Source organism: Flavobacterium sp. J372 (genome assembly GCF_024699965.1).
Classification (GTDB): domain Bacteria; phylum Bacteroidota; class Bacteroidia; order Flavobacteriales; family Flavobacteriaceae; genus Flavobacterium.
In genome coordinates, this window is sequence record NZ_JAJOMZ010000004.1 from 632,880 (window position 1) to 748,222 (window position 115,343).

At 43.0% G+C, this 115,343-nt stretch carries 89 protein-coding genes, 1 tRNA gene and 5 pseudogenes (2 of these 95 cut by a window edge); 36 read left to right on the top strand and 59 right to left on the bottom strand.

The features are described 5' to 3' along the window. The 3 genes from LRS05_RS03330 to LRS05_RS03340 all read right to left on the bottom strand — a co-directional run. On the bottom strand, positions 1-653 hold the 5' portion of the coding sequence (locus LRS05_RS03330; protein ID WP_257867019.1) for a 1-acyl-sn-glycerol-3-phosphate acyltransferase. The gene continues 82 nt to the left of window position 1, outside the view; the window shows 653 of its 735 coding nt (coding positions 1-653); the start codon lies at positions 651-653; the stop codon falls past the left edge of the window. 132 nt (positions 654-785) lie between these two features. Further along, entirely contained in the window at positions 786-1,196 is a 411-nt protein-coding gene (locus LRS05_RS03335; protein WP_257867020.1) for a BrxA/BrxB family bacilliredoxin, read from the bottom strand. Between the two features lie 46 nt (positions 1,197-1,242). Beyond that, the gene (locus tag LRS05_RS03340; protein ID WP_257867021.1) at positions 1,243-2,400 is read right to left on the bottom strand and encodes a lycopene cyclase family protein; all 1,158 of its coding nucleotides are present in this window, start codon (positions 2,398-2,400) and stop codon (positions 1,243-1,245) included. Between the two features lie 115 nt (positions 2,401-2,515). Here LRS05_RS03340 and LRS05_RS03345 point away from each other — a divergent pair, with 115 nt between their 5' ends. Together LRS05_RS03345 and LRS05_RS03350 are read left to right on the top strand one after the other, a co-directional pair. Then, positions 2,516-3,169 (top strand): metal-dependent transcriptional regulator, encoded by a 654-nt coding sequence (locus tag LRS05_RS03345; RefSeq protein ID WP_257867022.1) that lies wholly within the window; start codon positions 2,516-2,518, stop codon positions 3,167-3,169. After that, the gene (locus LRS05_RS03350) at positions 3,170-4,000 is read left to right on the top strand and encodes a ZIP family metal transporter (RefSeq protein ID WP_257867023.1); all 831 of its coding nucleotides are present in this window, start codon (positions 3,170-3,172) and stop codon (positions 3,998-4,000) included. On the opposite strand, the gene LRS05_RS03355 is transcribed toward LRS05_RS03350, so the two are convergent. From LRS05_RS03355 to LRS05_RS03370, 4 genes are read right to left on the bottom strand one after another with little or no spacing between them, the layout of a single operon-like run. Continuing rightward, positions 3,997-4,119 (bottom strand): FeoB-associated Cys-rich membrane protein, encoded by a 123-nt coding sequence (locus tag LRS05_RS03355; RefSeq protein WP_257867024.1) that lies wholly within the window; start codon positions 4,117-4,119, stop codon positions 3,997-3,999. The two genes, LRS05_RS03350 and LRS05_RS03355, sit on opposite strands and share 4 nt — an antisense overlap. A 1-nt stretch (position 4,120) precedes the next feature. Continuing rightward, positions 4,121-6,223 carry a ferrous iron transport protein B gene (feoB, locus tag LRS05_RS03360; RefSeq protein ID WP_257867025.1) on the bottom strand — a complete coding sequence of 701 codons (2,103 nt, stop codon included), beginning with the start codon at positions 6,221-6,223 and terminating at the stop codon, positions 4,121-4,123. Between the two features lie 2 nt (positions 6,224-6,225). Beyond that, positions 6,226-6,456 (bottom strand): FeoA family protein, encoded by a 231-nt coding sequence (locus tag LRS05_RS03365; protein WP_257867026.1) that lies wholly within the window; start codon positions 6,454-6,456, stop codon positions 6,226-6,228. A gap of 57 nt (positions 6,457-6,513) precedes the next feature. After that, positions 6,514-7,203 carry an SCO family protein gene (locus LRS05_RS03370; protein WP_257867027.1) on the bottom strand — a complete coding sequence of 230 codons (690 nt, stop codon included), beginning with the start codon at positions 7,201-7,203 and terminating at the stop codon, positions 6,514-6,516. A 161-nt stretch (positions 7,204-7,364) separates the two neighbouring features. Between LRS05_RS03370 and LRS05_RS03375 the strand changes: the two genes are divergently transcribed. Further along, positions 7,365-9,419, top strand: coding sequence for a M13 family metallopeptidase (locus tag LRS05_RS03375; protein ID WP_257867028.1), 2,055 nt, complete (start codon positions 7,365-7,367; stop codon positions 9,417-9,419). A gap of 1 nt (position 9,420) precedes the next feature. Here LRS05_RS03375 and LRS05_RS03380 read toward each other — a convergent pair whose 3' ends face one another. The 5 genes from LRS05_RS03380 to LRS05_RS03400 form a co-directional block, all read right to left on the bottom strand. Next, positions 9,421-10,515: an MBL fold metallo-hydrolase gene (locus tag LRS05_RS03380; protein ID WP_257867029.1), complete on the bottom strand. Its 1,095-nt coding sequence runs from the start codon at positions 10,513-10,515 to the stop codon at positions 9,421-9,423. Continuing rightward, on the bottom strand, positions 10,515-12,677 hold the full coding sequence (locus tag LRS05_RS03385) for a M12 family metallo-peptidase (RefSeq protein ID WP_257867030.1): 2,163 nt from the start codon (positions 12,675-12,677) through the stop codon (positions 10,515-10,517). The genes LRS05_RS03380 and LRS05_RS03385 overlap by 1 nt, the downstream gene beginning before the upstream one ends. A gap of 45 nt (positions 12,678-12,722) precedes the next feature. Continuing rightward, positions 12,723-13,382: an aspartate kinase gene (locus tag LRS05_RS03390; protein WP_257867031.1), complete on the bottom strand. Its 660-nt coding sequence runs from the start codon at positions 13,380-13,382 to the stop codon at positions 12,723-12,725. Positions 13,383-13,459: 77 nt separating this feature from the next. Continuing rightward, positions 13,460-13,819: a YraN family protein gene (locus LRS05_RS03395; RefSeq protein WP_257867032.1), complete on the bottom strand. Its 360-nt coding sequence runs from the start codon at positions 13,817-13,819 to the stop codon at positions 13,460-13,462. Continuing rightward, positions 13,819-14,646, bottom strand: a complete 828-nt coding sequence (locus LRS05_RS03400) for an LD-carboxypeptidase (RefSeq protein ID WP_257867033.1) — start codon at positions 14,644-14,646, stop codon at positions 13,819-13,821. The genes LRS05_RS03395 and LRS05_RS03400 overlap by 1 nt, the downstream gene beginning before the upstream one ends. A 217-nt stretch (positions 14,647-14,863) precedes the next feature. Between LRS05_RS03400 and metG the strand changes: the two are divergent. The 5 genes and pseudogenes from metG (at position 14,864) to LRS05_RS03425 (ending at position 19,756) form a co-directional block, all read left to right on the top strand. Continuing rightward, a pseudogene (gene metG / locus LRS05_RS03405) lies at positions 14,864-16,943 on the top strand (methionine--tRNA ligase). 63 nt (positions 16,944-17,006) lie between these two features. After that, entirely contained in the window at positions 17,007-17,840 is an 834-nt protein-coding gene (locus LRS05_RS03410; protein WP_257867034.1) for a DNA adenine methylase, read from the top strand. Continuing rightward, the gene (locus LRS05_RS03415) at positions 17,833-18,009 is read left to right on the top strand and encodes a hypothetical protein (RefSeq protein WP_257867035.1); all 177 of its coding nucleotides are present in this window, start codon (positions 17,833-17,835) and stop codon (positions 18,007-18,009) included. Before LRS05_RS03410 ends, LRS05_RS03415 begins: the two co-directional genes overlap by 8 nt. Before the next feature lie 44 nt (positions 18,010-18,053). Continuing rightward, positions 18,054-19,130 (top strand): hypothetical protein, encoded by a 1,077-nt coding sequence (locus tag LRS05_RS03420; RefSeq protein ID WP_374707784.1) that lies wholly within the window; start codon positions 18,054-18,056, stop codon positions 19,128-19,130. Beyond that, positions 19,130-19,756: a chloramphenicol acetyltransferase gene (locus tag LRS05_RS03425; protein ID WP_257867037.1), complete on the top strand. Its 627-nt coding sequence runs from the start codon at positions 19,130-19,132 to the stop codon at positions 19,754-19,756. Before LRS05_RS03420 ends, LRS05_RS03425 begins: the two co-directional genes overlap by 1 nt. A 34-nt stretch (positions 19,757-19,790) precedes the next feature. Here LRS05_RS03425 and pyk read toward each other — a convergent pair whose 3' ends face one another. The 5 genes from pyk to LRS05_RS03450 form a co-directional block, all read right to left on the bottom strand. Further along, positions 19,791-21,221 carry a pyruvate kinase gene (gene pyk, locus LRS05_RS03430; protein ID WP_257867038.1) on the bottom strand — a complete coding sequence of 477 codons (1,431 nt, stop codon included), beginning with the start codon at positions 21,219-21,221 and terminating at the stop codon, positions 19,791-19,793. 5 nt (positions 21,222-21,226) lie between these two features. Beyond that, positions 21,227-21,709 carry an IPExxxVDY family protein gene (locus tag LRS05_RS03435; RefSeq protein ID WP_257867039.1) on the bottom strand — a complete coding sequence of 161 codons (483 nt, stop codon included), beginning with the start codon at positions 21,707-21,709 and terminating at the stop codon, positions 21,227-21,229. Positions 21,710-21,823: 114 nt separating this feature from the next. After that, on the bottom strand, positions 21,824-22,567 hold the full coding sequence (rnc, locus tag LRS05_RS03440; protein WP_257867040.1) for a ribonuclease III: 744 nt from the start codon (positions 22,565-22,567) through the stop codon (positions 21,824-21,826). 12 nt (positions 22,568-22,579) lie between these two features. Further along, positions 22,580-23,833, bottom strand: a complete 1,254-nt coding sequence (gene fabF, locus LRS05_RS03445; protein WP_257867041.1) for a beta-ketoacyl-ACP synthase II — start codon at positions 23,831-23,833, stop codon at positions 22,580-22,582. 200 nt (positions 23,834-24,033) lie between these two features. Further along, the gene (locus LRS05_RS03450; protein ID WP_019037482.1) at positions 24,034-24,270 is read right to left on the bottom strand and encodes an acyl carrier protein; all 237 of its coding nucleotides are present in this window, start codon (positions 24,268-24,270) and stop codon (positions 24,034-24,036) included. 179 nt (positions 24,271-24,449) lie between these two features. Here LRS05_RS03450 and LRS05_RS03455 point away from each other — a divergent pair, with 179 nt between their 5' ends. Together LRS05_RS03455 and rnhA are read left to right on the top strand one after the other, a co-directional pair. Continuing rightward, complete coding sequence (locus LRS05_RS03455; protein ID WP_257867042.1) at positions 24,450-25,019, top strand: phosphoribosylglycinamide formyltransferase; 570 nt, start codon at positions 24,450-24,452, stop codon at positions 25,017-25,019. A 62-nt stretch (positions 25,020-25,081) separates the two neighbouring features. Continuing rightward, the gene (gene rnhA, locus LRS05_RS03460; protein ID WP_257867043.1) at positions 25,082-25,561 is read left to right on the top strand and encodes a ribonuclease HI; all 480 of its coding nucleotides are present in this window, start codon (positions 25,082-25,084) and stop codon (positions 25,559-25,561) included. Positions 25,562-25,578: 17 nt separating this feature from the next. Here rnhA and LRS05_RS03465 read toward each other — a convergent pair whose 3' ends face one another. Further along, positions 25,579-25,752, bottom strand: coding sequence for a hypothetical protein (locus LRS05_RS03465; RefSeq protein ID WP_257867044.1), 174 nt, complete (start codon positions 25,750-25,752; stop codon positions 25,579-25,581). Positions 25,753-26,219: 467 nt separating this feature from the next. Continuing rightward, the gene (locus tag LRS05_RS03470; RefSeq protein WP_257867045.1) at positions 26,220-26,729 is read right to left on the bottom strand and encodes a VOC family protein; all 510 of its coding nucleotides are present in this window, start codon (positions 26,727-26,729) and stop codon (positions 26,220-26,222) included. A gap of 163 nt (positions 26,730-26,892) precedes the next feature. Here LRS05_RS03470 and LRS05_RS03475 point away from each other — a divergent pair, with 163 nt between their 5' ends. Continuing rightward, positions 26,893-27,822: a PfkB family carbohydrate kinase gene (locus LRS05_RS03475; protein WP_257867046.1), complete on the top strand. Its 930-nt coding sequence runs from the start codon at positions 26,893-26,895 to the stop codon at positions 27,820-27,822. Positions 27,823-27,879: 57 nt separating this feature from the next. Continuing rightward, complete coding sequence (locus tag LRS05_RS03480) at positions 27,880-29,778, top strand: amidophosphoribosyltransferase (protein ID WP_257867047.1); 1,899 nt, start codon at positions 27,880-27,882, stop codon at positions 29,776-29,778. A gap of 184 nt (positions 29,779-29,962) precedes the next feature. On the opposite strand, the gene LRS05_RS03485 is transcribed toward LRS05_RS03480, so the two are convergent. After that, a complete protein-coding gene (locus LRS05_RS03485; RefSeq protein WP_257867048.1) occupies positions 29,963-31,231 on the bottom strand; it encodes a T9SS type A sorting domain-containing protein in 1,269 nt (422 codons plus the stop codon). A gap of 107 nt (positions 31,232-31,338) precedes the next feature. After that, on the bottom strand, positions 31,339-31,947 hold the full coding sequence (locus LRS05_RS03490; protein WP_257867049.1) for a superoxide dismutase: 609 nt from the start codon (positions 31,945-31,947) through the stop codon (positions 31,339-31,341). Between the two features lie 146 nt (positions 31,948-32,093). On the opposite strand from LRS05_RS03490, the gene LRS05_RS03495 reads away from it, so the two are divergent. The 4 genes and pseudogenes from LRS05_RS03495 to LRS05_RS03510 all read left to right on the top strand — a co-directional run bounded on the left by LRS05_RS03495 (position 32,094) and on the right by LRS05_RS03510 (position 40,783). After that, a complete protein-coding gene (locus tag LRS05_RS03495; protein ID WP_257867050.1) occupies positions 32,094-35,228 on the top strand; it encodes an exodeoxyribonuclease V subunit beta in 3,135 nt (1,044 codons plus the stop codon). A 15-nt stretch (positions 35,229-35,243) separates the two neighbouring features. Further along, positions 35,244-36,437 (top strand): glycine C-acetyltransferase, encoded by a 1,194-nt coding sequence (kbl, locus tag LRS05_RS03500; protein ID WP_257867051.1) that lies wholly within the window; start codon positions 35,244-35,246, stop codon positions 36,435-36,437. Positions 36,438-36,547: 110 nt separating this feature from the next. Next, positions 36,548-37,946: pseudogene (locus LRS05_RS03505) on the top strand (OmpA family protein). A 65-nt stretch (positions 37,947-38,011) separates the two neighbouring features. Further along, the gene (locus tag LRS05_RS03510; RefSeq protein ID WP_257869224.1) at positions 38,012-40,783 is read left to right on the top strand and encodes a PD-(D/E)XK nuclease family protein; all 2,772 of its coding nucleotides are present in this window, start codon (positions 38,012-38,014) and stop codon (positions 40,781-40,783) included. 32 nt (positions 40,784-40,815) lie between these two features. On the opposite strand, the gene LRS05_RS03515 is transcribed toward LRS05_RS03510, so the two are convergent. Further along, positions 40,816-41,595: an alpha/beta fold hydrolase gene (locus tag LRS05_RS03515; protein ID WP_257867052.1), complete on the bottom strand. Its 780-nt coding sequence runs from the start codon at positions 41,593-41,595 to the stop codon at positions 40,816-40,818. A 60-nt stretch (positions 41,596-41,655) separates the two neighbouring features. Next, positions 41,656-42,948: an aminopeptidase P family protein gene (locus LRS05_RS03520; RefSeq protein WP_257867053.1), complete on the bottom strand. Its 1,293-nt coding sequence runs from the start codon at positions 42,946-42,948 to the stop codon at positions 41,656-41,658. Positions 42,949-42,983: 35 nt separating this feature from the next. On the opposite strand from LRS05_RS03520, the gene LRS05_RS03525 reads away from it, so the two are divergent. The 6 genes from LRS05_RS03525 to LRS05_RS03550 all read left to right on the top strand — a co-directional run bounded on the left by LRS05_RS03525 (position 42,984) and on the right by LRS05_RS03550 (position 49,139). Next, positions 42,984-43,568, top strand: a complete 585-nt coding sequence (locus LRS05_RS03525; protein ID WP_257867054.1) for a hypothetical protein — start codon at positions 42,984-42,986, stop codon at positions 43,566-43,568. A 30-nt stretch (positions 43,569-43,598) separates the two neighbouring features. Beyond that, the gene (locus LRS05_RS03530) at positions 43,599-44,450 is read left to right on the top strand and encodes a ChaN family lipoprotein (RefSeq protein ID WP_257869225.1); all 852 of its coding nucleotides are present in this window, start codon (positions 43,599-43,601) and stop codon (positions 44,448-44,450) included. Positions 44,451-44,654: 204 nt separating this feature from the next. After that, entirely contained in the window at positions 44,655-45,488 is an 834-nt protein-coding gene (locus LRS05_RS03535; RefSeq protein WP_257867055.1) for a succinate dehydrogenase cytochrome b subunit, read from the top strand. Between the two features lie 5 nt (positions 45,489-45,493). Then, on the top strand, positions 45,494-47,494 hold the full coding sequence (locus tag LRS05_RS03540; RefSeq protein WP_257867056.1) for a fumarate reductase/succinate dehydrogenase flavoprotein subunit: 2,001 nt from the start codon (positions 45,494-45,496) through the stop codon (positions 47,492-47,494). A 61-nt stretch (positions 47,495-47,555) separates the two neighbouring features. Beyond that, positions 47,556-48,299 carry a succinate dehydrogenase/fumarate reductase iron-sulfur subunit gene (locus tag LRS05_RS03545; protein ID WP_257867057.1) on the top strand — a complete coding sequence of 248 codons (744 nt, stop codon included), beginning with the start codon at positions 47,556-47,558 and terminating at the stop codon, positions 48,297-48,299. 75 nt (positions 48,300-48,374) lie between these two features. Further along, entirely contained in the window at positions 48,375-49,139 is a 765-nt protein-coding gene (locus LRS05_RS03550) for an amidohydrolase (protein WP_257867058.1), read from the top strand. On the opposite strand, the gene LRS05_RS03555 is transcribed toward LRS05_RS03550, so the two are convergent. Both LRS05_RS03555 and LRS05_RS03560 read right to left on the bottom strand, forming a co-directional pair. Continuing rightward, complete coding sequence (locus tag LRS05_RS03555; protein ID WP_257867059.1) at positions 49,123-50,607, bottom strand: Ig-like domain-containing protein; 1,485 nt, start codon at positions 50,605-50,607, stop codon at positions 49,123-49,125. The genes LRS05_RS03550 and LRS05_RS03555 overlap by 17 nt on opposite strands. 201 nt (positions 50,608-50,808) lie before the next feature. Beyond that, positions 50,809-51,489 carry a ComF family protein gene (locus LRS05_RS03560; RefSeq protein WP_257867060.1) on the bottom strand — a complete coding sequence of 227 codons (681 nt, stop codon included), beginning with the start codon at positions 51,487-51,489 and terminating at the stop codon, positions 50,809-50,811. Between the two features lie 90 nt (positions 51,490-51,579). Between LRS05_RS03560 and LRS05_RS03565 the strand changes: the two genes are divergently transcribed. Next, positions 51,580-53,124: a glycine--tRNA ligase gene (locus LRS05_RS03565; RefSeq protein ID WP_257867061.1), complete on the top strand. Its 1,545-nt coding sequence runs from the start codon at positions 51,580-51,582 to the stop codon at positions 53,122-53,124. A 40-nt stretch (positions 53,125-53,164) separates the two neighbouring features. Continuing rightward, a complete protein-coding gene (locus tag LRS05_RS03570) occupies positions 53,165-53,827 on the top strand; it encodes an energy transducer TonB (protein ID WP_257867062.1) in 663 nt (220 codons plus the stop codon). Positions 53,828-53,848: 21 nt separating this feature from the next. Here LRS05_RS03570 and thiL read toward each other — a convergent pair whose 3' ends face one another. Together thiL and LRS05_RS03580 are read right to left on the bottom strand one after the other, a co-directional pair. Beyond that, entirely contained in the window at positions 53,849-54,901 is a 1,053-nt protein-coding gene (gene thiL / locus LRS05_RS03575; RefSeq protein WP_257867063.1) for a thiamine-phosphate kinase, read from the bottom strand. Between the two features lie 163 nt (positions 54,902-55,064). Next, positions 55,065-55,337: a hypothetical protein gene (locus LRS05_RS03580; RefSeq protein WP_257867064.1), complete on the bottom strand. Its 273-nt coding sequence runs from the start codon at positions 55,335-55,337 to the stop codon at positions 55,065-55,067. Between the two features lie 170 nt (positions 55,338-55,507). On the opposite strand from LRS05_RS03580, the gene LRS05_RS03585 reads away from it, so the two are divergent. Beyond that, on the top strand, positions 55,508-55,981 hold the full coding sequence (locus LRS05_RS03585) for a DinB family protein (RefSeq protein WP_257867065.1): 474 nt from the start codon (positions 55,508-55,510) through the stop codon (positions 55,979-55,981). A 275-nt stretch (positions 55,982-56,256) separates the two neighbouring features. Here LRS05_RS03585 and LRS05_RS03590 read toward each other — a convergent pair whose 3' ends face one another. From LRS05_RS03590 to LRS05_RS03610, 5 genes and pseudogenes are all read right to left on the bottom strand, one after another. Further along, on the bottom strand, positions 56,257-56,478 hold the full coding sequence (locus tag LRS05_RS03590; protein ID WP_257867066.1) for an addiction module protein: 222 nt from the start codon (positions 56,476-56,478) through the stop codon (positions 56,257-56,259). Between the two features lie 544 nt (positions 56,479-57,022). Next, positions 57,023-58,474 (bottom strand): anti-phage dCTP deaminase, encoded by a 1,452-nt coding sequence (locus LRS05_RS03595; RefSeq protein WP_257867067.1) that lies wholly within the window; start codon positions 58,472-58,474, stop codon positions 57,023-57,025. A 116-nt stretch (positions 58,475-58,590) separates the two neighbouring features. Continuing rightward, positions 58,591-60,388, bottom strand: a pseudogene (gene lepA / locus LRS05_RS03600) (translation elongation factor 4). 323 nt (positions 60,389-60,711) lie between these two features. After that, complete coding sequence (locus LRS05_RS03605; RefSeq protein ID WP_257867068.1) at positions 60,712-61,488, bottom strand: hypothetical protein; 777 nt, start codon at positions 61,486-61,488, stop codon at positions 60,712-60,714. 131 nt (positions 61,489-61,619) lie between these two features. Further along, positions 61,620-67,247, bottom strand: coding sequence for a T9SS sorting signal type C domain-containing protein (locus LRS05_RS03610; RefSeq protein WP_257867069.1), 5,628 nt, complete (start codon positions 67,245-67,247; stop codon positions 61,620-61,622). 664 nt (positions 67,248-67,911) lie between these two features. Here LRS05_RS03610 and dusB point away from each other — a divergent pair. Further along, a pseudogene (dusB, locus tag LRS05_RS03615) lies at positions 67,912-68,905 on the top strand (tRNA dihydrouridine synthase DusB). A 23-nt stretch (positions 68,906-68,928) separates the two neighbouring features. On the opposite strand, the gene LRS05_RS03620 reads toward dusB, so the two are convergent. The 6 genes from LRS05_RS03620 to LRS05_RS03645 all read right to left on the bottom strand — a co-directional run bounded on the left by LRS05_RS03620 (position 68,929) and on the right by LRS05_RS03645 (position 72,706). Continuing rightward, the gene (locus tag LRS05_RS03620; RefSeq protein ID WP_257867070.1) at positions 68,929-70,035 is read right to left on the bottom strand and encodes a hypothetical protein; all 1,107 of its coding nucleotides are present in this window, start codon (positions 70,033-70,035) and stop codon (positions 68,929-68,931) included. Between the two features lies 1 nt (position 70,036). Next, positions 70,037-70,480 (bottom strand): T9SS type A sorting domain-containing protein, encoded by a 444-nt coding sequence (locus LRS05_RS03625; RefSeq protein WP_257867071.1) that lies wholly within the window; start codon positions 70,478-70,480, stop codon positions 70,037-70,039. Between the two features lie 27 nt (positions 70,481-70,507). Continuing rightward, positions 70,508-71,929 (bottom strand): MATE family efflux transporter, encoded by a 1,422-nt coding sequence (locus tag LRS05_RS03630; protein ID WP_257867072.1) that lies wholly within the window; start codon positions 71,927-71,929, stop codon positions 70,508-70,510. A 72-nt stretch (positions 71,930-72,001) separates the two neighbouring features. After that, complete coding sequence (locus LRS05_RS03635) at positions 72,002-72,205, bottom strand: helix-turn-helix transcriptional regulator (RefSeq protein ID WP_257867073.1); 204 nt, start codon at positions 72,203-72,205, stop codon at positions 72,002-72,004. Positions 72,206-72,209: 4 nt separating this feature from the next. After that, on the bottom strand, positions 72,210-72,395 hold the full coding sequence (locus LRS05_RS03640) for a DUF2975 domain-containing protein (RefSeq protein ID WP_257867074.1): 186 nt from the start codon (positions 72,393-72,395) through the stop codon (positions 72,210-72,212). Continuing rightward, positions 72,392-72,706: a hypothetical protein gene (locus tag LRS05_RS03645; RefSeq protein WP_257867075.1), complete on the bottom strand. Its 315-nt coding sequence runs from the start codon at positions 72,704-72,706 to the stop codon at positions 72,392-72,394. Before LRS05_RS03645 ends, LRS05_RS03640 begins: the two co-directional genes overlap by 4 nt. 115 nt (positions 72,707-72,821) lie before the next feature. Between LRS05_RS03645 and LRS05_RS03650 the strand changes: the two genes are divergently transcribed. Continuing rightward, complete coding sequence (locus LRS05_RS03650; RefSeq protein ID WP_257867076.1) at positions 72,822-73,943, top strand: 8-amino-7-oxononanoate synthase; 1,122 nt, start codon at positions 72,822-72,824, stop codon at positions 73,941-73,943. Here LRS05_RS03650 and LRS05_RS03655 read toward each other — a convergent pair. After that, positions 73,924-75,036, bottom strand: a complete 1,113-nt coding sequence (locus LRS05_RS03655) for an AI-2E family transporter (RefSeq protein WP_257867077.1) — start codon at positions 75,034-75,036, stop codon at positions 73,924-73,926. The genes LRS05_RS03650 and LRS05_RS03655 overlap by 20 nt on opposite strands. 101 nt (positions 75,037-75,137) lie before the next feature. Between LRS05_RS03655 and bioD the strand changes: the two genes are divergently transcribed. The 4 genes from bioD (at position 75,138) to LRS05_RS03675 (ending at position 78,872) form a co-directional block, all read left to right on the top strand. After that, positions 75,138-75,755 carry a dethiobiotin synthase gene (bioD, locus tag LRS05_RS03660; RefSeq protein WP_257867078.1) on the top strand — a complete coding sequence of 206 codons (618 nt, stop codon included), beginning with the start codon at positions 75,138-75,140 and terminating at the stop codon, positions 75,753-75,755. A 2-nt stretch (positions 75,756-75,757) separates the two neighbouring features. Continuing rightward, positions 75,758-77,044: an adenosylmethionine--8-amino-7-oxononanoate transaminase gene (bioA, locus tag LRS05_RS03665; RefSeq protein ID WP_257867079.1), complete on the top strand. Its 1,287-nt coding sequence runs from the start codon at positions 75,758-75,760 to the stop codon at positions 77,042-77,044. A gap of 25 nt (positions 77,045-77,069) precedes the next feature. Then, positions 77,070-77,669 (top strand): SET domain-containing protein, encoded by a 600-nt coding sequence (locus LRS05_RS03670; protein WP_257867080.1) that lies wholly within the window; start codon positions 77,070-77,072, stop codon positions 77,667-77,669. Between the two features lie 99 nt (positions 77,670-77,768). After that, entirely contained in the window at positions 77,769-78,872 is a 1,104-nt protein-coding gene (locus LRS05_RS03675) for a beta-ketoacyl synthase N-terminal-like domain-containing protein (protein ID WP_257867081.1), read from the top strand. A 60-nt stretch (positions 78,873-78,932) separates the two neighbouring features. Here LRS05_RS03675 and LRS05_RS03680 read toward each other — a convergent pair whose 3' ends face one another. From LRS05_RS03680 to LRS05_RS03730, 11 genes are all read right to left on the bottom strand, one after another. Beyond that, entirely contained in the window at positions 78,933-82,667 is a 3,735-nt protein-coding gene (locus tag LRS05_RS03680; RefSeq protein ID WP_257867082.1) for a T9SS sorting signal type C domain-containing protein, read from the bottom strand. Between the two features lie 187 nt (positions 82,668-82,854). Next, positions 82,855-86,223: a hypothetical protein gene (locus tag LRS05_RS03685; RefSeq protein WP_257867083.1), complete on the bottom strand. Its 3,369-nt coding sequence runs from the start codon at positions 86,221-86,223 to the stop codon at positions 82,855-82,857. A gap of 226 nt (positions 86,224-86,449) precedes the next feature. After that, complete coding sequence (locus LRS05_RS03690; protein WP_257867084.1) at positions 86,450-91,309, bottom strand: Ig-like domain-containing protein; 4,860 nt, start codon at positions 91,307-91,309, stop codon at positions 86,450-86,452. A 466-nt stretch (positions 91,310-91,775) separates the two neighbouring features. Then, positions 91,776-92,333 carry a hypothetical protein gene (locus tag LRS05_RS03695; protein WP_257867085.1) on the bottom strand — a complete coding sequence of 186 codons (558 nt, stop codon included), beginning with the start codon at positions 92,331-92,333 and terminating at the stop codon, positions 91,776-91,778. 17 nt (positions 92,334-92,350) lie between these two features. Next, on the bottom strand, positions 92,351-93,616 hold the full coding sequence (locus LRS05_RS03700; RefSeq protein WP_257867086.1) for a tetratricopeptide repeat protein: 1,266 nt from the start codon (positions 93,614-93,616) through the stop codon (positions 92,351-92,353). Positions 93,617-93,677: 61 nt separating this feature from the next. Further along, positions 93,678-94,154, bottom strand: coding sequence for a regulatory protein RecX (locus LRS05_RS03705; protein ID WP_257867087.1), 477 nt, complete (start codon positions 94,152-94,154; stop codon positions 93,678-93,680). Between the two features lie 36 nt (positions 94,155-94,190). Next, positions 94,191-95,063: a cupin-like domain-containing protein gene (locus tag LRS05_RS03710; protein ID WP_257867088.1), complete on the bottom strand. Its 873-nt coding sequence runs from the start codon at positions 95,061-95,063 to the stop codon at positions 94,191-94,193. A gap of 139 nt (positions 95,064-95,202) precedes the next feature. After that, positions 95,203-96,285 carry a biotin synthase BioB gene (bioB, locus tag LRS05_RS03715; RefSeq protein ID WP_257867089.1) on the bottom strand — a complete coding sequence of 361 codons (1,083 nt, stop codon included), beginning with the start codon at positions 96,283-96,285 and terminating at the stop codon, positions 95,203-95,205. A 79-nt stretch (positions 96,286-96,364) separates the two neighbouring features. Beyond that, on the bottom strand, positions 96,365-96,838 hold the full coding sequence (locus LRS05_RS03720) for a hypothetical protein (protein WP_257867090.1): 474 nt from the start codon (positions 96,836-96,838) through the stop codon (positions 96,365-96,367). 152 nt (positions 96,839-96,990) lie between these two features. Next, the gene (locus LRS05_RS03725) at positions 96,991-98,313 is read right to left on the bottom strand and encodes an HTTM domain-containing protein (protein ID WP_257867091.1); all 1,323 of its coding nucleotides are present in this window, start codon (positions 98,311-98,313) and stop codon (positions 96,991-96,993) included. Then, positions 98,314-99,246 (bottom strand): bifunctional riboflavin kinase/FAD synthetase, encoded by a 933-nt coding sequence (locus LRS05_RS03730; RefSeq protein ID WP_257867092.1) that lies wholly within the window; start codon positions 99,244-99,246, stop codon positions 98,314-98,316. Between the two features lie 183 nt (positions 99,247-99,429). Here LRS05_RS03730 and LRS05_RS03735 point away from each other — a divergent pair, with 183 nt between their 5' ends. Then, the gene (locus tag LRS05_RS03735) at positions 99,430-102,135 is read left to right on the top strand and encodes a reprolysin-like metallopeptidase (protein WP_257867093.1); all 2,706 of its coding nucleotides are present in this window, start codon (positions 99,430-99,432) and stop codon (positions 102,133-102,135) included. Between the two features lie 60 nt (positions 102,136-102,195). On the opposite strand, the pseudogene pth reads toward LRS05_RS03735, so the two are convergent. Then, positions 102,196-102,761: pseudogene (gene pth, locus LRS05_RS03740) on the bottom strand (aminoacyl-tRNA hydrolase). A gap of 407 nt (positions 102,762-103,168) precedes the next feature. On the opposite strand from pth, the gene LRS05_RS03745 reads away from it, so the two are divergent. Beyond that, positions 103,169-106,273, top strand: coding sequence for a T9SS type B sorting domain-containing protein (locus LRS05_RS03745; protein ID WP_257867094.1), 3,105 nt, complete (start codon positions 103,169-103,171; stop codon positions 106,271-106,273). Positions 106,274-106,439: 166 nt separating this feature from the next. On the opposite strand, the gene LRS05_RS03750 is transcribed toward LRS05_RS03745, so the two are convergent. Beyond that, positions 106,440-107,051 carry a 50S ribosomal protein L25/general stress protein Ctc gene (locus tag LRS05_RS03750; RefSeq protein ID WP_257867095.1) on the bottom strand — a complete coding sequence of 204 codons (612 nt, stop codon included), beginning with the start codon at positions 107,049-107,051 and terminating at the stop codon, positions 106,440-106,442. 29 nt (positions 107,052-107,080) lie between these two features. After that, positions 107,081-108,022, bottom strand: a complete 942-nt coding sequence (locus LRS05_RS03755; protein ID WP_257867096.1) for a ribose-phosphate pyrophosphokinase — start codon at positions 108,020-108,022, stop codon at positions 107,081-107,083. A gap of 148 nt (positions 108,023-108,170) precedes the next feature. On the opposite strand from LRS05_RS03755, the gene LRS05_RS03760 reads away from it, so the two are divergent. Further along, positions 108,171-108,250, top strand: a tRNA-Leu gene (locus LRS05_RS03760). A gap of 38 nt (positions 108,251-108,288) precedes the next feature. On the opposite strand, the gene LRS05_RS03765 is transcribed toward LRS05_RS03760, so the two are convergent. The 4 genes from LRS05_RS03765 to LRS05_RS03780 all read right to left on the bottom strand — a co-directional run bounded on the left by LRS05_RS03765 (position 108,289) and on the right by LRS05_RS03780 (position 111,075). After that, positions 108,289-109,479: a DUF3570 domain-containing protein gene (locus LRS05_RS03765; protein ID WP_257867097.1), complete on the bottom strand. Its 1,191-nt coding sequence runs from the start codon at positions 109,477-109,479 to the stop codon at positions 108,289-108,291. A gap of 18 nt (positions 109,480-109,497) precedes the next feature. Further along, complete coding sequence (locus LRS05_RS03770; RefSeq protein WP_257867098.1) at positions 109,498-109,707, bottom strand: DUF4266 domain-containing protein; 210 nt, start codon at positions 109,705-109,707, stop codon at positions 109,498-109,500. 2 nt (positions 109,708-109,709) lie between these two features. Beyond that, the gene (locus tag LRS05_RS03775) at positions 109,710-110,636 is read right to left on the bottom strand and encodes an FAD:protein FMN transferase (RefSeq protein WP_257867099.1); all 927 of its coding nucleotides are present in this window, start codon (positions 110,634-110,636) and stop codon (positions 109,710-109,712) included. Positions 110,637-110,757: 121 nt separating this feature from the next. Then, entirely contained in the window at positions 110,758-111,075 is a 318-nt protein-coding gene (locus LRS05_RS03780; protein WP_257867100.1) for a thioredoxin family protein, read from the bottom strand. 238 nt (positions 111,076-111,313) lie between these two features. On the opposite strand from LRS05_RS03780, the gene LRS05_RS03785 reads away from it, so the two are divergent. Then, the gene (locus tag LRS05_RS03785) at positions 111,314-112,354 is read left to right on the top strand and encodes a glycosyltransferase family protein (protein WP_257867101.1); all 1,041 of its coding nucleotides are present in this window, start codon (positions 111,314-111,316) and stop codon (positions 112,352-112,354) included. A 26-nt stretch (positions 112,355-112,380) separates the two neighbouring features. Beyond that, positions 112,381-113,697 (top strand): GH1 family beta-glucosidase, encoded by a 1,317-nt coding sequence (locus LRS05_RS03790; RefSeq protein ID WP_257867102.1) that lies wholly within the window; start codon positions 112,381-112,383, stop codon positions 113,695-113,697. Between the two features lie 105 nt (positions 113,698-113,802). Here LRS05_RS03790 and LRS05_RS03795 read toward each other — a convergent pair whose 3' ends face one another. Together LRS05_RS03795 and LRS05_RS03800 are read right to left on the bottom strand one after the other, a co-directional pair. Then, complete coding sequence (locus tag LRS05_RS03795) at positions 113,803-114,654, bottom strand: UDP-2,3-diacylglucosamine diphosphatase (protein ID WP_257867103.1); 852 nt, start codon at positions 114,652-114,654, stop codon at positions 113,803-113,805. A gap of 226 nt (positions 114,655-114,880) precedes the next feature. Beyond that, a protein-coding gene (locus LRS05_RS03800) for a T9SS sorting signal type C domain-containing protein (RefSeq protein WP_257867104.1) crosses the window boundary here: on the bottom strand, positions 114,881-115,343 show its 3' end. The gene runs 6,011 nt beyond the window's last position; the window shows 463 of its 6,474 coding nt (coding positions 6,012-6,474); its start codon lies beyond the right edge, outside the window — the gene reads right to left on this strand; the stop codon is at positions 114,881-114,883.

The window sequence follows — 115,343 nt, forward strand, 5'->3', positions numbered from 1 at the left end:
TCCTGCACGGTAAAAGTAAGAGGTGTACCTAAGCCTAGCGGAAATTGCCCCCAACGGACTAATTTCCATGAATTATTGATGCTTAGAGGTACAATATACGCAGAAGGCGCGAATTTACATAGTATTTTAAGCCCATTTTCACTAAAGCGTTTAGGCTCTCCTGTACGGCTGCGTGTCCCTTCAGGGAAAATTACAGCTGAGCGGTTGTGTTTCTGTATATATTCAGCCATGCCTTTAATGGCTGGCAGAGCTTGTTTCGGGTCTTTACGGTCAATAAGCACCGAGCCGCCGTGGCGCAGGTTGTATGATACACTGGGGATGCCTTTGCCCAATTCTTTCTTACTTATGAACTTGGGGTGAAACTTTCGCATAAACCAGATGATGGCCGGGATATCATACATGCTCTGGTGATTAGCCACTATAATGAGCGGCACGCCTGCCGGGATTTTCTCAATGCCCGTTACCTTATAGCTTGTACCCAGCAAATGAGTGTTCAGGACCAATAACCCGTTTAGTATATCAACACTTTTTTTGTGTGCCTGGTAGCCAAAAATATTTAGGCATATCACCTGTACAGGATGGAAAATAACCAACAACAGCAGGAAGATGATGTAATAAATAAAAGATATGGGATATGATAATATCTTTTGCATGAAGATCGTAATAAAACAGGGGCAAAAGTACTACCTTTTTGTAAGATTCTGAAAAGTTTTAATATGCCTGCATATATAAAAATAAAACCACGCTGTAAAAGCGTGGCCTGTTATTACTTGTAAGGTTTGCCATTAGCAAAATTCTGCATACGCATCTTTCAGGTTTTCTGCAATCATTTCGGCAGGGCGGCCTTCAATATGGTGGCGTTCAAGCATATGCACAAGTTCACCGTCTTTAAACAAAGCCATACTTGGTGATGATGGCGGGAACGGGAACATCATTTCGCGGGCAGCGTCAACAGCCTCTTTATCCACGCCGGCAAATACCGTGATAAGGTTATCGGGCTTTTTATCGGCATCAAGGCTCATTTTAGCGCCCGGCCTTGCGTTGCGTGCCGCACATCCGCAAACCGAATTCACCACTACAAGCGTTGTTCCTTTACGTGAAAGCGCATCTTTAACTGCATCTGCACTGTGCAGTTCTTCAAAGCCGGCCTCGCTCAATTCAGCGCGCATGGGCCTTACTAATTCTTCAGGATACATAGTATATCGTTTAAGTTTTAGACAAAAAATTAAAGCACAAAGGTAATCATTTTTTTGGCTGAAAGTTTAAAAGCCGATATAGTGCAGCTTTAATGAAAATGCCTTTGGGGCATTTTAAAATCACTTTTAAATCTTCAGCAAAAGTTGTTTCTTCATCGAGAAATTTAAAAGTATTTGCAGCGTTACCGTCACGAAATATTGCAGAGAATATTTCAGAACCTTTTTCATTGTTTCGGTCAAGTATGTCGAGCAGCAACAGGTCATAATACCAAAACTTATCTTTTTTGCGGAGTTGAATTGTGCCAGCACCTTCAACCAGTTGGTTTACCAAAGCATCCGAAAGTTTATCTGCATTTTTAAAAGTGTAGCCGGTGCTTGCCTTGGTCCACCCACCCGCCGAACCGATGTGGACAATATTTTTGGTATTGTTTTTCCAGAACGGATAACATGTCATAGGGATGCTGCCACGCTCTTTGTTAATTATTTCATAATTTCCGCCACCAAGTTGCACCAAGTAATCTTTAATGGCAAGTTCATATTCCGCTTCCGAAAGTAAATTTTTTGAGAACAATGTATATTCAACCAATGCCTCGTTTTCGGCAAAAGGCAGCACATACATAAACCGTGTATTTCCTTTCTGCGGAACGCTAAAATCCATAAATACCGGTTTGTTTACGTCAAAAACAAGATGCTGTGTTTTCACATGCCAGCCTATAAAATGTTGCTGTAGCACAGGATGCTTGCTTTGCGATGCCGGAAAACCAGGATCATAAATACTATTGAACAGTTTGGAACAAGTGTAGCTATCCCCGGTAGTTTTCACAGTTACGATACTTCCATTATCACCAAAATCTATAACTTTTGAATTCAGGAATTCAATATTGTCATGCTTCATTAATTCCCCAAATACAAAATTGTAAAAGTCTATGCCCCGAATCATGTTGTATTGCATCCCCTCGAAGTTGAGGTCAACTTTATTTTCAGCATCAGCAAATACAGCTGTTTCCCATGATTTGTAAATTATATTGTCAAACAGGCTTTCGCGGTCAGACCAATAGCACCATGTCCGGTCATTAGACTGTTTAGCGTCAGGATCTATAAGCAAAATCTTTTTTGAAGAGAAATTTTCATTAATTGCCATTTTGTAAGCAGTCATCAATGATGATAGCCCTGCCCCGGCAAATATGTAGTCGTAATGCTTCATGTCTCACAAACTTAAAAAACTATTGTATTTTTTTGATGTACTTTTTGGTTTTTGTGGCTTAATCCAAACAAATTTAGCCAAGCCTAAAAATAATTTTATTGTTGTATATTTGTTTATGACTTATTCTGAAGAAAACTATCTTAAGACTATCTATCACCTTTCTCAGGGCGCGTCAAACGGTATTACTACCAATGCAATAGCCGGGGCAATGGAGAGCAAGCCATCATCGGTTACCGATATGGTGCAGAAGCTTGCAGAGAAAAACCTGGTGGCTTATAAAAAATACCAAGGTGTATCGCTTACGGATGAAGGGCGGCACATGGCGCTTATGATTATCCGCAAGCATAGGCTTTGGGAAGTTTTTTGGGTTGAAAAGCTTAATTTTTCATGGGATGAGGTGCATGACGTTGCTGAGCAGCTTGAACATATAAAATCTGAAAAGCTTACCGATAAACTTGAGGAATTCCTTGACTTCCCGAAAGAAGACCCGCACGGCGACCCGATTCCTGACCGTAATGGTAAAATTGCTAAAGTTGAAAAACAATTGCTTAGTGAAACAATGCCGGGTAAAAAAGTTATATGTGTAGGTGTGAAAGACAGTTCTTCGACATTCCTTCAGTATCTTGACAAACAGCAAATTGCATTAGGCACTACCATTGAAACCTTAGGAAAAGAACATTTTGACCAGTCACTTAATATCCGCATCAATGGCAGGGAATTCTCTGTTTCTAATAAAATTGCAGGCAACCTTTTTGTAAAAGCGACGTAAATGTTTGACAGCCTTATAAAATATTTTGAAAGTATTGACCCTGTGCTTGCAGCGCTTTATGCCACGCTTTTCACATGGTTTCTTACAGCGCTTGGAGCATCGGTAGTATTCTTTTTCAGGAATATGAACAGGATTGTGCTTGACGGTATGCTCGGTTTTACAGGAGGAGTGATGGTGGCTGCCAGCTATTGGAGCCTGCTGTCGCCGGCAATTGATATGAGTACCGGTGAGGGTTTCGTAAAAGTGATACCGGCCGCCGTTGGGTTTATACTCGGGGCGCTGTTTCTTTTCGGGCTTGATAAAGCTTTGCCGCACCTGCATATAAATTTTAAAGAAGAGGAGAAAGAAGGCTTTAAGACAAAAACGCCATGGCAGCGCACAACCCTGTTGGTTTTAGCCATTACATTACATAACATACCTGAAGGCCTTGCTGTTGGCGTACTCTTTGGCGGAGTGGCAGCTGGCATTCCTGAGGCAACGATTGCAGGAGCGTTAACACTGGCGATAGGAATCGGGATACAAAATTTTCCTGAAGGAATTGCTGTGTCAATGCCGTTGCGAAGGATGGGTATGTCACGCAAAAAAAGCTTTTTGTATGGTCAGTCTTCAGCGTTGGTAGAGCCAGTTGCAGGAGTTGTAGGCGCACTGGCAGTGTCATTTTTTACTCCTGTATTGCCGTATGCACTGGCTTTTGCCGCAGGCGCCATGATTTTTGTGGTGGTGGAAGAAGTTATACCTGAAACCCAACAAGCTAATAATACAGATATAGCTACTTTAGGCTTTATAGGCGGCTTTGTGGTAATGATGGTGCTTGATGTGGCTTTGGGTTAGTGACACCCGCAATCATCGCCACAGCCGGGTTTCTTTTTCTTCTTGAGGAAAAATTTCTTTATCAGGAAAGCTACTGCACCTAATACGATAATATATACTATGATTTCCTGCATATCCATCTTACTTGAGTAATTGGTAAGCTATCAGCGAAACAACGTAGGCAAAAGTACTCATCCCGAACAATTGAATCAGCGGCCATTTCCAGGTGTTGGTTTCCTTTTTTGTGATGGCAAGCGTACTGATGCACTGCATGGCGAAAGCATAGAAGAGCAAAAGTGAAATACCTGTTGCAAAATTGAATACCTTTTCACCGGTAGCAGGATTTACTTCGGCAGCCATGCGTTCTTTAATGGTGGCTTCTTCTTCGCCGCTGCTGCCAATGTTGTATATGGTAGCTAAAGTGCCCACAAATACTTCACGCGCCGCGAAAGAAGACACTATCGCGATGCCGATTTTCCAGTCATAACCCAACGGGCGGATAACAGGCTCTATGCCTTTGCCTACTATGCCGATATATGAATTTTCAAGCTGATATGAGGCTACTTTGTCATTTAATTGTTGTTCGGTCAAACCGGAATTATCTTGGTTAAGTACGATTTCTTCAGCATTCCCGAAATCATCTCCGGGGCCATGAGAACCTAAAAACCATATTATAATGCTCAGCGCCAAAATGATTTTGCCTGCACCATATACAAATGCCTTTGTTTTTTCTAAAACATTGATGCCGACATTCTTGGCCAGTGGCAGCTTGTAGTTTGGCATTTCAGCGACAAAAAAGCTTTTGTGCTTTGTTTTAAGAATTTTGTTGAGGATGTAGGCTGAAGCGATTGCACCTGCAAAGCCAAGCAAGTACAAAGCCATAAGGGTTAATCCCTGTAAGTTGAAAATACCTGCAACACTCTGTTCGGGAATTATTAGTGCAATCAATATGGCATAAACCGGTAGCCTCGCCGAACATGTTGTAAATGGCGTTACCAATATCGTGATAAGCCGTTCCCGCCAGTTTTCAATGTTTCGCGCAGCCATTATCGCCGGTATGGCACATGCCGTGCCTGAGATAAGCGGTACAACACTCTTTCCGCTCAGGCCAAAGGGCTTCATGAGGCGGTCCATTAAAAAGACAACGCGGCTCATATAACCTGTTTCTTCAAGTATTGAAATAAAGAAAAACAAGAAAGCAATCTGCGGAATGAATATTACAACACCGCCAATACCCGGAATAACACCTTCAGCAATCAGGTCGGTAAGCTTTCCGGCAGGAAGATTACCCGCCGCGAACGACCCAAGCCAGGCAAAACCCTCATCTATAACATCCATCGGGATGCTTGCCCATGAGAATATCGACTGGAATATCAGCATCAGTATCGCAAAAAATATCACATAACCCCAAACTCTGTGAATCAGTATCCTGTCTAACGATGCGCGCAAACCCTTCGCTTTGCTGCTGTCAACAGTCATTCCTGTTTTCAGCACATCATTAATAAATTGATAACGCTTTATGGTTTCTTTTTGCTGCAGTTTTTTCAGTTCGCTCGGAGTTTTGGTAAACGACCTTCCCAACATATCTTTTTTGTCAGATATACCGTAATTCACATCCTGCGTTATTACCAGCCAAAGCTTGTACAGCAACTGGTTAGGGAAAGCGTGCCGAAGGCTGTCAAAGTATGGCCTGTCTATTTCGCTGGCATGAAGGCATGGTTCTGTAGAGAGTGATTTATACTCAACAATCATTTCCTTAAGCTCGGTGATACCTATATTCTTACGCGAGCTCACCAATGCTATTTTAGTCCTGAGATGCTCTTCAAGGTAAGGTACATCAAGGGAAATGCCTTTCTTTTCCATCCTGTCGCACATATTTATAACGAGTATGGCCGGAATTTCGAGGTCTTTTATCTGGGTAAAAAGCAACAGGTTTCGTTTCAGGTTTTCAACATCCGTAACCACTACAGCAACATCAGGAAAGTCTTTATCATTGCGGTTCAGCAAAAGCTCAATCACAACATTTTCATCTATAGAGCTGGCATTAAGGCTGTATGTTCCGGGGAGGTCAACAATTTCACCTTTTATATTACCCGGCAGTTTGCAGACACCTGCCTTACGTTCTACGGTAATGCCCGGATAGTTACCCACCTGCTGATTTAAGCCTGTAAGCCTGTTAAAAACAGAAGTTTTTCCTGTATTCGGGTTGCCGATGAGCGCTATTTTCAGGGTGTTTTTTTCCATGTTTATTCCCTGACTTCCACAAAAATTTCAGAGGCAGTTTCTCTGCGTATCGCCAGGTGGCTGTCATTTACATTAATGTAAATTGGGTCGCCAAGCGGTGCAGCCTGCATCATTTCAACTACATTGCCGGGCAGGCAGCCCATCTCAATCAGCTTGAGCGGGATGGCATCAATATCAAAACCTGTAATTGTGGCGCGTTGCCCTTTTTTAAGTGCAGCAAGTGTAGTTTCCACTTTATTTAGAATAAATCAAGATGGCGAAATTACGAAATTATTAACAAACAGGCAGGGTTATTCATTTTCACTCAGCCAGTTGATGTCTTCCAGAAGGTCTTCAACATTCTTTTCACCTTTAATGTCTTTGTCAAGATTGGTGCCATTATAAAATCCGCGGATGCGTCCTTTTGTATCAACCAAAATGAAGTTTTCAGTATGAACCATGTCATACAGCTCTTTACTATCGGTTGTTTCAACAGCCAGGTATGATTTTCGGGCTATATAATAAATGTCTTTCTTATCACCCGTTACCAAATTCCATTTACTGTCAATCACACCTTTCTTTTTCGCATATTCTTTCAGTACGGCAAAATTATCAATATCAGGCGTTACCGAATGTGACAGCAGCATTACCTTAGGGTTATCTTTTATACGCTCCTGCAGCCACGCCATATTTGTAGTCATAATAGGGCAAATGGTAGGGCAGGTAGTGAAGAAAAAATCTGCAACATAAATTTTGCCTTCGTAATCTTTATTGGTCACAGTTTTGCCGTTTTGGTTGGTAAACGAAAATGGCGCAATCCTGTGGTCACGGCTTATGTATTGTATTGTAGTGTCAACCAGCTTTGGGTTTACATCGCTGGGGTTGTAAACCGGCAATCTTTTAGGAGGCGAAAGCACCATGTAAAATGTGGTGAGTATAATAACAGACAGTACGGCCATTGTTATTATGAAAAGGCGGTATTTTTTAAAGAAAGATGGCATCAGCAGAAAATTTATTCAAAATTACGAATGAAAGCAGATTAACCGAATTATACTGATGGCGTACAACGTTAAAGTTTATCGTTTCAACTGATGTTTTGCATTTATGGCACAACTTTTTCCTTTAGATTGCTAAATTTGTAATAAACACAATTTATACATATATGAAAAATAATAAAATTGCCATTGCCGCACTTGCACTGGGCATTTCAGCTGCAGGGTTTGCCCAGAGCAAACCTGCACAGCAAAAGCCAGGAATCAACCTGCAGTATATGGACGCTAAAGTGAAGCCGGGAGAAGATTTCTTCAGGTACGTGAACGGTACCTGGCTTGACAAAACTGATATCCCTGCTGACAAAACCCGTTGGGGAAGTTTTGATGAGCTGCGCGAAACAACTAATAATGATGCCCTCGCGATACTTAAAGAGGCAGCGGCTAACAAAAGCCTGAAGTCTAATACCGACCAGGGCAAGGCAGCAAATCTGTACCGCACCATTATGGATACCGTGGCACGAAACAAAGCCGGAATTACACCCCTTAAACCCTACCTGAAAAAAATAGATGCTGTTAAAGATGTAAAATCGTTGCAGGCATTACTTCAGGAAATGGAGTGGGAAGGTGGCCTTGGCTTTTTTGGCGCAGGCGTAGGAACCGATGCTAAGAACAGCACACGCAATGTTGTGTACATAAGCCCGGGGGCATTAGGCTTACCCGACAGGGATTACTACGTAAGCGAAGATGCCGACTCAAAAGAGAAGCGTGAAAAGTACGTACAGCATGTTGCCCGTATGTTGAAATACCTTGGCTACAATGATACAAAGGCTAAAGATTATGCCAACCGTGTGCTTGCTTTTGAAACAGCTATGGCAAAGCCGCGCTTTGACCGTGTAGAACGCCGTGACCGACGTAAAAGTTACAACCCTATGACGGTTGCAGAACTTCAAAAGCTTACGCCGGCCATCAATTGGAATGAATACCTTAAAGGTGTGGGCATTACTAAAGTCGACACAATTATTGTTAGCCAGCCAAAGTACATGACAGCCATGCAGGATATCCTTGTGAAAAAGAATATTGAAGACTGGAAAGCTTACATGACCTGGACATTGCTTGACAATTCGGCTTCAAAACTTTCTACAGACATTGAAACTGCCAATTGGGAATTTTACAGCAAAACGCTTCGTGGCGCTTTAAAAGAAGAGTCTCGTGACAAAAATGCGCTGCAAACTATAAATGGTTCGGTTGGTGAAGCATTAGGCAAGCTTTATGTTGAGAAGAAATTTCCTGCGGAGGCTAAAGCCAAAGCTGAGAGCATGATAAAGAACGTGATGCTGGCGTATGAAAACCGCATTAACCGCTTGCCGTGGATGGCTAAATCTACACGCGAAAATGCCATTACCAAGCTTCGCAAAATGACAGTGAAGATTGGCTATCCTGACAAATGGAAAGACTATTCGGCGCTTACCCTGCAAAGCCCTGAAGAGGGTGGTACATACTTCAATAACGCTAAAAATGTTTCACGCTGGAGATACCAGAAGTCGCTTGAGAAACTTGGCAAACCGGTTGATAAAACCGAATGGGGCATGGCGCCTCAGATTGTAAACGCTTACTTTAACCCAAGCAACAATGAGATTGTTTTCCCTGCGGGGATATTGCAGCCGCCGTTTTATGACTATCGTGCAGATGAGGCTGTAAACTACGGAGGTATTGGCGGTGTTATAGGCCACGAGATATCTCACGGCTTTGACGATTCAGGAGCCCGCTACAATGCTGACGGTAACCTTGTGAACTGGTGGAGTGATGAAGACTTAGAGAAATTTACCGGATTAGGCGGTGCACTGGCCGACCAGTATAGCGCACTTGAGCCACTGCCGGGAACTTTTGTTGATGGTAAGTTTACCCTCGGTGAAAACATTGGCGACCTTGGCGGAGTTAATGCAGCATATGACGGCCTGCAGCTTCACCTGAAACAGAACGGCAACCCGGGACTGATTGACGGATTCACGCCGGAGCAGCGCTTCTTTATGTCATGGGCTACTATATGGAGGGGCAAATCACGTGATGAGGCTATAAAAAACCAGGTAAAGACCGACCCGCACTCTCCGGGCCAGTACAGGGCGTATGTACCGCTGCAAAATGTTGATGCATTCTATGAAGCTTTCGGTATAAAAGAAGGTGATAAAATGTATGTAGCGCCAGATAAGCGTGTAAAAATATGGTAGGCTAAGGGAGTCCTTCCCACCATTTTTTAAATATAATATCAGGATTATCAAATGCCGCTTTTTCACCAATCATGGGTGTAAAGAGCGGCATTTTTTCTTTATCTGCTTCCGCACATATAGCGTGTATAGGTTCGTCCCAATCGTGCAGTGCAAGAGAGAATTTGCCCCAATGCACCGGCATAAGTTTCTTCGCCTTAAGATCTGTAGTAGCTTTTACAATTTCATCAGGCAGCATGTGTATATAGCGCCAGTATTCATTATACTGTCCGCATTCCAGTATAGCAATGTCAAAAGGCCCGAAAGCGTCTCCAATGGTTTTAAAATGCGTACCGTAACCGGAATCTCCTCCGAGGAATAACCTGAAGGATGGTGTCTGTAACACAAATGCTGCCCATAAAGATGTGTTGCGCTTAAGCCCCCTGCCGGCGAAATGCCGCGCAGGCACAGCAGTCATTTCAAAACCTTCAAAAAGCTGTACTGAAGCATTCCAGTCCAATTCTGTAACACAGCTCATATCAAAGCCCCATCGCTCAAAATGTTGGCCAGTGCCCAAACCGGTTATGATGCGCTTTGTTTTGCTTTTCAGATTTAAAACAGTGTCATAATCCAAGTGATCCCAATGGTCATGCGTTATAATCAGGTAGTCAATCTCAGGCATGTCTTCAGCAGTATACTTATTTGTATAAGCAAAAGCTTTTGTAGTAAAACTTACCGGCGATGCTTGCCCGCTAAAAACAGGGTCAACTAAAAATTTTTTACCATCTGCCTGCAAAAAATAAGATGAATGCCCAAACCAGACAATTATGTTTTCATCAGGCTGTAAAATCTTTAAATTAGTTTTTACAGCCGGCAAAGCCTGGTTTGGCTTGCTGCGCTTACTTTGGTGAAAGAAAAATTTTTCAAAAACCGTAAAATAGCTCACACCTTCAGCAAGCGCAGGTGTGATTTCCAGGTTCTGAAATTGCCCGTCTTTATAATTAGGCGAGCGCCGGATTTCTTCAAGCCGCCTGCCTGAAGGCCTTCGCCCAAAACGCTCTGTTTTCAGGAACAAAATAAAGAAAACCGCAATCGATATAAAAACTATCAGAACGGTCATTACTGCTTCACAATCCTGAAATTAGCCTGTTTATTATCATTGGCAACGCGGAAGAAATAAACACCGTTTGCGTATGACGAAATGTCCATAGCTGCTTCAGAAGCATTAACGGTTTTCTTTGTAAGCAGCTGCCCTGTTACATTATAAACAGATACAGTTGTAAACGTTTCAGAAGACTTAATATTTACAACTCCAGATGATGGGTTAGGATAATAGCTGAAATTTGCAAATGTGACATCATCTGTACCTAAAGATGCGCATGAAACTGTAGCATTCCAACCGGCGGCAACACTAAACACATCACTTATAAATTTAAATGTCAGGGATCCGTCTGGAGCTGTAGATTCTATCGTTCCCGGGCTGTTTGTGCCTGAATATGTATTTATCAGGTTTTCAGCTGTTGCGGTTGGCCCATTGTAAACATAAAGAAAATCGTAATCAGCTTCGGTGTTAAACGACTGGAATTCTACCCTTACTTTTGTACCGGGTGTAGTAGGTGAGTAAGTCCTTAAAAGATATTGGTTATTGCCATAGTTTGCACTAGTACCGCCAGTATCGGTAAATTGTACGCCCGAACAAACATCAACAGGGTTTGTTGCAAAAATGAAGTTTCTTATTTCAGGATTTTGGCCGAAGGCACAAAGCGGCCTAACACTTAACCTGTAATATGTATTGGGAGTGAGGCCTGTAGTAGTAAAACTGTTAGTATTTGCGGTCTGCCAGCCAATAGTTGGTGCACTTACGGCTGTACGTACAGCCTGCCATGGCCCCGGTGAGTTATTAATGGTTGTCCAGGTTATTGTGGCTTCTGTCGTGCTTACCGATGTAATTGCAAAATCATTTACGGTATTTATACAGGTATTTATACAATCTGTACTTAGGCATGTTGAGCCTTCTACATGGTTAAGTATGCGTTGTTTAGGCTGAGGGCCAAAGCCATTTGAAAAATTGATACCGACATTTGGTACCAGATGGCAATAGCTCATTATGGTGCCTTTTACTGATGATGTAGGGATTGGGCCCTGTGCACAGTTCCCTTCAATATATCCTTGTGATGAGCCACAGCCGTCAATGGCGGTATTGTTGCCATTCCAGTAGCAGCCGTGAGTATGGGGTGAACCGAGAAGGTGCCCAAACTCATGGGTTATTACCTGCACTGTCCATGAAAAAGCAGGTACATTGGCATAATCAAAAAATACATCGGAATAGCTGAAATTATTGTCGCTGCATATGCCTGCAATAGTTACGGCGACACCGCCAAGCCCACCAGGATCTATGCCTAACAACTGCCCAAGGTCCCCGTCAAAAACCGGCCTTAGCGTTCCGAATTGTGAAAGGTAATCACCTGATGAATCGCCAGTATAAGGGTCTTGCGTGGTCCAGATATAAAAAGACCTTAAAGCGGTGGTTATGTTATCATTGTTAAACAATGTCTGTACATTATTATATACCGATGTCATCCATACACCTGTTTGCTGGGTACTGCTGCCATTTTGCTGGTAAAGGTCATAATCAATTTCAAAATACATGGTAACGCAGCGTGTGCTTTGAATGCTTTGTTCACTGTCAGACTGCCTTTGTGGTGCAACATCTTCAGGATCTTGCGTATGGCAGGCAAAAGTATTAGGGATAGCAAGGTTAGCATCTGAGTAAATAATATAAGTGCCACTGTCTTCACGAAGTTGTTTTGCTACAACAAGGTTGCCATATTCGCCAGATGAAATTATGCCATTCATCTCGCTTTCAAAGAAGTTGAACGAAGCAACAGAAGTCATATCTCTCTCAACAATGCCGCGGTAATGTATGCCTTTTGTAAAAGCTATATTAGCCTGTTTATCAGTATCTATATGAAAGCCCGGCGCAAAAATGTCAACTTTGTAAAGCTGAACTGTCACAACCCGGTTATTATAGGGTATAGAAAGGCTAAAGGTTTCGGGCGCTTCAGTAACAATTGATTTCAGTAACTGCTCATCAATAACGGCAAAAGTAGCATTACGCACAACAGCCGCTTTGTTGTCCTGCGGTGTAATTACTGAAAGTGGTGCAGTGTTCTTAAAAGACTTGCCTTCCGCCGTAAGCTGCTGTATTTGTTCTGCAACTTTTTGTTGGGCAAACAGTGAGAACGCGCTGAAAAGCGCTGTAAGTATGTAAATTTTTTTCATAGCTAATTTTAAAATATTACCATTGTTATTGTAACACGGTGATGCTTAGATGCTTTTTAAGTCTTTTATAACTTTAAAGGCAAGGTCAACTTCTTCATCGTTTACAAGAATAGTAAATTCATACGACGTAGAGATTACCTCATTGATAATAATTCCTTCCCAGGCAAGCCTTTGGAAGATATAGTAATAAACCCCGGGCGTTGATATGTTGTCTTTTGGCAACTTTACAGTTATTGATGCCAGATTATCTGTACGCTCTATTTGTTTTTCGCCTGCAAAAAGCTTTTCAACAATGGTGTTCATGCTTGAGCTCACCACTACATTAGTTTCATTTACCCCTCTTGATGAAGTATAAAAAACTTCAGGATAAGTGTTGATGTAGCCAATCAATTCTGCCTGTTTGTTCAGTATCGTGTCAGACACTGCAAATGTATAATCAGTAAGTGATGAACGTACTGTAATCTCGCCTATACCTTTTAAAACTTTTACAATCTTATGGTTAACACGAAAGTTAAGATCTTCCGAAAGGCGCTTTAGCGACATTACCACCGCTCCCTGTTTAACGTCTTTACCTATTTCCGCCTCCAGCTCCGGCATCATGTTGCGGGCGAGTGAGGTTAAATTTATTATGCCCTGCGACAGGGCGCTGAGTAAAAATGGCTTTGTCTTAATGTAGTGTTCTACTACAGACGAAATTGTTTTCATAGCTTAAGTTGTTGTGTGTGTTGTTGTTTGCATCGCAAATATACAAAGTAAAAACAATTTGTTAAAAATCTAACAACTTAAAAGTGAAAGAAGGCATCTTCCAAATGTTCTATTTCAAAATTACCATTATTATTGTAAACAGATATTATATCAAATCTGACCTCAGCATCTAAGTCATTCTGCTGTACATATTCATTTACGGCTTTTACCAACAGCTGGATTTTCTTAGGTTTCACAAACTCCTGTGGCAGCCCAAAATCAAGAGAAGAACGAGTCTTAACTTCAACTATGGCTAATACATCGCCTTTTTGTGCAATGATATCTATTTCAGCTTTTTGGAACACGTAGTTGGTCTGCAATATGTCATAGCCATGCTTCCGCAGATAGGCCACAGCTGCTTCTTCACCAAGTTTTCCTAAATCATTGTGTTCAGCCATTAATCAAAGTTAAGTTTTGTGCCTGAGGCAGTTACATCAAGCGTTACAGTTTTGCCCATGATAAGTGTGCGGTTATCTTTTATATGCCCTGCCGGAAAATTAAAGCAAATCGGGATATTGTATTTTTTTGTAATGTCACGAATAATTTCCATTGCATCATGCCCCCACGGTATGTCATTATCACGCATTTTGGTGAAAGAACCTATTAACACTCCTTTAACATTTTTGAAATACCCGTTACGGTCTAGGTTGGTCATCATCCTGTCAATGTGGTAAAGGTATTCGTCGAGGTCTTCTATAAAGATGATTTTATTTTTGTAATCCGCTTCAGAGGGTGACCCAATAATGCTATATAGTACCGAGAGATTTCCGCCGACAAGTTCACCGGCGGCTTTTCCAGGCTTGTTGAATTCATGCGCAGGAATTGTATAAACCAGCTTCTCGCCGAATAGCGCTTTCCTCAAACTTTCAATGGCCTCGGACGTTGCACCTGAGACAGAAATACAGGCAATACCGTGCAATGTTGCAATATCAAAGTTATTGATGTGGCTGTGCAGCACCGTAACATCACTAAACCCGATAAGCCATTTAGGCCTTTGCTTGAACTTCGCAAAGTCAACCCTATCAACAATCTTTGCAGTGCCGTAGCCGCCCTTGGCCGTCCATATCGCTTTTATTGACGGGTTGTCCAGCATCTGCTGCAGGTCTGTTGCACGTTGCCAGTCCGGTCCGGCAAGCTGGTTGTCGCTCAGCCCGACGGTTTTGCCGATAACAACATTCAGTCCCCAGCTTTTCAGTAAATTGATGGCAGGCTGCAATGGCGCCATGTCCACTTTACGGGCGGTGGCGAGTATGCCAACGGTATCGCCTTTTTGAGGTATGGCGGTGTTTTGACATATTGCGCTTTAACGGATACAGCAAAAAGCAAAAGTAAAAGGATGATTCTGTGTGGCATTTAGTAAATCTATATCTACAAATATAGGCAACCTCCTTCGAAAAAGAATGCAGCAAAAATCGTACTTTTGCATAAATTTTCTCAAAACGATGATACAAGACCCTAAAAGATATACAATTACTGCCGCCCTGCCTTACACCAACGGACCCCATACACATTGGCCATTTGGCAGGCGTTTACATACCTTCAGATATTTATGCGCGTTTTCTTCGCCTTCAGGGTAAAGATGTGGCGTTCATCTGCGGAAGCGATGAGCACGGTGTGGCTATCTCTATGAAAGCCAAAAAAGAAGGCATCACCCCGCAGCAGGTTATCGATAAATATCACGGTATCATAAAGCAAAGCTTTGAAGATTTTGGCGTGTCGTTTGATAATTATTCCCGTACATCGGCACATATTCATCATGATACGGCTTCTGAATTTTTCAAGAAGCTGTATAACGAAGATAAGTTTATTGAGGAAGTAACTGAACAGCTGTATGATGAGCAGGCGCAGCAGTTCCTGGCCGACCGTTTCGTAACCGGTACCTGCCCGAAATGCGGTAACGATGACGCTTATGGCGACCAATGCGAAAAGTGCGGGTCATCTCTTAACGCGACTGACCTTATAAATCCAAAATCGACTATAACCGGAACAACACCCGTAACAAAGTCAACTAAACACTGGTTCCTGCCACTCGACCGCTATGATGCTTTTCTGCGTGAATGGATCCTTGAAGGGCATAAAAACGACTGGAAACCGAATGTATACGGCCAGGTGAAATCATGGCTGGAAGACGGACTAAAACCCCGTGCTGTAACCCGCGACCTTGACTGGGGTATACCCGTACCGGTGGAAGGCGCCGAGGGCAAAGTGCTGTATGTGTGGTTTGATGCGCCTATAGGCTATATATCATCTACCAAAGAGTGGGCGCAGCGTGAAGGCAAAGACTGGGAGCCGTACTGGAAAAGTAATGATACCAAGCTGGTGCACTTCATCGGGAAAGATAATATAGTTTTCCATTGCGTGATTTTCCCTGCAATGCTTAAGGCGGAAGGCAGTTATATATTGCCGGATAATGTGCCTGCCAACGAGTTTCTGAACCTTGAGGGAAACAAGCTGTCAACGTCTAAAAACTGGGCGGTGTGGCTTCACGAGTACCTGCAGGACTTCCCAGGGCAGCAGGATGTATTGCGTTATGCGCTTACGGCTGCTGCACCCGAAACAAAAGACAACGACTTTACATGGAAAGATTTCCAGGCGCGCAACAACAATGAGCTCGTAGCTATTTTCGGTAACTTCATCAACCGCGTTGTGGTGCTAACTAATAAATATTATGAGGGCATTGTTCCGCAGCCAAATAACTTTAGCGATGTTGATGAGGCTACCCTTACCGAAATGCGCGCTTACCCGGCCGTGATTGCCAGCAGTATTGAGCGTTACCGTTTTCGTGAGGCATTGAGCGAACTGATGAACCTTGCGCGCCTGGGCAACAAATACCTGGCGGACGAAGAGCCGTGGAAGATGATAAAGGAAAATCCGGCGCGTGTACAGACGCAGATGTATGTAGCATTACAAATTGCTGCGGCACTGAGTGTACTCAGCGAACCATTTTTGCCGTTTACAGCCGGTAAGCTTAAGAACATGCTGAACCTCACTGTCACCTCGAGCGCAGTCGCGAGGTTAACATGGAATGACATTTCACTAAAAACAGATTTACTAAAAGCCGGAGACCAGATAGGCCAGGCTGAACTGCTTTTCGCTAAAATTGAAGACGAAGCCATACAAAAACAGATAGATAAATTGGAAGCTACTAAAACCGCCAACGCCGCCGAAAATAAGAAAGCCGAACCACAGAAAGACCTGATTCAGTTTGAGGATTTCGCGAAGATGGACATAAGAACCGGAACAATACTTGAAGCGGAGAAAATGCCGAAAGCCAATAAGCTATTGGTGCTTAAAGTAGATACTGGAATTGATGTGCGTACCATAGTTTCGGGTATTGCAGAAAGTTTCTCACCGGAAGAAGTGGTAGGCAAGCGTGTTACCGTACTGGTAAACCTTGCCCCGCGCAACCTTCGCGGTGTAGAAAGCCAGGGTATGATACTAATGACCCAGAACGCCGAAGGCAAGCTTGTTTTCGTAAACCCTGATGCTGATGGCGTAGGGAATGGGGAAGTTGTGAGTTAAGATTATTTACAATTATATTTGATTATTTTCTTTTAATTTGTATTTTTACCAAAAAAAATAGTCATGGCAAAAAACAAACTGGTTTCTCCATTTTTAAAATGGGTTGGCGGCAAGAGACAAATCATGCCTTCAATTGTAGAGTTATTGCCTAAAAAAATCGATAATTACATTGAGCCTTTCGTTGGCGGAGGTGCAGTCTTGTTTCATCTTCAGCCTAAAAAAGCGATAATAAATGATTTTAATTCTGAATTGATAAATGTCTATAACGTCATTAAACATAGCTTACCAGAATTAGTCGAAGACTTAAGACGACACGATAATGAAGAAGGTTATTTTTATAAACTTCGTTCGTTGGACAGAACAAAGGAATTCAATGATCTTACAGATGTTCAAAAGGCTTCTCGGGTTATATATTTAAATAAAACATGTTTTAACGGGCTTTATCGGGTAAACAATGCAGGAGAGTTTAATGCTCCTTTTGGAAGGTATAAAAATCCAAATATCGTAAATGAACCTACTTTAAAGGCAGTAAGTGCTTACTTAAAAAATAATGATGTTCAAATTTTAAGCGGCGATTATGAAGATGTTTTAAAACAAGCAGATAAAAAATCTTTTGTTTATTTAGATCCACCGTATGACCCAGTTTCTGAGAGTTCCAATTTTACAGGTTATATACAGGGAGGATGGGATATCATGGATCAAGTGCGTTTACGTGATGCTTGCAATGATTTAAATAGTAGAGGGATCAAATTTCTTCTATCCAATTCATCTACTCAGAGAATAAAAGATTTATATCAAGATTATAATATCAGCACTGTCATGGCCACTAGAGCTATTAATTCTGATGGTGATAAAAGAGGCGAAGTTGAGGAAGTTTTGATCAGAAATTATGAGTAGTTCAAAAAATGATATTGCTTGGGTTAAACTTTTTGAAGAGCACAAATTATTAGAGGCTATTCAAATCACAGGCTATGCTATTATAAGTTCCAAAACAATAAATGATGAAAGAGAAGCTAGATTGATGACAAAGTTTGATCATAGGTCACAACTTCCAAAAATTTTTTAGAAAACTCGCTTTCAATCTTACCAATTTCAAGAGGCTCTTATATAATCGGCACATTTAAAACTTTTGAAAGGTTTAATAATCTCGACGTTGATACAAAGAAGATTCCATTTCCTATACCTCTCGAAAGCTTAGATTATAATGATATAAATAGTGAGGCAACAGCTATCAACTGTGCTTTTGTTTCAGGCATACTGAATGATTTTATTGATGATAAAATTTTATATCCAACAGTGAGTGGTCGTATGAGTTCATCATCATTTGATTTTAAAATTGATACAAATAATATGCCTTTTAAGATTGAGGTTGCCAATTCACAAATTGAGATAGATGGAGGATATGAAGGGGAAACATCACTTACTATTATCGAGGCAAAAAACTATATATCAAGTGATTTTTTAATTCGTCAATTATTTTATCCCTATAGATTATGGTCTCGGAAAATCAATAAAAAAGTAAGGACTGTTTTTCTGACTTATTCAAACGGAACTTTTCATTTACGTGAATACTCCTTCTTAGATGTGAATAGTTATAATTCTATTACGCTAACTAAGGAACGAAAGTATGTGGTATACGAGGGTGAGATAAATCTAGAAAATATTCAAAAAATTATTGATTCAACTGATATTGTACAGGAGCCAGATATACCTTTCCCTCAAGCTAACTCATTTGAAAGAGTTATAAACTTGTGTGAAATTTTATATCAAAAAGGAGAACTTACAAGGGATGACCTTCTCTCAAATTATGATTTTACCAAAAAGGAAAAATTAGACAAAAGACAAATTAATTATTACACCGATGCAGCAAGATACTTGGGACTTGTTGATAAAAAATTGCAAGATAAGCAGGTGACATATTTTCTGTCAAAAGAAGGACTCGCACTATTTAACTTAAACATTATAGATAGGCAATTAAAATTTGTTGAATTGATTCTTAGTCATGCTATTTTTAAGAGGACTCTACAATTATATTTGGATAATTCCCAAGCACCATTAAGAAAAGAAATTGTTCCAATTATGATTGAATTACAACTATATAATATTGGCGAGCATAGTACTTTTTTTCGAAGAGCCTCAACCATTTTAGCATGGACGAACTGGATAATGAATTTAATTGAAGAATAATGCCCACTAAAATAAACTTTTCAACCTACCCACGCCGTGAGCACTTTGAGTTTTTCAGGAAATTTGAAGAGCCGTTTTTTGGGCTGGTGGTGAATGTAGATCTGACCAAAGCATACGCTGCGGCAAAAGCAGGCGGGCACTCGTTCTTTTTGTATTACCTGCATAAACTGGCTGCGGCGGTAAATGCTATTGAGGAATTCCGCTATCGCATTGCGGGTGATGATATTGTGCTGCACGAGCGTATTGATGTATCGGCGACACTTACGCGTGATGATAATACATTCGGTTTTTCGTTGATGGAATTCCACCCTGACTTTGCCGTTTTCGAACAAACATCAAAAGCAGAGATTGAACGTGTTCGCACCACGCCTGGGCTCTTTACTCGAAAGTTTGAAGTGGATAACCTCATACATTTCTCTGCAATACCGTGGGTTGATTTTACATCGCTGTCACACGCCCGCAGCTTTACATTCCCCGACAGTTGTCCGAAAATATCGGTAGGCAAAATGACAGATAAAGACGGCAGGAAGGTGATGCCGGTATCAGTACATGTACATCACGGGCTTATGGATGGTTACCACGTTGGCCAATTCTATGACATCCTTCAGCAAAGGCTGGATGAGTAAAACAAAACTCCCGCTGAAGCAGGAGTATTTATTTTTAAGCTATTTCTGAAACCCTCAGGGTATTTACCATCCCTTTTTCAACCACAGGCATTGCTGCAAGATTGATAAGGAAATCGCCTTTTTCCACAAAGCCTTTTTCCCTTGCTATTTCGTTGATATCATCTACAGTTTCATCCGTGCTGAGGAATTTATCATAGTAGAATGAATTCACTCCCCAAAGAAGGCTCATCTGCGTAAGTATGCGCTTGTTTGAAGTAAATACCAAAATCTGTGCATTAGGCCTCCAGGCAGATATCTGGAACGCTGTATAGCCTGTGTTAGTAAGCGTGGTGATAGCCTTTGCCTTGATCACGTTGGCCATTTGCGTGGCGTGGTGGCATATTGATTTTGTAATGAAGCGCTTAGTGCGTACCTGCGGTGTGTTTTGCGGCACCATAATAAGCGGACTGTCTTCCACCGCCTCAATAATCTGCGTCATTTTTTCTATAACCTGTACCGGGTAATTACCTACAGATGTTTCACCTGAAAGCATTACAGCATCGGCGCCATCCATTACAGAGTTAGCCACGTCATTAACCTCGGCGCGGGTTGGCGTAAGGCTGGTAATCATGGTTTCCATCATTTGCGTGGCCACGATAACAGGTATACGTGCAGTTTTGGCGCGATTAATAAGCTTCTTCTGTATAAGCGGAACTTCCTGTGCCGGCATTTCCACACCCAGGTCGCCGCGAGCAACCATAAGTCCATCACAAAAGGCCACAAGCTTGTCGATATTCTCTACCGCTTCCGGTTTCTCAATCTTGGCTATGATAGGAATTTTATAAGATGAGTGCTCGGCAATCAGGTCCTGCAGTTCTTCAAGGTCTTTTGGCGTACGCACGAATGAAAGCGCAATCCAGTCTACTTCAGCTTTAATGGCAAAAAGTGCATCACGAATATCTTTCTGCGTAAGTGCAGGCAGTGATACTTTAGTGTTGGGCAGGTTCACACCTTTCTTAGATTTTAGCGGACCGCCTTGTATGACTTTAGCTTTAACCTCAGTGTTTTTGTCGGTTTCAACAACCTCAAAAATCAGTTTGCCGTCGTCAAGAAGTATGCGCTCACCTGGGTTCACATCATTTGGGAACTCTTTATAGTTCATATATACGCGCTCAGCGGTACCTAAAATATCTTCAGCAGTAGTGAAAGTGATGATATCGCCGGGAGCCACTACAACATCTTCTTTCATAACGCCTACACGAAGCTTAGGCCCCTGTAGGTCGGCAAGTATAGAGGTGCTGTATCCAAACTCTTCGTTAAGCCCGCGGATGATGTCAATACGTTCCTGAACATCTGTATAATCAGCATGCGAAAAGTTTATCCTGAAAACATTTACGCCTGCGTCTATCATATTTTTAATGACTTCCCTTGTACTGCAGGCAGGGCCCAGCGTTGCTACAATCTTCGTCTTTTTGTTTGTCGGCATTCTATCTAAAAAATTAAATTGTTCTTTGATTTTATTTTACTGTGTTCCACGGGGTATGCTGTGGCTATATGCTTTATTTCGAGCAAACTCTCCACAATTTCATCAACCTCTGTGTTACATGGAATGTTTTCTATCTTCAGGATGTAATCTACCTTTTTAAATTCGGGCAGCAGGTGCACATTGGTAACCACTTTCATTTCTTCTTCTCCAAAAAGGGAAGCAGGCCCATCATGCTGCGAGATTACTTTATCCTTATTTTGTATCAGGCTCCAGGCACATCCGTCAGCATCTTCATAGTCATAGCGCGAAAAGCTTGTTTCGCCGTCTTTCACTTTAATCCCGATGCCGTTTTCACAACGTTCAAGCATTATGCCTAAAGCGCTATTGATGAAATAAGCCAAACGGTAATCTTCAAGAGCCGAATGTATCGCAATCAATTCAAAATCAACCGTAATAAAATCGTCAATCTGTAATTTATGAATAGCCATTGCCTACCTGATTGAGCCGTAAATATACCATTTAATACTGATAATAATACGTCCTGGATTTTAAGTTTCTGATAAATTCTTTACGAAAACGTTTGAGTATATATGAAACTTCGATTATTTTTTGTTAATTTTTTCCTGAAATGCAAAATAAGCCCGCTGCGATGCTTTTTCCTCTGCTTTCTTTTTGGAGGTTGCCCTGGCTTTGGCAATCACTTTGCCTTCAATGCTAAGCTTAACCCCGAAATGCTTCTGGCCCTCATTGCCGTTGTCTTCAAAAACTTCGTAATTAAATGGCTTTTTATTCTTTTGGCACCACTCAATCACCAGGCTCTTATAGCTTATTACTTTGCCTTCAAGCTTAGGGATATCAACATAAGGAATTATTACTTTGTTACGAATGAAAGTTTCGCAGTGTGAAAAGCCTTTGTCGAGATAAATGGCCCCGATAAGCGCTTCAAACAGGTTGCCGTGTATATTTTCACCAAAATGCTGCGCCGATACTTTGCTTTCTACTTTAGTAATGAGGTTAAGGTCACGGCCTAGCTCATTCAGGTGTTCACGGCTCACAATTTTTGACCGCATTTTGGTAAGGTAACCTTCATCTCCGGTAGGCACTTCGCTGTATAAATGTGCGGCAATAACCGACCCCAGCATGGCATCGCCCAGAAACTCAAGTCGCTCATAATTTATAGGGTGGCCGTTCTCATCAAGCTTGTTTGATGAGCGGTGCGTAAAGGCACGCCGGTACAGCTCGAGGTTTACAGGGTCAAAACCGAGGATTTTCCTCATTTCATCAAAAAAAACCCCGCCTTCCTGTGGAGGGCGGGATTTTGAAAATATCTTTTTAATAAAACCCATAGGGGGAGTTTATTACATTTCCAGTTTTTTCACAAGTACACAGGCATTGTGGCCGCCAAACCCAAACGTGTTGCTCATTACTACCTTCATGTCGCGCTTTTGGGCCTTGTTGAAGGTAAAGTTGAGCTTAGGGTCGATATTCTCATCATCTGTAAAGTGATTGATGGTAGGCGGAACGATTCCGTGCTTTATTGACAGTATTGAAGCAATAGTTTCAATAGCGCCCGCAGCGCCCAGTAAGTGGCCTGTCATACTCTTGGTAGAGTTAAGGTTCAGTGTATAGGCATGCTCGCCAAACACCTCAATTATAGCTTTAGACTCGGCGATGTCACCCAGCGGGGTAGATGTACCGTGCATATTCACGCCGTCAACATCTTCCGGTTTAAGGCCCGCATCGCGAAGGCAGTTCAGCATTACATTCTTTGCGCCAAGCCCTTCCGGGTGTGGAGCAGTGATATGGTGAGCATCAGCGCTCATGCCGCCACCGCCAATTTCGCAGTAAATTTCTGCGCCTCGCGCCACAGCGTGCTCATATTCTTCAAGGATGATAGCGCCTGCACCTTCGCCAAGCACAAAGCCTTCACGGTCTTTATCCATTGGTCGGGATGCCGTCTGCGGGTCGTCATTGCGTGTTGAAAGGGCGTGCATGGCATTAAAGCCACCCATACCGGCAATGGTCACCGCAGCCTCGCTGCCACCTGTTACCATAACATCGGCATGGCCCAGGCGTATATAATTGAAAGCATCAATAAGCGCATTGGTTGATGATGCACAGGCCGAAACTGTAGTAAAGTTAGGGCCCCTGAAGCCATATTTAATTGAGATATGTCCGCCGGCAATATCAGCAATCATTTTTGGTATAAAGAACGGGTTAAACTTAGGCACACCGTTACCGGCAGCAAAGTTCATTACCTCTTCCTGGAAGGTTTCAAGCCCGCCAATTCCAGAGCCCCATATTACACCTACGCGGTCTTTATCAAGCTTGTCAAAGTCAAAGTTTGCATCTTTTACAGCCTCATCCGTACTCACTATGGCATACTGCGCATAGCGGTCCATCTTGCGGGCTTCTTTCCTGTCTATGAAATCTTCAACATTAAAATTCTTTACTTCGCAGGCAAATTTAGTTTTGAAGTTAGTCGTATCAAAGTAAGTGATTGGTGCGGCGCCGCTCTTCCCGTTTACAAGGCCGTCCCAGTATTCCTGTACATTATTGCCTATTGGGGTAAGTGCGCCTAAGCCTGTTACTACAACTCTTCTTAATTTCATAGGTAAACTTTTAAAGTTTGCTGTTTATAAAAATACCCATGCGTCTCTTGTACAAATTGTAAGAAAACCATGGGCATCAGTGATATTTTTTATGAAGCCTTACGTAAAGACACTTCATTTTTTGTAAAAGCGAACAGCTTAAATGGCAACAAATAATAACATCCATGCACATTAGCGATACATGGATGCCGTATTATTTATTATTTTTTTGCTTCCTCGATGTAAGAGATAGCCTGGCCTACAGTAGAAATATTTTCTGCCTGATCGTCCGGTATCTGGATATCGAACTCTTTTTCAAATTCCATGATAAGCTCAACAGTGTCCAGTGAATCAGCCCCTAAATCATTAGTGAAGCTTGCCTCTGTTACCACTTCGTTCTCGTCAACACCCAATTTATCAACGATGATAGCTTTTACTCTTGATGCAATGTCTGACATAATCTATTAATTTTAGAATTTAAATTGAATGGCAAAAATAAAAAACTTTATTTTAAAACAACATTTCTGCCAAAAAATGTGAGTACTAAAGTAGAAAATTAATTTTACAATACGCTTAATTCGCCGTTATTTTGTACGTAAAATAATATTTCAGGCAATCATTGCAAAACAAGTGGCACATGAAGAAAATAGTGATTTTTGCATCGGGCGGGGGCAGTAATGCCGAGGCTATCATGAAGCATTTTAGCGGCAGGGAAAATATCAGGGTTTCGGGTGTTTTTACAAATAATCCAAACGCCGGTGTGCTTCAAAAGGCAGAAAAGTATGGTGTGCCTACTATAGTATTTAACCGTGAGGAGCTGAATGGCGATATTGTATTGCATAAATTAGATACTATAAAACCTGATCTTATAGTGCTGGCGGGCTTCCTGTGGAAATTCCCTGAGCATATAGTACAGCAATATCCCGATAAGATCATTAACATACACCCGGCGCTATTGCCTAATTACGGAGGCAAAGGCATGTATGGGTTGCATGTGCACACGGCGGTACATAATAATAAAGAGACTGAAAGCGGCATAACCATACATTTTGTAAATGAGCATTATGATGAAGGCAACATAATCTTCCAGGCAAGCGTGGCTTTGGATGATTGCGCCACTCCGCAGGATATTGCCGCTAAAGTGCTGCAGCTTGAGCATAAATATTTCCCGGCTGTTATTGAGGATTTGTTGAAGAAAGAATTTTAGATTTTTAGAATTTTCAACAACAAGACTATCATAGCACAATATCTAATAATCTAACAATCGAAATGCATACAGTCCACATATATACTGACGGCGCAGCTAAGGGAAACCCCGGCCCGGGCGGCTATGGCGTTGTAATGGAAGCTGTGGGCACCGGCTACCGTAAGGAGTTTTACGAAGGCTTCCGCCTTACCACCAATAACCGTATGGAACTGCTGGCTGTGATAGTAGGGCTGGAGAAACTGACTAAACCTAACACATCGGTACTTGTGGTGAGCGATAGTAAATATGTAGTGGACTCGGTAACCAAAGGCTGGGTTTTTGGTTGGGAAAAGAAAGGTTTCGCCGGGAAGAAAAACCCTGACCTGTGGATGCGCTTTTTAAAAATTTACCGAAAGCATAAGGTTGATTTTAAATGGATAAAGGGCCATAACAGCCATCCCCAAAACGAGAGATGCGACCAACTTGCGGTAATGGCATCAACCCTGCCGCAGCTTAATGTTGATGCCTGGTATGAACAGGAAGGGCAGAAAATTGATTTTTAGACTTCTTCGATTCTGGATTATTTCGGGAAATTGTAGTACAGCCAAATTGTAAATGATGTAACTGCTACAAATGCGACTGCTGAACCAAAGCAAATACCCCATCCTAAATCTTTAAGCCATGATTTCTTAGTGCGCAATAGGATAGCTCCAATAATTGTCCCGAAAACCATAGTTCCGAAAAGATAATACACACTGATCCAGCAATTTTAGCGGTAATACCAAAAAAAGATGAATGGCTATTGTCGTTAATGAATAAACAGCTCTCATAGGTCAAATGTAACAGGTGTGAAGCGAATACTAAAATCTTTATTTTGGCCAAGTGTAATATAGCCATATAAAAGCTATCACCATTAATGCCAAAATACCCGCCGAGGCATAAAAAATTACGGTTCCTGTTTTCTTAATTATAGTGTCTGTTTGTTGTGTGTGCATTGTATAGCCGAGCGCAAAGCATAACAAAGGAATTCCGTACATGAATTCAATGCTATATAGCGACATGATATTGAAGATAACTATTAAAATTATCAAACTGAATATTAATAATTTACTTTTCATAAAACTGTAGTTGTCTCAAATATAAATAAAAACACCTGTCAGGTTTTAAAATATGACAGGTGATATTAATATAGTCTTGCAGGCGAAAAATCTAAAATTCTAATTATCTCCCTTCAAACGCTTCTTCAAGCACCGCAATATCAATCTTAACCATGTTGTGCAGGGCATTCATTACCCTGCCGGCTTTCTCTTTATCAGGATTGCTTATCATATCATCAAGTATTGGTGGTACTACCTGCCATGACACCCCATATTTATCTTTGCACCATCCGCACTGCTGCGCTTTCGGGTCGCCCGTTAAGGCAATTTTTTCCCAATAATAGTCAATTTCTTCCTGGTCGTTGCAGTTGATAATGAATGAAATAGCTTCATTTGGCTTGAATATAGGTCCGCCATTCAGCAAAACAAATTTATGTTCAAGCACTTCAATTTCAATCGTAAGTAATGTGCCTTCAGGCATGCCATGAATTTCAAAGCCTTCTTTACCGTAGTACATTTTACGTCCGATTCTGCCATTTTTAAAAACAGATAGGTAAAAGTTGGCAGCTTCTTCGGCATTCCTGTCAAACCAAAGGCATGTTTCAATCTTTCGGAGTGTAAGCGGAGATTTCATATATCAATTTATTTATTAGCCAAAGTTATGGCATATTGTTTTTGGGAACAGGTTGTGAAAGAGCCAATTATAGTGGTAAATCAGGACAAATTATAACTTCATCTCTAATTTGCCTTTTGCAATTTAAACTGTATCTTTGCCGCTTTAAAATTCAATCCTGTTTATGAATAAATTACTGATAGTTGGCACAGTAGCTTTTGATGCGATAGAAACGCCCTTTGGCAAAACCGACAAAATACTTGGCGGCGCCGGCACATACATTGGGCTTTCGGCCTCATTTTTCAACCTTCAGTCGGCGATAGTATCAGTAGTGGGTGAAGATTTTCCTCAGGAGTATATCGACCTTCTTAAGAACAAAAACATAGACGTAACAGGACTTGAAGTGGTGCCGGGCGGTAAGACGTTCTTCTGGAGCGGGCGTTACCACAACGATCTTAACAGCCGCGACACGCTTGATACACAGCTGAATGTACTGGCCGACTTTAACCCAATCGTGCCTGAAAATTTTAAGGATGCCGATGTAGTGATGCTGGGCAACCTGCACCCGAACATTCAGATAGGAGTACTTGACCAGATGAGCAAAAAGCCTAAGCTTGTGGTGCTTGATACCATGAACTTCTGGATGGATTGCGCTTTGGCAGAGTTATTGCAAGTGATGAAGCGCGTAGACGTTATCACGATAAATGATGAAGAGGCACGCCAGCTGTCAGGTGAATATTCGCTTGTAAAAGCTGCGGCTAAAATACATACCATGGGGCCTAAATATGTTGTGATAAAGAAAGGTGAGCACGGCGCGCTGCTTTTCCACAACAAAGAGGTGTTCTTTGCACCGGCGCTTCCGCTGGAAGAGGTTTTTGACCCGACAGGTGCAGGCGATACCTTTGCAGGCGGCTTTACAGGCTACATTACGCAGAGTGAAGACGTATCATTTGAAAACATGAAGAACGCAATTATATACGGCAGCAACATGGCGTCGTTCTGCGTAGAGCAGTTTGGCACGCAGCGTATGGAGAAGCTGGAAAAAAGGGAGGTACAGGAACGCCTTCAGCAGTTTAAAGCGCTCACTCAGTTTGAGATTGCGCTCGAAAATTAAAACAACTAAGCCTCCTTGCGGGGCTTTTTTTATAACTACAAAACAACAACAACTACTATGAGCGACGCATTAAAACACGAATGTGGCATTGCGCTTTTAAGGCTTTTGAAGCCTCTTGAATACTACAAAGAGAAGTACGGCTCGGCTTTCTACGGCATACAGAAAATGTACCTGCTTATGGAAAAGCAGCACAACCGCGGGCAGGATGGGGCAGGCTTCGCGAGCATTAAGATGGATGTAAAGCCCGGCCAGCGTTACATAAGCCGTGTGCGCAGCAACCAGCAGCAGCCCATACAGGATATCTTTGCTCAGATAAATGAGCGCGTGAACGAGGAGATGGCGCTTCATCCCGAATATAATGACAACGTTGCCCTGCAAAAAGAACACATACCATATATAGGTGAGTTATTCCTGGGGCATGTGCGCTACGGTACTTTCGGGAAGAACAGCATAGAGAGCGTACACCCCTTCCTGCGCCAGAACAACTGGATGCACCGTAACCTTATCGTTGCCGGTAACTTCAACATGACCAATGTGCAGCAGCTTTTCCAGAACCTGGTAGAGCTGGGCCAGCACCCGAAAGAACTTGCCGATACCGTAACTATCATGGAAAACATAGGGCATTTTCTTGATGATGAGGTGACCGACCTATACCAAGACTGTAAAAACGAGGGATACTCTAAGGAAGAAGCTTCGCCTGTAATTGCTGAAAGGCTGAACATACCGAGAATACTTAAACGTGCATCAAAACAATGGGATGGCGGCTATGCCATGGCGGGTTTGCTTGGGCACGGTGATGCCTTTGTATTTCGTGACCCGGCGGGGATAAGGCCGGCGTTTTATTACCAGGATGATGAGATTGCCGTTGTAGCCAGCGAGAGGCCTGTGATTCAAACCGTGTTCAACGTGCCTTTTGAGGAAGTGAAAGAGCTCGAGCCGGGCCATGCTATAATCATTAAGAAAAGTGGCAATGTTGCGATTGAGCAGATAAAAGAAGCGTTGCCTAAAAAAGCATGTTCGTTTGAGCGTATTTATTTTTCCCGGGGGAGTGATGCTGAGATATACCGCGAACGTAAAGAACTGGGGAGATTGATATTACCAGATGTGCTGAAAGCTATTAATAGTGATACGGACAATACGGTGTTCTCATACATACCTAATACAGCAGAAACATCTTTTTACGGAATGGTTGAGGCGGCAAACGATTTCCTGAACCAGCGGAAGAATGATTATATCATTGCCAACCGCAATACGCTTACTGCCGAAACTCTTCATGAACTTCTTGAGGTGAAAATACGGACGGAGAAAGTCGCCATTAAAGATGCCAAGCTGCGCACATTCATTACTGAAGACAGCAGCCGTGATGATCTTGTGGCCCACGTGTATGATGTTACTTATGGTGTGATAAAACCGGAAGATAACCTTGTGATTATTGACGACAGTATTGTGCGCGGGACAACCCTGAAAAAGAGCATCATCAGGATGATGGACAGGCTGAACCCAAAACGCATCGTTATCGTGTCATCGGCCCCACAGATTCGCTACCCTGACTGTTATGGTATTGATATGGCCAAGCTTGAAGGGCTTGTAGCATTCCGCGCGGCACAGGAGCTTTTGGAAGAGCGCGGCTTGCACCATATCATCGAAGAAACTTATAAGAAATGCAAGGCGCAGGAAAACCTGCCTGATACTGATGTAATAAACTATGTGAAAGAGTTTTATGCGCCGTTTACTGATGAAGAGATAAGCGACAAGATTGCTGAAATGCTTACCGAAGATGACATTAAGGCTGAAGTGAAAATCATATTTCAAAGTGTGGATAACCTGCACAAGGCCTGCCCTAAAAATCTGGGAGACTGGTACTTTACCGGAGATTACCCAACACCGGGAGGCAATAGGGTAGTAAACCGTGCTTTTATCAATTTTTATGAAGGAAATGACGCCAGGGCGTATTAATTGTGCAGTTAATCGATTTTTTTAGAGATTTTGACCGATATATTTGCAGGATAAATATTATCAATATACTTTTACACCTGAAAATAGCATTAGTAAATTAAATTTTACGGTATTTTTGGGGGCAAGAAAGCGGAAAGACAACTTTCCGCTTTTTTATTTTATAGCTATTTGTTAGATAAAGCATCTACTGTTTTACCATCTTTTTTACAGTCACATTCCCTTTGTGAGCTATATGCACAATGTAAAGCCCAGAGGCAAGGGCAGAGGTGTTGATTTTTGATTCGCGGCTTTCTAACAATTTCTTTCCTGTTATGTCATAAAAAGAGACTACAGCACCATCAGCATTGTTTATCTCAACAAAATCATTAAAAGGGTTGGGCACGGCTTTAATTTCTTTGACCGAAATATCACTATTACCAAGCACAATTCCTGAGCATAGCCCTGAAGGTGCAGAAGTAACGTCAAGCTGCCCGTTCTCTACACTCCAAAACTCAAACGTACAGCCTGAATTGTTATCGTCATCACCCATGGTGAAATAATTGGCACCGTTTGATGTACCCGGAACTTTTACTACATATAACGGCTTATGCCCAAAATTTGCGCTCCAGGTAAAAGGAACGTCGAAAGTGATTGGGGGCGCCATGCTGCCGTGGCAATTGTGAGTTACAAAATAGGCAAAGTCTGTTGCGGGGTTTGCACCGTATACCTTTACAGTTCCGCTGGGTTCAATGCACATCGCAGTATTTTCATTACAGCCATATGCAGGTATTTTCAGGCCAAGCGTACCCCACAGCTTTGCCATAACAGCAACCAGCCTCCCTCGCCTGTCAGGGCTATTAAAACTGCTCTCGGTATAGAGCATGGAATATTGACCATAAGGCAGTAGAAAATCAGTAAAAGATACGGTCATATTAGTATGTAGCGGATTATTGAGCGCATCGGCAGAGGTTATATGCCCATATTGGCCGGTGTAATACACACTGCCCAAAACGCTCATCCCCGCTCCGATACCGGCAACAGGGGCAGATTTAACGTTTATATGGTTATTAATGGCATCTTCAACAGGCGTGTTCCTGAAATATGTAATGAAATCCCATGCATTCCCTTCGCCCAGGATAAGCAGTTCAGCATTATTAATTTTGTCAATTATATATTGTGAGGTGCCTGCTTCGGCTGATGTAGGGATGATGGTTTCAACAGAGTTTACAGTTACGCCGGTATTATAAAGATAGCTATAGTTATTAAAGGCTGTGCACAGCACAACTACATCACCGCCATTGGCTTTATTCAGTATCCAGTTTACAGCCCCGCCGGGCATGGTGCCGCCACCCATAAAACATTTTGCATTTGTAGGTACTGCGGTGCTATTTGTGGCATTTCCTGTAAAATAATTTTGATAGCCCTGCGCAAAACAGGTAAGCGGTAAAATAAGAGATAGTAATAGTTTTCTCATAGTCAGGTGATTGGTTTATGTAAATGTAGAAAAAAACTATAACCGGCAAATAAAAAAAGCGGAAACCTTATGGCCTCCGCTCTTTTATGAATTAATAATTATAAATATTATTTCTCGTTGGCATACCTGCGTGCCACTTCTTCCCAGTTTACCACATTCCAGAAAGCTTCAATGTAATCAGGCCTCCTGTTCTGGTAGTTAAGGTAATAGGCATGTTCCCACACATCAAGGCCAAGTATCGGCGTACCTCCGCAGCCAACTTCCGGCATTAGCGGGTTATCCTGGTTAGCCGTTGCACAAATTTCAAGTTTACCGCCCGGGTGTACACAAAGCCATGCCCAGCCTGAGCCGAACTGCGTTGCAGCAGCTTTGGCAAATTTTGCCTTGAACTCATCAAAAGAGCCGAAAGCTTTTTCAATGGCAGCTTCAAGCTCACCGGTTGGCTCACCGCCGCCTTTTGGCGAAAGTATTGTCCAGAAAAGGTTATGGTTATAGTAGCCGCCGCCGTTGTTGCGCAGTGGCTTGTTGCTCATATCAAGATTGATAAGAATATTGTCTATTGTCTTGCCTTCAAGGTCTGTGCCTTCAATAGCAGCGTTAAGGTTTGTAGTATAAGCGTTATGGTGCTTGGTATGGTGAATTTCCATTGTTTTAGCATCAATGTGAGGCTCAAGGGCATCATACGCGTAAGGTAATTTCGGTAGTTCAAATGCCATAATATGGGTTGGTTTAAAAGGTTTATAAAAAATTAGGATACCAAATTTAAGGATAACGGTTCAGATAAAAAATAAGTTTTCAGGAAATTATTGTGATACAATTGAAAGCTGAGGGGATAGCATCGCAGGTTTCCTATATTTGTAGTATGGCAAAAGCAGCATTCTCCATCTACAACGCATCGGCAGGCTCAGGCAAGACTTTTACGCTGGTAAAAGAATACCTGAAGATTGTGCTGCAGGCCAAAACCGATGATGCTTACCGCAAGATACTCGCCATAACTTTTACCAACAAAGCGGTAGAAGAGATGAAGGGCAGGATAGTAGCCAGCCTGAGTGATTTTGCCAAAGATGAGGTGCCGCCGCGGGCAGATGCGCTCATGCAGGTGCTCCACGAAGAGACAGGGCTGTCACTTGCTACGATAAAAGACAAGTCGCGCGCCATCATCAAAAACATCATACACAACTATGCCGCATTTGATATATCTACAATAGATAAATTTACACACAAGGTAATACGCGCCTTTGCGCATGACCTGAACCTGCCGGTAACTTTTGACGTATCGCTGGAGAGTGAAAACCTTTTGCAGGAAGCGGTTGATGCCATCATTGCCAAGGCGGGGGAAAACGATGTGCTGACATCATTGCTGGTTGATTTCTCACTCTCGAAAACAGATGACGACAAAAGCTGGGACATCACTTATGAACTGTTTGAGACGGGAAAGCTGCTCATCAATGAAAACCACAGGAATGAGCTGACTCAGTTTCACGATAAGAATATAGAAGAGTTTCTTTTCATAAAAGAAAAGCTGCGGCAGGCGGTGAGCGCTTTGGAACATGAATGCATTGCGCTTGGCAACCGGTTGAATGAAATGCTGGAAAGCAACGGCATCGACCCCAAGTCATTCTCGGCAGGGCATTTCCCGAACCATATCGGCTACATCATAAATAATGAACTCAAGTCGAGTCATAAAAAATACAAGCTTCCCGAAGATATAAAGGTCAATAAAACAGCAAGGGACAGGGACATCATCGAAAGCCTGACTCCGGAGCTATTATCGGTGCTGGCGAAGGTGTATGCCAATTACGAGAAGAAGAATTTCTACTCGGCATTCCTAAAGAATATTACGCCGCTGTCATTACTCAACTCTATAAGCCAGGAGCTGGAGCGTATACAGAAAGAGCAAAACCTGCTTTCAATATCTGAGTTCAATGCCATCATCCACAAAGAGATACAAAGCCAGCCTGCGCCGTTTATTTATGAAAGGCTGGGTGAAAAATATAGGCACTTTTTTATCGATGAGTTTCAGGACACTTCAGCGATGCAATGGAATAACCTGATTCCGCTTATTGACAACGCCCTTGCAGGACAGGATATGGCAGGCGATGCCGGTACGCTCATGATTGTAGGTGACCCGAAGCAGTCCATCTATCGCTGGCGCGGCGGAAAAGCAGAGCAGTTCATAGCCTTAGCGAAAGATGAGAACCCTTTTAGCAACCCTGACAAGCAAATGGTGCAGCTGGGGAAGAACTTCCGCAGTTACAGCGAGGTAATTGGCTTCAATAATAGCTTTTTTGAGTTTTTAGCGGATGAGTTTACTAACGAAGATTATAAGGAACTTTACAGTACTTACAGTCGCCAGGAGACCAATGCGAAAGAAGGCGGGTATGTAAATATTACCTTCCTGCCGGAAATATTGGCCGATGACGAGGAAGCCGCGGAAAAAGACGAGCGCTACCTTGAAGCAACGCTCGCCACGATAATGGATATCCGCGCTAAGGGGTTTGCCTATAAAGATATCGTACTACTCACACGGAAAAGGCAGCCGGGGGTATTGCTGGCAAACTACCTAACGGAGCATGAGATACCGATACTCTCCAGCGAAACACTGCTTATAGAAAATGCTACTGAAGTAAAGCTTATCATTAGCCTGCTGCGGTACCTGAAGAGCAATGAGAATATTGAGGCTAAGGCACAGTTTCTTTATTTTGCCGGTAAGAGCCGCACACAGGATATCCACAGCTTTATAAAGGCCGGAATGCAGGGTGGCGAAGCAGAACTTGAAGCTTATTTAAAAGGTCATGGTATCGCTATATCTTTCGGTGCGTGCAGGAAGAAGTCGTTGTATGAGGCCGTTGAGACTATCATAGGCGCATTCATAAAAGAAAGCAGCAACCAAAGCTATGTGCAGTATTTCCTCGACCTGGTGCTTGAACGCGATGTACGGGTGCAAAGCGGCATTGCCGACTTTCTGGACTATTGGGATAATAACGGCTCTAAGTTTAGCATACCTTCACCTGAAGGCGATGACGCCGTGCGTATAATGACCATTCACAAAAGCAAGGGCCTGGAGTTTCCGGTTGTTATTTTCCCGTTTGCGGAGGAAGACTACGCCCGCGCTCCGCGAAGCAAAATGTGGCTGGATATTGATGATGAAACCCTCGGCCTGCAGAAAGCGTTGATCGACAGTAAAAAAGAAGTGAGCGAATATGGCGAAAATGCCGCGGCTTTGTATGAAGCGAAATCGCAGGAAGAGCTGCTGGACAATATAAATGTGCTGTATGTAGCGCTTACAAGAGCTGAAGAGCAGCTGTACATCATCACCAACCGTAATTTTACATCTCGTGGCGAGCTTACGAACAATATGTCATCCTACTTCATTAAATTCCTCCAGAATAAGGGATTGTTTGATAACACAAAGAATACCTATGAATTTGGGGATGGCGCGAAACTTTCTAAAGGTGAGAAGCACCAAAATAACCAAAGGCTTATTGAAGTAGTATCCCAACGCCTTAACATGGAGGCTGTAAAGATTGCCAGGCGTGAATCACTTATGTGGGATACGCAACGCGGCAGGGCCATAGAGTTTGGTAATGTGATGCACGAGATATTTGCGTTCATTGAAAATGAGCATGACATACCAAAGGCAATAATGAAAGCTACGGAAAGCGGCCTTATAACCATAGCGCAGCAGGATGAAGTGGCAGAAACATTACGACAAGTGGTAAGCCATCCGCAGTTGCGGGAGTATTTTGCTGAGGGCGTTACGGTTTTTAACGAGCGCAACATCATCAGCCATGGCATGCCGAATATAAAACCGGACAGGGTGGCCGTAAAAGACGGAAAGGCATGGCTGCTTGACTATAAAACCGGCGCGCATTCGGCACGGTACGAAAAGCAGCTTAATGATTATGCCTTAGCTTTGCAGGGTATGGGGTTTGAGATAAGGGGTAAGTCATTAATATATATAGGAGAAACTATTGAGGTCGTAAATATAAACTAACAACAAACTAAAAATATGTACGGAAAAATTAAAGAGCATTTAGCATCAGAGCTGGAGCAAATAAAAGAAAACGGCCTTTATAAAAAGGAACGCGTTATCGCTTCGCCGCAAGGAGCTGAGATAACACTGGATAACGGTCAGAAAGTACTGAACTTCTGCGCCAACAATTACCTTGGGCTGTCAAGCCACCCGGAAGTGGTGCAGGCCGCTAAAGATGCGCTGGATACCCACGGCTTCGGTATGTCAAGTGTGCGCTTTATTTGCGGCACGCAGGACATCCACAAACAACTGGAGCAAAAAATAGCCGATTTCTACGGCACGGAAGATACTATATTATATGCCGCGGCCTTTGATGCCAACGGTGGTGTGTTTGAGCCATTGCTGGGTGAAGAAGACTGCATAATCAGTGATAGCCTTAACCATGCGTCTATTATAGATGGTGTGCGTCTTTGCAAGGCTGCCCGCTACCGCTATGAAAACAACAACATGCAGGAGCTTGAAGAGCAGCTTATAAAAGCTACCGAAGCCGGGCACAGGTTCAAGCTTATCGTGACAGACGGTGTTTTCTCTATGGACGGCATCGTGGCATCACTTGACAAAATATGCGACCTGGCCGACAAGTATGATGCCATGGTAATGGTTGACGAGTGCCACGCCGCAGGCTTTATAGGCGCTACCGGTAAAGGCACACTCGAGGCAAAAGGTGTTATGGGCAGGGTAGACATCATTACCGGCACGCTGGGCAAAGCGCTGGGCGGTGCAATGGGTGGCTATACTACAGCCAAAAAAGAAATCATAGAGATACTAAGGCAGCGTTCAAGGCCATACCTGTTTTCAAACTCACTTGCTCCATCTATAGTTGGTGCATCACTTAAGGTATTCGAACTTCTTGAAAAAGATACTGCACTTCGCGATAAGCTGGAGTGGAACACCAACTATTTTAAAGAAGGCATGAAAAAAGCAGGCTTTGACATTATTGACGGCGACTCTGCCATCGTACCTGTAATGCTGTATGATGCACAGCTTTCACAAACCATGGCCGATGAATTGCTGAAAAAAGGCATCTATGTGATAGGCTTCTTTTTCCCGGTGGTGCCAAAGGGCAAAGCGAGGATACGCGTACAGCTCTCGGCAGCACATACACAGGAGCATCTTGACAAAGCCATTGCGGCTTTTACAGAGGTTGGCACCAATTTAACGGTAATTTAACTACATTTTATAAATCTGCGTAGGATAATTTTTAATAAATCGTTTTGCTGTTAGATTTTAACAACCTAAATTTGCTCTGTATAACCTATATGTAATTAAAACAAAAAAGTATGAGACATCTTAACAAATTATTTGTTGCTGTCCTGCTGGCAATGGGGCTGAATGCCCAGGCTCAGGATGAAAACAATCCATGGGCTATCTCGTTCGGTGCCAATGCGGTAGATACGAGAATTGGCCAGGCATCAACGTTTAGTGACATGTTCAGCAACTATTTCAATGCACGTGACAACTGGAACATCATCCCTTCAGTATCTTACCTTACTGTGTCAAGGCACGTAGGAGACAACTTCTCTTTCGGTGTTACAGGATCAGTAAACAGGATTGATAAGCTGGTTACTCGCCAGTCTGGTACTCCTGATTACATAGTTACAAATCCGGGTGACCTTACGTATTATGGCGTAGATGGTATCATCAGGTACAGCTTCCTTAACCTTATCGGTACAAAATGGTTTGACCCTTACCTACATGTAGGTGGTGGTTATACCTGGATTGATGAGCAAGGTAACGGTACAGTAAACGGTGGCCTTGGTATCAACTTCTGGATTACAGAGAATGTGGGTATTACACTACAATCTACATACAAGCATACATTTGAAGATGAAATGGATGCTAACGTGCCTAGGCACCTACAGCACTTTGCAGGTCTTACTTTCAAATTCGGAGGTAAAGACACAGACAAAGACGGTATCTTCGACAAAGACGATCTTTGCCCTGAAGTACCAGGCCTTAAGCAATTCCAGGGATGTCCTGACACAGATGGTGACGGAATCCAGGATAGCCAGGATGAATGTCCTGAAGTTGCAGGTCTTGCTGAATTCAACGGATGTCCTGATACAGACGGTGACGGTATAGCTGATAAAAATGACGCTTGTCCTGAAGTTGCAGGGTCCTAAAGAACTACAAGGATGCCCTGACAAAGACGGTGACGGTGTTGCTGATAAAGATGACAGGTGTCCGGATGTAGCCGGTCCACGTGAAAACAACGGTTGCCCATGGCCAGATACAGACAACGATGGTGTACTTGACAAAGATGACCTTTGCCCTAACGTACCTGGTACTGCTGCAAACCGCGGATGTCCTGAAGTTACTGAAGAAGTAATGAAGCGTCTTAACGAGTATGCAAGGACTATCCTGTTCAACAGTGGTAAAGCTACTTTCAAAGATGAAACACTTCCTGTACTTGAAAACATGAACAGGATATTCAAAGAGTACCCTCAGGCAAGGTTCAGCATTGAAGGCCACACTGACAGTGACGGTAGCAATGCACTTAACCAGACACTATCTGAAAACAGGGCTGCTGCTGTGAAAAACTACCTGATTGAAAACGGTATCGCTGCTGACAGGCTAATGTCTACAGGTTTCGGTGAAACTAAGCCAATCGCTTCTAACAAAACTGCTAAAGGCAAAGCCCAAAACAGAAGGGTTGAAGTGAAACTTATCAAAGAATAAGGTTACCCTTAAATAAATTGAAAGAACGCTCCGGATTATCCGGGGCGTTTTTTTATTTTTATACCATGCCTTTCCCAACTTTTTTAGACAAGCTCACCACCCAGATACTGGCACACCATCGCTCACACATCAGCGATATTATCATAGTTTTACCTAATAAGCGTGCACGTATTTTTTTGTTGGAAGCGCTGAAAAAGCAGCTTACAGGTACGGTTTTCGCACCTGAAATTGTAAGCATTGAAGATTTTGTTCAGGACATGGCAGGCATACGCAGCATTGACCCTATAGAACTGTTGTTTGAATTTTACGGGGTGTATTGCAGTGTAACTCCGGTTGAAAAATGCCAGCCGTTTGAAACTTTTGCCAACTGGGGAAAAACGCTGCTGCAGGATTTCAACGAGATAGACCGCTACCTGCTTGACCCGAAGTTTGTACTGTCTTACCTTAAGAACATCAATGACATTGAGCATTGGGCTGTAGATGTTGACAAGCGCACGGAAATGATAGGCAACTACCTTGATTTCCATAGCCTCCTGCCACTGTATTATGAAAGCCTGTACAAACACCTGCTTGATATGGGCACGGGTTACCAGGGGCTCATATACCGTGAGGCCGTTAATAACGTGAGCCACTACTCATCAGCTTTCACCAAAAAGAAAATAATTTTTGCAGGTTTTAATGCACTTAATGCTGCGGAAGAAACAATCATCCGCCACCTGGTTAATGACGGGCACGGTGAAATATACTGGGACATTGACCATGTGTTTTTGAATGACCCATACCATGACGCGGGGCACTTCATCAGGAAATTCCAACGCGGATGGAGAGAGTACCAAAGCCAGCCTTTTGAATGGATTGTGGATGAGTTTAGCCAGGAAAAAAACATTGAGATTATTGGTACGCCCAAAACAATAGGCCAGGCCAGGATTGCAGGGAATATTATTGGTAAACTACAGAAGCAGGGCCACAGCCTTGACAGGACAGCTTTGGTTTTAGGCGAAGAGAATATGCTCATACCTATGCTGTACAGCCTGCCGGAGGAGGTGGGCAGCCTTAATATTACCATGGGCTATAGCAGCAAAAACAACCCTGCACAGATATTGGTACATAAGCTTTTCAGGCTGCACACCAATGCCCTTGGCCGAAACGAAAAGAGCTATACGCTGTATTACAAAGAAGTTTTGGACGTACTTACGCACCCGTTGATAGAGCCGTATGTTGGCGCTGCAGATTTGGTGCGCATCATCAACAAAAACAACCTGACATTCTTTTCGCTTAATAAATTATTTGAGATTCAGGGAGAGGCCGCTCCATTATTTAAACTGCTTTTTGAGCGTTGGGATGATGATGTTGCTGCGATACTCAACAGGCTTTCAGATATACTGCTTGCCCTTAAATCATTCATGGATACGGATGCCGAAGATGATAAGGTAAGTAAGGCATTTTTGTATTCTATTTATAAAGTCATCAACAAACTCATCAATTACCACACCACGCACCCGCAGATGAATACGGTGCAGCTGTTGTACCAGACCTACAAGCAGGTGGCTGACCTTGCAGAAGTTTCGTTTGAAGGCGAGCCGCTCTCTGGCCTGCAGATTATGGGAGTGCTGGAAAGCCGGGTCCTTGATTTTGAGAACGTAATCATCACATCAATGAACGAGGGTAAACTGCCGACAGGCAAATCAGGGACTTCATTCATTCCGTATGATGTAAAGCGTGAACTGGGCCTGCCAACCTACAAAGAAAAAGACGCGATTTACAGCTACCACTTTTATCATTTGCTGCTTCGCGCGAAGAATATTTACCTGCTGTATAATACCGAAAGCGAAGGGCTTGATGCCGGCGAGCGCAGCCGTTTCCTTACCCAGCTTGAGATTGAAAAGCAGCCTGCGCATAACCTTACGGTCCAGGTGTACAACGCCAAGCTCCCGGCCAAAGCCTATGAGCCCATGGTGGTGCCCAAAAGTGCCACCGTGCAGGAACGGCTTAAAGAAATTGCCACGGTTAGCGGATTTTCACCCTCAGCGCTTACGGGGTATATACGCAACCCGATGCAGTTTTATTACCAGCGGGTGCTGCGCATCCGCGAGGCAGATGAGGTGGAAGAGAGCATCGCCCTTAACACCCTCGGCACAATAATTCACGGTGCGCTGGAGCAATTGTACAAGCCCTACATTGATAAGTTCATCACGGTTGAGGATGTCGCTGCCATGTCGGTTTTGGCGGATGATGAAGTGATGCGCCAGTTTACCGAAGTGTACCGCGAGGGCGAAATACGCAAAGGTCGTAACCTTTTGGCTTTTGAAGTAGCGAAACGCAATGTGCATAATTTTCTTTCCATCGAAAAGAAACAGCTGGCTGATGGTGATGCCGTAAAAATTATAGCCCTCGAAACGAAATTTGAGCGTTGGCTGGAAGATAGCCGCCTGCCATACCCGGTGCTGATTTCAGGAAATATTGACCGGATTGAGCAGCGAAACGATAAGATTCGCATTATTGACTATAAAACCGGAAAAGTTGAAAAAGGCAACCTTGTACTAAAAGATTGGACCGGCCTTACAGCCGACCTGAAAAATGAGAAAGCGATTCAGCTTTTGACGTATGCTTTCATGTATGAGCCTTTGGCAAACGGCCTCGAAATGGAAACCGGAGTCATCTCATTCAAAAACATGAAAGCCGGATTTATGAATTTTTGTTTTAAGGATGCCTATGATAAAAATTCGACAACTGAAATTATAAATGAGGCAATGTTGGAGGAATTCAAAACCCAGCTCATCCTGCTTGTTAATGAAATCTTAAACCCTGCTCTGCCGTTTGAAGAAAAGACAAGTTAATTTCACAGTTTATGTAAGTGTAGGCTTACAGGTTAACATGATTTAAAGAACTCAAAAAGGTCTTTAACAATTTCTTCACAATTCTCAATATGGCTCATGTGTCCGCCATCGTATGTAATCAATTTTACCGATGTATTTTCAACTTGTTCTACATTATCTTCATATACCAGTACAGGGTCTTTCTTCCCTAAAATCAGCAAGATAGGGTAAGGTGCGAAGTGCAGTATTACCTCGCGGTCATTGCGTACTTTCATTCCTTCAAGTGCTGCCACGATGCCATGCACCGGTGTTTTCAGCGCTTCGAGTTTCGTTTGCTCGATTTCCTCCGCAAGCCGCTCCCGGTTCTCCTCGCTAAAGAGATTCCCGACCGACATCCGAACGAAGATTTCCTTGTTTTGCTTCACGGCTTTTATGGCACGGTCCCGGTTGGCTTTGCGCTCGTCGCTGTCTGCTCTCGAGGTAGAATTTACCAGTACAAGGCCCTTCATCATATCAGGATAAAGCTCTGCAAATGCCAGCGAAACATAGCCTCCCATGCTGTGCCCCACAAAGATAGCCTTGCGTATCCTCAGCTCCGCCAGCACGGCATGGACGGCGTCGGCCATGTCTTCCATGCTATGGATGTAACCCAGGCATCCCGTGTCGCCGTGCCCTAGCAAATCTATAGCAATCACACGGTATTTCCTTGAAAACTCAGGTACAAAAGCATCCCACATGCCGCGGTTCAATATGTGCCCGTGCAGCAGTACCACAGCTGTTCCTTTACCGGAATCAGTGTAGGCGATGGAGGTGTTTTTGTACCGTAGTTCCAAAGTTGAAAGTTAGAAAGTTTAAAGTTCAGGAGGCCTGAAAACTGCGATTGTGACTCAAAACTACTGATTCATAAGTTCCTCAATCTCTTCAACCTCAATCGGAATATTACGCATCAGGTTGAACGGCTCACCGGTTTCTTGTATTACCACGTTGTCTTCCAGGCGAATACCGAAGCCTTCCGCAGGGATATAAATACCCGGTTCCACAGTAAATACCATGTTAGCCCGCATAGGCTCAACCAACAATCCGTAGTCATGCGTATCAAGCCCCAGATGATGCGATGTGCCGTGCATGAAGTACTTTTTGTAAGCCGGCCAGTCAGGGTTTTCGTTCTGCACATCAGCTTTGTCAAGCAGGCCCAGGCCAAGCAATTCTGATGTCATTACCTTGCCGACTTCTACATGGTACTCCTTCCACAATGTGCCGGGAACCAACATTTTGGTAGCTTCGTTTTTGACATTCAGCACCGCGTTGTACACGGCTTTTTGCCTATCGGTATACCTGCCCGAAACCGGTATTGTGCGGCTCAGGTCGCTTGAGTAGTTGGCATATTCAGCAGCCACATCAAGCAGTATAAGGTCGCCCGCCTTACACTCCTGGTTGTTTTCAATGTAATGCAATACATTAGCGTTATTGCCCGATGCTATAATTGGCGTATATGCAAAGCCTTTGCTACGGTTGCGGACGAATTCATGTATCAGTTCCGCTTCAATTTCATATTCCATAACGCCCGGCTTTACAAAGCCCAATAGTCGGCGGAAGCCCTTCTCGGTAATGTTGCAGGCATGCTGCATCAGGTCAAGCTCTTCCTGCTCTTTTACTGAACGTAAACGCTGTAAAATCGGGTTACTTTTAGCAACGTTATGCGCCGGATATTTCTCTTTCCACCACTTGATGAAACGGTCTTCACGCGTCTCTGTTTCCACAGCTGAACGGTAGTGTTCATTGGTATTTATGTATATGGTTTCAGTATAAGTCATTATCTCAAACAGCACTTTGTGGAAGTCCTTCAGCCAGTGCACAGTTTTAATCCCGGATACTTCAAATGCCTTTTGTTTAGTCAGTTTTTCACCTTCCCAGATTGCGATATGCTCATTGGTTTCGCGAAGGAAAAGCATCTCGCGCTGGTGTTCGTACGGAGCGTCAGGGCACAGCAACAGTATGCTTTCCTCCTGGTCAACGCCGCTCAGGTAAAAGATATCACGGTGCTGTTGAAAAGGCATTGTACTATCGGCGCTTATAGGGTATATGTCATTTGAGTTGAACACAGCAACGCTTTTAGGCTTCATCTGCGCGGTAAACTTTTTGCGGTTCTTGATGAAAAGGGCGCTGTCTATCTGGTGGTATTTCATGATGATGATTTTAGGATACCAAAAATAGTGAGAAGTTGATATATTTGGGAGTAATCTTTACTCGTTTTGTAAAAATGAAACTGCAATATCTGTTTATAGCCTTTGTTTTACTTGCTTCAAGTTGTAGAAGAAACCTTCCTGATGTTGCAATTCCTGATAAGGAAGGAATTGATACAATACCGCAAAAGCCACCAAAATTGGTTTATGAGCCCAACATGCCAACTCCCGAAATGTATGGGATTGTTGTTGTCGGACATGATACCCTAAAGGTTATGAAGACTTATAACGATAATATTGTGTATGTTCAGAAAACGGTAGATGCTTATGGATATAAATCTACTTTGAATTATCGTGAGGCGACAATCAACCTAATCAGGAAACTGGGAGATACGATCAAATTTAAACAGGAAGATTTTAAAAAATATATTCCCCGAGAGGCTTATGGAGATGTGATTATGCAGAGCGCCGGTATAGATGTTGCGGTGAAAAAAGGAAAGATTCCGCTAATGATTAATTTATGTATGCCGGATTCTGACTATTGTTTTTTCTTCGATGTAAATCTTCGTGAAAATGGCGCTTATGACATCAGGGAAATTAATGAAAATGAATTTGAAGAGTAGAATAAATTGTAACTTTGTCAGATGAAAATTATGAAACTTCACTACCTGTTTTTACTCTTTATATTCTCAATAACAGCGCAGGCACAGGACAAGCAGCCTTACCAACTGTATATCAAAGACGGTAAAAAGACAACCTATAAAAAATTGCTTGCCGCTGCCGCAGATACGCAGGTGGTGCTGTTTGGTGAACATCACGACAACTCCCTGATACACTGGTTGCAGCTGGAACTTACGAAAGACCTGGCTGAAAAGAAAAGCCTCGTACTCGGTGCAGAGATGATAGAAGCTGACAACCAGAAACAGCTCAACCAGTACCTTACCGGGCAAATCAACCAAAAAGCATTTGACACCGTTGCCCGACTTTGGAACAACCACAAGACCGATTACAAGCCGCTGGTTGATTTCGCGAAAGACAAGAAGTTTCCGTTTATTGCGACTAACGTTCCCCGCCGCTACGCCAGCATGGTGTATAAGAAGGGTTTAGAAGAGCTAAATAATCTTAAAGCTGAAGAAAAAGAATGGATTGCCCCACTGCCAATTGCGTATGACGCAACGCTGCCGGGATATGTGGAAATGCTGAAGATTGCAGGTGGTCACGGGGGCGATAATCTACCAAAAGCACAGGCAATCAAAGACGCTACCATGGCCTATTTCATCAATAAAAGCCTGAAGCCAGGCACTCTGTTTATACACTACAACGGAACTTACCATAGCGATAACTATGAAGGTATCAACTGGTACCTGAAGAAATACAATCCGGGTATAAAAATCGTGACCATTGCGGCTGTCTCGCAAAAAGACGTTTCAACTCTTGAAACAGAACATCTTAACAAGGCTGATTTTATCCTTGTGGTTGATGAGGATATGACAAAAACATACTAAGCAGGATTAGCCGGTTGTAAATGTTTGAAAGATTTTCAGGGAGCGTCAGTTTAAATTTTACATATTAAAATTTTAAGTACGATTTTGCGATAAATTTCCCTACTTTATATTGATTATAAATTAGCGCGCAAAGGTTGTAGTTGCGCGGTTTTCATCTTATTTTTGTGTAGTTTTTTAATAAAACCTTATTCTTAATATTACATTATGGCAAAATCTGCACTATTAAAGTCGTCACTCGCTAAGAAATACTGGATGGCTTTAACGGGTTTATTTCTCTGCCTGTTCCTTGTCGGGCACTTACTAGGTAACTTACAGCTCATCTTTGCCGATGGCCTCGCATTCAACAAATATGCGTTGTTCATGACAAGCAACCCCGCAGTAAAGGCGCTTTCTTACCTTACTTACATTTCAATTATTTTCCATGCTATTGACGGCATTTTGCTTACAATACAGAACAGGAAAGCAAGGCCGGTGCGGTATGCAAATGAAAACCAGGCGGCTAACACTGTGTGGGCTTCACGCAATATGGCGGTTCTTGGTACTGTGATATTGGTTTTCATTATTACCCACATGGCTAACTTCTGGGCTGTTATGCATTTTGATGAAAAGATGCCGCTGGCAACCATCAATGTAAATGCAGGTGGCATGAACCAGGAATTTTACCTTACTACTGACGGCGGTTATCTTCCGGTGGCTCAGGTGCAACAAGGTGCGGTAGAGATAAAAAACCGTACAGAATTTTATGATAAGCAGGCCCAGGTAAAAATCAAGGACGGCTACAAAGATCTTTACAAAATTACTGTAGGCTTCTTTAAAGACCCTCAGTACGGGCTTATAGGTACAATTGGGTATGTAATTGCCATGATTGCGCTTGGCTTTCACTTATGGCATGGTTTCGGCAGTGCATTCCAGTCGCTTGGCGCCAACAACCCGCGCTACAATATGTTTATAAAGAATTTCGGTAAGGCATTCTCAATAGTGGTTCCGCTATTGTTTGCTATCATCCCGCTATACATTCATTTCCTTCTAAAAGCTTAATTACAATGGCGTTAGATTCTAAAATACCTGAAGGTCCTATTGCAAGTAAATGGACTGACTATAAAAACCACATAAACCTGGTAAACCCTGCCAACAAGCGTAACATAGACGTTATTGTTGTGGGTACGGGCCTTGCCGGTGGCTCTGCTGCAGCAACGCTCGCCGAGCTGGGTTATAATGTAAAAGCATTTTGTTTCCAGGATTCACCACGCCGTGCACACTCAATCGCTGCACAGGGTGGTATAAATGCTGCCAAGAATTACCAGGGTGACGGTGACTCTACCTTCCGCCTTTTCTATGATACTGTAAAAGGGGGCGACTACCGTGCTCGTGAAGCAAACGTACACCGCCTTGCAGAGGTTTCGGCTAATATCATAGACCAGTGTGTGGCCCAGGGCGTACCGTTGGCCCGCGAGTATGGCGGGCTTCTTGACAACCGTTCTTTTGGTGGAACGCTGGTGTCGCGTACATTCTACGCAAAAGGCCAGACAGGCCAGCAGTTGCTGTTGGGTGCATATTCTGCCATGAACCGCCAGATAGGGCGTGGCAAGATACAGATGTACAACCGCCACGAGATGCTGGACCTTGTTATTGTAAACGGTAAAGCACGCGGCATCATAGCGCGTAACCTTGTTACCGGTGAGCTTGAAAGGCATTCGGCTCACGCTGTAGTGCTTGGTACCGGTGGATACGGTAACGTGTTCTTCTTATCAACTAACGCAATGGGCAGTAACGTAACTGCCGCATGGAAAATACATAAAAAGGGCGCATATTTTGCTAACCCTTGCTATACGCAGATTCACCCGACGTGTATCCCTGTTTCGGGCGACCACCAGAGTAAGCTTACACTGATGTCGGAATCGCTTCGTAATGACGGGCGTATATGGGTGCCTAAAAACCTTGAGGATGCAAAGGCAATCCGCGAAGGACGTAAAAAACCTACCGACCTTTCTGAAGAAGAGAGGGATTACTATCTTGAGAGAAGGTACCCTTCATTTGGTAACCTTGTTCCGAGGGATGTTGCCTCACGCGCTGCCAAAGAGCGTTGTGATGCAGGGTATGGCGTGAACAAGACAGGTGAGGCAGTTTACCTTGACTTTGCTTCGGCAATCATCCGTTATGGTAAGGAGCAGGCAAAAATAAAAGGCCTTAATACTGAGGACGAAGCTCTTGTGAAAAAGCTTGGTACAGAAGTTATAGAGAACAAATACGGTAATCTTTTCCAGATGTATGAAAAGATTGTGGACGAGAACCCGTATGTAACCCCTATGATGATTTACCCTGCGGTTCACTATACTATGGGCGGTATCTGGGTTGACTACAACCTTATGACTACCATTGAAGGCTGCTACGCTATTGGTGAGGCAAACTTCTCAGACCACGGCGCAAACAGGCTTGGCGCTTCAGCGCTTATGCAGGGCCTTGCTGACGGTTACTTTGTACTGCCGTACACAATTGGCGACTATCTTGCGAAAGATATCCGTACAGGAAAAATATCTACAGACCTTCCTGAATTTGAAGAAGCTGAAAACAACGTAAGGGCACAGCTTGAGCGTTTCATCAACAACAAGGGTACGCATACGGTTGACCATTTCCATAAGCGCCTTGGCAAGATCATGTGGGATAAGGTAGGTATGGCGCGTAATGCTCAGGGACTTACTGAAGCCATTGGAGAAATTGCCGCACTTCGCGAAGAATTCTACCGCGATGTGAAAGTGCCGGGTGATATGTACAGCTTTAACCAGGAACTGGAGAAGGCAATGCGTGTGGCCGACTTCCTTGAACTTGGCGAGCTTTTTGCGAAAGATGCACTGCACAGGAACGAATCTTGCGGCGGACACTTCCGTGAAGAGTATCAAACAGAAGAAGGTGAAGCACAGCGTGATGACGAAAACTTTGCATATGTTGCAGCATGGGAATACCGCGGCAAACCAAGCGAAGCAGTTCTGCATAAAGAACCGCTTGTGTTTGATAATGTGAAACTGGTACAACGTAGTTATAAATAAGATTTTCGATTGAGTAAGAGCTTGTCTTAATACTCAATACTTAATACTCAATACTGAAGTTATGAATTTGACTTTAAAAATATGGCGCCAGAAAGACGCCAGGGATAAAGGAAGAATGGTTGATTATAAAATCAGCGATGTTTCCGGCGACATGTCATTCCTTGAAATGCTTGACGTGTTGAATGAAGACCTGAACAATAAAGGCGAAGACCCGATAGCGTTTGACCATGACTGCCGCGAGGGTATTTGCGGTATGTGTTCGCTTTTCATTAACGGCGAAGCGCACGGCCCGGACAGGGGCGTGACGACCTGCCAGCTGCACATGCGCAAATTTAAAGATGGCGATACTATTTATATTGAGCCTTTCCGCGCTAAGGCATTCCCTGTAATAAAAGACCTTGTTGTTGACAGGAGTTCTTTTGACAGGATACAGCAGGCGGGCGGTTTCATCTCGGTAAATACATCAGGCAACACCATTGATGCAAACGCAATCCCAATCAAGAAACATGATGCTGACCGTTCGTTTGACGCGGCTACGTGTATTGGCTGCGGTGCGTGTGTTGCGAGCTGTAAGAATGCTTCTGCAATGCTGTTTGTTTCTGCTAAGGTGTCTCAGTTTGCATTGCTTCCGCAAGGTAAGGTTGAAGCAACACAACGCGTACTGAACATGGTAAACAAAATGGACGAAGAAGGCTTTGGTAACTGTACCAATACCGGCGCATGTGAAGTGGAATGCCCTAAAGGTATTTCTCTTGAAAATATAGCGCGCATGAACAGGGAATACCTTTTTGCCAGCGTGAAATAATCACTGCAAATTATTATATAGAACGCACCTTTCGGGGTGCGTTTTGTTTTTTATACCTTTATATAAATTAATGCCATGAAAATATCCCTTATTCAAACCGCACTTGCCTGGGAGAACCCTGTTGAGAACAAAAATCACTTCACCCAACTTATCGATACTATACATGAGACTGACCTGATCATTCTCCCGGAGATGTTCTCAACCGGTTTCACCATGAATGCTGCAGCTGTTGCAGAGCCAATGGACAGCGAGACAGTTACCTGGATGAAGCAGCTATCGGCTGAAAAGAATTGCGCCGTTACAGGCAGCGTGGTTATTGAAGAGGATGGTAAGTATTACAACAGGTTGCTGTTTGTAGAGCCTGGCGGTACAATTCGCACCTATGACAAGCGCCACCTTTTCACGCTTGCCGGTGAAAACAAAACTTACACAAAAGGAGTCAACAGAACGATAATAGAATACCGTGGCTGGAAAATTTGCCCGCTGGTGTGCTATGACCTCCGCTTCCCGGTTTTCTCTCGTAATACGGAAGATTATGACCTGTTGCTATACGTGGCCAACTGGCCTGAACCGCGCATTGCTGCATGGGATGTTTTATTAAAAGCACGCGCTATCGAAAATATGTGTTACGTGGCAGGAGTAAACAGGATCGGCCAGGATAACAATGGGCACAACTACCCGGGGCATTCGGTTGTTATAGATTATCTTGGGCATGCACTGGGTGAAGCGCACGAAGAAGAGATGGTGCTGACAATTGTGCTACGCAAAGATTTACTGAATGATACCCGTGAAAAATTCGGCTTCCTTAATGACCGCGACAGCTTTAACCTCCTAAGTTAAAAGGCTGCTCAACATCCCAGTTGGCACGTACATCTATCAGGTCGTCTTTGCCGTTGGTATAGTAAATCACTTCTTCCGGCTGGCGTTTTTGCAGGTAATCGCCTGTGTCCCACTCTCTGTTCTTATTGTCGTCATAAATTACCCGCAGCATGTATTTATCGGGCTTAATGGCATCAAAGTTTATCTGTGTCTGGCCTTCAGAATAATATTCGGCCTGCACATCTCCTTTAGCATTAGTTATCTGCAATATCAGCGGAAAACGGTTAACATTTTCAAGAGATATCCGCAGGTTACCGTAATCGGCATAAGTAAGGGTTCTTAACTTATAACTCAGCGTGTCATTTTCTTTTCCGTAAAAGTCGCGCATTGCACCCGGCATCAGCATAAAGGTATAGGCCTGCTCTTCTTCCTTCACAAAATCAAATTCCAGCTTTTGCTCATAATCATTATATCTCGTTGTGAATGCTACTGCTGACGAATCTTTTTTAATAAGGCTAATTTTAGAATTGTCTATATTTACCAGTGGCGTAGATAAACTTAAGGTAAATTTTTCCCTGAAATTGAGTCCCCCGCTTTGCAATGCCCTCACAGATAGCGAGTCTATTGTTTTCAGTTCTTTTATTCTTACGGTAAAGTCTTTCATGTCATCACCCTTGCCGGCGCTTACAAGTAGTGAGTCTGCTTTTATATCACGCGGAATCCAAAGGCGCAGTGAGTCCCTGTCCTCAACTTTTGTCAGTACGGATGGTAAAATTTCTGACCCGTTCCTTACCGTGGCTTTAGTTCCGCGCGGGTCGCCTTCATAGGGTACAAACAGCTTGTTCTGTGAAGCCTGCAGAGGCTTTAGCACTTTAAAAGGGCGTACTTCACTAAACAAATCCAGCACATATAGCGTATCCGTTGGTATCGTTATCGGCTTAGGCAAAAAACCGATCTTATCATTCTTTGGGTCAAACCTGTAGTTGCTGTTCTTGTCCTTAATCGCAACAAGAAAATATTTGCCTTCCTTAAGGTTTTGCAGGGAATAATCAACTACACTGTCTAGCGTATTGGTTACATACCGTGGTTTTTCTTTATAAATGGTAGAGTCGTTAAATTTTTCATTCGCCTCATACAACATTACGCTCACAAAATCATCGGTTTCTTTAGAGTAGGCGTCACGTATGCGGCCATTTAGGGTAAGTGAGTCAATATAGGCGCCGGTAGAGAACACAAACTTAAACTGCGAGTACGGATTGCCTTCGTTATTATCGGTGATACTCTGACCGAAATTAAAAGCATAAGTAGTGTTGGGTTGCAGAGTATCTTTAATCTTAATATTGATGTACTTGCTCGCACTGCCTGTTGGCACAATATCCGGTGCAGTGTTCATGGGCGGCGAAATAATAAGCTGCTTGTTTACATCTTTTATCTTAATGTATTCATTAAAATCAATCCTTATTTGATTACCTGTAAAATTAGTGGTCATGTTTTCAGGACTGCTGCTCAGGATGTAGGGCGGAATGGTATCTTTCGGCCCTCCGGTAATAGAACCCTTTTAGCACACCCGGTAACGGCAAGAGCAATTAAAACTATGTAAATCAGAAATTTATTCTTCAGCATCTTAAAATCATTGGCACCACAAAATAACAATTATATTCAGTGGAAATAAAATGTTTTGTTGTAAAAGTTACTGCGCGTAAGCTATAGTTACTATGCTTAGGCGGGCATTTGGTATTTTCAGCAAAGCCTTTCCGCACGCTTCCAGGGTTGCACCCGTGGTTATAACGTCATCAACAAGTAAAAAGTGTTTACCCCGGTGCTCTTCTGCGGAAGCGGCATCAAATGCCGACCCGATAATTTCCGCCCGCGCTGCCAGGTTTTTCTTTGTCTGCGTTTTGTTGTAGGTAACGCGTTGCAGGATATCTTCACTGTAGTTGCACCCCAAGCCTTCGGCAATTGCCTTTCCGAAACCGGCTACCTGGTTATAACCACGCTCGCGAAGTTTACGTTTGTGCAAGGGGACTGGTATCACAAAGTCGACATCTTTCAGTTCATTAATCGTCTTAAGGTCATAGCCATACCATTCGCCCATAAGCTGCCCAACATCTTTCTGTCCTCGGTATTTCAGGTTATGTATAAGCTGCTGCACCATGCCTTCTTTTTGGAAATACAATAATGACGAAGCATGCTGTAACGGCAGCCGCGCGTGAAACTTACGGTAAGTTTCATTGTCGGGGTTTAAGTGATGTCGGGTAAAAGGCATATCATGTCGGCAGGCAATGCACACGACATCTTCGCCTTCCTGCAATATCTCATTACAGCCGCAGCATCCTTTGGGGAACAATAAGTCAACCAGGCTTTTAAGCATGATTTTTAAGAAAAATGTAATTATTGTGATTTGGGCGAAGATATAAAAAGGTCAGGATAGATTTACAAACTGTTTTTATATTTTTGCAGCATGGCAAAACAAGAAGACCTTTTTAAGAATGTGCTTTCGCACGCGAAGGAATACGGGTTTGTATTCCAGTCAAGTGAAATTTATGATGGCCTCAGCGCGGTATATGATTACGGGCAGAACGGGGCAGAACTGAAGAAGAACATCCGTGACTACTGGTGGAAATCAATGGTGCAGATGCATGAGAACATTGTAGGTATTGATGCTGCAATCTTTATGCACCCGACAACGTGGAAAGCTTCAGGGCATGTTGATGCCTTTAACGACCCGCTTATTGATAATAAAGACAGCAAGAAGCGCTTCAGGGCAGACGTTCTTATTGAGGATTATGCTGAAAAGCTGAACCAAAAAGCGCAAAAGGAAATAGAGAAAGCACGTGCACGTTTTGGCGATGCATTCAATGAAGATGAATTTAAAGCTACAAATGCCCGCACGAAAGAATATCTGGAGAAGAAAGATCAGATATTGCAGCGCATGGCCCGCTCACTTGAAACAGAGAACCTTGCCGATGTAAAGGCTTTAATTGAAGAGCTTGAGATAGCCGATCCGGATACTGGTTCAAGGAACTGGACTGACGTTAAGCAGTTTAACCTGATGTTTGGCACCAAACTGGGCGCTGACGCTGCCAATGCAATGGACCTGTACCTTCGCCCGGAAACGGCGCAGGGTATTTTTGTAAACTTCCTGAACGTGCAGAAAACCGGACGTATGAAAGTGCCTTTTGGTATTGCCCAAACAGGTAAGGCCTTCCGTAATGAGATAGTAGCCAGGCAGTTCATCTTCCGTATGCGTGAGTTTGAACAGATGGAGATGCAATTCTTCGTTCGCCCGGGTGAGGAAATGAAATACTACGAATACTGGAAAGATACAAGGTTGAAATGGCACCTGTCGCTTGGGCTTGGCAAGGAAAACTACCGTTTCCACGACCACGAAAAACTGGCACATTATGCCAATGCCGCTGCCGATATCGAGTTTAATTTCCCGTTCGGTTTTAAAGAGCTTGAGGGCATTCACTCGCGTACCGACTTTGACCTTAAAGCGCATGAGCAATTCTCCGGCAAAAAGCTGCAATATTTTGATGCTGAACTGAATGAAAATTATGTACCGTATGTAGTGGAGACTTCGGTAGGGCTTGACAGGATGTTCCTGGCTATATTCTCAACATCGCTGAAGGAAGAAACACTTGAGGATGGCTCTACACGTACCGTGCTTAGCTTACCGTCAGTATTGGCGCCGACGAAAGCTGCTGTGCTTCCACTGGTGAAGAAAGACGGATTGCCGGAAGTAGCCCGCCAGATCATTGACGACCTTAAATGGGACTTCAACGTAGCTTATGATGAGAAAGATGCCGTTGGCCGCCGTTACCGCAGGCAGGATGCGCTGGGTACACCGTTTTGCATAACCGTTGACCACCAGACACTTGAAGACCAAACGGTAACCATACGCCACCGCGACAGCATGAAGCAGGACAGGGTTAAAATCTCAGAATTGCGAGGAATTATTAATGAAGAAGTTTCCGTAAGGAACTGGCTCCAGAAAATGAATTAATACAAAAGGCTCCTGAACGGGAGCCTTTATTTGCAATACCATGAATTATAGGATATTATTCTTGATGGCTTTTTTAAGCCTTAACGCCTTTGCACAAAATGTAATTGAGTATAGAGGCGAGAAAATCAATGCATTAGATGAGCAGGGAAAACCGGACGGTATCTGGAAATTATTTGATGAGGAAAATCAGCTTATGATCATTACCGAATTTAAAAAAGGTGTCCTTATTACTCCAACTAAGTATTATAAAAATTCAAGACTTATTGCTATTTACAAATATGAAGATGGATTTGAAATATATAAAGATGATAAAGTTTTTAAAGCACGTTTTCAGCGAAGCCCCGATGGAAGTCGCAGATTGATAGACATTACTGGTAACGATTTGGACGAAGCGGTTGCAAAATATTTTTATGATGCAGGGCAAATAATGCCAATGTTTTATGGTGGTAAAAATGAATTATATTCGTTTATCGGGAATAATGTAAACTATTCAAAAATAAAAAAAAATACAGGTAAAGTAATAATAGGGTTTGTAATTGATGCAATAGGAAAAGTTTCAGAAATTGAAGTTATCGAAAGTTCTAATCCTGAATTAAATGAAGAAGCTAAAAGGGTAATAAGCATCATGCCAAGATGGCAACCTGGTCATCAAGCAGGAGCTTTTGTAAAGTGTAAATACACTATTCCGGTAAATATAAATTAATGTAGCAGATACGACACGCAACTACCCCTCCTCACTCATCGCATTCCAACCCCTCGCCTTAAGAGGGATTGATGTATTAGCCCTGGTAATCAGGTTGATGCCTTCGCTCTCCTGTGTCATGTGGCCTATAACAGTAAAGTTCGGGTTACCTTTTATTTTGTCGAAATCTTCCATTTTTATGGTGAAAAGCAGTTCATAATCCTCTCCGCCGTTAATGGCAACCGTGGTACTGTCAATGTTAAATTCTTCGGTAACATTGATAAACTGCGGGTCTATCGGGATTTTTTCTTCGTAAAGATTACAGCCAACACTGCTTTGTTTGCAAAGATGAATGATCTCTGACGACAGCCCATCACTCACATCAATCATCGACGTAGGCTTGATATCGAGGCCTTTCAGGATGGCTTTTACATCTTTGCGGGCTTCCGGTTTTAACTGGCGCTCAATAAGATACGTGTATGCGTCAAGGTCGGGCTGATTATTCGGATTCACCTGGAAAACCTGTTTTTCACGCTCCAAAACCTGAAGGCCCATATATGCTGAACCTACATCGCCTGTAACTACCAGTAAATCAGTGCTTCCGGCTCCGTTGCGGTAAACTATGTCATCTGCCTCTGCCTCACCTAAAGCCGTAATGCTCAGCAACATACCTTTGGTTGAAGACGTCGTATCACCCCCAATGATGTCAACGCCGTAAACTTTCGCGGCCAATTTTATTCCGTCGTACAATTCTTCAAGGGCTTCAACCGGGAAACGGTTGGAAACTGCAATCGAAACCGTAATGTGGGTAGGGGTGGCATTCATGGCACAAATGTCGCTGATGTTCACCACTACTGCTTTGTAACCCAAGTGTTTAAGCGGCATATAGGCAAGGTCGAAGTGCACGCCCTCAATCAATAAATCAGTACTTATGACAGTTTTTTTGTCTTTGAAGTCTAAAACCGCAGCATCATCGCCGATGCCTTTGATGGTTGACGGCTGACTAATCTCTATCTGCTTGGTTAGGTGGTCAATAAGTCCGAATTCACCCAAGTTGGAAAGGCTGGTACGGGGCTGGTTTTTATCTTCAATCATGATTTTTCGTTGCAAATTTCAAAGTGGTAAAGTTACGAACTTTCGGCGGTGAAATTTACCTTGCACTCTTTTAAAGGTGGGGTGCAGGAACCAATTTCCTTTAACAAGTCTTTAACATTTCCAGATTTGATAGAAAAATACCCCTGCGCGAGGGGTAAATTTTTTAAGCTTTCTTTTTCGGGGCAACCGTTTTTTTCACAATCGTGTGCGAGGCATAATTCGGCTTCATCACAAAACCTTCCTGGCCGTTGTATTTCACTTTTTTTACATCGCGGTTTCCGGCAAGCATCACTTCGGTATTGCCGGGAATGGTAGCAATCTTTTCTTTAGCGCTGCGGTCTTTGTACATCGGCGTTGCGTCAACAATCGTGGCAGGTTCATAGCTTGCGCACGAAAACGCCAGCGGGGCAAACAATAGTAAAGCTATTTTCTTCATGACAGTAGGTTTTTGGTTGTTAAATTAAAATTACGCAACAACCTAAACCTGAAGAACATGTTTAGCAAAAGTTTAGCAATGCAGAATTTTTTAAATTTGGTGAAGGCTGCTGACATACTGTTGTCACAACCCGCCGGTAACTTTGCTTTATAATCTTAAAACCATCAGTTATGAGCACAACACCAATCATCACCAAAGACCAATTACTGAAACATTGGCTGGGCCACCGCGACCTTACCCGACGCGTTATTGAGAAATTCCCTGAGCGTGAATTCTTCGAGTTTTCTGTGGGGGGCATGAGGCCAATGTCCGAACTCACCGCCGAACTTATGGCTGTGGGCCCTGCCGGAATAAAAGCCATCGCGACAAACGATACAACGGCACCCTTTGAGCATGCCGCGTTCAAGACCAAGGCCGAATACCTGGAGCAGTGGGACAAAGACACCGAAACCATAAACCGATACTGGCCTGAGGTGGGCGAGGAGCGCTTCCCGGAGATGTTTAACCTGTTCGGGCAATACAACTTCCCGATTTTGTGGAACATCATGTATTTTATCGATAACGAGATTCACCACCGCGGGCAAGGCTTTGTGTATCTCAGGGCGCTGGGCATAGAGCCACCTTTCTTCTGGGACAGGCCGTAAATAAATAAACCCCGTCAAATAATGGCGGGGGTTTTTATTTAAAAGAAAAAAATCTTATAAATCTTTTGCCACGTTTATTTATTTCGTATCTTTGCAGCATCAAATTAAAGTATTGCAACCATTCTTCGCTAATACTTCTACTCCATACAATCAATTACACATATACTTCGTAAGTTCGGCTGGCGCCTCGTGCCGGTTTATCGGCTTAAAGGTTCTTTGACATATTGGAAATTAAGGTTTGTGGTGATGGATAGGTGCGTGGTGTTGGAGTTAGGCTATAGAAATTTTGCAACTTCGTCCCAATCAAGCATTCTGTTTGGGTCTTGTTTCGCAGCTTCAATTCTGCTCATAACCAGTTGCTGGTGTGCTTTCGGGATGTCAGTCGAATCATCCCAAATAGCATCATTCACCTTAAGTTTGTCTTTTGGTGATAACTGCTTTACAGCTTGAAGAAGCTGGTCAAGGTTTAGCCTGATGTTTAAGTTTACAGAATCCATAATAACAAAGATAACAAAAAGTGTGCTAATTCGTCGTCATACTTCTCTCCATACAATCAGTTACACATTTATTTCGTCAGTTCGGCTGCCGCCTCGTGTCGGTTTATTGGCTTACGGGCTCTTTGACATATTGGAAATAAGATATATAGAATATAAATAAGCCCCTATAATATTATAGGGGCTTATAGATTATAGGATGGATATATTATTCTTCTCTTTTGGTAAGTGCAGATACTTCACTGACCATTTTATTTATTTCTATTCTCTTCAAATTGATAACATCGTTAACTGGAATGCTTTCTATTTGAGAATAACACGTCGCCTTTTCACTACAACAATTACAGTTGTAGTGATTAGATTGCTGTATCTCATTTGATACGCTTAGCCTAATTACTTTAGTCTGCTTTTCGCTGTTATGGTTCATTGGTTTGACGATCTTTTATTCTTTGCGCTGCTTGCGTTTCCAAAACAAACAAGGCCTGCAAAGATATATTATTAATTGGACTTAATGTAGTCTTGACAGTATTCTTACTTAGACTAATTCCTAATTTCTTTCTCGGCCTATTTTGATTAAAAAGTTTAAATATCTGCGTGGTGACACACCATCAAATACTAATAACTGAACTTTAGTTGTGATTTTTTCATCTTCAGTAATAGAGTCGTTATGCAGTTCAGGAGCTTTACTTTTTACATATGGCTCTATATAATAAACTTTTGTTATTCCTGCAGCAATGATGTGACGAGCGCAACTGTGACAAGGATAGGTTGTACAAAAAAGTATTCCACCTTTAATTTTATCACCACTCATATGACCAGCATTGATAATAGCATGCATCTCTGCGTGGACCGATCTTGAGAACTCTATTAAATTTTTTATTCCAGAATTATCCAAAGAACCTTTTATAAAAGTAAGTAACTTATTTTTAACTTCCAAATGTTTTTCATTTTCTATATTATTCCCAATTGGTAAAATTGTATTTAAATCGAGATTTGCTTTAATATCTTCAAGTATATATTTAACCAGTGATGTCTTATTACTATCATTATGGCAATGTCCTATTACATAACATCTATTATCAGTGTCACTATCACAAGTGTATAAATTACCGCCGAACTTTGGAACATCATTCCAACCAGTTGATAATAAACTGCCGTCGCTTGACATTATAGAAGCCCCTACTTGCCGAGATAAGCAGGCAGAATTAACGGCTGCTGATTTTGCCTCGTACATTGCACGCTCTTCTAACGTAGGTGTTTCTATTCCGTATCCAAAAATTAGATTTACATATCTTTGAACTTTCTTTTCCAGTTCTGGTTCTGTATTTTTATCAACGCGTAAAAAGAAATCTGCATTTACAAATACTTCGCGTACCTGTTGACCATATTGATTTGATTCATATTGATCTTTATCAATAAGAGTTTCTGCCTCATCTTGACTTAATTGCTTTGCTGATAAATTTGAGATTCTTTCCTCTTTTGGAGTGTAAATACTCATTAAATAAAAGATGTCTTTATAAACATCCTTGAATGTATTTAATTCACTCATATGTTTAATTGAGTCAATAATATAACACACTCTTCGAGATTTTATTTTGGTACTATCTTCTTGTGTTTTTATATTAAAAAATTCTCTTTTTTCATTGGCGATTTTGGTTATAGCCAAATTTGATAAATAGTCCTCACCAAATTTTTTACGTAAACTATTGCCAGTTTCTATTTTTTGAGCTAATGTTGAAAAGTGTTGTGTTCTACCAATTTGTAAAGATGGCTGAGTGATGAAACCATTTATAAAGTCACTTAATTTTATGTTTTCAATAGTATACTCATATTCCTTAAGACACTTTTCTAATTCGTCTATTACTAATTGTTTTTTTGCGCCTATTTGTGAGCAAATTCCAATTACAATTTCATCAGTAAATGTTTCCTTAACTCTTTGTGACGTACTTCTGTTATCAACTCTTGTGTTGCCGCTTTGATTTAGTTGTAAGGCTTCCATATGGTTTTAAAAATTTATGTTTCAAAAATATAAAAATTTAACACATATACTATAAATCATAAAAAAACCCGACACATTTCTGCGCCGGGTCTATCATCTATTATCTTTAATCTAAGCTAGTCATTAAGCTTCAACACCGCCATAAACGCTTCCTGCGGTATCTCCACGTTGCCCACCTGGCGCATACGTTTCTTACCCTTTTTCTGCTTTTCAAGTAGCTTACGCTTACGCGAAATGTCACCACCATAACACTTAGCCGTAACGTCTTTACGCAGGGCCTTCACCGTTTCGCGCGAAATAACCTTCACGCCAATCGCGGCCTGTATAGGAATGTCAAACTGCTGGCGCGGAATAAGCTCCTTCAGCTTCTCGCACATCTTTTTGCCAATGTTATACGCATTATCCTCGTGTATCAACGCCGAAAGCGCATCAACACCCTGGCCGTTCAGCAGCACGTCAAGGCGTACCAGTTTCGAGGTACGCATCCCGATAGGCGAGTAGTCAAACGACGCATAGCCTTTACTCACCGTCTTCAGCCTGTCATAAAAGTCGAAAACGATCTCCGCCAGCGGCATGTCAAAGGTCAGCTCCACACGCTCGGTAGTCAGGTACGTCTGGTTGGTAATGATACCGCGCTTCTCGATACACAGGCTCATCACGTTGCCCACAAAGTCGGCCTTAGTGATTATGGTAGCCTTAATATACGGCTCCTCCACACGGTCAAGCTTGCTTGGCTCGGGCAGGTCGCTCGGGTTGTTTACGGTAATAGGCGTTTCAGGGTCTTTCTTGGTGTAGGCAAAGTAGCTAACGTTGGGCACGGTAGTAATCACCGTCATGTCAAACTCACGCTCCAGGCGCTCCTGGATGATCTCCATGTGCAGCATCCCCAAAAACCCGCATCGGAAACCAAAGCCCAAAGCCGCCGAACTCTCCGGCGTAAATACCAGCGAGGCATCGTTCAGCTGCAGCTTCTCCATACTGTTGCGCAGTTCTTCGTAGTCTTCAGTATCAACCGGGTAAATACCCGCAAATACCATCGGCTTCACATCCTCAAATCCCGAGATCATATTGGTGGTAGGCGTCTTGGCATCGGTAATCGTGTCACCCACTTTCACCTCGCGCGCCTCTTTAATACCCGAAATGAGGTAGCCCACATCGCCCGTTTTCACTGTCTGCTTCGGAACCTGGTTCAGCTTCAGCGTACCAATTTCGTCAGCAAAATATTCATTGCCGGTCGACATGAATTTTATCTTCTGGCCTTTGCTTATAGAGCCGTTCACCACCCTGAATATAACCTCAATCCCACGGAAAGGGTTGTACACCGAGTCAAAAATCAGCGCCTGCAGCGGCTCATCTTCACTGCCTTTCGGCGGAGGGATACGCTCAATGATGGCCTCAAGTATCTTGTCAACACCAAGCCCTGTCTTGCCTGAAGCCGGAATAATCTCTTCCAGCTTACAGCCTAACAGGTCCACGATATCATCGCTTACCTCTTCAGGATTGGCGCTTGGCAGGTCAATCTTATTCAGTACGGGGATAATCTCCAGGTCATTTTCCAGCGCCAGGTACAAGTTGCTTATCGTCTGCGCCTGAATGCTCTGCGCCGCATCTACAATAAGCAGTGCGCCCTCACACGCCGCAATCGACCGCGAAACCTCGTATGAGAAATCCACGTGGCCCGGGGTGTCAATCAGGTTCAGTATATATTGCTCGCCCTTATAGGTGTACTCCATCTGTATGGCATGGCTTTTTATAGTAATGCCGCGCTCGCGCTCCAGGGTCCATGTTGTCAAGCAACTGCGCCTGTTGTTCGCGTGCGGTCACAGTCTGCGTAGCGTCAAGCAGCCTGTCGGCCAGCGTACTCTTACCGTGGTCAATGTGTGCAATAATGCAAAAATTCCGTATATGCTTCATCTTCTTTCTATGTCAATTTTATGTCACTCTTCCAGTCACTGTGAGCTTGTAGAAGAGCGTTTTAATTAGGGCGTGCCGTTCCGCTACCGCTTCACGTCGGGCTTTCCGCGGTGCACGGCACCTTGCTTCAATCCCTCACGCTTGCCCGGCGCGAAAGCTGACGGGCAAGCTTCACTCAGCCGTCATTCAGGAACGTCACCATCCCTTCCGCTTAATCCGCAAATATAGGCAAAGTTAGCGAGTTGCAACACCGTGAAATAACGCGCCTTTAAAATAAAAATGCAGCCAATGACGGCTGCATTTTCGTGGGGATATATATAGAGTTAAAAAACGATCTTTTTATTGATTGTGCCGCTAACTGTGCCTATCTGCACCAGTAGCACCTGGCGGTCGGCAATAATGCCGTCAATTGCTGTGCGCGACCCACCTATGTTACTCGACTGAAGAAGCAGCCTGCCGTTCAGGTCATACACTTTCACATCATTGATTGCCAGGTTGCCTGTATCAATATTCAGGCTGTTGCCATCTTTAAATACAATGATTTGGTTGTTTTCTGGAGAAGGATTTAAAACTGCGAGGGCTGCATTAGTTGTGTAAACAATTTCAAACCTGTTGGCGAAAGTGCCTGCAACTGTGGTAAAGAAGTAAGCCTGCTGGCTGAGATTGGTAAGCGTCCCTGCAACTTTGTCAAAAAGGTAAACGTTCTGGCCATTTAAAAACAATCCGGTCCTGTTAGTGAGGCTTATCGTGAAGTTACCCGCGTATGCTGCTTTGTAATGTAGCGCCGTTACATCATCTGTGCTGAAAGTGCCTTTTGCCTGTACCGCAAGATTAGTGTTTTTTGCAGAGGTGTAAAGTACGGCAGGGCCATCATAAGTAAGCGGAATGTCGTGACTGTCTTCGAAAGCATCGGTCGTTGCAGGAGAATAGCCTATGGCTGTCTGGCAGTAGTTGCCAAGATGGGTAGTCATCTCAACCCATATCCCCGATATATCATTATCCTGTGTCGCGAATGAAACTGCCGGTGCCTGTGCGTTTGTCTTTAAACCAAAAAGCAATAGTGCCACAAGCGTTTTCTGTAGTGTAATTTTCCCTTTCATGCCCTCTTTCTTTTACACTTCAAAGTAAGGACGGGCTTCGCTAAATAATCGTTAACTTTAAGAAACAATTAAATGTTAAATAAAAAGGGCGCAGCTTAACGTTGCGCCCTTTTCTATCTTAGAAATTCTTGTTAGAAAATCACTTTCTTGCTTACGATTGCACCATCTTTAGTGCGAACCTGAAGTATAAGCATTTGCTCCTGCGCTGTAAAGCCTTCAAGTGCTGTTGAACTGCTGTTGATTGCTTTTTTCTCAGTAAGCAGCCTTCCGCGTATATCAAAAACTTTTACGTTGTCAAGGTCATGTCCTTCAGTAGAAACCTTCAGGATGCCGTTGTCTTTAAATGCAACAATTGCTTTATCGTTAAGCTGAGGGTTTGTTGTACCCAAAACCCCGTCGGTTACATAAATTACATCAAAACGATTTTCTGTAACACCTTCACCGGCTGTAAAAGTATAGCTGCCGGCATTCAGGTCTTGTACTGTGTTTGTCTGGTTGTCACGCAGGTAAACATTTTGGCCATCGGCAAACAAACCGTCTTTTTTATGAAGGCTTATAGTATATTGGCCGGCTGTGTTTATCCTGTAATGAAGCGGCACAACATCTGCATCAGCAAACACACCCTTTGCCTGTATCGAAAGGTCTTTTCCTGCACCTTTTGTATATATCGCAGCAACACCATCTGTAAACAATGGCGAGTCATAACCAAAGTCAAACCCATCTGTAGTTGCATTAGAATATCCTACAAGTGTTTGTGCATAAACGCCGGTTGAAGATGTCAGGTTCAGCCATATTCTTGACAATACAACAGGCTGCTGAGTATTACGGAAGAACTGGCTGTTGTTTACCGCCCTTCTCATAGTGTTGTTAAATTCAATATGGTTAGCGCCAACTTTTGTCTGTACGATAAATCCTTGTCCCGGGTTAATTACCCAGTTAGCTTCGTCGCCTTCAATAAATCCTGCACCAACGTTACCGCCTTCAGCACCATTCTCCACATAACCTGCCTTATTAATGGCCGTGTAGCTGGTGTTGTTGTTATTGTTTTTCTTTCTCCAGAAATATAGTGTACCTGTTTCAAGCACATCATTGTTAGGAGCGCTGTTTGCATCAATAAAACTATGAATGTTGATGGTTGAAGGGTAAGGATTACCTACACCATTATACCCATAATTTGATATCGCCACAGGGCTTTGAGGTGTCCATTCATGAACTACAGGTATATGTATTATACCATTGTTAGGCACACCGGTAAATTGCTGGTTTAATGTAATAGCGGTTGTGCCTGCATTATACCCTGGTGTTGAGTTGCCGTTTGGCATACGTATAAGGTAAGCAACACCTTTTGTAAATGTTGTGGTTGACTGTGCGCTAAGATTTGGAACTTTCATATACAGCCTTGCAGAGTCACGGTAAGTATAAAAACGATCCGGTAATGTAAGCGGTGAGAACTGGAACAGTTTCTGGCCGGTAACAGGTGATGACCACAATGTATAGTCTTGCCTGTACAGCTGGCTGCTGTTGCGTTTAACGTTAATATTACCCGTGTTGTTGCTGCTGTTCTCTGTTATCTGTACAAGGTTTGCCCTGTTGTTTACAATCATGTTTCCTGTAGAAGCTACTGCAATACCGTCCTGCACCGTAATATTCCTCATGATGTTTATGGTAAGTATGGCACCTGCCTGTATGTCAAGAGTTTTGGCGTAAGCCATAATGTTTTGCGAAACTATTGGCTGGTTGGTTTGCTGCGGTATTATAGCATTGTCAACAAGAGTTGGTATTGCATTACAAGACCAGTTGGCAGGATTATGCCAGTCACTGCTCACGCTTCCGTTCCAGATAAAGTTATTGTTCCTTGATACTGTAACAACGTTTGATGCTGATGCGCATGAGCCGCTTGTTACCTGTGCCCTGTAATAAGTAGTGCTGTTCATAGCAGCTGTAGTGTAGCTGGCCGATGTAGCACCGGTACCTCCGGTTACATTAACCCAGTTGGTAAGACCGTCAGAAGACTGTTGCCACTGTATGTTGCCTGAATGGCCAGATAAGCTAAGTGTAGTTGTAACACCCGGGCACAATGATGTGCTGCCCGAAGCAGTACCTGTTGTAACGCTGCTAACACTCACAGTAATAACTCCTGATGTAACGCTGCATGCGCCGTTTGTTACCTGTGCCCTATAGTACGTAGTGGCTGTCAATGCGCCGGTTGTATAGCTCGCTGTTGTTGCGCCGCTGCCACCGGTTACACTTGTCCAGTTAGTTAATCCGTCTGCCGACTGTTGCCATTGTATATTGCCCACTGTACCACTTACACTAACTGTGGCAGTATTACCACTACAAATTGCTTGGTTGCTTCCTGCAGTACCTGCAGAAATATTAGTTACTGTTACGGTTATCACGTTTGATTCTGCCGTGCAAGACCCATTTGTAAGCTGTGCCCTGTAATAAGTTGTTGAGGTTAGTGCAGCAGTGGTGTAATTTGCAGTTGTAGCACCGCTTCCGCCAGTAACAGTAGCCCAGCCTGTGGTGCCGTTCGCACTCTGTTGCCACTGTATAGAACCTGTATTGCCCGAAAGCGAAAGATTAGCTGTACTGCCTGAACAGATGGTAGTTGTACCTGATGCTGTGCCGGCTGTAGGCGTGCTTATGCTCACTGTAATAACGCCTGATGTTACGCTGCATGAGCCGTTTGTAACCAATGCCCTGTAATAGGTTTGTGAAGAAAGTGCGGGTGTAGTATAGCTGGCAGTAGTTGCACCGCTTCCGCCGGTTACGTTTGCCCATCCTGTGCTTCCGTCTGCAGATTGCTGCCATTGTATGCTGCCGGTAGTGCCGCTTACTGTAACGGTTGCTGTACCGCCAGTACACACACTTTGGTTGCTGCCTGCTGTACCTGCTGATATTGGAGTAACGGTTACCGTAATGGTCTGAGAATATTCAACACATCCGCCATTTGTGGCACGCAGCCTGTAGTATGATGTAGATGTTAATGCAGGTGTGGTGTAGCTGAGTGTGCTTCCGCCAGTTCCGCTTGTAGTATTAACCCAGTTAGATACACCGTCGGGAGACTGCTGCCAGCGTGGTGTTCCTGTAACACCGGTTGCAGAAAGTACAGTTGAATTACCCGCACAAATAGTACTGCTTGATGATACTGAACCTATTACTGCCGGTGAACTTACGGTTACTGTAGTAACTGCTGATGTAGATGTTGATGAGCATCCTACGGCTGTAACAATAGCCCTATAGTATCTTGTTTGGGTAAGCACACCTGTGGTGTAAACGTCATTGGTAGCCCCAGGTATATCTGTAAAGCTGTTATTGTCAGAAGATACCTGCCATTGTATTGTGCCTGTTGCGCCTGTAAGCCTTACAGTTGTTGATGTACCTGTACAAATACTTTTGTTTGCAGATACTGTTCCTGCTACAGGTCCCGGGTTTACAATAACCTGTATAGGGTCTGAATTTGGGTTTGAACATGCAACTCCTGTTACGATAGTCCTGTAATACGTTGTTGATGTAAGTACGGGTGTTGTATAGGTTTCTGTTGTAGCACCGCTTCCGCCGGTAACATTTACCCATGTTGTACCGTTTGTAGATTGCTGCCACTGTATTGTAGTAGTTGAGCCGGTAACTGAAACCGTAGTTGATGTACCGGTACAGATAACTTTGCTTGATGCTTCAATAACACCGGCTTCAGCTCCTACGCTAACTTTGAGTATATTAGAATAAACCTCGCAAGATGCTGTTTTTACACGCATCCTATAATAAGTGGTTTCTGTTAGCGCAGGTGTAGTATAGGCTACTGTAGTTGAACCTGTACCACCGGTAACTGTGTTCCATCCGCCGATTCCGTCGGTTGACTGCTCCCATAAATAAGTGGGGTTAGTTCCTGTACTTCCTGTATTGCGAAGTGTAACTGTTGTGCCCGAACATATTGCAGTAGTTGTAATGTTGTTGTTAACTCCGGCTGTGCCTCCAATATAAGAGTTTCCGCTGGTTGCCGCTGTGCCTACAGTAAATTTAGCAGCTGTAGATGTTTCTCTCACACAGCCAAGGCCATTATTATCAATTACCACATAATAATATGTAATTCCTGCTGCATTTACAGGCGGTACATAGTAATAATTGGTAGCGCCAGGTATAAGTGTTCCGCCTGTGTTGCTGGCAGTCGTATTAGAGTACCATTGGTAGGTAAGGTTTAAACCATTGGCAATAACTTCCACATAAGGCCCGGTTACATTCAAACATGCAGTGTTATCTATAGGCTGTACTGCAATTATAGTATTTAGATAAGCTTCATTACTTAATACAGAGCCTGCCGCATTGGTAACTTCACATGTGTAGAAGGCAACATCAGAAGCTGATACGTTTGTAATGTTGAGTGTGGCTGTTGTGGCGCCGCTTATATTGCCCCCATTTACAAGCGATACCCCATTTTTCTTCCATTGGTAGGTAAGGTTTATCCCTGTTGCATTTACAGTAAATGAAGTGCTTGTGCCTGTTCCCGTACAAGCTACTACTGATGTTGGTTGAGTATTTATTTTTGGTGATGGGATAAGCATTGAATTTGCATTGTAGGCAATAAATGCAGGATCGCTAATACCGCTCGGCATGATTTTAAAGCCGGCAATACTTTCCATGTTTTCAGCTGTGATTCCAAAATCAGAAAGTTTATAACCTACAAGCCTTATTGGGCGGGTGGTGTTGGTGTTACTTATACCTGCTGAATTGGTAAGAGTGGCAACATCATAAGTAGAGTTGAAAGTAATATTGAAAAGGTCAAGTTTGTAAGTACCGATTGCCGGTATGTTTTGCATGGTAACCGATACCGGGCGGCCCACGATATTACCATTACTATCTACAAAACAATATATGTCATTGTCGCCTGACGTTGGTTCTGCAACCTGAGATACCACAAGGTCAGGTTCACCATCATTTATGCGGCTTTCAGCAATATCACTAACTACAAACTCAAAAATAGAGCTGGTGCTCATATTTGTCATACCTGTTCCAATACCAAGGCCTTTAATACCGTCAATAAGAACATCTTTTGCTTTACGGCCCGCAACTTCAGGTGCTGTGGCTATCGCGCTGCTTGCACTGCCATCCATTTTTGATGCCATTGCGAAATAGTTTGATGCACCTGAACTTGACGGAGTTGTACCTGATATACTGTTTACAGGTAACGCTTTAAAATCCGCAGCCGTATAACTTATGCCTTTTGCTGAAAGCACTGCGTCGGCCACGCCTGTAGAATACGTAATACCTCCATATTCAAGCGCTGTAAGGCTGTGTTGCCTGTCAGGCTGGTTTGCAAGTACAGTTGTAGTGTTGTTACTGGTCCAGTAGCCCTGCCAGTCTGTATAAAGCCTGGAAACCTTTGCATTGTTAACCACGGTATTACTGGGTGCATGGTAAGTAAGTGATGCAACCGGATAGTTTACACTATTCCTCCTGAGGTTTAAGGTTAAACTTGTAGTGGTTGCCGGCGCTGTAACAGTAAATGATGGTACAGCTACAAGAATCTGTGTATTAGTTCTACTGATGAGGGTTGCATCAGTTCCGCTATTGTTGAACCTTACGGTATAGTTGGTAAGGCCCGTTCCGGTAATTGTTATAACCGTGCGGAATGTAACACTGGTGTTAGGAGTAACAACAGTTGTGCCCGGGCTTTGAGCAAATATGCCTATGCTCATAAGCAGCATTAGCACAATAGTCAGGTCAATACGGTGTGTAGCAGAAAGTAAAATTTTCTTCATAGGGGGCAAATTGATTTTAATTGCTGTCTTACAAATTAGATGTTAAAGAGCTTAAATTTTTGCCGCAAAGTAAGAGTATTTTATTCAAACAATTATCATGGCAAAATACATTTTAAGATAGATTTGACATAGACATTAAATTCTTTAAGTAGCCAAAAATGCACTATTTACAAGGTATTTGTAAGCTTGTTGAATATTGTGCAACAGTATTTTCAAGATTTATAACAAAAGTTTGAAATTTTATTAAATCGATTAAATGCAAAAATCATCGTTAAAATGTACTGTTGCTCCAGAATATCTTTTTAAATAACTTCATTTTAAGGCATTACAAGCAATAAGGTGTATTTTAACTTCTTGTTAAATGTCATGATTATAGGTCGTGAAAATCTAAGCAATATTTAAAAACGAAGCAGCCCTGGTGGGGGCTGCTCCTGATTTAGTAATAATTCGTTGGATAAATATTACTGATGCTATTTAAGTATATGTATATACTATCAAACTCAATCTGAAGACAAAACAATGGTAAAATTTTCAAAATTTCATCTCTGATATTTTAATTTCGACGTCTGCAGTAATTTTGACGATGAAATGCAAAATAATACCAAATATGCAATCAGTTTTGATTGTCAGCAATTTGCAGTATTTTTGCGGCAAATTATTTATGATGGTGAAGATTGGCAATATAGAGCTACCTGATTTTCCGCTGCTGCTCGCCCCAATGGAAGATGTAAGCGACCCCCCCTTTCCGCAGGTTGTGCAAAACGCATGGTGCAGACCTTATGTTCAGTGAGTTTATATCAAGCGAAGGCCTTATACGCGATGCGATAAAAAGCCGCCAGAAGCTCGATATTTTTGATTATGAGAGGCCTGTGGGCATACAGATCTTTGGCGGAGATGAAGAGGCTATGGCCATGAGCGCCCGTATTGTGGAAACTGTAAACCCCGATCTTCTAGACATCAACTTTGGCTGCCCGGTAAAAAAAGTGGTATGCAAAGGCGCCGGTGCAGGCGTGCTTAAAGATATTGACCTTATGGTGCGCCTTACCAAAGCAGTGGTAAACAGTACAAACCTCCCGGTAACGGTAAAGACCCGCCTGGGCTGGGATGAAGATTCCATAAATATTGATGAAGTTGCCGAAAGGCTGCAGGATGTAGGCATAAAAGCACTTACAATACATGGCCGCACACGTGCACAGATGTACAAAGGCGAAGCCGACTGGTCCAACATTGCCCGGGTAAAGAACAACCCGCGCATACATATACCAATTTTCGGGAATGGCGATATAGACAGTCCTGAGAAGGCGCTTGACTATAAAAACAGGTACGGGCTTGACGGTATTATGATAGGCCGTGCTGCCATAGGTTACCCATGGATATTTAATGAGATTAAGCACTTTTTTGAAACAGGCCAACATTTGCCTGCCCCAACTATTGAAGACAGGGTAGAGGCAGCCCGCAACCACCTTAAATGGTCTATTGAATGGAAAGGTGAGCGTGTGGGTGTTTTTGAAACCCGCCGCCATTACACAAATTATTTTAAAGGAATCCCTAATTTTAAAGAATACCGCCAGCGCATGGTAACGCATGATGCCGCCGATGATGTATATGCGGTAATGGACGAGGTATTAGAAAAATTTGCAGATTACAAACACGCATAAAAAAACCGGCAGCTGCCGGTTTTTTATTCTGTGATGCCGAAAGGCGTACCTGTAATAGTTTTAGTAAACCAATTATTTTCTGACGGAACAGAACCTCCGGGAAAAGATGCGCCGAAAGCATAGCCACGGGTTGTGGTTTGTACCAGCACCATACCATTTACCGCCATGATGCGTAAAGGAGTTCCCGTTAGCGGCTGGGTATGCCACATGGTTTCAGAAGAAGAACTGCCACCCGCGTATGCCGGTGCAAAAACGTAAGCATTTGTTGTTGTAAGCACACCTATATACCCGTTTGCTGAGACAATATCTATCACTTCGCCTGATAACGTTTTTGTTGCCCACATATTCTGAGAAGATGTGCTGCCGCCCATGTATGATGGCCCGTAAGCATATGCTGTAGATGATGTAACAATACCTATAACGCCGTTTGTGCCTGTTATTTTTAATGGGGTGCCGGTTAAGGCTTTACTTTTCCAACTATTTTGTGAAGAGGAATTTCCGCCTGAGTATGCCGGCCCAAATACATAAGCATGCGTAGATGTAAGTGCACCAACAGAATATTTACTACCAATAATTGCTAGCGGATTCCCGGAAATAGTTTGTGATTTCCAGCCAGCTTCCGATGATGTACTGCCACCTGTATGTGAAGGTGCAAATACATGTACACCTGTGCTGGTAAGTATTGCTGCAGAGCCGTTATCAAGTGAAACTGATTTTGGGCTTGATTCTGGAGCAATACTTCCCGCAATCATGGCATATGGTACCGAAAGTAGCTGCGAAGTTCCTACAGTTGTATAATCTGTGCCATTATTAATGTCAATTTCAACCTTTATAAATTTTGAATTCTGCCCCCAGTTAATTTGAGAAAAAGTACCGGTAACCGCTACACCCTGGCCGATTGTAAGGGTATACAGTCCCATACTATTTGTTGTAGGGTTGTGGGTTTCGGTATACACAGCCGTTCCCATAGCGCTGTTATCAAGTATGCTCAGCCTTACATTTACAGGTGCTGATGCAACGGCTGTACCATTGCTGTTAAGTGCTACAGCCTGATAGCTGAAACCTTGCGGTATCTGTGCAAAAAGTGTTGTTGCAAAAACTAGTGCAAAATATAGGTATATCTTTTTCATGTTAATTTTTTACAATTTTTATTGATTTTATTTTAGTGTCAGGAAAAGTGAGAATGTAAATTCCTGCCGGCAGTGTTGTGATGTTTACAGTGTTTGATGTTACATGAAATTGTGCCTTTGCACCCTTAAGGTCATAAAGCTCTGCTTTGCTCAAATCTACGCTTTCCGGCAGCTCAATTGTTACAAAGTCTTTTGTGGGATTTGGATAGTACTTTACATCACCCGAAACAATATAATCATTCGTGCCCAGCGTACTGAAAAGTATTTGTGATGCTATCGCCACAGTTCCGGCCGATGTATGATTTGGGTTTTGAGGGATTACATAAATTTCACCAACCACATATGCATGCCCTGCAGGGGATAGCGCCGACGCATTAAGCCCTCCTGCATTTTGTGCAAAGACGCCTGATGTTGCAATAAGAAATAAAAAGATGATTTTCTTCATAAAGGATAAAGCATGATGTTATCAATATTAAACAGTGGTTTTCTTCCAGCGCCCGCGCCTGAATAAAATTACAGCAGCTATTGTCATTAATGTTTCTGCTGCTGGTATCGCTATAAAAACACCTGTTGGCCCAAAATTATAGTATTTTGCGAGAAGGTAGGCCAGTGGTATCTGGAACGTCCAGAACCCAAAGAAATTAACCCACGTAGGTGTGCGTGTGTCTCCTGCGCCGTTAAAGGCGTTCAGTAGCACCATGCCGATTCCGTAAAAAATATAGCCTGCGCTCAATATGCGTATCGCCTCAACGGCAATGTCATGAACATCTGCATTATTAGTGAAGAACCACATCATTGGGTCGGCCGCCAGCAGGCATATAACCATAATGCTGCCCATGTATATCACATTGAATTTTGCTGTTACAAATACCGAACGCTCTGCGCGCTCTGTCATTTTTGCGCCGAGATGCTGCCCAACAAGTGTAGCTGCCGCGCCGCTAAGCCCCCACGCGGGTAACATAAAAAACATCATAATCCGTATGGCGCTCTGGTAGCCGGCCGAACCTTCATCACCACCTGTGGTTGCTACAAGTTCCGCAAGGAAAATCCAGCTGCACGATGCAATAACAAACTGCATTATACCCGGGGCTGCAACTTTGATTATTGCTTTAATCTGGTCAAAGTCGGGCACAAAATATGAGGCTGCAACCTTTAAAATACCTTTGCCTTTGAATAAGTTGTACAGCTGATAAATAACGCCTGTGCTGCGGCCTAATGCGGTTGCTATGGCTGCCCCCGTAAGGCCAAATGCCGGTATAGGGCCCCAGCCTAAAATTAGCAGCGGGCACAGTATTATATTAAAAATATTGGCAATCCAGAGGCTGCGCATGGCAATAGCAGCATTGCCCGCCCCGCGGAAAACACCATTGAACAGGAACAGCATCATAATGACAAAGCTGCTGCCCATTTGTATCTTCATAAAAGTTTGCCCATATTCTGCAGATGCTTCAGATGAGCCCATTAGCAGCAAAATGTCTTTCGCGAATATTATCCCCAAGATTGCAATAGGTATGTTGATTATCAGCGCTATCACTATAGCCTGCATACCGGCGCGTGAGGCGGCATCAGGGTCTTTTTCGCCAACGCGGCGGGCCACTACTGCTGTGGCAGCCATACTCATACCAATGGCTACGGAATAAATGATTGAAAGCACAGACTCGGTTAACCCAACTGTCTGTACGGCAAAGCTGCTGTTTTTAAGATGGCCTACAAAATACAGGTCAACCAAAGCGAATACGGACTCCATCATCATCTCGAGCATCATCGGGATGGCCAGCAGCAATACTGCACGCCTGATAGAGATCGTTGTAAAATCTATATTTTCGCCCTTTAATGATTGCTTCAGCAGGTTAGTAAAGCGTGAAAATCTGTCTGTTTTATGTGTAATTGTCATTGGTGTTGGTGCAGCATTAATCAATGCAAATATATATGAAAGTCTATATGCCTAAACAATTCATAAAATTTATTAGCTGACAAATTCCATTATGTCACCCGGCTGGCATTCAAGCGCTTCGCAAATGGCTTCGAGTGTTGAGAATCGAATGGCTTTTGCCTTACCGGTTTTCAGGATTGAGAGGTTTGCTGTTGTAATGCCTACTTTTTCAGCAAGTTCATTGCTGCGCATTTTCCGTTTTGCAAGCATTACGTCAAGGTTTATTATTATTGGCATAGTGCTAAACAGTTAAGTCATTCTCTTCTTTCAGGCTTTTTGCAGTAAGGAAAACTTCACTTAGCACAATAAGGAATAGCCCAACCATCGGTGTAAACAGAGAATCAAAACCAAGTGAAATAGAAAAGCTGCTTTCAAAAATAGAAGTATATAAAAACTCAGGCACCACATATATCGCAAATCCTATCAATACTGCTTTACCGGCCTGGTCAAGATTCCTGATGACCTCGTTTGCAAACAGTCTCTTTTAGAAAATGCAGTTAGTACATCTTTAAATAAGTAAAGCGCGTATGCGTAAAATGCTACAGCCAGAATATTACAAGCAAGCAGAATGTAATCTTCTATTGCAAAGTCAGTAACTATATTGTCATTTACTTTAAAGGGGATTTTATCAGGCATAAATATCGCCATAAAAAAAAACGGAATTGCAAAGGCTACAAACGCGCCGGTACAAAGAAGCAGTACTGTAGTAAGATTTTTGAGTAGCGGTAATTTTTGCATAATGAATTGATTTAGATTTTAGCAAATATAATAATTATTGATAAACGGTATGCTATTATTAGAAAACGATATTATTTTATTGTTTCAATGATTGTCATGTTGATTAATTTTAAGCATGCAAAATTTCCCGGAATCATTAGCTAAAAAACTTCAGGCACGGAAGGATGCATCAGCATTCAGAATACTGCCTGCATATAGCAGCCTGGTAGATTTTTCTTCAAATGATTATCTGGGGTTTTCACGCAATAATACCATCGCTGCAAATGCTGTTTCAGTTTTAGCGCAATATCCTTACAATGGCGCCACAGGTTCACGCCTAATTAGTGGGAACCACCCGCTTTACTCTGATGCGGAGCAATTGATTGCAAAGTATCATGACTCTGAAACCGCGCTTATCTTCAATTCAGGATATGATGCCAATATTGGGTTTTTCAGCAGTGTCCCGCAAAAAAATGATATTGTGCTGTATGATGAATTTATACACGCCTCCATACGCGACGGTATGCGGCTTGGCAATGCCAGAGCCTATAAATTCAAGCATAACTCTGTAGAAAGCCTTAAAAGTCTTTTGCAAAAATTCAGAGAATCGGCGGTTGAGATCTATATCGTTACAGAGTCTGTTTTCTCAATGGATGGCGATTCGCCAAATCTGGCTGAAATGGCAGGATTGTGTAGTGAGCTCAAATGCAGACTGGTGGTTGATGAAGCCCACGCAGTAGGAGTTTTTGGCAGCGGCCTGGCAACAAATTCAGATTGTTTTGCCAGGATTGTTACTTTTGGTAAGGCGCTGGGCTGCCATGGTGCAGCGGTGTTTGGAAGCGTCGCGCTTAAAGACTATTTGGTAAATTTTGCAAGGAGTTTTATTTACACCACAGCATTGCCGCCACATTCTGTTGCCACGATCATTGCAAGTTACGATTATCTGCAAAGAGAAGCAGACACAAACAGAAGCTCGCTTTTCAGTAATATATCAAACTTCAAAAAATTGCTTAAAGAGAGCGATCTCGGCAAGTATTTCATCAGCAGTGAGTCAGCCATACATTGTGCTGTAATACCGGGTAATGAGCGAGTGCGAAATTTAGCAGCAAATCTGCAGGAACAAGGTTTTGATGTGCGGGCTATACTGGCGCCGACAGTTCCTTCGGGGCAGGAGAGGCTTCGCTTTTGCCTGCACAGTTACAATACTCACAGCGAGATTGAAGCTGTTATCAAACAGCTTATGCTTCATCTTCAGTAGTAGGGATTTCACTCCGCCGTTTGCGCCGTTTAAACCAGTTGCTGTCTTCTTCCCCAAACAGGTAAGCGTAAGGCTGCGTATCAGGGCTAAGCTCAAATAGTTTCTTAAGTATAGCTATTGTAGGTATTATTAGAATCATGCCCGCAATGCCCCATATTGCACCGCCAATCAGTAGCCCGATAAATGTAACCAAAGCATTTAGGTTTACTGTACCGCCGGTAATTTTCGGGGTTAGAAATGTGCCTTCAAGCAATTGTATAAATGTAAATGCCACTAAAACAGCAATTGGGTAAAACAGGCTGTCTTTTGTTATCAGCGCAAACAGAAAAGGAAGTATGGCCCCAAGTGAGGGGCCAAGATATGGTATGATGTTGAGCATACCGGCCAGCACTCCAAAAAATATGGCATGCTCAATACCCAGCGCAAAGAGAACTCCCGTATTTACAATGGCAAGAATGAACATCACTTTACTTGCGCCTACAATATAGCGATGTACAATCTGGCGGAGAGACTTCATCTTGTCAAGTAGCATGGTGTTATTTTCCTTCCTGAAAACTTTGGTTATAAATACTGCCAGGTGGTCGCGGTAAATGAGCAGGAAGAAAATGAAAACAGGTAATAGTATAATGTCTGAAAGCGTACTGATAGTGGAAAAGATAAGGCTTGTAGTTGATGTATTTTCAGGCTGTACAATTTCTACCGCTTTACTTACCTCAAAACCATTTCGCATACCCAGGTCAAACCCGAAAGCTTCCAAACACCAGGCGTTAGCCTGAATAATAAAACTGTTGAGTTTGGTGCTGAGCTCGTCGCCCAAATCGGCAGCGAAAACTCTTACCTGTATGTAAATCAATGCAAAAATACCAAGGATAAATATCAGGAAAAGCGACAAAACTATAAACGCACTGATAGAGCGCGGAATTTTTCGTCTTTCCAGCATGTTGCAGGTAGAAGTAAGAAGCATAGCGATATAGCCTGCAATCAGTAATGGTACAAGGAGGCCTTTTGCCATTATCATGAAAAACACAATTATGATAATCAGCAGCGCAATATATACGGTTTTAATATAACCCGGCACACGTAAAGTATCCATCAGTATAATCGTGTTAAATTAATAGTCAGGTTATCAAATTTATGAATTGTTGAAACCTCGCACTGCCAATATTTTATTAAATTATACGGTACATTTGCCGTATGAAAATTTTTGTAACAGGTATAGGAACAGACGTTGGAAAGACGGTGGCCTCAGCAATTATAACTGAAGCTTTAGAGGCAGATTACTGGAAACCCGTACAGGCAGGAGACCTTGAAAATTCAGACAGCCATAAGATTGAACGCTATATAAGTAACCGGCAGACAATTATTCATCCATCGGCATACAAACTAATGACCCCTGCCAGCCCGCATCTTTCGGCAATGCTTGATAATATAATTATTGATATTAATAAAATAACAGAACCTGAAACTGATAATCACCTCGTAGTGGAGGGAGCTGGCGGACTTCTTGTACCGCTGAATGATACTGATACAATAGCTAACCTTATTCAGCCCGACTACAAGGTAATAATTGTTTCAAGGCATTACCTGGGCAGCATTAACCATACGCTGCTTACCTGCGAGGTAATGAAAAATAGGGGCATTACTATTTCAGGGATTATCTTTAATGGTGATGAAAATTCTTCAACTGAAGAAATCATTCTTAAGAAAACAGGTATCCCGATGATAGGCAGAATTGAAAACGAGCCTTATTTTGATGCAAATGTAGTAAAGTACTACGCAGATAAATTTCTAGAGAAGCTTTTAGGATTATAAATATGTCAACCGATAAAACATTGGCACAACGCGATGCCAGCTGCTTGTGGCATCCATACACCCAGCATAAGACTGCACCGTCACACATAGCCATTACGAAGGCTGAAGGTGCAAAAGTGTGGGACGAGAACGGCAAAGAGTATATTGATGCTATTGCCTCATGGTGGGTAAACCCTTACGGACACAGCAATAAATACATAGCGGACGCAATATACAAACAGCTAACAACGCTGGAGCATGTGCTTTTCGGCGGCTTTACTCACGAACCTGCGATACTATTGGCAGAAAGACTTTTGCCGCTTTTACCTGATAACCAAAAAAAACTGTTTTTCTCAGACAATGGTTCAACAGCTGTTGAAATTGCTATAAAGGTTGCGTTGCAATACTTCTACAATAAAGGTGAAAAACGCTCCAAAATTCTTGCGTTTGAAAATGCCTTTCACGGAGACACTTTTGCAGCAATGGCAGCCAGCGGCATTTCATTTTTTACCGAAGCTTTCAGAGGCTCGCTAATTGAAGTAGAACGGATTCCGGTACCGGTTTTCGGCAAAGAGGAAGAGAGCATCGCTGCCTTAAAAACGCTTGCAGCTACCGGTGAATATGCCGCATTCATTTTCGAGCCTTTGGTGCAAGGCGCAGCAGGAATGGTGATGTATGATGCAGCACCGCTTGATGAACTAATAGCAATTTGCCGGGATAATAACATTTTCACTGTTGCTGATGAGGTTATGACAGGCTTTGGAAAGACAGGAAAAAACTTCGCATGCAACTACCTCACGCAGCAACCCGATATGATATGCTTGTCTAAAGCGCTGACAGCAGGCACTATACCTATGGCAATCACAACATTTACTCAGGAATTATTTGATGGTTTTTATGATGATGATGTGAACAAAGCCCTGTTTCATGGGCATACTTTTACCGGAAACCCAACCGGCTGTGCTGCGGCACTGGCAGGACTTGATTTGTTGGAATCAGTTGAAATGCAGGAAAATATAGCACGAATAAACAATCGGCATCATCAATTTTTGGAGAAGATTAAAAGACATCGACGTGTAGCTAATCCGCGAGTTTGTGGAGTAATCTTGGCGTTTGATGTGAAAAGGGATAGTGTAGAAAGCTATTACGGAAACTTTAGAAACAGGCTTTATAATTTTTTCATAGAGAAAGGTATTATAATGAGGCCGGTAGGGAATACAATTTACGTCCTTCCACCCTATATAATTAGTGAGCAGGAATTAACATATATTTATGAAGTGGTGGAAGAGGCACTTGAAAAAATAATGTAAATTAGTTTCTGTTAATACGTTACTAATGATACACCCTGATACCGAGGTCCGATTTATAAACGATGTTGTGGGCTATGGCGTGGTTGCCAAAAAATTTATCCCGAAAGGCACCATAACCTGGGTACAGGACGATCTTGACAGAATCTTTACCGAAGCAGATATTGAGAAGCTCAATCCAAATGTGCGTACGTATCTCGAAACCTACTGCTTTACCAACAGCAAAGGCGAGAGCGTGCTGTGCTGGGACCATGCCCGGCAGGTAAACCACAGTTTTAACCCAAGCTGTATGAGTACGGCTTATGATTTTGAAATTGCCATCCGCGATATACAACCGGGCGAGCAGCTTACTGATGACTATGGCTACCTTAACGTGAGCGACCCTTTTGAAGCAGAAGATGAGGGTACAGACCGTAAAGTGGTTTACCCTGATGATATTTTGAAATATCACGAAATGTGGGATGACCTGATTAAGCAGAACCTGCAAAATATTGCTGCCGTAAGCCAGCCCCTTCAAAAATTCATAACCGAGAAAACCTGGAATGAATTCAGCAGAGTGATAAGGGGAGAGAGTGAGCTCCGCTCTATCAAAAGTTGCTATTTCAACCGTGAAAAAGTAAACCGCTGATTGCGGTTTTTTTATTGCTATTTTTGCAGGAAATGCGCTAAACCGTGGCTAAAACCATATCTATACTTTCTGTTTCAACATTATCATCACTCGGGGCTGATGGTACTGCTGTCTGGCAAAGCTATCTCAACCCTGAAACAAATATACATGATATGGAGATGGGGGGGGCAGGCCGTTTCTGTGGCTGCATTATCTGAAAATCTAAAGCATGAAGTTGAAGCTTTAAAACACTCTGAGCATAAATATATCCATCTTGATGATTCTGTACTGTATGCTATCCTAGCTTCACGGAAAGCTATTGAGCAAGCAGGCTGGGGAAATGATTCAACATTCGGGATTAATATAGGCTCATCACGCGGCGCGACAGGCCTCTTTGAAAACAATCATAGCGAGTTTATTTCAACCGGTAAAACCAACGTACATACTTCACCTGCTACAACTTTAGGCAATATATCATCATGGGTGGCGCACGACCTTAATAGCTCAGGCCCGGACATCTCACATAGCATTACGTGCTCAACATCGCTACACGCCATTTTAAACGGTATTGCATGGCTTAATGCAGGCATGGCAGATAAATTCCTTGCCGGGGGCAGCGAGGCGCCACTCACGCCCTTCACCATCGCACAAATGAAGGCCATGAAAATTTATTCTTCAGGAGGAGATGAATATCCTAACAGGGCAGGCGACTTATCCAAAACAAAAAACACACTAGTGCTTGGTGAAGGCGCAGGTATTACATGCATTGAAGTGGGTAAGGCTGAAAATGCACTGGCGTACATCAGCGGATACGGGTATGCCACCGAATTACTCTCGCACGGCGTATCTCTTTCTGCAGAAGCGGAATGCTTGCAAAAGTCAATGAAGATGGCAATTGGAGATACACCGTTACATGAAATTGATGCTATTGTTATGCACGCACCCGGGACGATTAAAGGCGATAACGCCGAGTTTACAGCTATCCAAAAAATCTTTGGAGCCAATCTTCCGCAGTTAACCACAAACAAATGGAAAACCGGGCACACTTTCGGCACATCGGGAATCTTATCCGTAGAGCTTGGTGTGCTTATGCTACAGCACCAGACTTTTATTGGCCTGCCCTTTTCAGGTGAGCCTCACACAAAGCCTGCATCACTGAAAAAGATTTTGGTAAACGCAGTCGGATTTGGTGGTAACGCGGTATCATTGTTGATTACAAAATAAGAAAAGCCCCAGAGCGTGCTCCGGGGCCTTTCAACCAATAATCAAATCACCAACTTATCTTTATTGTTTTATAATTACTTTTTTAGTTACAGCCTGTCCGTTATCAGTTGTAGCTTTTACAATCACAACCTGGTTTGAAATGTTAAGATTTGTTGTTGTAAATTCTGTCGCGTTCACATTTTTGCTGTAAGAGATCACTTTACCAAGAAGGTCATACACTACAACTTCAGTTAAAGCTACGGGAGACGTTATTGCAACCTGCTTATCTTTTTGGTAAACTATCACGTCTTGTGGAGTAACTGCAGGAGTGTCAGTTCCAAGAGCGCCATCAGCAGCATACCTAAGCTCAAAACGCTCGTTGAAAGTTCCAATCTCGCTGGTAAAAGTGTAAGCTCCGTTAGTAAGGTTGTGTAGCGTACCTGTCACATTATCCTTAAGGAACACTTGCTGGCCGTCAATAAATATACCATCAGCATGGTCTATCGCGAATGTAAATGTACCGGTAGCATTTGTCTTAAATCCAAGCGGAGCAATATCTGTGTTTACAAATTCAGCACGGCCTTGTATTGCAAGCAGGTCTGTACCTACCACACTGTAAAGATTTACACCACCATCAACCAGAGAACGCCCGTCAATACCATTGTCTATTCCGTTTGTAGCGTCTGCAGTATAGCCTACCACTGTCTGGCTGAAGGCACCTGTTTCATTGCTTACGTTTATCCACATTCTTGAAGCCTGTGCAGGTTCTGAGCTTTCTTCAGCGCCCTGTACATTTCTGAAGAACTGGTTAGAGCTGTTTGCCTTACGCATTTTGTTTGTAAATACTATATTTCCTGCATTCTTAGCTTTTACTATAAAGCCTTGTCCTGTGTTCATGATTCCGTTAGGGTCAACCGCAAAGTCATTTTCTCCGCCCGGCGCTGCATTTGCCACATAAGCAAACTTGGTAAGTGTTGTGTAGCTTGACTTTGTAGGGTCATTTGTTTTTCTCCAGAACCATAGCGTGCCTTCAATATTGTTGATGTTTGCATCAATAAATTCACTCACGTTTATTGGCGACGGGTAAGGGTTACCAACAGCATTGTATGATTTAGAATCGTTTTCATACACCAGCGGGAATGTTACCGTACCGTTTGTTGGTGTGCCTGTAAACACACCATTAAATACTGTTGCAACAGTTGTAGGGTGGTTATCAGGGGTGCGTATAAGGTAGCCTTTTGCCTTTTCAAAAGTTGTTGTAGCCGGAGGTACGCTTATGTAAGTATTAGTTAGAACATTATAAGTATAAAAACGGTTTGTAAGCGTTAGCGGCGAGAACTGAAGCAGTGTCTGTGTTCCTGTTACCGGCGATGACCAAAGTGTATAGTCAAGTTTCTTAAGCTTAGAGCTGTTACGCTTTACAGTGATGTTTCCGCTGTTAGCTATAGTGTTTACCTGTAGCAGGTCACTATTGTTCTCCATTACAAGTACACCCCCTTGCTCTACTGTGATTTTATTTATCACGAACAGGTTTTTAGCGCATGGCATTGTCATAGAGCCTGTAGCGGTTACTGTAAGTGAGCATGCATATATATCATTTGCCGGAGTAAATGTTCCGTTTATGATTACTGCTTTAGTGTCATCAGGATAGCCATTGCTCCATGTACCGTCAGCGTTGTATGTAGTGCTATTTGCACAATCGGTATTTCCAAATTCATCAGCACCTACATCCGGAGTTGTTATATTCCTTACATCACCGTCAATGTCATTAGCAATGTTTAGTGCCTGGCCGGTGTTGCTTATTGCGAAGTTAACAGCGTTGAACTGTGCAATGTGTGAATCAGTTGCAGATACGAACACAGGGTTTATAGTTGTAGAGTTTCCGTCTTTGCCGGTAGCAGTTTTCCATTGTGCAAAAGTCTTCATGTTTGCAGTAGTGTAGAAAGAGCCGATGCTTCCCATCACGTCTATACTATTGTAGTTGTTATTATTAAGCTGGGCAAATGTATTCTGCCCGGCTGTTGCAACATATATGGCAAACCTGCGTGAATTTTGTGGCTGCCTGTTTACAAAGATGTTGTTCCGTACGTCGATGTTAGTAACATTGTTTTCGATGAAAAGCGCAGCAGATATACCGGCGTCAGCAATTTGGCTTTTTGTAAGCCTTACTGTATTGTGGTACAGTTTATAACCGCTTCCGCTGAAGATACCGATACCGAAACCATTCTGGTTTTCGCCGCCGTTACCCGGGCCAACTACATCAAGTACAAAGTTGTTTACAACAGTTATGTTTGTGTTTGATGCTGTAGATGAAAGGTTGATACCTGCTATGCCCACACCGTTTGCTACAGTCTTTTCAACTTTAGAGATATCATTGGCAGAGATAGTCCCGTTAGTTGAATTTCCTGCTATCTGGATGCCTGCGAAGGCAAGCGCACCACTGTTGTGTGTACGGTATATGTTTGATATGATGTTTTTGTTTACGGTAAATCCGTTAAGGTTTGAAAGATAAATGGCAGTAATCATACGGTCAGCTATCGTGCTGCCGCCAAAGTCGCTCTTCTCAATAATCACGTTTTGAAGCGCAGACGAAGTGGCGTTGTTGTCAAGGATGTACACACCTTCTTTCACGTTAAGGAAATCAATGTTTGATATAGTAAGATTTTTAAGTTTTGAAGCTGCTGCTCCCACAGTCAATCCGCTGCCCGCAGCGCTATCAGCGCCTGCATATACACCCATCGCCTGGAAGCTGTCGCCATTCACGTAACTCTGCTGGATGAAGGTATTTTTAATGGTTACATTTTCAGGAGCGTTTGTAGCTGAAGGGCTTACCAACCATATCACCGAGCGGCTAGCGTTATTAAGCTGGCTGTTATTATCTATCGTCAGGTCACGTGTTGTGCCGTTTGCCGCATTGCTTCCGTCTATGATGATGTTATCGGCGCCGTTAATCTTGAATACTGCCGGTACAGGCACCGTTCCGTTTGCGTTGTAAGCATCAATGCGTGCTGTTACGCCATTATTAGGCTTGAAGGTTACTGTGTTGGTTGCGCTGGTACCTGCAAATTGGTTGATAGTGATAGGGAATACTTCACCAAGTGTATTATTGTAGTCAGAATCATTCAGAAGGAATTTTACAGGGCCCTGTACACCAAGTGCATTAAGTGCAGCAACGGCTTCAGTAATGGTCTTATAACTGTTGTTCAGGCTTTGGCCTATGGTATACGTGCCTGATAACGGCTGTGGTGCAGTTACCGTACCCACAATTGTCGGTGGTATATGCCCGCCGTTTGAATGCAATATCCTCCATGTATTACCTCCTACCTTATCAAATACATATATCCTGATGTAAAGGCGCTCACCGGCAAGAACAGGGATGTTTACATTAAGGTCTCTTTGGGTAGGTGTATTATAAAACTGAGCAGGGTTTGTTGTACCAAGCGATACCGATCCTGTAAACTCAGCGTTTTTGGCATAGCGAACTTCAAACTTCCTATATTCGCCCTGGTACTTAAACCTGATTTTTGTTACCGTCATTGATGCACCGGATGTTGGCCTTACGCTCATTTGGTAATACTTAGTGTAATTAACGGCATCATTGGCGCCACCCCAGTTTGAGGTTTCAAAGCCATTCCAGTTTGTGTCAAGGTTCACGTTGGTACTTGCAGTTATGTTATCTGCTGCAACATAGTTTGCTAAAAACGTTGGTACAGTTGATGGCTGCCAGTTAACAATACCATCCCAACGGGCAAGGTCAGTTTGTGCGATTACCAGCGTTGGTAAAAATACGGTCAGAAGAAGTAGTAATTTTTTCATTATTGTGACTATTGATGCTGCAAATGTATGCCTGCATATAATCATTTTAAGGAAAGCTTAACACTTCTTATTTATGTAACTATAAGAGTTTTAAATGATAAGGATCAATTATAATAGAATAGGATTTGCCTATAATAAAAATTCCCGCAATTATTTTTGCGGGAATTAATTAAGGGTTACAATTATATTAGAGTATTACTTTTTTCGATATCACCATACCATCTGCCATCTCAGCTTTTACAATCACTATTTTAGCTTCAACGCTTAATCCTTCCGTAGTGTAGGTTTTATTGTTAAGATCATTTTTAGCATGTATAAGCCTTCCCGCAAGATCATATATCTTAATTGAAGTTATCTCTTCTGATGCGTTTACCATGATTTTTTTGTCATGGCTGAATACGATTACATTGGCTTGGGCTGAAAAATCCGGATTGCCAAGTGCACTGTCTGTATATAATAGTTCGAACCTGTCATTAAATGTGCCTGAAGCTGTTGTAAATGAATAAGCTGAAGCCGAAAGGTTGTGTACTATGTTAAGCATTTTGTCTTTAAGATAAATACTTTGCCCCTGCGCAAAAATTCCTTCAGGCTGGTCCAGTTTTATAGTAAATGTACCGGCCACAGATGATTTATATCCAACCGGAATCACATCATCTACATTGAATTCACCTTTAGCCTGTATAGCCAGTTGATGATTTTGTGACAGAGTGTAGATATTTAGTGTTCCATTCGGGAAGAAGATGCCATCCAGGCCGTTATCATAGCCTGATGTTGCCTGTGGCGTATATCCGGCCACGGTTTGCGCAAAGTTATTGCCGCCGGTGATGTTTAACTTAAAGCGTGATAAATTACTGTTTGGCGCCTGCCTGAAAAATTGGTTCGTGCTGTTGCCAATACGCATACTGTTTGTAAACAACAGGTTAGTGGCTGCTTTTGCATTTACAAGAAAGCCCTGGCCTATGTTTAGTTTTCCGTTGGGGTCAATAGCATATTCATTAGTGCCTCCTGCTGCGGTATTTGCCGCGTAACCGAATTTAGTAATAACACCATATGTTGATGTAACAGAGTCATTTGCTTTCCGCCAAACGTATAACGTACCGTGAATGGCATCTTCGTTTTCATCTATAAATGCCGCAATATCAATAGGTGAGGGGTAAGGGTTGCCCACAGCATTATATGAATTAGGCTTGCTTGAATTATAGCTTAGTGTATAACTTATGTCTCCATTATGCGGAACGCCTGTAAACATACCGGCATAAACGGTAGGCGTAACAGGGTGGGTATTCGGTGTACGTATAAGATAGCCCATGCCTGTTGCCATAGTGCTTGTAGTGTCGGCAAGCATATACTGGTCGGTTGGCGTGTTGTACCTGTAAAAACGGGTTGAAAATGTTGCCGGAGAAAAACTGCGCAACGGCTGCCCTGACACAGGTGACGACCACATTGTATAATCAAGCCTGCGTATCTTTGAGCTGTTGCGGTAAACGGTTGCTTCTCCCCAATTCTCAACAATATCTTTCTGGATAAGGGTACCGTTATTCCTTACTATAAGCTTTGCATTTTCACCTACTGTAATACGCCCTCTTACTGATAAGTTTTTCTCTTCAGGAACTATAAGTTCGGCAGTGCCGTTTATCTGGCAGGCACAAAAGTCCATATCTTCAGTTAGTGTCAGGCTGGCATTTATTTGTACCGTAGTTGTTTCATCCGGCATAGCACTCCAGGTTCCGTCATATATTACGGGCTGTTTTACTATGACTGTAAATGACGGTGTCGCCACATTGCCGCATGCTCCGCCATCTACAATTGCCCTGAAATATTTGGTAGCGTTTAAGATACCTGTTTCTGCTGAGGTTAGCTTAGTTGCAGTAGTGGCAATGTCAGTCACGCCGCTTACAAAAGCTATATCATTAGCGCTTTGCCATTTCACTATATTTCCGGTATTCCCGCTAAGGGTTATATCTGCTACAACAGCATCAGGGCAAACCGAACCTGATGTCGATGAAAGCATACCGGCCCCGCTTGCCGTAGTGGTTATAGTTTGGGTAACACCACCATACGTGCTTTCACACAATGTGTTGCGTAGCCTTACCCAATATTGGGTATTTTCCGTTGGGGTTACCGTAACAGATGCAGATGTAAGTCCGGGCAATATATTTTCACCAATTGTGCCAGTACCCCATTGGTATACCTCATTGGCTCCCGGCACTGCGCCTGTTGCTGTGAGTGTTGCTTCCGCACCGCTGCAAATGGTTGTATTGCCATTTATACCTGTAGGTGCTGTGCCGGTTACAAGGGTTAGTGTTAGTTTAGCATTGGCATCACCGCCGCCTTCAAGGGTGCGAACTTCAATTGTCGAGTTTTCGTCGAGGTTGAATGTGCCTACCGGCGAGTTGGCTTCGCCGCCGCTCCAGCCGTTGTTTTCCCATACCTGCTGGCCGTTAACGTAAATGCGGGTATTATCGTCCCAATTGTTCATTACCAGGCTGTATTGCCCGCACGGGAAACCTTTACGCTTATGTACAAATGAAAAGTTGTCAAAGTTCACTATGCATCCCTGCCATCCGGCAGAGTTTGACGGTGAGCCATTGCGTGGCCAGCTGTTTGTGCCATTTGATGTGTCAAAGCCCAGCGTGTTCTGGGTATAGTACCCGGAATAATTATTTGCTGTAGGCTCAAGGGTTGCTACGCCATTGAAAGCATAGACATTCCAGATATTATCACCAAATTCAGCGGGATTTCCCGGGGGTGTGCCGCCTACCGTTACATCTACTGTTACCCCACCTGTAAATTCATCACACGGTGGGCCAACATGCCTGCGCACCCAATAGGTTGTAGGCACAAGCGGATATACGGTTATAGTTTCCTGTGTTTGCCCTGCAATAATGTTCTCGCCTATCACACTACCCGTGCCCCACTGGTAGGTAGTACCAATAGCATGAACACCGCCCGCAGCATAAAGCGTAGTACCCTGATTGCAAAGCACAGTAGTGTTTCCATTAATAGCAGTTGGCGCAGTTGAATTACAAACGGGCTCATAAAAATTAAAAGTTATGCGAGACTCACCGCCATTTTCGTAATATTCAAGCACCATATTGTAAGTGCCATCCCTGTAAAGATTAATAGCTTTGGTGTTGAAGCCGTGGTCTGTCCAGTCACTCAGGTCAGCCACCCAGGTAGCGCCGCCGTCAAAGCTCAGGCGGTAACCGTCATCAGCACCAACGTAAAAAGTATAATAACCCGCGGCAAATGTCTTTTGCATTTTGAACCGGATAGCAAAATTATCATAATAGCTGCCGCAAAGGTTTGGCCCGCTGAGTGCATTGCCGCCGGGGAACAGCTCAAAACTGTCATCCTGGGTAATATACCCCTGATATGTTGAAGAGAAGTTGGAAGCCGGAGGGCTTGATGTTCCGCTGTAAACATATCCAATCCACTGCTGATTGCCATATGTCACCTGATCACCTGCTGCCGGGCATTGAGCTTCAGCAAAGAAAAATGAAATTAAAAGTAATAATGTAAATAAATTGTTGGCCGTTAGGTAGTTTTTATTCATAATATGAATGCTTTTCAGTGGCAAAAATAATCTAAGAATCTTAAAGTCATTTCGTTACACGCTATTATTTCTGTATTAAATAATAGATATAAACTATAACACTAAAATTCTTACGTACATACGATTATTTTGAAAGTGTGGTTTAAACAAAAAAAGACCCCGGAGTTCAACCAAAAACTCCGGGGCCACATCCAACTAAAAAATTACTAAATAATTATAATGAAGGTTAGTTCATCATAATTTTCTTTGAAACTGCCTGTCCGCCCTCAAGCATCACTTTTACAACAATTACCTGTTGTGCAGTAGCAAGTGTTGATGTAGAAAATTCATCAGCACCTATATTTCTTTTCTCATAAACCAGCTTGCCAAGTATGTCATATACCTGAACAGAAGCAATAGTTTCTGTAGATTTTATTTTAATTTGTTTTTCATTTGAATAGACAAGCACATCTTTAGCAGCTATTACAGGTACATCTGTACCCAGTGCGCTGTCAGTAGTGTAATGTATTTCAAAGCGGTCTTCAAATGTGCCAATTTCAGAGGTAAATGTATAGTTACCATTCTGCAGGTTATGCATTGTACCTGTAGATTTGTCTTTCAGGTAAACTGACTGGCCTGCTGCAAAAAGCCCATCCATCTCATATATCTTCACCTCAAATGTACCTGCAAGAGAAGTTTTAAATCCAAGCGGCACAACATCAGCATCAGTAAACGCCGGGCGTGATTGTATTGCAAGCTTGTATTCCGGCATTAAAGAGTAAAGGCTTACACCACCGTCAAGAAGCGCTTCTCCATCAAGCCCGTTATCATATGCTGCAGTAGCTATATCACTATAGGTTAATAATGTCTGCGCAAAAGTGCCTGTGCTATTTTCAACGTTTAACCATAGGCGGCTTGAATTTGGCAAACCTGAAGGTATGTTAACATTGTCAACCTGGTTTTCACTGCCCGGCCTGAAGAAGCTGTCATATGTTTCGCTGCGGCGCATGTTGTTCTTAAACACAACTTCTTTATTAGGAGCCAAAGCTTTTACTATAAAGCCCTGCCCAGTGTTTAACAGCCCGGTAGGATCTATAGCATGTGGGTAATTTACCATGTCATTTATCCCGCCCGGTGCAGAGTTGGCAACAGCGCCACTCTTATTACATGTCCAGTAGCTTGATTTTGTATAGTCATTTGTCTTTCTCCACAAGTATATAGTACCATCCACCACATCAGCATTTTCCGTAAGGAAATCTGTGATATTTATGGGTGATGCATATGGGTTGCCAATTGCATTATATTGTTTTAATGTTCCGTTGGCATCGGCTGCGCCATTCGTGTAGTTACCATATACAAGCGGAATCCTTACGGTACCGTTATGAGGTGTACCTGTAAACACGCCCGGCCATAAGATAGATGTAGTACCCTGGTTATAGCCTGAAATATTATAGCTGTTAGGCATACGTATCAAATATCCTTTTGCAGCAGTAAAGTTGGTAGTGGCAACAATGTTTTGGTCTATAGCCACATATTGGTCGGTTGGGGTATTATATTGATAGAAACGGTCTGCCATTGTTTGTGGCGAAAAAGCTTTTAATTTTTGGTTTTTCACCGGAGATGACCATAGCGTATAGTCAAGCCTCTTTAGCAATGAACTGTTTCTTTTTATGGTAACCTTGCCCGTGTTAGCCGTATTTTCAATCTGCCTTAGGGCGCAACCGCTTTCAAATGTAAGCGAACCTGCATTAGATACATTTACAGCATGCGTTACAATCGCGTTTGAGTGGCTTATGAAATTCACCTGCGCATTACCTTTCACATACAAAGAGCATGCGTATAATGTACCTCCTGTCTGTGTAAAGTTAGACTCAAAGATCACATCTTTGTCAGCTGACGGGGTACCGTTGCTCCAAACACCGTTTTTATACGTTGTAGAGCTAAGGCAGTAAATACCTGCATTTGTTGCTCCCGGTTCCGGCGCCTCAGCGTCACCATATTCATCTGCTCCTATGGTTGGGTTTACAGTATTTCTTATCTGTCCGTCAATATCTTTAGGCACAGCGTTTATTTTCACACCTTCATTATCAATGGCGCTGTTTCCTTCTGCAAGGTGAAGGTCTGTAGCTGATGCAAACACAGGATTATGAACTACAGAATTTGCATCTTTATTTGTTTGTGACTGCCAAACTGAAAGTGTAGTGATATAGTCCGGGCTGTTCCAGCTTTCAATATCTCCTACAGACCATTGGTCTGCAACAAATGCAAGCTTATCTGTTGAATACAGGCTGTTATAATCAAGGAATGTGAACATCTGGTTTATTCCCTGCTTATTGGTTCTCACCGCCACTGCAGTTCTCCTTGTCTGGCTATTTGTCTGGTTATTTACAAAAATATTGTTCCTTACGTCAAGCCCTGAACCTGAATCAACATACAATGCTGCAGAATAGCCTATGCCGCTGCCTGTTTGGGAAGCGTTTAATACAACAGTATTATGATAAATGTTATAGCCGTTACCTTTAGCTACAATTATACCATGGCCATTGCCTTTATAGTTAGTGGCATTGTTACAAATAACATTGAGAATGAAGTTGTTTTCAACAGTAATATTGTTGTTGCCGTTAATATCAGAATCCAGAACTATTCCTCCAAACCATATACCTTCATCAAGCGTCTTGGTAAGGTCTTTTATCTCATTTCTCGCAATAAGGCCATTTTGAGAATTACCGCTTACATATATACCCGAAGAAACAAGTGACGCAGCAGCAGTGTCCCTGTAAAGCCTGTAAACGAAGTTTTCTGTAAATTCAAATCCGTTTACACTGCGTATGGCACATGGCTGGATGATGGTTTCAGTATTGTTTTCAGCCCCCAGGTCATTTTGGTGAATATAAATGTTTTGTGACGGGCTTGCTGCATTACCGTTAATGTACACGCCTTGTTTTACATTTGTAAAATCATTGCCGGTAACCCTGATGTTCTTATGGGCAGTATATGCTTCGCCGGTTGTAATTTCGTTAGCATCACTTACAGCGCCATTACCTGCATAAATACCTACACAAAAGTTATCGGCAGTATTTTTATACGTCTGTTTTATGGCACAATACTTTACTGTAATATTCTCACAGCCGTTGCTGTTGTTTGGTGTAGCTATCCATATTACAGTACGGTCTGCATAGTCATTGCTGCCGCCATTCTGCACATAGCTTGAGTTTACCAGCGTCAGGTTTCTTGTAGTACCATTTGCAGTGTTGCTTCCGTCAAAGATGATGTTATCGCTTCCGTTAAGTTTAAATACTGCCGGTACAGCTGTCCAGGCGCCTGTAACAGCATCACGGAAAGCCTCGATGCGTACATTTTTATAAGGAGCAGGCTTAAATGTAACCGTGTTTGTTGCTGTAGAGCCGCTAACCGTGTTTATTGTGATTGGGAATGCTTCACCTGAAGCATTGTTATAAACATCATCCTTTAAAAGGAAAGTAACAGGGCACGTAACGCCATATTGGTTAAGATGTGCCACGGCAGCCGTAATTGTACTGAACTGCGGGTAATCTGCCTGCGTTACAGCACTGATTACATATGTTCCGCAAAGCGCTCCGGTAGCCGTTGGGTGTAAAACCTGCATGCTTACAGTTGCGGTGCTTGATGTGCCGTAAGCGTTTGTGATTTTATATTTAAAAGAATCGTTTCCGGTAAAATTGTTTGCCGGCGTATAGGTGATTGTGTTGTTAGCGTTAACAACGGCAGTACCATTTACAGCTTGTGTAGTTATTACCATTGCTGTAAGTGCGCTGTTGCCAATAGTATCGTTATTAAGTACAGAAATTGTAACCGGGGTGTTTTTAGCAGTCGTTGCATTATCATTTACCGCAGATGCTGCAATTACAGGCTCTACAGTAACAGTAACTGTTGCTGTTGCAAATTTTCCGTTGGTATCGGTTATTTTATATGTAATTGTATTAGTGCCGGTAAAGGTTGAAGCAGGCGTATATTCAATGTTATTTCCGTTAACTGTAGCTGTTCCGTTTGCAGGCTGCCCTGCTACCTCAAGGGTTGTGATGGCGCCGCTTCCCGGAGTATCATTTGTTAACGGAGATATAGTTACAGGTATGTTCTGGCCTGTAGTAACAAAATCGTTAACTGCCGTAGGGGCAATAAACGGTGTTACAGTAACGTATACAAATGCAGTGGCAGAACTTCCGTCAGCGCCTGTTACCTTATATTTAAATGATGCAGAACCTGTGAAGTTATTTGCAGGTGTAAAGGTGATGGTTTTGTTTGCCTGAACGGTAGCAGTTCCCATTGAGGCAGAAGGAGCAGTATCTATCATCACGGCGCTAAAAGTAGTGCCGTTAGCTACGTCATTTGCCAGTACATTTATATTTACAGGGTTATTCTGCAATGTAGAAACAGAATTGTCAACTGCGGTAACGCCACCCATTGCTGAAACTACACCATAAAGTGCAGGGCCTGTACTGCCTGTATTAGGCGATTCATTATTATAACTGCCTTGCTTAAGGAACCATTTATTGTTCCACTGGTTAACAGAATATCCATATATCCTTACGTACAATGTTTCGCCGGCATTTACAAATACACCAGCATCAAATGCACAGTTTATATCGGTATTGTTTAATGCGGTAGCATTTGTAGCAGTTTTTAGGGTAGTGCCTGTGGTGCCAAAACTTGCATCAGAAGGTGCTGAACCGGTTGCCGATTTCTGGTAAATTATCTTGTAACCATCTACATAACCGTCGTAACGAAATTTAAGATGTTTCATCTCAATTTTCTTTCCGGTACTGGCTGTAATTGTTAACTGTATGTAACGAGTGTAATCAACAGAAGCGGCTGTAGGCCAGTTGTTTGTGAAAAAGCCCGTATATTGTTCGCTTTGGTTAAACGATACATTCTGGCCTGAAATATTAGTTGCCGATATGTCCGCAGGGGCAGATAATGTTCCGTTTGGATTTCCGTAATAATAAACCGGTACGTTGGTTGGCGCACTCCAGCTTATTCTTGTGCCTTCCCATCTGACTAATAGTTCAGATGCGTTTTGTGCAAGGGCGCACAAAGGCAATAGCATTAGGATTAGTAATGTTTTTTTCATTTAGTAATTATTTAAATTCTAAGTAGTTATGGGGGCATAACTAAGTTTGGTTGCGGGGGCAAATTTAATACAAATGTTCTTACGCTCGGCAAAAATTTTTTGTTAAATTTTACATTTATTTAAAAGAAAAAAATCTGGCTTCAAACATGGTGGTTTTCCGTTTTTTGTACCATGCTTAATTAGGCTTTACGGGGCCAATATTTGTAGAAGCTGCATAAAATTTACAAATAACAATCATTGAACAAATGCCTTCAGGCGGGGGCAAGAAAGCGTGACAAAGTAAACACAAAGATTTTAGACTTTAACAAAATTTTAATAGACAAAGTATAGACAGTAGCAATTTTTTTTATTTCTAAAATATTGAATAGTAATATCTTAAAAATAGATACGAATAGCCAGCAGTAAGTCGCTTAAATTATTGGAGAAATTGGGATGAGTATGATGTCGCATATAAAGCATCCCGTTGTTAAATTTCCATTAAGAGCCTTTCAAACTCTGCATCATCGTTAATTTCCATTTTCTTCTTGATACGATATTTTTTCGTAATGGCGCTTTCATGTGAAATCTGGAGAAGCGAAGCAATTTCTTTATTTGAGAGATTTAATTTAAGCAAAGAGCAAAACTCTATATCATTTTTTGTAAGCTTGCTAAACCTGTTTGAGAGCGTGCTGTTAAAATCCGGGTGCAGGTTGTTAAACCTGGTTTCAAACTGTTTCCAGTAGTCTTTTTGCCGGGCCAGTTGCAGCAGTTCCCTTTTTATCTCACTAATCTTTGTAATTTCTCCAAGGTTGCATCTTTCAATTAATGCATTAAGGCTGTCCTGGTAGTTGGCCATTTGCAGCGCTGCCGATGTTAATTCCCGCTGCTTTTCTTCAATAATATGCTTTTGGGCATTGTTAAGTTCAGCATCATGGCGGTGTTGCTGTTCAATCAGGTTTTTTTCTGCGGCTATAGATTTCAGCTCTTCCTGTTGCAGCTTGTTTTTTAGGCGCAGCTGGCGTACCAATGATAAAATCAGTATCAATACAACTATGCTTCCGGCTATATAAAGTATCCTGATCTTTTTTCGGTTGCTATTGTGTTTTGCAACGTTTCATTATTTTCTGCCAGCTTAATGTTTTTCTCGCGTTGTTCTGCTGTCTGGAATTTCGCCTGAACTTCTTTTACATCTTCCTTTTTCTCTTTAATGGCCAGCGAGTCCATCATTACAACAGCGTTCTTAAAGGCCTCAATAGCCTTCTTGTCTTCATTTGTCTGGGCATAAGTTACTGCAACAGCCTTTTGATATACCATCCTGTCGAGGTCATTGGCCACCTGTATTTTTTTTGAAGCATCAATTTTTGCAATAATGTCTTTAGCCAGGGCAAAATTTCCGGAGAAATTCAGCAGGTCAATATATTCTGAACCTATACGCACCAAATGCGGTGACTTGGTTTGAAGCAGGTATTTAAATGCCTTATCATAATTTGCAATTGCCTTTGCGTTATTTTTAAGCTGCCGCTCAAGATTTCCAACTTTTGAATAGGTTATGCCAAGCACTTCTTTATCCCCAAACTTTTCAAGTCCCTGTGCCGCTTCAGATAATACATTTTTTGCCGAACCCAGCTGGTGCTTATGTATGTACGCTTCGCCCATGTTCAGCAATGTCATGTAGTAATTTTTATCGGCTCCCATTGCCTTAAAATCTACCAGGCATTCTTTGTATAAATCCAGTGCAAAATCAAAATTTTCCTTTTTAAGATAAGTGTTTGCAAGTTTTTGCTTTACGGCCGGCAGTTGTTTATTTCCCTTTTGTTTCTTGAGTATGTTTACAGCCCTTAGCAGATAATCTATAGATTTATCATACTCATTCATCAGGTTATAACTTGATGCAATCTCGCCATAGGCCATACCTACACCAATTTCATTATCTATTTTCTCATTGATGTCTACAACATCTTGCGCCAGCTTTATTGCAGTAGAATAATCACCTTTATTACGATAGGCTATCGAAAGGTTAAGCAGGCTGCGTACTTTATTCCGCGGGTGCTCATCTATATAAGTAAGTGATTTTTTGAAATAATATATAGATGAATCAGGATTGCCCTTCATGCCATAATACATACCATATAAATTGTAAGTGTTGCCATATATGGTATCATGCAGTTTGCCCTTTTGCGCCAGGGTGCGTTTAATTACAACCAGAGCGCTGTCTGGGGCGCTGTAGATAAGCCGCCGTGTCTTGAGTTCGGCTTCCTTAAAATCGTATGTTTTTTGTGAGTGGGCAAAAAGAGGGAGCAGTAGTGCCAGCAGTAAATATCGCATCATAGTCCGTTTCAATAATTGGCAGGGACTAATTTAACAAAAATTTAGGAATAATATTTAAAAATTAAATTTTTGAAAGTTCAGCTATTTTGTCATAAACCATATTACTTTCAAAACCTTTTCTCAGCAGGAAATCTGCTACCTTTTTCTTCTTTGAACTTATACTCCGCTCTCTTATGGTTAACCATTGCTTTTCAGCCAGCGCCTCAAACAATTCATGATATTCCTCAGGATCAATTTCTTTTAGGGCAGCCTCAATATTATATTTAGATATTCCGCGCGATTTAAGCTCATGAGTTATGCGCACACGCCCCCAAAATTTCATCCGGTGCTTACCGCGTGCAAAAGCACGTGCAAAACGCTCCTCATTAAGGTAGTTATTTTCAATAAGATGTGCAATGATAAGATCTGCCGCCTGCGGAATCATGCCCATGCTTTTCAGTTTTTTTTCAACTTCAGCATGGCAGCGCTCCTGGTAGCTGCAATAGGTTTCCAGTTTGCTTTTGGCTTCTTCTACCGTGTATGTTTTCTGTGTTTCCATAGCGGTGAGGAAGATATATAAATTCCGGGAAAAGTACTATACCGTAATGTTAAGGTTTTTGTGCGTATCAGTTATTGCACGCTCATTCTTATAGTCAATCCATGCCTGGCCTTTGTATTTACGCATAAAACCATCAAAATAGCGCATAATAAAGATGTTGTATGCCGCTTTGCCCAGGTTGGCCCAGCTGCGTGGCAGTGCCCTCAGGCTCATAGAAAAGCCGGGTGTTAAGTATTTCATATAGTGCCAGTAGCCTTCAGGCATGTATAGCATTTCGCCATGTTTCAGGTCGGCTACAAAGCCATGCGCATGTTTTAGTGCCGGCCATTTTTCAAAATCCGGATTGTCAAAATCAATATCCTCACGTGATATTAATGCATGCGGAACTTTATAAAGATATTTCGTTTGATCAGGCGCAAATATGATGCACCTTTTGTTTCCGTGGAAATGAAAGTGCAGGATGTTGGAAAGGTCTATGTCAAAATGAATGAACACTTTTGAATTTTCTCCACCAAAGAAAAGCATCGGCATTTGTTTTATAAGCTTCAGCCCGAGGTCAGGCCACTTAAAATCATTTTGAAGTGACGGCACCTTTTTCATAAGGTTGTAAAGAAAGATGCGGTAATTGGTGGGCTTACTTTCCAGGAGGTCTATATAGTCAGCCATCTTCATTTGTGCATGCGCCTCATTAAAACCATCTTTGTGCGAAACCGGGCGGTCATCATAAAGCGGAACAATCTGTTCGCCTGCGATATTTTTAATGTAATCCAGCTTCCACTTCTCATAAGCGGGCCAATCGGCAGTAAGCTGTTCCACTACAACAGGTTTTTGTTTTTTTACATAATTATTGTAAAAATCCTCTTTAGATATGGTTTTTACTCTTTCGATTTCAGTAAGATTCAGCGGCATAGCGTGACAGAATGTTAGTAAACAAATTTAATCAAGCATTACGTTATTGTAAACACCGGTACACCCAAAATTTTCTTAAAATTTTTATTTTATGAAGAACTAACTTACAAAAAAAGCTTCTTTTAAAGAAGCTTTTAATTTAGATTTTTTTCCCTGATGCCTCAAGGTTGCGCTCAATTTTGTGCCCGGGGCGTGTCCATTTCGGTTTTTCGCCAAGTGCTGTATATTGTGAGTCTTCGGCTTCAACAGTAACGGGCTGAGATATCTTGGTGAAAGGCTTTTGAGGCACCAGGCCCAGCATTTCAAACATCTTCATATCTTCATTTACATCGGGGTTTGGCGTTGTAAGCAGCTTATCTCCCGCAAAAATGGAGTTTGCTCCTGCAAAAAAACACATGGCCTGGCCTTCGCGGCTCATTTGTGTGCGCCCGGCTGAAAGCCTCACCTGTGTTTCAGGCATTACAATACGGGTAGTGGCTACCATTCGTATCATCTCCCATATTTCAACAGGCTTTTCATCTTCCATTGGGGTGCCTTCAACAGCTACCAGCGCATTGATGGGCACACTTTCAGGCTGCGGGTTTAGCGATGCCAGCGCTACCAGCATACCGGCGCGGTCTTCAACGCTCTCGCCCATCCCAATGATGCCGCCGCTGCAAACAGTTACGTTTGTCTTGCGTACGTTTTCAATAGTTTGCAGGCGGTCTTCATACCCGCGGGTAGAAATCACCTCTTTATAGTATTCTTCAGATGTGTCAAGGTTGTGGTTATAGGCATACAGGCCGGCTTCGGCAAGCCTTTTTGCCTGGTTTTCGGTAAGCATGCCAAGGGTGCAGCATACTTCCATATCCAGTTTGTTTATGGTACGCACCATCTCAAGCACGCTGTCAAACTCGGGCCCGTCTTTTACATTTCGCCATGCAGCGCCCATACACACGCGTGATGAACCGCCTGCCTTTGCACGAAGCGCCTGCGCTTTTACCTGCTGTACCGACATAAGGTCATTCCCTTCAATATCGGTATGGTAGCGGGCAGCCTGCGGGCAGTAGCCGCAATCTTCAGGGCAGCCCCCGGTTTTTATTGATAAAAGTGTAGATACCTGCACCACATTTGGGTCATGAAATACCCGGTGTACGGATGCTGCCTGGTACAGCAGGTCCATTAAAGGTTTGTTATACAGGGCAATAATCTCATCGCGGGTCCAGTCGTGCCTTTTCGTCATAACAGATGGTTTGTTTCGCTCAAAAATAGCAAATTCTGTTAAAAGGCAATGCCTGTGTGCTGAAAATCTGAATCAGCCTTTAAGCGGGGTTATGATTGGCGTCATCTACTTTGTTGATTTTCTCAACCTTATCTTTCCAGAACTGCATTAAAGCGAAAGATACTATAAGCGATGCGGCAGCCCCTTCAAGGAACAGGCCAATGCAAAACTGGTATATAGATGGCTCGCCTCCGCCAAATATGTAGCTTTCCTTAAAATTTTCAAGATAGTTGTCGCCACCGTTCATCTCCACATATACCATAAAAGCTATCAATCCTAACACAAGGCTTGTAAGCCCGGTGAATATTGCCGATAAAAGATTGGTAAAATAGCCGTCTATATGATCTTTATAGTTATCTTTAATGGTACGGTTGATACCCCATATTACAGGTATAAAATTGATAAGCCTCAGCCATACCTGGTCATCAAGCCCAAGCATTTCCATAAATAAGAAAATGGCCCCGATGCATGCAAAAATGATGATACCGTTTGTGATTATCCTTGAAAATTTCATGGCAGTTTGTTTTTGTGTTCCTAAATCAGTTAATAGTATTTGTCCGAATTTATTTATACCGAATTTAGCTATAAAAATGAAAACGGTAAAGTGTATTAATAAAACTTTAATACTACAAGTATGACCATTTTTTTGACTGCCAGCGGGTTGTATTAGTTTACAGGATTGCCGTTTTCATCATACAGCAGTACCCAGTTATCATGGCCCCAGTAGTTCCATTCGGCAGCGGCCAGGTCAACTTTATTATTAATCAAAGCTTTCATAGGGCCTCCATTAATTGACACCATTGAATTTACATAAACAGCTACATCTTTACCTTCTTTGGCATAATGTTTTTTTATGCGCTGGCACATCTGCCATATCATATCGGGCTTGGCTGCCATGCCGCTTTTTTGCTTAGGAGTAAGGTCTCCCGTTACATCATAGTAAAGCTCTTCGCCGGTTTTTTTATCTACAACCCTAAAATTGATCAGCCCATTCCGGAAACGCAGCATCATGCGCCAGCTAAGGCGGTGGCCTTCTTCTGTCCAGAGCACATCGCCTTTCATAAGCAGGTGCCTGGCAGGCAGCAGCAGCTGGATGATAAGGTAAGGTACAAAGAAGTACCAGAAGATATTTTTGCCTTCATAGGTAGGGCTATGGTCGGTAACCGGCGGTTTCTTTTTAAAGAAAATGCGGCGCATTTTTTCAGGTGGGTAAAAGAACACAACAAAGCTAAGCGCGAAGAACGGAAAGATACCTATTTGCAGCGTGATAGAATTGAAAAGGTGGAATATCAGCGAAGCAATCAGGGCAATTGTCCTTGTGCGTTTCCAAAGCAGGCACGGCACAATAAACAAGTCGAAAATGATGCCCATCCAGGCGATGCCCAGATAAACCCACTTTTGTGTAAAGAATGGCAGGAGTGAAGGGGTGATAGTGCGCTCCATAAGGCTGCGGGTAAAAGTGCCGTCAATCCAGCCGGGATAAAATTTTGCCAGCGATGCATATACATAAACAATGGTAACCTGCGCTATCATTACCCATGAGCACCACGCCGGCATGGTAAGCCTGCGAATGGATGGGTTTTTAAGTGAATCTATCGCCGCATACCGGTTTGCAGGCAGAAAACACATTATGAAGCACACCAGCATAAGCAGGTAGTAATGGTTGTTATAGGTAGTTTTTTGCATAAAGTAGGTTGCAGCCCACATTATTGTGAAAATCCCCAGGCTCCAGCGATATTTATAACCGGCCATAACCAGCAGTCCGCAAAAGCCCATAATTATAAAGTATACATACATCCAATAGCCCGGTAAAGGCTGAAGCCATTCCATATGGATATGTGAGAATGTGAATTTTGGGTCAATCAGGTTATACTTAACCCAGCCGGTGCCAATAGCTCCCCAGGTTTCGCAGGCCAGCAGCAACCCCAGGAACATCCTGAAGATGATAAGCGGCGAATTATCTATCTGCTCAAAAAGGCGGTTCTTCATTTATAGCAGGTTTTGAAAAAATGCACGTGTGGCCTGGCCATCTTTTACAAGTTGTTCTTTAAGCGCATCAAGCGATTCAAATTTTTCCTCATCACGTATTTTGCTGTAAAGGCTTATACGCAGTTCTTTGCCGTACAAATCACCGTCATAGTCAAGATAATTTACCTCGATGGTACGGGTAGTGCCGCCAACAGTAGGGTTGGTGCCAATACTCATCATCCCGAAAACATTTTTACCGTCAATAATGCTTGAAACTACGTAAATGCCAATAGGGGGTATCAGCTTATAATCTTCCGCAATATCAATATTGGCAGTTGGGAAGCCTATGGTACGGCCTATCTCTTTACCTTTCACCACAGTACCTGTAAGCAGGTAGGGGTAGCCCAGGAAGCTGTTGGCAGTGACAATATCACCTGAGTCAAGCGCATTGCGGATTTTGGTAGAGCTTACAGAAACTTCATCTATTTCCAGCGCCGATATCTGTATAACCTCAAAGCCGTATTGTTCACCAAACCGTTCAAGGTCGGTAATAGTAGCAGTACGGTTGCGCCCGAAACGGTGGTCATACCCGATGATGATGTGGTTTATGTTTAGTTTATCAAATAAGATATCTTTTACAAATTCTTCAGCCGTAAGGCGTGAAAAAGCGTGGTCAAACGGATGGATTATAAGGTTGTCTACACCGCATTGTTCCAGTAAATAAGCCTTTTCGTTGATGGTATTGAGCAGTTTTATATCGCTGTGCTGCTGCAAAACCATCCGCGGATGCGGAAAAAACGTAAGTACGGTTGAGGCGGCGCCTGCAGCTTTTGCTGTTGCCGTAAGTTTATCAATGATAGTTTTATGCCCTTTGTGCACACCATCAAAAGTGCCAAGTGTAAGCACAGTGGCTGAATTTGTGGTGAAATCCTGTATGGAATTAAAAATTTTCAAAACGTGGAAGTTTCGTTTCGGCAAATGTAACTATACATCGATAAATTAACTAAACTGAAGTGGGAAAATTGACTCATAATCTGTTACATAGTTAATTAACATCAAAAAAAGGCACGCAACTGTAAAAGATTTATTAAAATGAAATATATTTGCCACCTATTTTACAACAAAAAACTTAATATAATGAGAAAATTATTACTCGCGGCTCTATTCGCTATTTTCTGCATTTCCTTTGGTAATGCTCAGGAAGGCGGCTGGAGGCCAGTTGATAAGAAAGACGCCGGCGCTAACGGAGAGGTGAAAGAATCTCTCATGAAAGTTACCGGAGGATTTTTTCTTTTTGATGCGCAGACGCTAAGGCAGCCACTTGCAGGCGCCGGCAGCAAAGAATCTGGCGCGCAGCCTGTTGTTATTGCTATTCCTGATGTAAATGGCAACATGGAGCAATATGCAATGTATGAATCTTCAAACTTTGCGCCTGAACTACAGGCCCAATATCCTGAAATACGTGCCTATGCAGGTAACAGCCTTCAGAATCCATCAGCAGTGCTTAGGCTAAGCCTGTCTCCTAGAGGATTGAGCGGTATGGTACTGCGTGAAGCAGGTAAAACTGAATTTATTGAACAGTATACAAGCGGCACCAGTAATGTGTATATTGTTTTCAATGCCGAAGGCAAAAGAGAAAGAGGCAGGCTGCCTTTTACCTGTCTTACAAAACATGATAGCAATGTAGATGCTGTTATCGACCCATCAGCACGCCGTGCAAGCGATTTGATCTTCAGGACGTACAGGCTTGCACTATCATGTAATGGAGAGTATACTCAATACCATGCTAATGTTGCAGGAGTATCAAACGGTACAGACGCACAAAAGAAACAAGCCGCTCTCGCTGCAATGAATGCTACTATGACCAGGGTTAATGGTGTTTTTGAACGTGACCTTGCCGTAAAACTTATAATAATTGCCAATAATGACAGTGTTATATACACAAATGCAAATACAGATCCTTATACAGGCATGGGTTCATGGGCTTCTCAGCTTAACAGTACGCTTACCAGTGTTATAGGCGAAGCTAATTATGATATAGGACACTTTTTTGGAGCTTCCGGAGGCGGAGGCAGCGCCGGTAGTATAGGCAATGTATGTATCAACGGTTTTAAAGACCGGGCGTATACATCACCTGGAATAGGAGGCCCTGAAGGAGACTTTTTTGATATAGATTATGTTGCACATGAAATGGGCCACCAAATGGGCGCCAACCATACGTTTACTTACACAGGAGAAAACAACCCTGTAAATGTTGAACCTGGTAGCGGTAGTACAATCATGGCCTATGCAGGCCTTGGCGAACAATATAACGTGCAATTGCATTCAGACGATTATTTTACTTACAGGAGTATATGGCAGATACAGAATTACCTTAATACCCAGTCATGTGGTACCACAGCTGCACTTACAAATCCTGCTATTACAGTTACAGCACCCGCCGCCGTAACAATACCAAGAGGCACAGCTTTTGTTTTGCGTGCTGTAAATCCTGAAGCAAACCTAAATACTGTTACATACACCTGGGAGCAGGACAATGATGCAACAACATCGGCTGCATTTACAACTAACAGCTTTGTTTCTCCAACTAAAACAAACGGGCCTAACTTCAGGTCAGTGCCACCTACAACCTCAGGTGTAAGGTATATGCCTAATCTGACATCAGTGATTGAAAACAACTTAACGCCTACAACCCTTTGGGAAACCGTAAATACTAATGCACGCCAACTTAATTTTGCCCTCACAGGAAGAGATAATGTAGCAGGCGGAGGCCAGACAAAAACTGATTTCATACAGATTAATGTTAGCAGTACAGTTGGCCCGTTTACGGTTACATCACAAAACACGGCAAACGTTTCATGGGCAATTGGCAGTACGCAGACTATAACATGGAATGTGGCAAATACAACAAATTTCCCTGTTAGTACTTCAAATGTAAATATCAAGCTATCTCTTGACGGAGGTCTTACATACCCTGTTATGCTTGCCGAAAATACGCCAAATGATGGTTCGCAGTCAATAACTGTACCAGCAGTAAGCGGTACAAATTGCAGGGTAATGGTTGAAGCTGTTGGTAATATTTTTTATGCTCTTAACACCACGCCTTTTAAAGTAGGCTTAGTAACAGCTTGTACAAGTTATCCTACAAATACACCATTTGCTGTACAAGATGGTACAGGTACTTCAAGTTCTGTAATAGGCCCTATTTATTACTCTAACCAGGTTGTAACAGGTACAGGAACTATTGCAGATGTTAACGTAAGTGTCAATCTTCAGCATACATCAATCCGCGATATATTAATGGCTATAAGGCATCCTGATAATACCGTAATTTTCCTATGGCAAAATCAATGTGGCTCTCAGGATAATTTCAATATAACATTTAATGATGGTTCTCCTGCAGTTGTATGTGCTGAGCCTACTACCGGTACATACGCGCCAAGCTCTGCGCTATCCGCTCTTAACGGCAAAGGTGTTGCAGGTACATGGTCACTAATGATTGCTGATGGATACGCAGGCAATACGGGGCAGGTGTTATCATGGAACCTTGAAATATGTGCCGAGCAGGCTGCAGCTTCTACAGAAGAATTTGCAATGCAGGATTTAGCAATTTATCCTAATCCTAACAATGGTAACTTTACAGTTAGCTTTACCTCTGGTACCGGAGAAGATATTAAACTTGGTGTTTATGATATGAGAGGCAGGCAGGTAATGCAGAAATCATATGCTAATACAGGTGCGTTTTCAGGTAACATAAATCTTGATAATGTACAGGCAGGTGTTTATCTTGTAACTGTTGAAGATGGTGCAAACCGCGTTACTAAGAAAATTGTTGTTCAGTAATTAAATCGGATAAAAAAGGGGATACAGCGATGTATCCCCTTTTTTATTTAATACTTATAATTATTTGCCGTTATAGGTACTCATTGTGTTGGCAAGTCCGCTTAGTGCAAATGAGCGTACAGCTTCCGCTGTTACATCAAGCCTTTCAGGCAATGCACTTTTTCAGCTTCGCTCCATTCTCCAAGCACGTAGTCAACCTGCCTTCCTTTCTTAAAATCATCACTTATTCCAAACCTAAAGCGGGGGTAATCACCATTGCCCAGTACTGTCTGGATGTTCTTTAAGCCGTTGTGCCCTCCATCACTGCCTTTACCTTTAATTCGGATGGTACCAAAAGGAAGGTTAAGGTCATCTGTGATAACCAGAATGTTTTCAGCAGGAATTTTTTCCTGGTCCATCCAATACTTAATTGCTTTTCCACTAAGGTTCATATAAGTGTTGGGCTTAAGCAGGTAGAGGGTACGTCCTTTTAGTTTGTATTCAGCCATTGTTCCAAGTTTCACCGTTGCAAAATCAAGGTTTTCTTGTCTGGCAATATGCTCTACAATCTTGAAACCAATGTTGTGACGTGTATTAACATATTCAGCGCCGATATTACCAAGGCCTGCTATAAGAAATTTCTTCATGGGGTCAATTTCATCCTTTTCCGGATTTGAAAACAGTTTGCTAAACCAGTTCATGGGGCAAAGATAGGGTTTTAGTATAATTTATTTTAATGTAATGCAATAGGGAATATGCTGTGCTAATTGTTATATTTTAAATTTTAACATGGTCACTTTCAGTAAAATCAGATTTATCATCTAATATTTAACTAACTTTGGAAGTTACTCAATATACAATGTATAGTCGGAAAAATTTCTTTGTCGGCAAGATTCTGTTTTTTATACTGCTGCTAAGCGGTATAAGCGGGTATGGGCAAAATTTTTCGCTACAGGTCACACCAACCGCGGTTACATGTGCAGCCCCCGGCTCTCTCTCATTTAGTGTTTCAGGGGAAGCTCCTGGCATTCTTGTTACATATAATGTTTACCTGATGCCGGATATCGCAAACCCCGTAGGCCAAACTACAACTACATCAGTTACAGGGCTGGCGCCAGGTAACTATTATGTTACCGCCACGCAAAATTTGCCCGGCGGAGTTATTACAGCAACAGGGCAGGCGAGGATAAGAGATAATACACAGCTTGCCGCAACCATAATAAATACAACCCAGTTATGCATCGGTGAAGGTGGCGGTTCGTTTACTGTAAATGTAACATCAGGGGAAGCTGCTACATATGAAATTTTTTGGGGCCCTACTATCCGGCCGCCACAAACATCTTCTCTTTTTGAAAATCTCGCTCAGGGGTTCTACGGCGTTAAGATAACTGATATTTGCGGTAACGAAGTTGAGCTATATCCTACAGTTGCACCAGGTACAGTATTCTCGGTTGGACTACTTCAAGTTTTGCCAATATTTAATAGTTGTAATGAAGTTCTGACAAGGCTAGCTATCGGCAGTAACCCTAATGATGGTAATGCACCAATAGCGTATCCTATAACTGTAAAATATACCATACATAACGGCAGTTCTGACACTGTAATTGACCAGGTAATAACTTCTGGTGACCAGTGGTATTTGGAAGTATTTCAGCCACTCCCGTTTGTGTCATTTGATCAACTTGTTGATGTTGATGTAATGGTGTATCATCCTTGCGGACAAAGAGAATATACTGCCTTTGGTTCGCCACCGGGCCAAGTGCCAATAGCTATACCTAAGATTCAGGCTACAGGGGGCTACGGCCTTGCCGGCTGTGCACAAAAGTTTCTTAAGGTAAATGTTGCCAACTTTTCGCCACCCTATACAATTAATTTTTCTACAGCGCCCGCCGGTTTTAATCCATCTGCGGCAAATGCACAATACCCGGGCCCGTATACAGAGACTAACATACAATTTGGCAGCGAGGCCATGCCTGTGCCTGTAGGCCCGTATACCGCCGTAATTACAGATGCCTGCGGCCAAAGCAGAGATGTTCTTTTTATGGTTACACCAACAATGCAGGTTGAAGCAGACGCATTTAATTATGATTGCGTAAATAATCTTGGCTATATAAATGCACAGCTTGTAAGTGATGAGGCTCCTGTAGTGCTCGACAAAGCAATCCTTACGCAAGCCCCTGAAGAGTATGAAGCCACTACGCCGCTGGATGTAAGTACGTATATCAGTGATAACGATATCCTGGAGTTACCGGGCCTGCCCCCGGGTGTGTACTGGTTTAATTTTTCCGATGAATGCGGCAACACCCTCACCAGGTCAATACGTGTTCCGGAGAATGTACCTTCGGTAATGATAGGCGATAAGCAGCCTGACTGCAGCCCCGGGCTAGGCACTGTGACGATAAGTACGCACAACCCGCCGCTATCAGGAGTAAAGATTATGATTGCTCCGCCGGAGTTCCCGTATCCGCTGCCATATGATGCGTCCTTTAACATAAACAGCCAGGGCGTATTTTACATGGATGGCCTGCCACCGGGAGACTATCGTTTTATGGGCATAGATGTATGCTACAATCCGGATAAGCCAAGGTATTACGTAGCAAAAGTAGAAGGATATACAATTAATAAAAATAATTTGCAGGTTATTCCGGGCTGCAATAGTTATGACATTATCCTCAATTATGAAAGTAATGCTGCAGGGGAAACGTTCTGGATACAGAAACAGCTTTCTAACGGTAGCTGGGGCCATCCGGAAACGGATTATCCTTATACTGAAGGAAGTGTGCCTAATAATACTACGGCAATAAAAATACAATCGCAGGAAACCCTTACAGCAAACGGATGGTCAGGTATATATAGGATATTGCGGTACCATCAGGCTTATGCCCCTGTAACAGGACGAAAAGAATGTATTGCCATAATACATAATTTTGAGCTGTATCAGGGTCTACAGCTTTTGGAAACCAATATACTAAGCTGTCCCGGAGACCCCATAAGCCTTGAAGTGGTAACAAATGCTGTATTGCCGGCACAGTATACCATCATTCGCAGAAACAACATCCCGTATTTAATACAAAACGGGGAAGATAATATTTTCACAGGGCTTACTGAAGCCACATATACCGTAACCATATCAGACTCCTGCGGCCAGAATATTACTGTTGATATCACCACCCAGGATGCCACCCCACTTGTTGTGGTGAACGATCCCGGCACACTGTTTACCTGTGACGTAGGGAATGATGGCGAAGACACATTTGACCTCTCATTTCAAAATGCAGGCATACTGGGCAGCCAGGATCCGGATGAATATACTGTTACATACCACGCCACGCAGGAAGAAGCCGATGCAGGTACAGGCGTGCTGCCAAACACTATTGTTAGCGGACCGGCTACAATTTATGCACGTGTTATACGCAATGACAGCCCTGTATGCCATGAAACAATAGCCTTCGCACTTCAGCTTTACCAATCGCCTGTGCTTAATATTACTACACCGGCAGCATTCTGCGAAGGGCAGACGGTTACGCTTACCGCCCCGGCAGGTTATGCAGGTTACCGGTGGTCTAACGGTGCCATTACAGAGCAAATTGCTGTAGGGACGGCAGGAGATTACACCGTAGTTGTCACCAATGAACATGGCTGTGAATCTTCGCAGACAGTTACTGTGGTAGCCTCACCGGTACCTGAAATTGAAAGTATAGATGTGATTGATTTTGCTGAGAGCAATACCATTACCGTAAACATAAAGCCGAACGAGGTGCCGATGTACCCCGAGTATTCTCTTGATGGTGTAACTTACCAGCAGAGCAATGTTTTTGAGAATTTGCTGACGGGGGAATATACTGTATTTGTAAGGGATAGTTTCCGTTGCGGATTTGACCAGGAAACAGTATACGTATTGGACTACCCGAAATTCTTTACGCCAAACGGAGACGGCACAAATGACAAATGGCGTATAAAGTTCTCTACCATACAAGAGCCCAATATGATAGTACATGTTTTTGACCGTTTCGGTAAGCTTGTCTATTCATTTGATGCCAATGACGAAGGGTGGGATGGCAGCTTTGAGGGTGCCCCGCTGCCGGCAACCGACTACTGGTTTATTGTAAAACGCCAAAGCGGCCGTGAGTATCGCGGGCACTTCTCGCTGGTAAGGTAAGCAACAATTTAAAGTACGAAGAGACGAGTGATTTGTATAGATGGTGGCATATTGTAAAGGCTACCGCCGCCGGGCGTGAAGTTTCCCAAATAAATAAATCAACACATCACCGAATAAAAAAAAGCGTCCCTTGTGAGGACGCTTTTTATATTCTGGAAATACTGAATTACTTTTTCTTTCCTTTTGCAGGCGCTTTTGCAGCTTTTGCAGCTTCTTGCGCAGCCTTCATAGCAGCACGAGAGATACGTACCTGTACAACCACTGTGTTTTCAGGGTTTAGGATTTTGAAGTTGTTAGTCTCTATTTTAGTAACATAAAGTTTGTTACCCATTTCAAGTTCAGAGATGTTAGCCTCAACAAAGTCAGGCAGGTTTGCAGGAAGTGCACGCACTTTAAGCTTGCGCTGGTTTAGGCGTAGCACACCACCACCAAGTACACCTGGCGAAGTACCAACAATTTTCACCGGTACATCCATAGTGATCTCTTTGTCATCCTTCAGTTGGTAAAAGTCAATGTGAAGGATTTTGTCGCTCACAGGGTGAAACTGGATGTCTTGAAGGATAGCGTTGTATTGCTTACCGCCATCAAGGTCAATTACAACAGTGTGTACGTTTGGAGTGTAAACCAGCCCTTTGAAAGCAAGGTCTTCTGCTGTAAAATGCACTGGCTGTTCTCCTCCGTATAACACGCAAGGAACCATTCCAGCATTACGTGCCGCACGCGTTGCCGCTTTGCCCACGCTTTCTCTTTCAGATCCTTTAATCGTAATCGATTTCATTTGAAATAAAAATATAGTTAATAAAAAAATTACACAATAAACTTACCGCTTATGCTCCTGTTATCCTGCACCATGTGCATCACATCGGCAAAAAGGCCGGCGCAAGATACAACTTTTATCTTACTGCTTTCCTTCTTCAGCGGAATACTGTCGGTCACAATAAGTTCAGACAGTTTAGAATTTTCGAGCTTTTCATACGCATTGCCGCTTAATATGGCATGTGTACAAATGGCGCGTACGCTCAGTGCGCCTCTTTCTATCATAAGGTCGGCTGCTTTTGCAAGCGTGCCTCCCGTGTCAACCATGTCATCAATCAGCACAATGTTGCGGCCTGTCACTTCACCTATCAGCTCCATCGTTTCAATTACGTTGGCTTCCTTGCGCTGCTTGTAGCAAATCACTACATCACTGCTCAGGAACTTGCTGTAAGCATACGCTCTTTTTGAGCCACCCATATCGGGCGAAGCAATCGTCAGGTTCTCCAGGTTCAGCGCCTTAATGTAAGGCACAAAGATGGTCGAGGCAAACAGGTGGTCAACCGGTTTCTCGAAGAACCCTTGTATCTGGTCGGCATGCAGGTCCATCGTCATGATGCGTGTTGCACCTGCGGTCTCAAGCAGTTTGGCAACAAGTTTGGCGCCTATCGGCACACGCGGCTTGTCTTTCCTGTCCTGCCTTGCCCAGCCAAAGTATGGTATCACGGCAGTAATGTGCCTGGCCGATGCCCTTTTGGCTGCATCTATCATCAGCAGCAGTTCCATCAGGTTATCCGAGCAGGGGAAGGTAGAGCATATCAAAAATACTCGTAAACCCCTTATAGACTCTTCAAAGCTTGGCTGAAACTCGCCATCGCTGTATTTTGAGAACGTTACCTTACCCATAGGCACGCCATAGCTTTTGGCTATCTGCTCTGCCAGGTAAACACTTTGCGAACAGGCAAATATTTTAGCCTCCGGTTCTGTGTGCGGCATTTTAATTGTTTGTTTAGTAGTTAGTTAGTTGTTGTGTTGTGCAATCAGCGTGCAAAGTTAGGAATTTAATTTAAGGTTAAAAGTAATTTTCCGCTTATTTTTCTGTGAGTTACAGATTATTTTTTAAATTTGCACCCACAATTGCATTGCCTGGATGGCGGAATTGGTAGACGCGCACGACTCAAACTCGTGTACTTAGGTGTGTGGGTTCGATTCCCACTCCAGGTACTGAAAGCTCCTCATTTGAGGGGCTTTTTTTTATCACCCTACTTAAACTTAAAGTTAAAACTCACAATATCCGAATCAAGATTGGTTGACCGTGTGTAATGCCCGTACCGTATCTCGAGCATGGTGAGGCGTTGTATGCCGAAGACACCATTTACCGGGGCAATGTGAAAGCCGAGTCCCATAAAATGGCTGTCGAATTTAGACAGGTCATAATTGCTGGTAAAAAATTCGTTGAGGGCGGTGTGCATTTCAAACCCATTAAAGTATTTGGCGGCACTTTGCGTATAATACCTGTAGAACGGACTCACCGAGAAAAACGGCGAGATCTTTACCGGCACTTCAATATTCGCGGTATGTGATTTCACGCCCCAGTCATCGGTATAAAACCGGTAGTAACCTCTTATGATTACGTTGTCACCCAAAAAGTAACTGCCGCGCACCGCAAGCGGAATCTTCAGCCTGCTTTCCGGAAGCTTTTCCTGGTGAACGCTGCCATCAGCAAAATACACGCGGTGAAATGGTAGTGCCAAGTAACCCTGCTGCGCCACAACATCGGCCTGGAAGAGAAGTTGAAAGTTTTTATTCACGATTTGCGAATAGCTCAGCGACCCGAGAAAGGTATTACGCCCGCTTGTACCGCTGCTGCGCGTGTCGGCATCACCCCGCAATTCCGTTGGTGCCACCATTTTCACCTGGTCTATGTACGTCTGGAAACGTGCCGTAAACTCTCCATTTCTGTCCTTGGTTTTTTTGGCATAGCTAATGTTTCCGCCGAACGACTGGTAATCATATTCGGTAGATGAGGATACGCCCGCGCCAATAGTTGTACCTTTTTCTTCATTTTCCCTCACGTAAGTTAATGAAGGATAGATGCGGATATCTGACGATGATGCTGATGAATTCGCCTGGAGGTCAACCTGATCTGAAGATGCCGATGTATAATGGTCTACACCCAGCTCCACATTAAAATTGTGCTTAATGCCGCTTTCGCCATACTTTACAAGGTTCACATCAATGATGTTTGATATGTCGGTCAGCTTTTCAGAGCCGATGCCTCCTGTAACCGCGGCGTTATTACCATCCTGCCGGTAGTAGCTCGACACGAGGTCTATCTCCTCAATCTTCAGTTTTTTTGATTTGTAAGAACTGGAGTCCTGTTCTTTTTCTGATTGTGCATAAGCCCTCATTAAACCCAATAATGCAAGCCCGGTGATAAAGTAGCGTTTCATGTTTACTGACTTGAAATATTAGTTGCAACCGCAGCCACCGCCGCTTTTACCTGCATTAGCTCCAGATGACCCTTCACGGTACGACTGAAAATTCAGTTCTGTTTTCTCAACCTTGCGGTTAGACAGCGCCATCTCGGCATCATTTATCTTATTTTTCTGGTATTCTTTAACCTCTGCGCAAGATGCGAGCATGCAACAGAAGGCTGCACACAATAGAAACTTTTTCATAATCAGTGTTTCAGGTTAATGTCTTTTGAAGTGTATAGTTTATTATGGTCGTCAATTATTATACAGTGTAACCCGGGAATCTGATTCACTAAATGCAGCCCCGCGTTTATTCCCATAACCGATACGGGCGTAGCCATGGCATCGGCAAACTCAGCGTTTTCGCTTATTACCGTGACGCTTTTTATGCCCGTTACCGGCAGCCCTGTTTTCGGGTCTATAGTATGCGAATATTTTTTGCCGCCTATCATCACATATTTCTCATAATTGCCCGATGTTGCCACCGCCTTTCCCGAAATATCGAGGTAAGAAAACACCTTTGCCGGGTCATCAGGATTTGAAATACCAATGCGCCACGGCTTGCCCGATGGCTGCATGCCCCATGCCGTGAGGTCTCCGCTGGCATTTACAATGCCGCTTTGTACGTTGTTTTTTATAAGCAGCCGTTTTGCCATCTCGGCAGCATAACCCTTGCCAATACCACCGAAGCCTATGCGCATGCCTTTTTGTTTCAGGAACACCGTGCCGTTATTATTATCGAGCTCAATATTTTTAAAATTGATAAGATGAACGCTTTGCAGGGCTTCTTCTTTTGACGGAAGGGCACTCATGTTGCGGTCAAAATTCCACAGGCTTTTGTCAAGCCCGCCATACGTAATATCAAATGCACCCTGCGTAATGTTTGAAATCGCAATACTGCGCGCTATCAGTTCAAATACTTCCTTGTCGACTGCTACAGGCTTTATACCCGCATTAGCATTGATGAGGCTTGTCTGGCTTTTTTCGTTATAAGTAGTGAGCAGCGCTTCAATACGCCGTATCTCGTTAACAGCTGTAGTTATATATTCCCGGCCTTCAGGTTCTGAAGCTGCAACAACTGTAATGGTAAAGTTGTTGCCCATCAGCTTGAGAGACTGCGAGTAGTCGTGCATTAGTTCTTGGCTTTGCGTGCCTGGCAGATAGATTTCAGTTCAGCCACCCATTTCTCAACAGGCGCCTCAGGTTTGCCTTTCCACGATTTTATGACCTTGCCGTCAGCATCTATAAGTAGCGTTAGCGGGAAGTTACCTTCTTTGTTATATTTGTCAGCCAGCGCTTCATTCTTTTTAGTTTGCTCCGGTGATAGCTGGTTCTTCTTTTTCGAGGGAAATCGGCGTTTACCAGTACAAGATTGTCTGCCGCAAATTTTTCGAAAGCTTCACTCTCGAAGTATTCTTTGCGGGTTTGTATACATGGCGCACACCAATCAGACCCTGAGAAATTTACAAGTATAAGTTCGTGTTTATCCCGGGCGGTTTTTTTTGCGCTTTCGAAATCAGTGCCCCATTGCAAAGGCAACACCGCAACAAGTATAAAAAGCAGCGTTTTCATAAAGGTGAATTTAATGTAAATGTAACGCAAACCCGATTACAAAATTGTTGAGCTAAAAGGTAATTTTCTTACAATGGCACAGTTTAATTTTAGTTTAAATAAATATATTGCCAGGCAATGATTCCATCTATCTTTCTTAATCAAAACAACACCTTTTCTTAACACCTGTCCGCTGTAAGCAAATTACATTTGTAAAGCCTTTAAATTAAGGGTAATCAAAACTTTAGGATTTGTTTACATGAAGATTCTCTATGCCATACAGGGTACCGGCAACGGCCACCTGAGCCGCGCGATGGACGTTATTCCCTGCCTGCAGAAGCACGGTGAGGTCGAAATACTGGTAAGCGGCATCCAAGGCGATCTTTCCCTGCCGTTTGAGGTAAAGTACCGCCTTAAAGGCATGAGCTTTATCTTCGGGAAGCGCGGGGGCGTAAACCTGCTCAAGACACTGGCCAAAACCAACATCCGTAAGCTGGTGCGCGAGGTTAAAAGCCTCCCAATAGAAAAGTATGACATGGTGATAAACGATTTCGAGCCGGTGTCGGCCTGGGCCTGCTATCTCGCCAACAAGCCCTGCATTGCGCTGAGTCACCAGGCGGCCGTTATCTCACCAAACGCCCACCAGCCTGAGCACGCCGACCCTATGGGACGCTTTATCCTGCACAACTATGCCCCGGCCAGCACGCGGTATGGTTTTAATTTTCAGGGGGAGGGCGACACCATCTTTACACCTGTGATACGGCAGCAGGTGCGTGATTTGCAGGTTACAGATAAAGGCCACTATACCGTATACCTGCCGTCATATGACGATGCCCGACTGATATCGAGGCTATCTGTATTTCATGATGTAAAGTGGGAGGTATTCTCTAAGCACAATAAGCGCCCTATGGAAATTGGCAACATCACTATACAACCTATCAACAATGAAAAGTTTATACAAAGCATGGCATCATCAACCGGAGTATTGTGCGGCGCCGGTTTTGAGACTCCGGCCGAAGCGCTGTTTTTAGGCAAGAAGCTGCTGGTTATCCCCATGAAAAACCAGTATGAACAGCACCTTAACGCTGCCGCGCTAAAAGCTATGGGTGTGCCGGTGGTAAAAAGCCTGAAACCAAAACATTCCTCAGCAATTGCGGATTGGCTTGAAAGTAATGAGAGGATAGCCGTTGACTATCCTGACAACACGCAGGACATTATAGATATGATCATTAAAAAGCACAGCAGCGGCACATCTTTCGAAAATAAATTACCTGTTACCCATTTTGCAGATGAAGCCTGAAAAGCCTGCCTTACATAAAAAAGCTTTTGGACCCCGACTTTAAATGGGGTGTTTCAACCGCTGCGTACCAGATTGAGGGTGGGCACGATGCGCATGGCAAAGGACTTTCCATCTGGGATGTGTTTACCGCTAAGGGTAGCTGCCACGAGCGCCACCACGGCAACACTGCCTGCGATTTTTACAACCGTTATAAAGATGATGTAGCCCTTATAAATGAGCTGAACATACCCAACTTCAGGTTCTCGCTGTCGTGGTCGCGAATTATTCCCAACGGTATTGGCGAAGTAAATCCGGAAGGGATTGCTTACTACAACCGCCTGATTGACGAGTGCCTGGCAAATGGCATTGAGCCCTGGATTACGCTATACCATTGGGACCTGCCACATGAGCTGGAGCTGAAAGGGGGGTGGGCGAACCGCGAGATAGTTGACTGGTTTGCGGAATATGTAAGAGTTTGTGCCGAAGCTTTTGGCGATCGCGTAAAATACTGGATGGTGATGAACGAGCCTATGGTGTTTACAGGGGCGGGTTATTTTATGGGCATACACGCACCAGGCAGGCGTGGACTGGGCAATTTCCTCCCCGCGGTGCACCATGCTGTGCTGGCTATGGCAGAAGGCGGCCGTGTGCTGAAAGCGCTGTTGCCTGAAGCGGAAGTCGGCACGACATTCTCCGGCTCTTATATCCAGCCAAAGACCGATTCGCCAAAAGATATAATCGCAGCCCAAAGGGTTGATGCATTATTAAACCGCCTCTTCATAGAGCCATTGCTCGGATTTGGCTACCCCGAGGCCGACCTGCCCGTGCTGAAGAAGATACGTAAACATTTTAAAGAGGGCGATGAGGCGAAAATGGTCTTTACATTTGATTTCATCGGCATACAGAACTATACACGTGAAGTGGTAAAGCACTCCGTTATTACACCGTATGTGAATGCGGTGCTGGTTGATGCCAAAAAGCGCCAGGTGCCCCTAACCGCGATGGGGTGGGAGGTGTATCCGCCGGCCATATACCAGATGATAAAGAAATTCAACGAATATGACGGCATCACTAAAATATACATCACAGAAAACGGCGCGGCTTTCCCCGATACTATGGTTGACGGGAAAGTGATTGACACTGAACGGATGGCCTATATTCAAAACCACCTGAAACAGGTAAAGAAGGCTAAAGACGAAGGCCTGGAAGTAAGCGGTTATTTTGTATGGACGCTCACCGATAATTTTGAGTGGAATGAAGGCTATCGTCCCAAGTTCGGGCTTATTCATGTAGATTTTGAAACCCAGCAGCGCACTGTTAAGGCTTCCGGAAAGTGGTATGGAAAGTTTTTGGGTGGAGATTGAAAGATTGAAACATTGAAAGATTGGCCCGAATGCTAGCTAAGTAATTATGGATTATAAATCTGCGATCATCTGCCAAATCCGCGTCATCCGCGTTCCATAAAAAGCCTACTCCGCAGTCTCCATTTTAAAATTCATGAACAGGGACTTCACGTTCAGCATCTCGCTCAGGTTGTCATTGTCGAGTGTGTCTTCGTTTTCATCGTTGTCTGTATAGTCTGCCGCATTGAATTTAAAGATGCTCCACTCGCCGTTATCATATTCCAGAGATGTCAGGTTTTCTACCCAGTCGCCCGAGTTCAGGTACAGTACGCTTCCGTTGTGCATCTTTATCTCACGCATTTCTGGCTGGTGAATGTGCCCGCATACCACAAAGCTGTAGCCTTTGTCAATTGCCAGTTCGGCGGCAGTATTTTCAAAATCGTTGATGAACTTCACGGCATCTTTAAATTTTGCCTTTATCTTTTTTGAGAAACTCATCTTCTCACGGCCCATTTTAGTCAGGCACCAGTTAACGAAGCTGTTGAGCAGGATGAGCGTGTCATAACCTACAGCCCCAAGCTTTGCTAGCCACTTTGAGTTTTGCATGGTCACATCAAACACATCACCGTGAAAGAACCATGCCTTTTGTCCGTTGAGGTTCAGCACCAGTTTATTTTGAAGACGGAAGCTCCCCATATTAATGTCAACAAACTTACGCAGCATTTCGTCATGGTTCCCGGTGAGGTAGTATACCGGTACGCCATCGGTAATAAACTTCATGATGCGTCGCACTACTTTCATGTGGCTTTCGGGCCAGTACGATTTGCTGAACTGCCAGATGTCGATGATGTCACCGTTCAGGATAATTTGTTTCGGGTTGATGCTTTTGAGATAAATCAGCAATTCTTTTGAGTGGCAGCCGTACGTGCCGAGGTGAACATCAGATATTACAACGAGGTCAACTTCGCGCTTTTTCATGAAATTTCATCTAATAGAGCTAAATAACTGACTTTAAATAAAGTGCAGGTTAAGGCAGTATTATTTTTAAGTTTTCAGATTTAGAGATAATTTGGAAGACCACAGTATATAAAAAATTTTTAGATGTAATCTTTCCGTTATTAAAAATATGTTAAAAGCTACACCGCATTAAAACAAAACGCCTGCTGAAACCAGCAGGCGTTTTTTCCTATATGATCAAGTAAGACTAAAAGATTACTTTTTTGCTGATAACCGCGCCGTTTGCTGTTTTTACTTTTATTATAAGTGCTTGTTGTTCAGCCTGAAGTCCGTTTGCTTCGGACGAAAGCGCATTTACATTAGTAGTTTCGTATAACTTACGGCCCCTGATATCAAATACAGTTACTTCACTTATCTCTTCTTTTAGTGAATTGATTTTAAGTGTATTATCCTGTTTGAATATAATGATACTGTTCTCATCAGCTACCGGATTTTGAGTGCCCAAAGTTCCGTCAGGGCTATACACAACCTCAAAGCGGCCCGTAAAAGTTCCCGCTGTTGTTGTAAAAGTATAAGGGCTGGCTTTAATATTATGTACAACATTCAACAGGTTATCTTTCAGGTAAATGTCTTGTGTATCGAAAGATCCTTCTGTCCTGTCAATAGCAATTGTATAATCTCCCGATGATGCCACACGCAACTGAAGCGGC

Excerpts from the sequence above, each read along its gene's own strand:
- LRS05_RS03335 (WP_257867020.1), bottom strand. The coding sequence starts at position 1,196 with ATGTATCCTGAAGAATTAGTAAGGCCCATGCGCGCTGAATTGAGCGAG.
- LRS05_RS03340 (WP_257867021.1), bottom strand. The coding sequence starts at position 2,400 with ATGAAGCATTACGACTACATATTTGCCGGGGCAGGGCTATCATCATTG.
- LRS05_RS03345 (WP_257867022.1), top strand. The coding sequence starts at position 2,516 with ATGACTTATTCTGAAGAAAACTATCTTAAGACTATCTATCACCTTTCT.
- LRS05_RS03350 (WP_257867023.1), top strand. The coding sequence starts at position 3,170 with ATGTTTGACAGCCTTATAAAATATTTTGAAAGTATTGACCCTGTGCTT.
- LRS05_RS03355 (WP_257867024.1), bottom strand. The coding sequence starts at position 4,119 with ATGGATATGCAGGAAATCATAGTATATATTATCGTATTAGGTGCAGTA.
- feoB (WP_257867025.1), bottom strand. The coding sequence starts at position 6,223 with ATGGAAAAAAACACCCTGAAAATAGCGCTCATCGGCAACCCGAATACA.
- LRS05_RS03370 (WP_257867027.1), bottom strand. The coding sequence starts at position 7,203 with ATGCCATCTTTCTTTAAAAAATACCGCCTTTTCATAATAACAATGGCC.
- LRS05_RS03375 (WP_257867028.1), top strand. The coding sequence starts at position 7,365 with ATGAAAAATAATAAAATTGCCATTGCCGCACTTGCACTGGGCATTTCA.
- LRS05_RS03380 (WP_257867029.1), bottom strand. The coding sequence starts at position 10,515 with ATGACCGTTCTGATAGTTTTTATATCGATTGCGGTTTTCTTTATTTTG.
- LRS05_RS03385 (WP_257867030.1), bottom strand. The coding sequence starts at position 12,677 with ATGAAAAAAATTTACATACTTACAGCGCTTTTCAGCGCGTTCTCACTG.
- LRS05_RS03390 (WP_257867031.1), bottom strand. The coding sequence starts at position 13,382 with ATGAAAACAATTTCGTCTGTAGTAGAACACTACATTAAGACAAAGCCA.
- LRS05_RS03395 (WP_257867032.1), bottom strand. The coding sequence starts at position 13,819 with ATGGCTGAACACAATGATTTAGGAAAACTTGGTGAAGAAGCAGCTGTG.
- LRS05_RS03400 (WP_257867033.1), bottom strand. The coding sequence starts at position 14,646 with ATGGCGCCATTGCAGCCTGCCATCAATTTACTGAAAAGCTGGGGACTG.
- LRS05_RS03410 (WP_257867034.1), top strand. The coding sequence starts at position 17,007 with ATGGCAAAAAACAAACTGGTTTCTCCATTTTTAAAATGGGTTGGCGGC.
- LRS05_RS03415 (WP_257867035.1), top strand. The coding sequence starts at position 17,833 with ATGAGTAGTTCAAAAAATGATATTGCTTGGGTTAAACTTTTTGAAGAG.
- LRS05_RS03425 (WP_257867037.1), top strand. The coding sequence starts at position 19,130 with ATGCCCACTAAAATAAACTTTTCAACCTACCCACGCCGTGAGCACTTT.
- pyk (WP_257867038.1), bottom strand. The coding sequence starts at position 21,221 with ATGCCGACAAACAAAAAGACGAAGATTGTAGCAACGCTGGGCCCTGCC.
- LRS05_RS03435 (WP_257867039.1), bottom strand. The coding sequence starts at position 21,709 with ATGGCTATTCATAAATTACAGATTGACGATTTTATTACGGTTGATTTT.
- rnc (WP_257867040.1), bottom strand. The coding sequence starts at position 22,567 with ATGGGTTTTATTAAAAAGATATTTTCAAAATCCCGCCCTCCACAGGAA.
- fabF (WP_257867041.1), bottom strand. The coding sequence starts at position 23,833 with ATGAAATTAAGAAGAGTTGTAGTAACAGGCTTAGGCGCACTTACCCCA.
- LRS05_RS03450 (WP_019037482.1), bottom strand. The coding sequence starts at position 24,270 with ATGTCAGACATTGCATCAAGAGTAAAAGCTATCATCGTTGATAAATTG.
- LRS05_RS03455 (WP_257867042.1), top strand. The coding sequence starts at position 24,450 with ATGAAGAAAATAGTGATTTTTGCATCGGGCGGGGGCAGTAATGCCGAG.
- rnhA (WP_257867043.1), top strand. The coding sequence starts at position 25,082 with ATGCATACAGTCCACATATATACTGACGGCGCAGCTAAGGGAAACCCC.
- LRS05_RS03470 (WP_257867045.1), bottom strand. The coding sequence starts at position 26,729 with ATGAAATCTCCGCTTACACTCCGAAAGATTGAAACATGCCTTTGGTTT.
- LRS05_RS03475 (WP_257867046.1), top strand. The coding sequence starts at position 26,893 with ATGAATAAATTACTGATAGTTGGCACAGTAGCTTTTGATGCGATAGAA.
- LRS05_RS03480 (WP_257867047.1), top strand. The coding sequence starts at position 27,880 with ATGAGCGACGCATTAAAACACGAATGTGGCATTGCGCTTTTAAGGCTT.
- LRS05_RS03485 (WP_257867048.1), bottom strand. The coding sequence starts at position 31,231 with ATGAGAAAACTATTACTATCTCTTATTTTACCGCTTACCTGTTTTGCG.
- LRS05_RS03490 (WP_257867049.1), bottom strand. The coding sequence starts at position 31,947 with ATGGCATTTGAACTACCGAAATTACCTTACGCGTATGATGCCCTTGAG.
- LRS05_RS03495 (WP_257867050.1), top strand. The coding sequence starts at position 32,094 with ATGGCAAAAGCAGCATTCTCCATCTACAACGCATCGGCAGGCTCAGGC.
- kbl (WP_257867051.1), top strand. The coding sequence starts at position 35,244 with ATGTACGGAAAAATTAAAGAGCATTTAGCATCAGAGCTGGAGCAAATA.
- LRS05_RS03510 (WP_257869224.1), top strand. The coding sequence starts at position 38,012 with ATGCCTTTCCCAACTTTTTTAGACAAGCTCACCACCCAGATACTGGCA.
- LRS05_RS03520 (WP_257867053.1), bottom strand. The coding sequence starts at position 42,948 with ATGAAATACCACCAGATAGACAGCGCCCTTTTCATCAAGAACCGCAAA.
- LRS05_RS03530 (WP_257869225.1), top strand. The coding sequence starts at position 43,599 with ATGAAACTTCACTACCTGTTTTTACTCTTTATATTCTCAATAACAGCG.
- LRS05_RS03535 (WP_257867055.1), top strand. The coding sequence starts at position 44,655 with ATGGCAAAATCTGCACTATTAAAGTCGTCACTCGCTAAGAAATACTGG.
- LRS05_RS03540 (WP_257867056.1), top strand. The coding sequence starts at position 45,494 with ATGGCGTTAGATTCTAAAATACCTGAAGGTCCTATTGCAAGTAAATGG.
- LRS05_RS03545 (WP_257867057.1), top strand. The coding sequence starts at position 47,556 with ATGAATTTGACTTTAAAAATATGGCGCCAGAAAGACGCCAGGGATAAA.
- LRS05_RS03550 (WP_257867058.1), top strand. The coding sequence starts at position 48,375 with ATGAAAATATCCCTTATTCAAACCGCACTTGCCTGGGAGAACCCTGTT.
- LRS05_RS03555 (WP_257867059.1), bottom strand. The coding sequence starts at position 50,607 with ATGACCACTAATTTTACAGGTAATCAAATAAGGATTGATTTTAATGAA.
- LRS05_RS03560 (WP_257867060.1), bottom strand. The coding sequence starts at position 51,489 with ATGCTTAAAAGCCTGGTTGACTTATTGTTCCCCAAAGGATGCTGCGGC.
- LRS05_RS03565 (WP_257867061.1), top strand. The coding sequence starts at position 51,580 with ATGGCAAAACAAGAAGACCTTTTTAAGAATGTGCTTTCGCACGCGAAG.
- LRS05_RS03570 (WP_257867062.1), top strand. The coding sequence starts at position 53,165 with ATGAATTATAGGATATTATTCTTGATGGCTTTTTTAAGCCTTAACGCC.
- thiL (WP_257867063.1), bottom strand. The coding sequence starts at position 54,901 with ATGATTGAAGATAAAAACCAGCCCCGTACCAGCCTTTCCAACTTGGGT.
- LRS05_RS03580 (WP_257867064.1), bottom strand. The coding sequence starts at position 55,337 with ATGAAGAAAATAGCTTTACTATTGTTTGCCCCGCTGGCGTTTTCGTGC.
- LRS05_RS03585 (WP_257867065.1), top strand. The coding sequence starts at position 55,508 with ATGAGCACAACACCAATCATCACCAAAGACCAATTACTGAAACATTGG.
- LRS05_RS03590 (WP_257867066.1), bottom strand. The coding sequence starts at position 56,478 with ATGGATTCTGTAAACTTAAACATCAGGCTAAACCTTGACCAGCTTCTT.
- LRS05_RS03595 (WP_257867067.1), bottom strand. The coding sequence starts at position 58,474 with ATGGAAGCCTTACAACTAAATCAAAGCGGCAACACAAGAGTTGATAAC.
- LRS05_RS03605 (WP_257867068.1), bottom strand. The coding sequence starts at position 61,488 with ATGAAAGGGAAAATTACACTACAGAAAACGCTTGTGGCACTATTGCTT.
- LRS05_RS03610 (WP_257867069.1), bottom strand. The coding sequence starts at position 67,247 with ATGAAGAAAATTTTACTTTCTGCTACACACCGTATTGACCTGACTATT.
- LRS05_RS03620 (WP_257867070.1), bottom strand. The coding sequence starts at position 70,035 with ATGAAAAAGATATACCTATATTTTGCACTAGTTTTTGCAACAACACTT.
- LRS05_RS03625 (WP_257867071.1), bottom strand. The coding sequence starts at position 70,480 with ATGAAGAAAATCATCTTTTTATTTCTTATTGCAACATCAGGCGTCTTT.
- LRS05_RS03630 (WP_257867072.1), bottom strand. The coding sequence starts at position 71,929 with ATGACAATTACACATAAAACAGACAGATTTTCACGCTTTACTAACCTG.
- LRS05_RS03635 (WP_257867073.1), bottom strand. The coding sequence starts at position 72,205 with ATGCCAATAATAATAAACCTTGACGTAATGCTTGCAAAACGGAAAATG.
- LRS05_RS03645 (WP_257867075.1), bottom strand. The coding sequence starts at position 72,706 with ATGCAAAAATTACCGCTACTCAAAAATCTTACTACAGTACTGCTTCTT.
- LRS05_RS03650 (WP_257867076.1), top strand. The coding sequence starts at position 72,822 with ATGCAAAATTTCCCGGAATCATTAGCTAAAAAACTTCAGGCACGGAAG.
- LRS05_RS03655 (WP_257867077.1), bottom strand. The coding sequence starts at position 75,036 with ATGGATACTTTACGTGTGCCGGGTTATATTAAAACCGTATATATTGCG.
- bioD (WP_257867078.1), top strand. The coding sequence starts at position 75,138 with ATGAAAATTTTTGTAACAGGTATAGGAACAGACGTTGGAAAGACGGTG.
- bioA (WP_257867079.1), top strand. The coding sequence starts at position 75,758 with ATGTCAACCGATAAAACATTGGCACAACGCGATGCCAGCTGCTTGTGG.
- LRS05_RS03670 (WP_257867080.1), top strand. The coding sequence starts at position 77,070 with ATGATACACCCTGATACCGAGGTCCGATTTATAAACGATGTTGTGGGC.
- LRS05_RS03675 (WP_257867081.1), top strand. The coding sequence starts at position 77,769 with ATGGTACTGCTGTCTGGCAAAGCTATCTCAACCCTGAAACAAATATAC.
- LRS05_RS03680 (WP_257867082.1), bottom strand. The coding sequence starts at position 82,667 with ATGAAAAAATTACTACTTCTTCTGACCGTATTTTTACCAACGCTGGTA.
- LRS05_RS03685 (WP_257867083.1), bottom strand. The coding sequence starts at position 86,223 with ATGAATAAAAACTACCTAACGGCCAACAATTTATTTACATTATTACTT.
- LRS05_RS03690 (WP_257867084.1), bottom strand. The coding sequence starts at position 91,309 with ATGAAAAAAACATTACTAATCCTAATGCTATTGCCTTTGTGCGCCCTT.
- LRS05_RS03700 (WP_257867086.1), bottom strand. The coding sequence starts at position 93,616 with ATGATGCGATATTTACTGCTGGCACTACTGCTCCCTCTTTTTGCCCAC.
- LRS05_RS03705 (WP_257867087.1), bottom strand. The coding sequence starts at position 94,154 with ATGGAAACACAGAAAACATACACGGTAGAAGAAGCCAAAAGCAAACTG.
- LRS05_RS03710 (WP_257867088.1), bottom strand. The coding sequence starts at position 95,063 with ATGCCGCTGAATCTTACTGAAATCGAAAGAGTAAAAACCATATCTAAA.
- bioB (WP_257867089.1), bottom strand. The coding sequence starts at position 96,285 with ATGACGAAAAGGCACGACTGGACCCGCGATGAGATTATTGCCCTGTAT.
- LRS05_RS03720 (WP_257867090.1), bottom strand. The coding sequence starts at position 96,838 with ATGAAATTTTCAAGGATAATCACAAACGGTATCATCATTTTTGCATGC.
- LRS05_RS03725 (WP_257867091.1), bottom strand. The coding sequence starts at position 98,313 with ATGAAGAACCGCCTTTTTGAGCAGATAGATAATTCGCCGCTTATCATC.
- LRS05_RS03735 (WP_257867093.1), top strand. The coding sequence starts at position 99,430 with ATGAGAAAATTATTACTCGCGGCTCTATTCGCTATTTTCTGCATTTCC.
- LRS05_RS03745 (WP_257867094.1), top strand. The coding sequence starts at position 103,169 with ATGCCGGATATCGCAAACCCCGTAGGCCAAACTACAACTACATCAGTT.
- LRS05_RS03750 (WP_257867095.1), bottom strand. The coding sequence starts at position 107,051 with ATGAAATCGATTACGATTAAAGGATCTGAAAGAGAAAGCGTGGGCAAA.
- LRS05_RS03755 (WP_257867096.1), bottom strand. The coding sequence starts at position 108,022 with ATGCCGCACACAGAACCGGAGGCTAAAATATTTGCCTGTTCGCAAAGT.
- LRS05_RS03765 (WP_257867097.1), bottom strand. The coding sequence starts at position 109,479 with ATGAAACGCTACTTTATCACCGGGCTTGCATTATTGGGTTTAATGAGG.
- LRS05_RS03770 (WP_257867098.1), bottom strand. The coding sequence starts at position 109,707 with ATGAAAAAGTTTCTATTGTGTGCAGCCTTCTGTTGCATGCTCGCATCT.
- LRS05_RS03775 (WP_257867099.1), bottom strand. The coding sequence starts at position 110,636 with ATGCACGACTACTCGCAGTCTCTCAAGCTGATGGGCAACAACTTTACC.
- LRS05_RS03780 (WP_257867100.1), bottom strand. The coding sequence starts at position 111,075 with ATGAAAACGCTGCTTTTTATACTTGTTGCGGTGTTGCCTTTGCAATGG.
- LRS05_RS03785 (WP_257867101.1), top strand. The coding sequence starts at position 111,314 with ATGAAGATTCTCTATGCCATACAGGGTACCGGCAACGGCCACCTGAGC.
- LRS05_RS03795 (WP_257867103.1), bottom strand. The coding sequence starts at position 114,654 with ATGAAAAAGCGCGAAGTTGACCTCGTTGTAATATCTGATGTTCACCTC.